General features: G+C 72.5%; 81 protein-coding genes (1 of these 81 running past the window's edge). 34 read left to right on the forward strand and 47 right to left on the reverse strand.

Annotated features, from left to right (window positions below; genetic code table 11):
• From efeB to map, 3 genes are all read right to left on the reverse strand, one after another.
• On the reverse strand, positions 1 to 322 hold the beginning of the coding sequence (gene efeB / locus IE286_RS16055) for an iron uptake transporter deferrochelatase/peroxidase subunit (RefSeq protein ID WP_189797410.1). It extends 953 nt beyond the left edge of the window; only the first 322 of its 1,275 coding nucleotides appear in the window; it begins with the start codon at positions 320 to 322; the stop codon falls past the left edge of the window.
• A 13-nt stretch (positions 323 to 335) separates the two neighbouring features.
• Positions 336 to 1,481 (reverse strand): iron uptake system protein EfeO, encoded by a 1,146-nt coding sequence (gene efeO / locus IE286_RS16060; protein WP_189797411.1) that lies wholly within the window; start codon positions 1,479 to 1,481, stop codon positions 336 to 338.
• Positions 1,482 to 1,852: 371 nt separating this feature from the next.
• Positions 1,853 to 2,710, reverse strand: a complete 858-nt coding sequence (gene map / locus IE286_RS16065; RefSeq protein ID WP_189797412.1) for a type I methionyl aminopeptidase — start codon at positions 2,708 to 2,710, stop codon at positions 1,853 to 1,855.
• A gap of 58 nt (positions 2,711 to 2,768) precedes the next feature.
• Here map and IE286_RS16070 point away from each other — a divergent pair, with 58 nt between their 5' ends.
• On the forward strand, positions 2,769 to 3,008 hold the full coding sequence (locus IE286_RS16070; protein ID WP_189797413.1) for a hypothetical protein: 240 nt from the start codon (positions 2,769 to 2,771) through the stop codon (positions 3,006 to 3,008).
• 141 nt (positions 3,009 to 3,149) lie between these two features.
• Here IE286_RS16070 and IE286_RS16075 read toward each other — a convergent pair whose 3' ends face one another.
• Positions 3,150 to 3,749 carry a hypothetical protein gene (locus IE286_RS16075; RefSeq protein ID WP_189797414.1) on the reverse strand — a complete coding sequence of 200 codons (600 nt, stop codon included), beginning with the start codon at positions 3,747 to 3,749 and terminating at the stop codon, positions 3,150 to 3,152.
• A 141-nt stretch (positions 3,750 to 3,890) separates the two neighbouring features.
• Here IE286_RS16075 and npdG point away from each other — a divergent pair, with 141 nt between their 5' ends.
• Positions 3,891 to 4,595: an NADPH-dependent F420 reductase gene (gene npdG, locus IE286_RS16080; RefSeq protein WP_189797415.1), complete on the forward strand. Its 705-nt coding sequence runs from the start codon at positions 3,891 to 3,893 to the stop codon at positions 4,593 to 4,595.
• 109 nt (positions 4,596 to 4,704) lie between these two features.
• Entirely contained in the window at positions 4,705 to 4,890 is a 186-nt protein-coding gene (locus tag IE286_RS16085; protein WP_189797416.1) for a hypothetical protein, read from the forward strand.
• On the opposite strand, the gene IE286_RS16090 is transcribed toward IE286_RS16085, so the two are convergent.
• A complete protein-coding gene (locus IE286_RS16090; RefSeq protein ID WP_189797417.1) occupies positions 4,880 to 5,680 on the reverse strand; it encodes a site-2 protease family protein in 801 nt (266 codons plus the stop codon). The genes IE286_RS16085 and IE286_RS16090 overlap by 11 nt on opposite strands.
• A 149-nt stretch (positions 5,681 to 5,829) precedes the next feature.
• Between IE286_RS16090 and IE286_RS16095 the strand changes: the two genes are divergently transcribed.
• The gene (locus IE286_RS16095; RefSeq protein WP_189797418.1) at positions 5,830 to 9,186 is read left to right on the forward strand and encodes an AfsR/SARP family transcriptional regulator; all 3,357 of its coding nucleotides are present in this window, start codon (positions 5,830 to 5,832) and stop codon (positions 9,184 to 9,186) included.
• Between the two features lie 19 nt (positions 9,187 to 9,205).
• On the opposite strand, the gene IE286_RS16100 is transcribed toward IE286_RS16095, so the two are convergent.
• The 4 genes from IE286_RS16100 to IE286_RS16115 form a co-directional block, all read right to left on the reverse strand.
• Positions 9,206 to 10,018 (reverse strand): ABC transporter permease, encoded by an 813-nt coding sequence (locus IE286_RS16100; protein WP_189797419.1) that lies wholly within the window; start codon positions 10,016 to 10,018, stop codon positions 9,206 to 9,208.
• A complete protein-coding gene (locus IE286_RS16105; protein WP_189797420.1) occupies positions 10,015 to 11,040 on the reverse strand; it encodes an ATP-binding cassette domain-containing protein in 1,026 nt (341 codons plus the stop codon). The genes IE286_RS16100 and IE286_RS16105 overlap by 4 nt, the downstream gene beginning before the upstream one ends.
• Positions 11,041 to 11,154: 114 nt before the next feature.
• Entirely contained in the window at positions 11,155 to 12,390 is a 1,236-nt protein-coding gene (locus tag IE286_RS16110) for an MFS transporter (RefSeq protein WP_189797421.1), read from the reverse strand.
• Positions 12,391 to 12,479: 89 nt separating this feature from the next.
• Entirely contained in the window at positions 12,480 to 13,538 is a 1,059-nt protein-coding gene (locus IE286_RS16115) for an endonuclease/exonuclease/phosphatase family protein (RefSeq protein ID WP_189797422.1), read from the reverse strand.
• Between the two features lie 544 nt (positions 13,539 to 14,082).
• Between IE286_RS16115 and panB the strand changes: the two genes are divergently transcribed.
• Positions 14,083 to 14,949 (forward strand): 3-methyl-2-oxobutanoate hydroxymethyltransferase, encoded by an 867-nt coding sequence (gene panB, locus IE286_RS16120; RefSeq protein ID WP_189797423.1) that lies wholly within the window; start codon positions 14,083 to 14,085, stop codon positions 14,947 to 14,949.
• Positions 14,950 to 15,148: 199 nt separating this feature from the next.
• On the opposite strand, the gene IE286_RS16125 is transcribed toward panB, so the two are convergent.
• Positions 15,149 to 16,903, reverse strand: a complete 1,755-nt coding sequence (locus IE286_RS16125; protein ID WP_189797424.1) for an NAD+ synthase — start codon at positions 16,901 to 16,903, stop codon at positions 15,149 to 15,151.
• Positions 16,904 to 17,078: 175 nt separating this feature from the next.
• On the reverse strand, positions 17,079 to 19,019 hold the full coding sequence (locus tag IE286_RS16130; RefSeq protein WP_189797425.1) for a S53 family peptidase: 1,941 nt from the start codon (positions 19,017 to 19,019) through the stop codon (positions 17,079 to 17,081).
• Positions 19,020 to 19,526: 507 nt separating this feature from the next.
• Here IE286_RS16130 and IE286_RS16135 point away from each other — a divergent pair.
• Positions 19,527 to 19,970 (forward strand): RrF2 family transcriptional regulator, encoded by a 444-nt coding sequence (locus tag IE286_RS16135; protein ID WP_189797426.1) that lies wholly within the window; start codon positions 19,527 to 19,529, stop codon positions 19,968 to 19,970.
• 88 nt (positions 19,971 to 20,058) lie between these two features.
• Here IE286_RS16135 and IE286_RS16140 read toward each other — a convergent pair whose 3' ends face one another.
• Positions 20,059 to 21,249, reverse strand: coding sequence for a globin domain-containing protein (locus tag IE286_RS16140; protein ID WP_189797427.1), 1,191 nt, complete (start codon positions 21,247 to 21,249; stop codon positions 20,059 to 20,061).
• Between the two features lie 379 nt (positions 21,250 to 21,628).
• Between IE286_RS16140 and glnA2 the strand changes: the two genes are divergently transcribed.
• Together glnA2 and IE286_RS16150 are read left to right on the forward strand one after the other, a co-directional pair.
• A complete protein-coding gene (gene glnA2 / locus IE286_RS16145) occupies positions 21,629 to 22,990 on the forward strand; it encodes a gamma-glutamylpolyamine synthetase GlnA2 (protein ID WP_189797428.1) in 1,362 nt (453 codons plus the stop codon).
• 180 nt (positions 22,991 to 23,170) lie between these two features.
• Positions 23,171 to 26,188, forward strand: coding sequence for a bifunctional [glutamine synthetase] adenylyltransferase/[glutamine synthetase]-adenylyl-L-tyrosine phosphorylase (locus tag IE286_RS16150; protein ID WP_189797429.1), 3,018 nt, complete (start codon positions 23,171 to 23,173; stop codon positions 26,186 to 26,188).
• Positions 26,189 to 26,219: 31 nt separating this feature from the next.
• On the opposite strand, the gene IE286_RS16155 is transcribed toward IE286_RS16150, so the two are convergent.
• Positions 26,220 to 27,026 carry a phosphatase PAP2 family protein gene (locus IE286_RS16155; RefSeq protein WP_189797430.1) on the reverse strand — a complete coding sequence of 269 codons (807 nt, stop codon included), beginning with the start codon at positions 27,024 to 27,026 and terminating at the stop codon, positions 26,220 to 26,222.
• A gap of 58 nt (positions 27,027 to 27,084) precedes the next feature.
• Positions 27,085 to 28,104, reverse strand: a complete 1,020-nt coding sequence (locus tag IE286_RS16160; protein ID WP_189797431.1) for a LacI family DNA-binding transcriptional regulator — start codon at positions 28,102 to 28,104, stop codon at positions 27,085 to 27,087.
• 355 nt (positions 28,105 to 28,459) lie between these two features.
• Here IE286_RS16160 and IE286_RS16165 point away from each other — a divergent pair, with 355 nt between their 5' ends.
• From IE286_RS16165 to IE286_RS16190, 6 genes are all read left to right on the forward strand, one after another.
• On the forward strand, positions 28,460 to 29,734 hold the full coding sequence (locus IE286_RS16165; protein ID WP_189797432.1) for an extracellular solute-binding protein: 1,275 nt from the start codon (positions 28,460 to 28,462) through the stop codon (positions 29,732 to 29,734).
• Positions 29,735 to 29,828: 94 nt separating this feature from the next.
• On the forward strand, positions 29,829 to 30,833 hold the full coding sequence (locus IE286_RS16170) for a carbohydrate ABC transporter permease (RefSeq protein WP_189797433.1): 1,005 nt from the start codon (positions 29,829 to 29,831) through the stop codon (positions 30,831 to 30,833).
• A 16-nt stretch (positions 30,834 to 30,849) separates the two neighbouring features.
• Positions 30,850 to 31,764 (forward strand): sugar ABC transporter permease, encoded by a 915-nt coding sequence (locus IE286_RS16175; RefSeq protein ID WP_189797434.1) that lies wholly within the window; start codon positions 30,850 to 30,852, stop codon positions 31,762 to 31,764.
• Positions 31,765 to 31,935: 171 nt separating this feature from the next.
• Positions 31,936 to 33,597 (forward strand): glycoside hydrolase family 13 protein, encoded by a 1,662-nt coding sequence (locus IE286_RS16180; RefSeq protein ID WP_189797435.1) that lies wholly within the window; start codon positions 31,936 to 31,938, stop codon positions 33,595 to 33,597.
• Between the two features lie 310 nt (positions 33,598 to 33,907).
• Positions 33,908 to 35,290, forward strand: coding sequence for an alpha-amylase (locus tag IE286_RS16185; protein WP_189797436.1), 1,383 nt, complete (start codon positions 33,908 to 33,910; stop codon positions 35,288 to 35,290).
• Positions 35,291 to 35,443: 153 nt separating this feature from the next.
• Positions 35,444 to 36,895, forward strand: a complete 1,452-nt coding sequence (locus IE286_RS16190) for a hypothetical protein (protein WP_189797437.1) — start codon at positions 35,444 to 35,446, stop codon at positions 36,893 to 36,895.
• On the opposite strand, the gene IE286_RS16195 is transcribed toward IE286_RS16190, so the two are convergent.
• Positions 36,873 to 38,342, reverse strand: coding sequence for a hypothetical protein (locus tag IE286_RS16195; protein ID WP_189797438.1), 1,470 nt, complete (start codon positions 38,340 to 38,342; stop codon positions 36,873 to 36,875). The two genes, IE286_RS16190 and IE286_RS16195, sit on opposite strands and share 23 nt — an antisense overlap.
• A 334-nt stretch (positions 38,343 to 38,676) precedes the next feature.
• Here IE286_RS16195 and IE286_RS16200 point away from each other — a divergent pair, with 334 nt between their 5' ends.
• Both IE286_RS16200 and IE286_RS16205 read left to right on the forward strand, forming a co-directional pair.
• The gene (locus tag IE286_RS16200) at positions 38,677 to 39,339 is read left to right on the forward strand and encodes an alpha/beta hydrolase (protein WP_229862895.1); all 663 of its coding nucleotides are present in this window, start codon (positions 38,677 to 38,679) and stop codon (positions 39,337 to 39,339) included.
• 23 nt (positions 39,340 to 39,362) lie between these two features.
• On the forward strand, positions 39,363 to 40,274 hold the full coding sequence (locus IE286_RS16205; RefSeq protein ID WP_189797440.1) for an alpha/beta hydrolase: 912 nt from the start codon (positions 39,363 to 39,365) through the stop codon (positions 40,272 to 40,274).
• 65 nt (positions 40,275 to 40,339) lie between these two features.
• Here IE286_RS16205 and IE286_RS16210 read toward each other — a convergent pair whose 3' ends face one another.
• The 4 genes from IE286_RS16210 to IE286_RS16225 all read right to left on the reverse strand — a co-directional run bounded on the left by IE286_RS16210 (position 40,340) and on the right by IE286_RS16225 (position 44,646).
• Entirely contained in the window at positions 40,340 to 41,029 is a 690-nt protein-coding gene (locus IE286_RS16210) for a TetR/AcrR family transcriptional regulator (protein WP_189797441.1), read from the reverse strand.
• Positions 41,030 to 41,128: 99 nt separating this feature from the next.
• Positions 41,129 to 43,039, reverse strand: coding sequence for a hypothetical protein (locus tag IE286_RS16215; protein WP_189797442.1), 1,911 nt, complete (start codon positions 43,037 to 43,039; stop codon positions 41,129 to 41,131).
• Between the two features lie 122 nt (positions 43,040 to 43,161).
• On the reverse strand, positions 43,162 to 43,785 hold the full coding sequence (locus IE286_RS16220) for a winged helix-turn-helix domain-containing protein (protein WP_189797443.1): 624 nt from the start codon (positions 43,783 to 43,785) through the stop codon (positions 43,162 to 43,164).
• Between the two features lie 498 nt (positions 43,786 to 44,283).
• Positions 44,284 to 44,646, reverse strand: a complete 363-nt coding sequence (locus tag IE286_RS16225; RefSeq protein WP_189797444.1) for an arsenate reductase family protein — start codon at positions 44,644 to 44,646, stop codon at positions 44,284 to 44,286.
• Positions 44,647 to 44,811: 165 nt separating this feature from the next.
• Here IE286_RS16225 and IE286_RS16230 point away from each other — a divergent pair, with 165 nt between their 5' ends.
• Positions 44,812 to 45,126, forward strand: coding sequence for a hypothetical protein (locus IE286_RS16230; RefSeq protein ID WP_189797445.1), 315 nt, complete (start codon positions 44,812 to 44,814; stop codon positions 45,124 to 45,126).
• A gap of 116 nt (positions 45,127 to 45,242) precedes the next feature.
• Here IE286_RS16230 and pspAB read toward each other — a convergent pair whose 3' ends face one another.
• From pspAB to IE286_RS16250, 4 genes are all read right to left on the reverse strand, one after another.
• On the reverse strand, positions 45,243 to 45,827 hold the full coding sequence (gene pspAB, locus IE286_RS16235) for a PspA-associated protein PspAB (RefSeq protein ID WP_189797446.1): 585 nt from the start codon (positions 45,825 to 45,827) through the stop codon (positions 45,243 to 45,245).
• Positions 45,828 to 45,831: 4 nt separating this feature from the next.
• Positions 45,832 to 46,755, reverse strand: a complete 924-nt coding sequence (htpX, locus tag IE286_RS16240; protein ID WP_189797447.1) for a zinc metalloprotease HtpX — start codon at positions 46,753 to 46,755, stop codon at positions 45,832 to 45,834.
• Between the two features lie 111 nt (positions 46,756 to 46,866).
• Positions 46,867 to 47,346, reverse strand: coding sequence for a hypothetical protein (locus IE286_RS27210; RefSeq protein ID WP_229862899.1), 480 nt, complete (start codon positions 47,344 to 47,346; stop codon positions 46,867 to 46,869).
• A 385-nt stretch (positions 47,347 to 47,731) separates the two neighbouring features.
• Positions 47,732 to 47,986 (reverse strand): SCO2583/SCO2584 N-terminal domain-containing protein, encoded by a 255-nt coding sequence (locus tag IE286_RS16250; RefSeq protein WP_189797448.1) that lies wholly within the window; start codon positions 47,984 to 47,986, stop codon positions 47,732 to 47,734.
• A 284-nt stretch (positions 47,987 to 48,270) separates the two neighbouring features.
• Between IE286_RS16250 and IE286_RS16255 the strand changes: the two genes are divergently transcribed.
• Positions 48,271 to 48,606, forward strand: coding sequence for a hypothetical protein (locus IE286_RS16255; RefSeq protein WP_189797449.1), 336 nt, complete (start codon positions 48,271 to 48,273; stop codon positions 48,604 to 48,606).
• Positions 48,607 to 48,832: 226 nt separating this feature from the next.
• Here the strand turns inward: IE286_RS16255 and IE286_RS16260 are convergent, their stop codons facing one another.
• Positions 48,833 to 49,045 (reverse strand): hypothetical protein, encoded by a 213-nt coding sequence (locus tag IE286_RS16260; RefSeq protein WP_189797450.1) that lies wholly within the window; start codon positions 49,043 to 49,045, stop codon positions 48,833 to 48,835.
• Positions 49,046 to 49,198: 153 nt separating this feature from the next.
• Between IE286_RS16260 and IE286_RS16265 the strand changes: the two genes are divergently transcribed.
• The 7 genes from IE286_RS16265 to IE286_RS16295 all read left to right on the forward strand — a co-directional run bounded on the left by IE286_RS16265 (position 49,199) and on the right by IE286_RS16295 (position 51,709).
• Entirely contained in the window at positions 49,199 to 49,729 is a 531-nt protein-coding gene (locus IE286_RS16265; protein WP_189797451.1) for a DUF6907 domain-containing protein, read from the forward strand.
• Positions 49,726 to 50,103: a hypothetical protein gene (locus IE286_RS16270; RefSeq protein WP_189797452.1), complete on the forward strand. Its 378-nt coding sequence runs from the start codon at positions 49,726 to 49,728 to the stop codon at positions 50,101 to 50,103. The genes IE286_RS16265 and IE286_RS16270 overlap by 4 nt, the downstream gene beginning before the upstream one ends.
• A complete protein-coding gene (locus IE286_RS16275) occupies positions 50,100 to 50,396 on the forward strand; it encodes an HNH endonuclease (protein ID WP_189797453.1) in 297 nt (98 codons plus the stop codon). The genes IE286_RS16270 and IE286_RS16275 overlap by 4 nt, the downstream gene beginning before the upstream one ends.
• Positions 50,393 to 50,581 (forward strand): hypothetical protein, encoded by a 189-nt coding sequence (locus IE286_RS16280; protein ID WP_189797454.1) that lies wholly within the window; start codon positions 50,393 to 50,395, stop codon positions 50,579 to 50,581. Before IE286_RS16275 ends, IE286_RS16280 begins: the two co-directional genes overlap by 4 nt.
• Complete coding sequence (locus IE286_RS16285; RefSeq protein WP_189797455.1) at positions 50,578 to 50,931, forward strand: helix-turn-helix domain-containing protein; 354 nt, start codon at positions 50,578 to 50,580, stop codon at positions 50,929 to 50,931. Before IE286_RS16280 ends, IE286_RS16285 begins: the two co-directional genes overlap by 4 nt.
• Complete coding sequence (locus tag IE286_RS16290) at positions 50,928 to 51,233, forward strand: hypothetical protein (protein WP_189797456.1); 306 nt, start codon at positions 50,928 to 50,930, stop codon at positions 51,231 to 51,233. Before IE286_RS16285 ends, IE286_RS16290 begins: the two co-directional genes overlap by 4 nt.
• Positions 51,234 to 51,520: 287 nt before the next feature.
• Positions 51,521 to 51,709 carry a hypothetical protein gene (locus tag IE286_RS16295; RefSeq protein ID WP_189797457.1) on the forward strand — a complete coding sequence of 63 codons (189 nt, stop codon included), beginning with the start codon at positions 51,521 to 51,523 and terminating at the stop codon, positions 51,707 to 51,709.
• A gap of 1,904 nt (positions 51,710 to 53,613) precedes the next feature.
• Here IE286_RS16295 and IE286_RS16300 read toward each other — a convergent pair.
• Both IE286_RS16300 and IE286_RS16305 read right to left on the reverse strand, forming a co-directional pair.
• The gene (locus IE286_RS16300) at positions 53,614 to 54,957 is read right to left on the reverse strand and encodes an NsdA family TPR-like regulatory protein (protein WP_189797458.1); all 1,344 of its coding nucleotides are present in this window, start codon (positions 54,955 to 54,957) and stop codon (positions 53,614 to 53,616) included.
• A 26-nt stretch (positions 54,958 to 54,983) separates the two neighbouring features.
• Positions 54,984 to 55,442, reverse strand: a complete 459-nt coding sequence (locus IE286_RS16305; RefSeq protein WP_189797459.1) for a DNA-processing protein DprA — start codon at positions 55,440 to 55,442, stop codon at positions 54,984 to 54,986.
• A gap of 64 nt (positions 55,443 to 55,506) precedes the next feature.
• Between IE286_RS16305 and IE286_RS16310 the strand changes: the two genes are divergently transcribed.
• Genes IE286_RS16310 through IE286_RS16320 form a run of 3 tightly spaced genes read left to right on the forward strand, consistent with a single transcriptional unit; the run spans position 55,507 to position 56,332 of the window.
• Positions 55,507 to 55,788: a hypothetical protein gene (locus tag IE286_RS16310; RefSeq protein ID WP_189797460.1), complete on the forward strand. Its 282-nt coding sequence runs from the start codon at positions 55,507 to 55,509 to the stop codon at positions 55,786 to 55,788.
• On the forward strand, positions 55,785 to 56,174 hold the full coding sequence (locus IE286_RS16315) for a hypothetical protein (RefSeq protein ID WP_229862901.1): 390 nt from the start codon (positions 55,785 to 55,787) through the stop codon (positions 56,172 to 56,174). The genes IE286_RS16310 and IE286_RS16315 overlap by 4 nt, the downstream gene beginning before the upstream one ends.
• Positions 56,171 to 56,332 carry a hypothetical protein gene (locus tag IE286_RS16320; protein ID WP_189797461.1) on the forward strand — a complete coding sequence of 54 codons (162 nt, stop codon included), beginning with the start codon at positions 56,171 to 56,173 and terminating at the stop codon, positions 56,330 to 56,332. Before IE286_RS16315 ends, IE286_RS16320 begins: the two co-directional genes overlap by 4 nt.
• A gap of 548 nt (positions 56,333 to 56,880) precedes the next feature.
• Here IE286_RS16320 and IE286_RS16325 read toward each other — a convergent pair.
• From IE286_RS16325 to IE286_RS16365, 9 genes are all read right to left on the reverse strand, one after another.
• Positions 56,881 to 57,267 (reverse strand): P27 family phage terminase small subunit, encoded by a 387-nt coding sequence (locus tag IE286_RS16325; RefSeq protein ID WP_229862903.1) that lies wholly within the window; start codon positions 57,265 to 57,267, stop codon positions 56,881 to 56,883.
• A 154-nt stretch (positions 57,268 to 57,421) separates the two neighbouring features.
• Positions 57,422 to 57,571 (reverse strand): hypothetical protein, encoded by a 150-nt coding sequence (locus tag IE286_RS16330; protein WP_189797462.1) that lies wholly within the window; start codon positions 57,569 to 57,571, stop codon positions 57,422 to 57,424.
• A 167-nt stretch (positions 57,572 to 57,738) separates the two neighbouring features.
• A complete protein-coding gene (locus tag IE286_RS16335) occupies positions 57,739 to 58,566 on the reverse strand; it encodes a hypothetical protein (RefSeq protein ID WP_189797463.1) in 828 nt (275 codons plus the stop codon).
• The gene (locus IE286_RS16340) at positions 58,563 to 59,213 is read right to left on the reverse strand and encodes a hypothetical protein (protein WP_189797464.1); all 651 of its coding nucleotides are present in this window, start codon (positions 59,211 to 59,213) and stop codon (positions 58,563 to 58,565) included. Before IE286_RS16340 ends, IE286_RS16335 begins: the two co-directional genes overlap by 4 nt.
• Positions 59,210 to 59,446, reverse strand: a complete 237-nt coding sequence (locus tag IE286_RS16345; protein ID WP_189797465.1) for a hypothetical protein — start codon at positions 59,444 to 59,446, stop codon at positions 59,210 to 59,212. Before IE286_RS16345 ends, IE286_RS16340 begins: the two co-directional genes overlap by 4 nt.
• On the reverse strand, positions 59,443 to 59,622 hold the full coding sequence (locus IE286_RS16350; RefSeq protein WP_189797466.1) for a hypothetical protein: 180 nt from the start codon (positions 59,620 to 59,622) through the stop codon (positions 59,443 to 59,445). The genes IE286_RS16345 and IE286_RS16350 overlap by 4 nt, the downstream gene beginning before the upstream one ends.
• A 180-nt stretch (positions 59,623 to 59,802) precedes the next feature.
• Positions 59,803 to 61,197, reverse strand: a complete 1,395-nt coding sequence (locus tag IE286_RS16355; protein WP_189797467.1) for a DNA primase family protein — start codon at positions 61,195 to 61,197, stop codon at positions 59,803 to 59,805.
• Positions 61,194 to 61,670 carry a DUF2742 domain-containing protein gene (locus IE286_RS16360; protein ID WP_229862906.1) on the reverse strand — a complete coding sequence of 159 codons (477 nt, stop codon included), beginning with the start codon at positions 61,668 to 61,670 and terminating at the stop codon, positions 61,194 to 61,196. The genes IE286_RS16355 and IE286_RS16360 overlap by 4 nt, the downstream gene beginning before the upstream one ends.
• Complete coding sequence (locus IE286_RS16365) at positions 61,667 to 61,861, reverse strand: helix-turn-helix domain-containing protein (RefSeq protein ID WP_189797468.1); 195 nt, start codon at positions 61,859 to 61,861, stop codon at positions 61,667 to 61,669. Before IE286_RS16365 ends, IE286_RS16360 begins: the two co-directional genes overlap by 4 nt.
• A 97-nt stretch (positions 61,862 to 61,958) precedes the next feature.
• Between IE286_RS16365 and IE286_RS16370 the strand changes: the two genes are divergently transcribed.
• Positions 61,959 to 62,429: a helix-turn-helix domain-containing protein gene (locus IE286_RS16370; RefSeq protein ID WP_189797469.1), complete on the forward strand. Its 471-nt coding sequence runs from the start codon at positions 61,959 to 61,961 to the stop codon at positions 62,427 to 62,429.
• The gene (locus IE286_RS16375) at positions 62,392 to 63,510 is read left to right on the forward strand and encodes a tyrosine-type recombinase/integrase (protein ID WP_189797470.1); all 1,119 of its coding nucleotides are present in this window, start codon (positions 62,392 to 62,394) and stop codon (positions 63,508 to 63,510) included. The genes IE286_RS16370 and IE286_RS16375 overlap by 38 nt, the downstream gene beginning before the upstream one ends.
• Positions 63,511 to 63,513: 3 nt before the next feature.
• On the opposite strand, the gene glnA is transcribed toward IE286_RS16375, so the two are convergent.
• Complete coding sequence (glnA, locus tag IE286_RS16380; protein ID WP_189797471.1) at positions 63,514 to 64,923, reverse strand: type I glutamate--ammonia ligase; 1,410 nt, start codon at positions 64,921 to 64,923, stop codon at positions 63,514 to 63,516.
• Between the two features lie 210 nt (positions 64,924 to 65,133).
• Between glnA and IE286_RS16385 the strand changes: the two genes are divergently transcribed.
• The gene (locus tag IE286_RS16385; RefSeq protein ID WP_189797472.1) at positions 65,134 to 65,601 is read left to right on the forward strand and encodes an RDD family protein; all 468 of its coding nucleotides are present in this window, start codon (positions 65,134 to 65,136) and stop codon (positions 65,599 to 65,601) included.
• A 417-nt stretch (positions 65,602 to 66,018) separates the two neighbouring features.
• Here IE286_RS16385 and IE286_RS16390 read toward each other — a convergent pair whose 3' ends face one another.
• The 4 genes from IE286_RS16390 to lipB form a co-directional block, all read right to left on the reverse strand.
• Positions 66,019 to 66,720 carry a DUF4191 domain-containing protein gene (locus IE286_RS16390; RefSeq protein ID WP_189797473.1) on the reverse strand — a complete coding sequence of 234 codons (702 nt, stop codon included), beginning with the start codon at positions 66,718 to 66,720 and terminating at the stop codon, positions 66,019 to 66,021.
• Positions 66,721 to 66,814: 94 nt separating this feature from the next.
• Positions 66,815 to 67,018, reverse strand: a complete 204-nt coding sequence (locus IE286_RS16395) for an SCO2195 family GlnR-regulated protein (protein WP_189797474.1) — start codon at positions 67,016 to 67,018, stop codon at positions 66,815 to 66,817.
• Positions 67,019 to 67,263: 245 nt separating this feature from the next.
• Complete coding sequence (gene lipA, locus IE286_RS16400) at positions 67,264 to 68,250, reverse strand: lipoyl synthase (RefSeq protein ID WP_189797475.1); 987 nt, start codon at positions 68,248 to 68,250, stop codon at positions 67,264 to 67,266.
• Between the two features lie 155 nt (positions 68,251 to 68,405).
• Complete coding sequence (lipB, locus tag IE286_RS16405) at positions 68,406 to 69,203, reverse strand: lipoyl(octanoyl) transferase LipB (protein WP_189797476.1); 798 nt, start codon at positions 69,201 to 69,203, stop codon at positions 68,406 to 68,408.
• Positions 69,204 to 69,456: 253 nt separating this feature from the next.
• Here lipB and IE286_RS16410 point away from each other — a divergent pair, with 253 nt between their 5' ends.
• Positions 69,457 to 70,950, forward strand: a complete 1,494-nt coding sequence (locus IE286_RS16410; RefSeq protein ID WP_189797477.1) for an NsdA family TPR-like regulatory protein — start codon at positions 69,457 to 69,459, stop codon at positions 70,948 to 70,950.
• 118 nt (positions 70,951 to 71,068) lie between these two features.
• Here the strand turns inward: IE286_RS16410 and IE286_RS16415 are convergent, their stop codons facing one another.
• Positions 71,069 to 72,595, reverse strand: a complete 1,527-nt coding sequence (locus IE286_RS16415; protein WP_189797478.1) for an FAD-dependent oxidoreductase — start codon at positions 72,593 to 72,595, stop codon at positions 71,069 to 71,071.
• A gap of 349 nt (positions 72,596 to 72,944) precedes the next feature.
• The gene (locus tag IE286_RS16420; RefSeq protein WP_189797479.1) at positions 72,945 to 73,841 is read right to left on the reverse strand and encodes a TIGR01777 family oxidoreductase; all 897 of its coding nucleotides are present in this window, start codon (positions 73,839 to 73,841) and stop codon (positions 72,945 to 72,947) included.
• A gap of 71 nt (positions 73,842 to 73,912) precedes the next feature.
• Here IE286_RS16420 and IE286_RS16425 point away from each other — a divergent pair, with 71 nt between their 5' ends.
• Positions 73,913 to 74,401, forward strand: a complete 489-nt coding sequence (locus IE286_RS16425) for a GNAT family N-acetyltransferase (RefSeq protein WP_189797480.1) — start codon at positions 73,913 to 73,915, stop codon at positions 74,399 to 74,401.
• Between the two features lie 125 nt (positions 74,402 to 74,526).
• Here the strand turns inward: IE286_RS16425 and IE286_RS16430 are convergent, their stop codons facing one another.
• Positions 74,527 to 75,711 carry a MarP family serine protease gene (locus IE286_RS16430; RefSeq protein WP_189797481.1) on the reverse strand — a complete coding sequence of 395 codons (1,185 nt, stop codon included), beginning with the start codon at positions 75,709 to 75,711 and terminating at the stop codon, positions 74,527 to 74,529.
• A 436-nt stretch (positions 75,712 to 76,147) separates the two neighbouring features.
• On the opposite strand from IE286_RS16430, the gene IE286_RS16435 reads away from it, so the two are divergent.
• Positions 76,148 to 76,927 carry a peptidoglycan recognition protein family protein gene (locus IE286_RS16435; RefSeq protein ID WP_189797496.1) on the forward strand — a complete coding sequence of 260 codons (780 nt, stop codon included), beginning with the start codon at positions 76,148 to 76,150 and terminating at the stop codon, positions 76,925 to 76,927.
• Between the two features lie 126 nt (positions 76,928 to 77,053).
• Here the strand turns inward: IE286_RS16435 and IE286_RS16440 are convergent, their stop codons facing one another.
• From IE286_RS16440 to sucB, 4 genes are all read right to left on the reverse strand, one after another.
• On the reverse strand, positions 77,054 to 77,572 hold the full coding sequence (locus tag IE286_RS16440) for a DUF4240 domain-containing protein (protein WP_189797497.1): 519 nt from the start codon (positions 77,570 to 77,572) through the stop codon (positions 77,054 to 77,056).
• A 265-nt stretch (positions 77,573 to 77,837) separates the two neighbouring features.
• The gene (gene aceE, locus IE286_RS16445; RefSeq protein ID WP_189797482.1) at positions 77,838 to 80,540 is read right to left on the reverse strand and encodes a pyruvate dehydrogenase (acetyl-transferring), homodimeric type; all 2,703 of its coding nucleotides are present in this window, start codon (positions 80,538 to 80,540) and stop codon (positions 77,838 to 77,840) included.
• 262 nt (positions 80,541 to 80,802) lie between these two features.
• A complete protein-coding gene (locus tag IE286_RS16450) occupies positions 80,803 to 81,426 on the reverse strand; it encodes a GntR family transcriptional regulator (protein ID WP_189797483.1) in 624 nt (207 codons plus the stop codon).
• A 204-nt stretch (positions 81,427 to 81,630) separates the two neighbouring features.
• Positions 81,631 to 82,699: 2-oxoglutarate dehydrogenase, E2 component, dihydrolipoamide succinyltransferase (gene sucB / locus IE286_RS16455; RefSeq protein ID WP_189797484.1), on the reverse strand; the 1,069-nt coding region annotated here is incomplete at its 5' end.

Genomic DNA, 82,699 nt, shown 5'->3' on the forward strand with positions numbered 1-82,699 from the left:
CGGCGGTCATCCGGCGCGCGGCGGCCGTCCAGTCCTTCAGCAGCCGCACGAACTCGCCGCGGTCGTCGGTCGTCACGTCGAAGGCGGCGAAGTGCAGCCGGTCCTGCACGGGGGTGGCGATGCCCGCCTGATGCGCGCCGTGGAACTCCACCGCGCCCGCCTCGGGGCTCGCCTCGTACCCGCCGCCGGTGGCCGCCGCGACCGCGCCGCCGGCCGCGACCGCGCCGAGCGCGAGCCCGGCACCGCCCCAGCCCAGCAGTGCGCGACGAGAGGGCGCGGCAGCGCCCCGTGCCGTCTCGTTGGTCCGGTCCGTCTGTGTCATCGGTCGTCCTTGCTCACTTCACGACGGCGGCCGCGAGCCGGGACAGCGGCTCGGCGAGCGCGTTCACCGCGTCCGACAGCTGCTTGCGCTGCACCTGGCCGACCTTGTCGTAGGAGACGAAGTCGTAGGAGGAGGCGTCCGACGGGTCGGTGCGGTACGTGTCGAGCAGCGCGTTCAGCGCGGTGAACTGCTTGTCCAGGTCCTTGGTCAGGGACGGGTCCTTCCGCGAGGCCACCGGCTTGAGCAGCTCGTAGGCCTTCTGCGCGCCCTCCACGTTGCCCTTGAAGTCGACCAGGTCGGTGTGGGAGTAGCGGTCCTCCTCACCGGTGACCTTGCCGGTGGCGACCTCGTCGAGGAGTTCCTTGGCGCCGTTGGCCATGGAGGTCGGGGTGATCTCGGCGGTGCCGACCCGCTTCTGCCAGTCCTTCAGGTCGGTGACCAGCTGGGCGGCGAGGGTCTTCTCCTCGGGGCCGATCTTCTTGTCCTGCCACAGGGCCTTCTCCAGCCGGTGCCAGCCGGTCCACTTCTGGCCCTGCTCCAGGCCGTCGGCGCGGGTGTCGACCTTCGGGTCGATGTCGCCGAAGGACTCGGCGACCGGCTCGGTGCGCTCCCAGCCGAGCCGGGAGGGGGCGTAGGCCTTCTTCGCCGCGTCCAGGTCGCCGGCCTCGATCGCCTTCGCGAAGGCCTCCGCCCGCGGCAGCGTCTGGTCGGCCTGGTCCTGCGCGTACTGGCGGTACTGGGCGACGGCCTGGTCCAGCTTCGGGTCGCGCTCGGGCGTGGCGCCCGAGCCGGTCACGGTGAGCTTCTGCCGCACGCCGTGCCCCTTCATCCCCGGCCGACAGGCGATCTCGTACGAGCCGGCCTTGATCTCGGCGGTCAGCGTGTAGCGGGTGCCCGGGCCGATGTTCTCCTTCTCCGAGACGATCCGGTCGTCCGGGAAGAGGATCTCCACCTCGGTCGCCTTCGTGCCCTTGTTCTCGATGTTCAGCGTGACCTGGCCGGCCGGGACGGACGAAACGGAGGTCTTGCAGGTCGAGTCGGCCGCGGTCACCTGTATGGCGTCGCCGTCGCCGGCGTCGCTCTTGGCGGTGCAGGCCGTCAGGGAGGTCAGAGCGGCCGCAGTGACGACGGCAGCGACGGAGAATGGGCCGGCTCGCATACAGGCTCCTGGGATGAACCGAAATCTTCGTTTGGTAAGGCTGGCCTAACTTACCTCAGAGCCGGGCGTACCCCCGCGTAGGGTGATGCATCTCTCAGAGGGGAGCGGAACTTCCGTCGCTCGCGGAACGCCACTCGGCGGTACGGACAAGGGGCGCGTGCTGTTCACCGCTGCGCGTGCTGTTCGGCGCGCGCTCTCCGACGGGTGACGGTGCGTTGCAGGGAGCGGGCAGCGGGGAGCAGGGCGAGGGCGGACGTGACTCCGGGCGGCCCGGGGCGCCGGAGACGACAGACCGCCGCGGTACCGCTCGTGCACGAGCGGTACCGCGGCAGCGGGTGCGAGCCGTTCCGTAAGGCCGGCGGTACGGGCCGTTACGGCAGGGTCAGGATGTCGGCGCCGGTGTCGGTCACCACCAGGGTGTGCTCGAACTGGGCCGTGCGCTTGCGGTCCTTGGTGACCACGGTCCAGCCGTCGTCCCACACGTCGTACTCGATGGTGCCCAGGGTCAGCATCGGTTCGATGGTGAAGGTCATGCCGGGGCGCATGACCGTGGTGGCGTGCGGGCTGTCGTAGTGGGGGATGATCAGGCCCGAGTGGAACGACGCGTTGATGCCGTGGCCGGTGAAGTCGCGGACCACGCCGTAGCCGAAGCGCTTGGCGTAGGACTCGATGACCCGGCCGATGACATTGATCTGCCGGCCCGGCTTGACTGCCTTGATCGCGCGGCTCAGCGCCTCCCGGGTGCGCTCCACCAGCAGCCGGCTCTCCTCGTCCACGTCGCCGACGAGATAGGTGGCGTTGGTGTCGCCGTGCACGCCGCCGATGTACGCGGTCACGTCGAGGTTGACGATGTCGCCGTCGCGCAGCACCGTCGAGTCCGGGATGCCGTGGCAGATCACCTCGTTGATCGAGGTGCACAGCGACTTGGGGAAGCCGCGGTAGCCGAGCGTGGAGGGGTAGGCGCCGTGGTCGCACAGGTACTCGTGCGCCACCCGGTCCAGCTCGTCGGTGGTCACGCCCGGGGCGATGTGCCGGGCCGCCTCCTCCATCGCCTGCGCGGCGATCCGCCCGGCGATGCGCATCGCCTCGACGGTCTCCGGCGTCTGCACCTCCGGTCCCGTGTACGGCGTCGGCGCGGGCTTGCCGACGTACTCCGGGCGGCGGATGTGGCCGGGCACGGAGCGGGTGGGGGACAGCTTCCCGGGGACGAGCAGCGACTGGCCAGACATGACAGCGAGTCTAACCAGCGGGGATGGGGGACCATGTCGGTGGCGAGAGGAGCTGGTCATGCCCCTGTTCAAGAAGCGGACCGCGGGGAAGCCGGGCGAGTGGTACTACTGCCTGCAGCACCAGAAGGTCGAGGAGGGGCCGGAGTGCCCCGCCAAGGACCGCTTCGGGCCGTACACCTCCCCGCAGGAGGCGGCGCGGGCCATGGAGACCGCCCGGGAACGCAATCTGCAGTGGGAGAACGACCCGCGCTGGCACGACGCACCCGCCGGCGACGGCCGCGACGGCGAGGGCAGCTGAGCGGGGCGCCGCCGGTCAGCCGGCCGGGCGCGGTGCGGCGGCGCGCTGCTCGCGCGACCGCACCGCGTGCTCGTTCGTCCGCACGTCGTACGCGACCGGGCGCGGCAACCGAAGTGCCGGTGCCCGGCCCGCCGCACACGGCTACCAGCGCGGCGGTGGCGGTGCCGTCAGATACTCCGCCAGCCGGGACAGGCGGTCCCGCAGCCGTCCGGGGCCGCGGGGCGCCCACCGCGGGTTCTCGCCGGCTGCCGCGCTCACCAGGTGCTGCACCGTGTCCAGATCCAGCTCGGCGCCCTGAGGCACGGGCAGCGTCTCGTGCGCCAGCGTCGCCAGATCGCCCTGGCCGCAGCCCAGCGCCAGCACCGTCGCACCCGCCCGGCGGGCCTCGTGCACCCGCCCCAGCAGCGGTTCCGGTTCGTCGGGGGCGACGACGAGCAGCGTCTCGCCGCGCCGGGCCGCCTCCAGCCGGCCCAGGCCGACGGCGAGATGCGCCGGGTCCGAGGGGCGGGCGCCGTGCCGGACCAGGGTCGGGGCCAGCTCCGGGGTGCCCGACCAGGCGGCCTCGTCCGTGAGGTGGGCCGCCAGATGCCACGGTTCGTAGGCGGGCGTGCCCACCAGCAGCAGCCCGCCCCCGTGCGACACCACCGAGGAGCGCAGCACGCCCGCGAAGTGCCGGGTGGCCCCCAGCCACTCGGTCCCGGCGAGCACGTCCCGCAGCAGCGCGACCCGTACGGCGTCCATGGGCGCGCATCCTGCCCCGACCGGCCGCACCGGTCCGGGAGTTCGGACGCGATACACCCGCACCGGGGACATGGGGAAACGCCTTGGTGACGCGCCTCACTCGGACGGGTGAGTGTGTGCGGGCGGACGTAGAGTCGGCGCATGACCTCTAGTGACAGCGCACAGAAGGCTCCCGCCAAGGACCCGTGGGACCTGCCCGACGTGACCGGCCTGGTCGTCGGCGTGCTCGGCGGGACCGGCCCGCAGGGCAAGGGCCTGGCCTACCGGTTCGCCCGGGCCGGCCAGCCCGTGATCATCGGCTCCCGGGCCGCCGAACGCGCCCGCGCGGCGGCCGAGGAGGTCGGCCACGGCGTCGAGGGCGCCGACAACGCCGAGACCGCCCGCCGCAGCGACGTGGTGATCGTGGCCGTGCCCTGGGAGGGACACGCGGACATCCTCCGCTCCCTGCGCACCGAGCTGGCCGGCAAGCTCGTCGTGGACTGCGTCAACCCGCTCGGCTTCGACAAGAAGGGCGCCTACGCGCTCAAGCCGGAGGAGGGCAGCGCCGCCGAGCAGGCCGCCGCGCTGCTGCCCGAGTCGCGGGTGACCGCCGCCTTCCACCACCTGTCGGCGGTGCTGCTGCAGGACCCGGAGATCGAGCAGATCGACACCGACGTCATGGTCCTCGGAGAGCAGCGCGCCGACGTGGAGATCGTCCAGGCGCTCGCCGGACGCATCCCCGGCATGCGCGGCGTCTACGCCGGCCGGCTGCGCAACGCCCACCAGGTGGAGGCGCTGGTGGCCAACCTGATCTCGGTCAACCGCCGCTACAAGGCGCACGCGGGGCTCCGCGTCACCGACGTGTGAGGCGATGGGGGACACTGGGGGCGCGGATCCGGCGGATGCGTGCCGCGGCACCTCCGGCGCCCGCGCCGTCCCTGTCCGACCCTTCGAGCAGTCCCAGGAGCCGACTCCCATGCCCCGCCTGGCCCTCTACGCCCTGATCGTCTGCGTGCTGTCCGTGGCCGCGGCCGTCGTCTCGTTCGTCCAGGGCAACTGGCTGGGCATCGTGTGGATCCTGCTCGCGGCCGTGTCGTCCAACCTGGCCTGGTTCCAGGTGCGCCGCGGCCGTGCACAGCGGCGCGGCCCGGTCACCGGCTGACCGCGCAGAACTCGTTCGTCTCCTGCCAGAACCGGTACAGCTCCTGACCGCAGAAGCGGTCGACCAAGCCGGCCCCCAGGTGGTCCAGGACCGTGTCCACGGCGCCGAAGAACACGTCGTTGGCCGCCGGCACCTGCAGCACCACGAAGACGAACAGCAGACCGAACGGCGCGAACGGTGCCACCTGCCGCCTGATTCCGGCGGGCAGCCACGGCTCGACGACGCCGTAGCCGTCCAGGCCCGGCACCGGCAGCAGGTTCAGGATCGCCGCGGTGACCTGCAGCAGCGCCAGGAAGGCCAGCGCGAACCGGAAAGCGGCCGGCACACCGTCCAGCGCGTCCAGCCAGAACGGCGCCGAGACCACCGCGGCGAACAGCACGTTCGTCAGCGGGCCCGCGGCCGAGACCAGACTGCGCCGCAGCCGGCCGCGGATCCGGCCGTGCTCGACGAACACCGCGCCGCCCGGCAGGCCGATCCCGCCCAGCAGCAGGAAGACCACCGGCAGCACGACGCTCAGCAACACGTGCGTGTACTTCAGCGGGTTCAGCGTCAGATAGCCCTTCGCGGCGACCGTGACGTCGCCGCTGTGCAGGGCGGTGCGGGCGTGCGCGTACTCGTGCAGGCACAGCGAGACGATCCACGCCGCCGTCACGAACAGGAACACCGCGATGCCGGGCCGCGCGGCGAACCCGGTCCATACGGCCCAGCCCGCGACGGCGGCCACGGCCAGGATCCCGGCGAACACGGGACTGATCCGGCGGTCGCCGGAGCGGGTGGCGGCACAGGTCATGGCACGGCTCCCGGACGGTCGGCGGCAGGGAAGACGACCGTACCGGTGGCGGGCCGCCCGCGTCCTGCCCCGGGCCCGCATTCCCGGCCCGGCGGCCCCGGCGCGGGAGGCGGAAACCGCACGGCGGTGCCGCGGCGTCCCCGGACACAATGAACCCCGTGCGCTACCGCATCCTCGGCACCACACAGGCCCTGAACCCCGACGGCACGGCCGTCCCGGTCGGCGGGGCGCGGCTGCGTGCCCTGCTGACCGTGCTCGCCCTGCGGGCCGGCCGGACCGTTCCCGTGCCCGTCCTTGTGCGGGAGGTGTGGGACGGCGAGCCGCCCGCCGACGCCACCGGCGCGCTGCAGGCCCTGGTCGGCCGGCTGCGCCGCGCGCTGGGCGGCGAGGCGGTCGTCTCCGCCGAGGGCGGCTACCGGCTGGCCGCCGGCGCCGACGACGTCGACCTGCACCGCTTCGAGCGGCTGGCCCGCGAGGGGATGCGCGCGCTGGCCGGCGGCGACCCGGCCCGGGCGGCCGCCGTCCTCGACGAAGCCCTGGCGCTGTGGCGCGGTCCCGCGCTGGCCGACCTGCCCGACGGCGGCGCCGAGGCCGCCCGCTGGGAGACCCGCCGCCTGGAGGCGCGGCGCGCCCGGCTCAGCGCCGCCCTCGCGCTCGGCCACGCCGAGGAGGCACTGCCCGAGCTGGCTGCCCTGTGCGCAACGCATCCGCTGGACGAGGGCCTGCAAGCGCTGCGGCTGCGCGCCTTGCACGCGGCGGGCCGCACCGCACAGGCCCTGGCCGCCTACGAGGACGTCCGCCGGCTGCTCGCCGACCGGCTCGGCTCCGACCCGGGACCGGAACTCAAGGAGCTGCACGCCCAGTTGCTCTGCCCCGGGGAGCCTTCGCAGGAGCCGGGCCGCACGGCGCCCGCGACCCCGTCCCGGGCGGCCGGCACGCAAGACGACCGGTCCCGGCCCGGCGACGGCGCCCCGGCCGGGTCGCGGCCCTCCGGCAACCTCCGCGCCCGGCTGACCTCCTTCGTCGGCCGGGAGGCCGACATCGACGCCATCCGCGCCGACCTCGCCCGCTCCCGCCTGGTCACACTGACCGGGCCGGGCGGCTCCGGCAAGACCCGGCTGTCGCAGGAGGCCGCCGAGGCGCTGCACCCGGCGCCGCGCGACGGCGTGTGGCTGGCCGAACTCGCCCCCGTCGACGACCCGGCCGCCGTGCCGGAGGCAGTGCTCACCGCGCTCGGCGCCCGCGAGACAGTGCTGTACGGCGCGGGCGCGGAGGAGATGCGGGCCGCGGTCGCCGACCGGCACGACGACCCCGTCGCACGGCTCGTCGAGCACTGCGCCCGGCGCCGCATGCTGCTGCTCCTCGACAACTGCGAGCACGTGGTGGACGCCGCCGCCCGCCTCGTGGCGGAACTCCTCGCCCGCTGCCCGCACCTGACCGTCCTCGCCACCAGCCGGGAACCGCTCGGCGTGCCCGGCGAGGTGCTGCGGCCGGTGGACCCGCTGCCCGAACCGGTCGCGCTGCGGCTGCTCGCCGACCGCGGGGCGGCCGTCAGGCCCGGGTTCCGGCCCGACGCCGACCCCGCCACCGCCGAGGCCTGCGCCGAGATCTGCCGCCGCCTGGACGGCCTGCCCCTCGCCATCGAACTCGCCGCGGCCCGGCTGCGGCTGCTCACCCCGCGGCAGATCGCCGACCGGCTCGACGACCGTTTCCGCCTGCTCACCTCCGGCAGCCGCACCGTGCTGCCCCGCCAGCAGACCCTGCGGGCCGTGGTCGACTGGTCCTGGGAGCTGCTGGACGAACACGAGCGGCAGGTGCTGGCCCGGCTGTCGGTGTTCGCCGGCGGCTGCGACCTGGCCGCCGCCGAGGCCGTGTGCGGGCCGGCCGCGCTCGACGCCCTCGGCTCCCTGGTCGACAAGTCGCTGGTGATGGCCGCCCCGGGACCCGACGGCGCGATGCGCTACCGCCTGCTGGAGACGGTCGCCGAGTACGCGGCCGAGCGGCTCGCCGAGAGCGGCGCACGCGACGAGGCCCAGCGGGCCCACCTGACGTACTACCGCGAACTGGCCCGCACCACCGAGCCGTTGCTGCGCACCCACCGGCAGATCGAGGCCATCGCCCGCTTCGAGCGGGAGTACGAGAACCTGCGCACCGCCCTGCGGTACGCGGTCACCGAACGCGACGAGCAGGAGGCCCTGTGCCTGGTGCTCTCGCTCGTCTGTCACTGGCAGATGCGGGACATGCGGATCGAGGCCCGCACCTGGTGCACCGAGGTCGTGGCGCTCGGCCCCGACCCGTTCGCCGAGCCGGTGCGGCGCGCCGCCCCGGTGTGGGAGCCGTGCATCGCGGCGCCGCCGCCCATGACCGGCGAGGTGCTGCGGGAGGCCCGGCGCGGCGTCCACCTGGCCCGTCTGGCCTACGCGCAGTACGAACCGGAGACATGGCAGACCCCCGGGACCAGACGCCGGCTGGAGATCATCTCCGAGGTCTACGAGCCGGGGATGCCGCAGACCTGCCGCACCCCCGGCCTGGTGTGGTTCATCGCCGCGTTCATGCTGGGCGACACCGACCGGATGCACGCCATCCTGGACGCCTGCGTGCGCACCTGCCGCGGCACGCCCGGCTTCGAGTGGGAGCTGGCCAATGCCCTGCGCATGCGCGCGGACCTGTACGCCAACCGCGCGGACCGGGCCGCCGACGCGGTGCGCGACGCCGAGGAGGCGCTGGAGATCTACCGCCGCATCGGGGACGCCTGGGGACTGGCCGAGGCCCACTCCGCGCGGGCGGAGGCCCATGAGCGCAGGGGCGAGTACCTGGCGGCGGCCGCCGACTACGAGGCGGCCGTCGAGCACGCCCGGCGCCTCGGCTCCCACGGCCAGGTCGCGGTGCTGCGCACCCGGCTCGGCAGTGCCCTGCTGGAGGCGGGCGGCCACGAGGAGCGCGGTGAGCGCCTGCTGCGCGAGGTGATCGAGGGGCAGAGCCACGCCCTGGACGATGCGATGCCCGCCGCCCGGCTGTTCCTGGCCGGCTGGCTCAGCACCCGCGGCCGCCTGTCCGAGGCCCGCGAGCACCTGCGCAGGCTGCAGGAGGAGTACCCCCTGCCCCACTTCGTCGTCTTCGACAGTTTCGTCCTGGGCATGGCGGCCTGGCTGGACGCGCTCGACGGCCGCAACGAGGAGGCGCTGGACAAGGTCCGGCGGGTGCTGCGCGAGGCCCAGGAGCCCCTGGCCCTGACGGTCGCACCGCAGATGTGCTCCGTGTATCTCACCATCGGCGCCCTGGCCCTGGCCGGCCTCGGCGGCGAGGCCCGTGCCCGGGACGCCGCCCGCTGCCTCGCCGCCGCCGACGCGCGGCTGCCGCCCCGGCACATCCCCTCCACGGTGGAACGCCACTGCCGTGACCTGGCGGAGCAGCGGATCCGGGCCGCGCTCGGCGAGCGAGCGTACCGGGACGCGTACGCGCAGAGCGGCGGCCTGTCCGTGCAGGAGGCCGCCGCCCTGCTGTGAGCGGCGGGACACGGCGCCGTCAGGTCCGTGTGCGGAACGCGCGGATCGCCACGGGCGCCATCACCGCCGTGAGCGCCACCGACCAGCCGAGCGTCACCCACAGTCCGTGCGCGACCGGCCCGCCGACCATCAGGCCCCGGGCGGCGTCGGCGAGCGTGGACAGCGGGTTGTAGTCGGTGAAGGCCTGCAGCCAGCCCGGCATCGACGCCGTCGGCGCGAAGATCGACGAGCCGAACTGCAGCGGGAACAGCACCAGGAAGCCCATCGCCTGCACCGACTGCGCGTTCTTCAGCGTCACGCCCAGCGTGAGGAACACCCACATGATCGACGAGGCGAACACGGCGGACAGCCCCACGGCCGCGACGAGCCCGGGCCAGTTCGTGATGCGGAAGCCGACCAGGACGGCGACGACCATCAGCAGGGTCGTGGCGAACAGCATCCGGGCCAGCTCCACCGCGATCTTCGCGAACAGCACCGAGCCGCGGCCGATGGGCAGCGACCGGAAGCGGTCCATGACCCCGCTGTTGAAGTCCTGGCTGAAGCCGGTGCCGACGCCTTGGGACAGCGTCATGCTCATCATCGCGATCATGCCGGGGATGACGTACTGCACGTACCCGTCCTGACCGCCGCCCAGCGCCTTGCCGATCGAGCCGCCGAAGACGTACACGAACAGCAGGGTGAAGGCGACCGGCATCAGCAGCGCGTCGAACATCGACTCCGGGTCCTGGCGGATCCACAGCAGATTCCGGCGGATCAGCGCCCCGGTGTGCCGCAGATGCCCGCGCAGCGGGATCCGGGCGTCGACGGGGGCGTGTGCGGTGACGGTGCTCATGCGGCGGCCTCCTCGCGGGCCTCGGCGGCCGGGGCGTCCTGCGTCCGGCCGGCGCGCTGACCGGTCAGGGACAGGAACACCTCGTCCAGGCTGGGCAGTTCGGTGGTGACGGAGCTGACCGTGATGCCCCGCGCGGTGACCGCGCCGATGGCGGCGGTCAGCTGCTCGTCGCTGAGGACCGGCACCCGCAGCACACCGTCCTCGGCGTCCACGACCGGGGAGGCCAGGCCGGTGATGCCCAGGCCGTCGAGCATCGCGGCCAGCGGGGCCAGGTCACGGGGGTCGGCCGGCTTCACCCGCAGGGTGCGCCCGCCGACCTTCGCCTTCAGCTCCTCGATGCCGCCGCGGGCGATGACCTGGCCGCGGTCGACCACGGTCAGCTCGGAGGCCAGCTGCTCGGCCTCCTCCATGTACTGCGTGGTCAGCAGCACGGTCACACCCTCGCCGACCATCGATCTGACCTCGTCCCACACCTCGTTGCGGGTGCGCGGGTCCAGGCCGGTGGTGGGCTCGTCCAGGTACAGCACGGCCGGGCGGCCGATCATGGAGGCGGCCAGGTCGAGGCGGCGCCGCATGCCGCCGGAGTACGTGTGCGCCGGGCGCCGGGCCGCCTCGGCGAGCGAGAACCGCTCCAGCAGCTCGTCGGCGCGGGCCCGGGCCTCGCGGCGGGACAGGTCCAGCAGCCGGCCGATCAGGTACAGGTTCTCCCGGCCGGAGAGCTTCTCGTCCACGGAGGCGTACTGTCCGGTCAGCCCGATCACCCGGCGCAGCTGCCGGGGCTGGCGCACCACGTCGTAGCCGGCGACGGTCGCCCGCCCGGCGTCGGGGGCGAGCAGGGTGGACAGGATGCGGACCAGGGTGGTCTTGCCGGCGCCGTTCGGCCCGAGCACGCCCATCACGGTGCCCTCGGCCACGTCCAGGTCGACGCCGTTCAGCGCCTTGGTCTCGCCGTAGTGCTTGACCAGCCCCCGTACGGTCACGGCGCGGCGTGCGCCGGCGGGGTCGTCGTCGTATCGCGTCATGCCGGTGACGGTGTCACCCGTCACCGACGAACCACCGACATCCCGCCGACAGCCGGCGGCGGGCACCGACAGCCCGCCGGCACACCCCCTGCGGGACGCCGGCGGCACCCCGCGTCAGCGGCGCAGCGCCGTGAAGCCCTCCGGGACGTGGCCGGTCACCACGCGGCTCGCCCCGGCGGTGACCGCGCGGCGGTCCACCGCGTACGCCACGGCCGCGACGGCCAGACCGAGGACGGCCAGGGCGGCACCGGCCAGGGCCGGGGAGGTCACGGCGAACCCGGCGGCCAGGGTGAGACCGCCGACCCAGGCGCCGCCGGCGTTGGCCAGGTTGAAGGCGGCCTGGTTCGCCGAGGACGCCAGCGACGGAGCCGCGGCGGCCTTCTCCATGACCATCAGCTGCAACGGCGAGCCGGTGAGGAAGGCCGCCATGCCGAGCAGCGCCACCGCCGCGGCCGCGCTCACCTCGGTCCGCATCAGCAGCGGGAACAGCACGAGCACCACCGCCAGGAACGCCAGCCCGCCGAACAGGGTGCCGCGCAGCGAACGGTCGGCCAGGCGGCCGCCGAGCAGATTGCCGGCCGTCGCCCCCACGCCGAACAGCGCCAGCAGCAGCGTCACGCTGGACTCGGCGTACCCGGCGGCGTCGGTCAGCATCGGCGTGATGTAGCTGTAGGCAGCGAACAGCGCGCCGAAGCCTGCCACCGTCGTCAGCAGCGCCAGCCACACCGGCAGCGAGCGCAGTGCGGCCAGCTCGCCGCGCAGCCCGGCCTCCGGGTGCTGCGGGCCGCGGGCGCCGGCCGGGGCCGGGGTGCGGGGGACGAGCAGCGCGAGCGCGGCGACCGCGGCCACGCCGATCACGGCAACCGCGAGGAAGGTCGCCCGCCAGCCCAGGTGCTGGCCCATCAGGGTGGCGACCGGCACGCCCGCGATGTTCGCCACGGTCAGGCCGAGGAACATCAGCGACACCGAGCGCGCCTTGCGCTCCGGCGCCACCATGCCGGCCGCGACCACCGCGCCCACTCCGAAGAACGCGCCGTGCGGCAGCCCGCTGACGAAGCGCGCCGCCAGCAGCGAGTCGTAGCCGGGGGCCAGGGCGGACAGGGCGTTGCCCGCCACGAACAGGGCCATCAGGCCCATCAGGACGCGCCGGCGGGGCATGCGCGCCGTCAGCGCGGCCAGCAGCGGGGCGCCGATGACGACGCCGAGTGCGTACGCCGAGACCAGATGCCCGGCGGTGGGGATCGAGACGTGCAGATCGTCCGCGACACCGGGCAGCAGGCCCATCATCACGAACTCGGTCGTGCCGATGCCGAAGGCGCCGACGGCCAGCGCCAGCAGGGCGAGGGGCATGAAGGACCTTTCGAGACAGTTCCGTGCAGCCAGCGGCTGGCTATGTTCAGGTGCGGAACAAAGCCTCGCGGGTCCGGTATTCCAGCAGGTTACGAGCCGGTTGCCGGTGTGGTGACGTTCACACGCGCGGCCACCGGAAGGTGATCGCTGTCCGTGCGGGGCAGCGTCCAGGAACTCACCGGCTCCACCCCCCGGACCATGATCTGGTCGATCCGGGCCATCGGGAACGCCGCCGGCCAGCTGAAGCCGAACCCGTCACCCGCGGCGCCCTGCGTGGAGCGCATCTGGGCGGTGACGGCGTTGAGCGAGCGGTCGTTCATGGTGCCGTTCAGATCGCCGAGGAGGATCACCCGCGGCAGCCGCTCGTCGGCGATCGCCTCGCCCAGCGCGTCCGCGCTCTGGTCGCGCTGCGCGGCGGTGAACCCGGCGTCCGCCCGCACCCGCACCGAGGGCATGTGGGCGACGTACACCGCGACCGGCCCCTCGGGTGTGTCCACCGTGGCCCGCATGGCCCGCGTCCAGCCCAGCCGGATGTCGACCGGCCGCACCCCGCTGAGCGGATACTTGCTCCACAGCCCCACCGTGCCCTGCACCGAGTGGTAGGTGTACGTCGACCGCAGCGCCTTCTCGTACGCCGGGACCGCGGACGGCTTCAGCTCCTCCAGGGCGAGCACGTCGGCGCCGGAGGCGGCCACCTCGCGGGCGGTGCCCGCGGGATCGGGGTTGTCCGCGTTGACGTTGTGCGTGGCCACCGTCAGATCGCCGCCGGCGGCCGTGCGGTCCAGCAGCAGCCCGCCGAACAGGTGCACCCAGGCGGCCACCGGCAGCACCACGGCGATCAGCGCGGTCGCCGACTTGCGCACCAGCGCCAGGACGAGCAGCACGGGGATCAGCAGCCCGAACCACGGCAGGAACGTCTCCACCAGCGAGCCGAGGTTGCCGATCCGGTTGGGGATGTGCGCGTGCAGCCCCAGCACCAGGGACAGCACCACCGCCAGGGCGGCCAGCACGATGCCGCGGCGCCAGATCCGCCGGTCGCCGCGCCAGCCGCGGGCGATGCGGTGCAGCAGGCGCCGGAGCCGCGACTGCCGGCGCCCGGGGCCCGGTCCGTCGTCCGCCGTCTCCGTCACATACGCCTGTTGCGCCATACCGTCGCCTCACTGCCTGCCGTGCACACCGATCGCCCCACGGGGGACGTGGGTTACGACCCTAGGGGATGACCGGCTTCGTTCCGCCGCCGCATGGCGGCTGTCCGGGCACGAGGACGATCAAGCAGACGTACGGGGTTCCGGAGAGGACCCGTGCTTCATGGTCTGTGACGAAACGCGAACATTCCGCCGGACGACGCCCGCTTCAGGACGAGGGACTGACGGGTCGGGACGACGGTCCGACGGGCCGCGGTCCTTCCAGCACGGCGTCCACGATCTGCTCTCGACAGCCCCTCGGGCAGCTCGGCGTCCGGGCGCATGACGCTGCACCAGCAGGGGGCCGCCCGCCCCCGGGACGGTACGGGCCACGGGGACGCCCTCGGCGACCCGTGCCGGTCAGCGTGCCTGCGGTCCCGCACAGCTGCGGACCGCGGGCGGCTTTCCGGCGGGGGTCCCCTGGCCCCGCACGGCACGAAGTGCCACCATGGAGGCGAGTCCGGGGACGCCGTCAGGGCGCCTCGAGATGACTGAAGGAGCCGTTGCCATGACGCAGCTTCCGGCTGCCCAGAACAGGCCCTCCGACGGCAGCAAGGCGCTGTACGGGGGGAAGGGCACTCGCCGCATCACCGTCCGCGACATCGCCCTCGCCAAGGAACGCGGCGAGAAGTGGCCGATGCTCACCGCCTACGACGCGATGACCGCCTCCGTCTTCGACGAGGCCGGCATCCCGGTCCTGCTCGTCGGTGACTCCGCGGGCAACTGCCACCTGGGCTACGACACCACCGTGCCCGTCACCCTCGACCAGATGGCCCTGCTGTCGGCCGCGGTCGTGCGCGGCACCCGGCGCGCCCTGATCGTGGCCGACCTGCCCTTCGGCTCCTACCAGGAGGGCCCGGCGCAGGCGCTGCGCTCGGCCACCCGCCTGGTGAAGGAGGCGGGCGTGGGCGCCGTGAAGCTGGAGGGCGGCGAGCGCTCGCACGAGCAGATCCGGCTGCTGGTGGAGTCCGGCATCCCGGTCATGGCCCACATCGGCCTGACCCCCCAGTCCGTGCACGCCATGGGCTACCGCGTCCAGGGGCGCGGCGAGGAGGCCGCCCAGCAGCTGCTGCGCGACGCGAAGTCCGTGCAGGACGCGGGCGCCTTCGCGGTGGTGCTGGAGCTGGTGCCGGCCGAGCTGGCGGCGGAGGTGACGCGGGTGCTGCACATCCCCACCGTCGGCATCGGCGCCGGGCCCCGCACGGACGCGCAGGTCCTGGTGTGGACGGACATGCTGGGGCTGACCGCCGGGCGGGTGCCGAAGTTCGTCAAGAAGTACGCCGACCTGCGCCAGGTCATGGGCGACGCGGCCCGTGCCTACGCCGAGGACGTCGTCGGCGGAACGTTCCCGCTGGAGGAGCACTCGGTCCACTAGGGCGCGTCGGGTCCGTACCGGGCCGGAGCCCGCGAGCCCGGGCCGGCACGGACGACGGACCCCGCGGGACCGCGCCCCGCGCTCGAAAGACCACTGCGGAAACACCACAAAGACCACTGCGGAAACACCACGGAGCCCCGGCCGATCGTCCCCCGTCGGCCGGGGCTCCCTCCGTGCACGGCGTGCCGCGGTCGCCGCCCTACCCGTGCTCGCGCCAGCCGTTGGTCACCGGCATGCGGCGGTCCTTGCCGAAGCCCTTGGCCGAGATCTTCGTCCCCGGCGGGTACTGGCGGCGCTTGTACTCCGCGTTGTCGACCATGCGCAGCGTCCGGGCGACCAGCTCGCGGTCGAAACCGGCGGCCACGATCTCGTCCGCGCCCTTGTCGTGGTCGACGTAGAGGTCGAGGATCGCGTCGAGCACCGGGTAGTCCGGCAGCGAGTCGGTGTCGACCTGGCCCGGGCGCAGCTCCGCGCTCGGCGGCTTGGTGATCGAGTTCTCCGGGATCGGCGGGGTCTCGCCGCGCTCGGCGGCCACCCGGTTGCGCCACTCGGCCAGGCGGAACACCGACGTCTTGTACAGGTCCTTGATCGGGCCGTAGGCGCCCACCGAGTCGCCGTACAGCGTCGAGTAGCCCACCGCCAGCTCCGACTTGTTGCCGGGGGCGAGGACGATGTGGCCCTCCTGGTTGGAGACGGCCATCAGCAGCGTGCCGCGCAGCCGCGACTGCAGGTTCTCCTCCGCCAGGCCGGTCAGGCCGAGCGAGCCCATGTACGCGTCGAACATCGGCTCGATCGGGACGGTGCGGAAGTGCAGCCCGGTGCGCCGCGCCAGCTCGGCCGCGTCGTCCTTGGAGTGCTGCGAGGAGTATTTCGACGGCATCGAGATGCCGTAGACGTTCTCCGCGCCCACCGCGTCGCAGGCGATCGCCGCGACCAGGGAGGAGTCGATGCCGCCGGACAGTCCGATCAGCACCGACCGGAAGCCGTTCTTCCGCACGTACGCCCGCAGGCCCACGACCAGCGCGGAATAGACCTCCTCGTCGTCGTCCAGCCGCTCGGCGTAGCCGCCGGTGTGCTCCGGCTCGTAGGCCGGCACCGGGTCCTCGGACAGCACCACGCGCTCCACGCGCAGCCCGTCGTCCACCACGCCGGTGGGGGCGTCGGCCGCCGCGGCCGGCAGGTCCAGGTCGAGGACGGCACAGGTCTCGGAGAACTGCGGGGCCCGGGCGATCACCTCCCCGTCCGCGGAGACCACGATCGAGTCCCCGTCGAACACCAGCTCGTCCTGGCCGCCGACCATGGCGAGGTAGGCGGTGGTGCAGCCGGCCTCCTGGGCCCGCTTGCGGACCAGCTCCAGCCGGGTGTCGTCCTTCTCCCGCTCGTAGGGGGAGGCGTTGACCGACAGCAGCAGGCCCGCGCGGACGGTGCGCGCGGCCGGGACACGGCCGCCGTCCTGCCACAGGTCCTCGCAGATGGCCAGGGCCACGTCCACGCCGTGCACCCGCAGCACGGGCATGGTGTCGCCGGGCACGAAGTAACGGAACTCGTCGAAGACGCCGTAGTTCGGCAGGTGGTGCTTGGCGAAGGTCAGCACCACCTGTCCGCGGTGCAGCACCGCCGCCGCGTTCTGCGGCGCGCCGGCCGGCATGCCGTACTTCGGCTGGGCGGTCTCGCTGCGGTCCAGGTAGCCGACGATCACCGGCAGCTCGCCCAGGCCCTCCGCGGCGAGGCGGGCCGCCAGGTCGCGCAGCGCGGCACGGGAGGCCTCCACGAAGGACGACCTCAGGGCCAGGTCCTCGACGGGATACCCGGTCAGCGCCATCTCCGGGAACGCCGCGAGGTGCGCTCCCCGCTCGGCGGACTTCCGGGTCCAGCGGACGATCGTGTCGGCGTTTCCGGCGAGGTCGCCGACGCGCGAGTCGATCTGGTTCAGGGCGAGGCGTAGTTGAGGCACGCAGCCAGTGTAATCGTCAGAGCGACGCGATCTAGGGCCCGGCGGTGTGGGCCGTCCCACGCCCGCCGGCGCCCCGCACACCGCGTGGGCGCGAGGCGCGGGGCGCATGCGAGGGCGCCCGTCCCGCGGGGAGAAGGGACGGGCGCCGGGCCGCCCGGGGCGGCCGGTCAGGGGGTCAGTGCCGCCGGTAGGACTGCACGTAGCCCTTCGCGGGCGAGCCGACGCCGGTGACGTCGTCGTAGCCCTTGACGGCCTTGAGCGAGCTGTCCTTGCCGAGGCTGCGGACGGAGACGCTCAGCCCGTCGGTGTCGTCGAAGCCGTTGACGTAGTCGACGCGGGCGACCGCCAGGTTCCTGCCGGTCGGCTTGTCCACCACGTCGTGGTAGACCTTCGAGCCGTACCGGGCGTAGATCGCCGGGTTGGCGAAGCCGATCGCCTCGCCGCCGCGGGCCTCCTGGGCGAGCGCCTGGATGCCGGCGATGACCGGCGCGGCCAGCGAGGTGCCGCCGATGCGGTACTCGCTGTACTGCTGCGAGCCGTCCGGGAAGGTCTGCGTCTGGCCGACGAGGAATCCGGTGTTCGGGTCGGCGATCGCCGCGATGTCCGGCACGACCCGGTTGCCGGAGGCGTTGTTGGCCTTGGCCAGCCGGTCGGGGACGACGCCCTTCTGGTAGTACGGCTCCGGCACGGTCCTGCTGGTGCCGCCGCCCGCACCCGAGGTGTAGGCGCCGGGGAAGCCCTCCCAGCTCTTGCCGTCGGCCGCCAGGTCCGCCTTCTCGGTGCCCCAGCCGGTCTCCCAGAGGTACGTGTCGCCCTTGCCGACGGCCAGCGAGGTGCCGCCCACCGCGGTCACCCACGCCGAGTTGGCCGGGGTGTCGACCTGCTTGGTCCCGGTGTTGGCGACCTCGTCGCCGTTGTCGCCGGAGGAGAAGTAGAAGCCGATGCCCTCGACCGCGCCGAACTGGAACACCTGGTCGTAGGCGGCGGCCAGGTCCGGCGTCTGGTTGGCCTCGATGTCGCCCCAGGAGTTGGAGACGATGTCGGCCAGGTGGTTGTCGACGATCTTGCTGAGCGAGTCGAGCAGGTCGTCGTCGTAGCAGGAGGCGGCGCCCACGTAGGTGATGTCCGCGTCCGGGGCGACCGCGTGCACGGCCTCCACGTCCAGCGTCTCCTCGCCGTACCAGCCGGCGGCCCCGCACTCCTCGGTCCGGGTGTAGGTGTCCGGCAGCACCTGGTGCAGCCGGCCCGTCTTCCAGGCCGCGTCGCCGTTCTTCTTCGCGTAGGTGGCCGCGTCGAAGGCGATGGTCGGCGAGGCGTAGGCGTCGGTGATGGCGATCCGCACGCCCTTGCCGGTGTACGTGCCGGCCCCGTAGGCCGCGCGCAGCTGCTTGCCGGTGTAGCCCTTGACCGCGTACGGGATCTTCTGGCCGTACGCCTTGGGCAGGGTGGTCGCGATGTCCGAGCCGTAGTAGGCGGAGAACGGCCCGGCGTTCTTGAACACCGCGTCCGGCGGCGGCAGCTGGTCCTTGTGGCTCGCCTTGTGCGGCGCGTTGTCCAGGCCGGTGACGGTCAGCACGGCGTCCTTGACGCTCTCGGGCACCGAGACCGCCTGGGCGGGCGCGCGGTAGACCTTCGAGCCCTTGGCGAAGTTGTGCAGCTGGGTGCCGAACGCCTTCTCGGCGGCGGCCACGTCACCGGAGACCGCCACGTAGTGCGGGGTGACGGAGGTGATCTTCAGGCCCGCCGCCGTCAGCCACGACTTCACGGCGGCCACCTGAGCCTTGGTCGCTCCGAAGCGCTGCTGCGCCTGACGGGGAGTCAGGTATTTGCCGTACTGAGGCGAGGACGGGTCGGCGACCGCCCGGGCGTACGCGGCCAGCCCCTCGGGGTCCTGGCCGGCCAGGTACACCCGGGCGTCGACCCGGGCGCTGTCGGAGGCGGAGCCCTTGTCCGCAGTGGCCGTCGCCCACACGGGCTTGGTGCCCGCCAGTGCGTTGCGGCCCGGGTGGTCGGCGGCGTGCGCCGCGGGAATGCCGAGCACCAGCGCTCCGGCGACCATCGGCAGCGTCGCCGCCAGGCTCACACCGGCGCGCACGGTGGCGCGGTTGGATCTCATGTAACCCCCTGCGATGCGGATCGCATGTGACGCAATGAGTGGTTGTCCTCGCGTAATCCGCGGAGCGGCCGCGGCGGTTCGGCCCAGCGAATGGATCACACGATCGAATGCCACTCTTCCTGATGAACCGCACATGTCAGGGGAATGAGCAGGCCAAGAGAAGACCAAAGAACTGTCAGGAGCGTTTCTTTGGCAGGGAATTGAGCGATTCGTCCCTGTGGCGCTCCCGCCGCGTCGCTGCCAAAGGGCGTTGTTCCGCCTGCTGCGGGCGGGTGTTGCGGCCGGTGCGCTCCCGACGCGGCGGTCGGTCTTCGCCCGGCCGTTGCGTGCCGGCGGGCGGAGGGGGACGGAAGGCGGGTCCGGGAGCGGGGGGCCGGCCAGCAGGACTGAGGTCCGGTCCCAAGGCTGAGATCCGGCCCCAGGGCCGGGGGCCGGTCCCGGGGGCGGGCCGGGAGCCGGTGGCCGCGATATTTTGAATCGCCGATGCCTGTTATCTAGGCTGACGGCATGCGGCTGATGCGCTCCACCGACATGGCGCTGCGCGTCCTGATGCGGCTCGCCGTCGCCGGCGAGTCGAGCCCCACGACCCGCGAGGTCGCGGCGGACATGGGCGTGCCGTACACGCATGCCGCCAAGGTCGTCGCCGAACTCCAGCGCCGCGGTCTCGTCGACACCCGCCGCGGCCGCGGCGGCGGGCTGAGCCTGACCGAGAAGGGCCGCGGCGCGTCGGTCGGCAAGCTCGTACGGGCCCTGGAAGGCGAGGGCGACGTCGCCGACTGCGAGGGCGCCGCCCCCTGCCCGCTGAACGCCGACTGCCGGCTGCGCGGCGCCCTGCGGCGCGCCCAGGAGGCCTTCTACGCCAGCCTCGACCCGCTCACGGTCGCCGACATGGTGGCACCCCCGACCGGCCCGCTGCTGCTCGGCCTGCCCGGCGCCCGACGGCCGTCCTGAGCGCTCCCGCCTCCGTCACCCGGCCCGTCGCACCGGAGCCGGCCGGGGCGGAATCTCCGCCCCGGCCGGCTCCGGGTGCACGGTCGCCTCAAGCCGCCTGCCGGGCCAGCCACAGGTCGGGGCCGAAGACCTCGTAGTGGATGTCGGCCGCGGCCACGCCCTTGGCCAGCAGCTGCTCGCGGACCGCGCGCATGAAGGGCAGCGGGCCGCACAGGTAGGCGCGCGTGCCCGGCGCCACCGTCACGTCCGTCAGGTCCGCGAGGCCGGGCCGTCCGGCGCCCTCGGCGTCCTGCTCGTAGAAGAAGACCGTCTCGGCCCGGGGCAGCTTGGCCGCGTAGGCCAGGTGCTCGTCGCGCAGCGCGTGCGCGGCGGGAGAGCGGTCGGCGTGCACCACGGTGACCGGCGCGTCGTGACCGTCGGCGGCGAGCTGCTCCAGCATGGCGATCATCGGGGTGACGCCGATGCCGGCGGAGGCCAGCAGCAGCGGCGCGCCGGTGTCCTCCAGAACGAGGTCGCCGTACGGGGCGGACAGCTGGAGCACGTCGCCCACGTGCACATGGGCGTGCAGATGGTTGGAGACCTCTCCGTCGGGGGTGGTCGCGTCGCCGGTCACCCGCTTGACGGCGAACTGCCGCACCGGCGAGCCGGGGGCCGCGGTCAGGCTGTACTGGCGGATCTGCCGGGCACCGTCCGGAAGGGTGACGCCGACGGAGACGTACTGGCCGGCGCGGTAGCCGGGCACCGGGCCGTCGTCGACCGGGCGCAGCCGGAAGGTGACGACGTCGGCGGTCTCCTCGATCCGCTCCACGACCTTCCACTCGCGCCAGCCGGTCTGCCGGCTCTGCTCGTACAGCCGCTTCTCGATGGCGATGAGCGCGTTGGCCATCAGCCAGTACGCCTCGGTCCAGGCGGCGGCGACCTCCTCGGTGACCGCGTCGCCGAGGACCTCGGCGATGGCGGCGAACAGGTGCTCGTGGACGACCGGGTACTGCTCAGGCAGGACACCGAGCGAGGCGTGCTTGTGGGCGATGCGCTGCAGCATCAGGTCGGGGCGCTGGTCGGGGTGGTCCACCAGGTGGGTGGCGAAGGCGGCGATGGAGCCGGCGAGGGCCTGCTTCTGGACGCCCGAGGCCTGGTTGCCGCGGTTGAACAGGTCGCGCAGCAGCTCGGGGTGGGTGTCGAACAGCCTGGCGTAGAACCGCTCGGTGATCTCTTCGATGGCCGCGCCGACCGCGGGCAGGGTGGCGCGGACGACGGCCGCTGACTGTTCGGACAGCATCGTTGACTCCTCCGGGCTCGAACACTCGTGTCAGCGAAACCGTAGTTAAATTGGAATTAAAGATGCAAATTAAACGGGAGTGGCATCGCTCACGCCGTCCGCGCGGCCCCGTGCCCCGGTTGCGCCCGCTCGGCGGCCCGGATGACGTACGGCCGTTACACAGGCGGTGCGCAGGAGGCAAGATGGGCGGCAGGGCAGCGGCACCGCACGCCGGTACCGGTCCACGGGACCACCGCCGTTCCGGTCAGGGACGGCGAAGGGACCATGGTGCGCAACGCGCGCGAAACCGGCGTGTGGTGTGATGCTCGGGTGTGTGCCCGGCCGCCTCCCGCATCTCGCGGGTCCGGGCGGCCTGACCAGCAAGGATGGGGAAGCGGAAATGGACAAGCAGCAGGAGTTCGTGCTCCGGACGCTGGAGGAGCGCGACATCCGGTTCGTACGTCTGTGGTTCACGGACGTCCTGGGCTTCCTGAAGTCGGTCGCCGTGGCCCCCGCCGAGCTGGAACAGGCCTTCGACGAGGGCATCGGCTTCGACGGCAGCGCCATCGAGGGCTTCGCGCGGGTCTACGAGTCCGACATGATCGCCAAGCCCGACCCGTCCACGTTCCAGATCCTGCCGTGGCGCGCCGAGGCCCCCGGTACCGCCCGCATGTTCTGCGACATCCTCATGCCGGACGGCTCCCCCTCCTTCGCCGACCCCCGCTACGTCCTCAAGCGGGCCCTGGCCCGCACCTCCGACCTGGGCTTCACCTTCTACACCCACCCGGAGATCGAGTTCTTCCTGCTGAAGGACCGCCCGCTGGACGGCACCCGCCCGACCCCCGCCGACAACTCCGGCTACTTCGACCACACCCCCCAGGCCATCGGCATGGACTTCCGCCGCCAGGCGATCACCATGCTGGAGTCGATGGGCATCTCGGTGGAGTTCTCCCACCACGAGGGCGCCCCCGGCCAGCAGGAGATCGATCTGCGCTACGCCGACGCGCTGTCCACGGCGGACAACATCATGACCTTCCGCCTGGTGATGAAGCAGGTGGCGCTGGAGCAGGGCCTGCACGCGACGTTCATGCCCAAGCCGTTCTCGGAGTACCCCGGCTCCGGGATGCACTCGCACCTGTCCCTGTTCGAGGGCGACCGCAACGCCTTCTACGAGTCCGGGGCCGAGTACCAGCTCTCCAAGGTCGGCCGCTCCTTCATCGCGGGCCTGCTCCGGCACGCCGGCGAGATCAGCGCGGTCACCAACCAGTGGGTGAACTCCTACAAGCGCATCTGGGGCGGCACCGAGCGCACCGCGGGCGCCGGCGGCGAGGCCCCCTCCTACATCTGCTGGGGCCACAACAACCGCTCGGCCCTGGTCCGCGTCCCGATGTACAAGCCCGGCAAGACCGGCTCGGCTCGCGTCGAGGTCCGCTCGCTGGACTCCGGCGCCAACCCCTACCTGGCCTACGCCGTCCTGCTGGCCGCCGGCCTGAAGGGCATCGAGGAGGGCTACGAGCTGCCGCCGGGCGCCGAGGACGACGTGTGGGCCCTGTCCGACGCCGAGCGCCGCGCCCTGGGCATCGAACCCCTGCCGCAGAACCTCGGCGAGGCCCTGACCCTGATGGAGAGCAGCGACCTGGTCGCCGAGACCCTCGGCGAGCACGTCTTCGACTTCTTCCTGCGCAACAAGCGGCAGGAGTGGGAGGAGTACCGCAGCGAGGTCACCGCGTTCGAGCTGCGCAAGCATCTGCCGGTGATGTAGCGGGGCGGGCGGGGCCGCGACCCAGTCGTGCAGGGCCCCGGCGGGCGGCGCGGTGCTCCAGCGGTGCCACGCGCTGCCGTCGGCGCCGCCCGAGCGGAGCGCGTGGCCGCTGCCGCGTCGGCGCAATGAAGAGCCGTTAGGCTCTGGCCAGGACGACCTTGATCCGACGGGAGGCCGGGGATGACGGCGCCGGGGCGCAGGAGCAGTACCTTCACGCGGCTGCTGCGGCACGGATTCACCGACCCCTCCGCCGCGGAGCGGCTGCTGGAGACCCCCGAGCTGAGCGCGGTGCGCAGCGACCCGGTCCTGCTGGAGGCACTGGGTGCCACCGCCGATCCCGACCTCGCACTGCACGGGCTGGTGCGGCTGCTGGAGGCGCAGCCCACGCCGACCGCGCGCCGGGAGCTGTTCGACACGCTGATAGCGTCCAAGCCGCTGCGGGACCGGCTGCTCGGGGTGCTCGGCGCGTCCGCCGCGCTCGGCGACCACCTCGCCCGGCACGCCGGCGACTGGCACGCCCTGGTCACCTACGAGCCCCGCGACCTGCACCGGGACGTGGCGGACTTCGAACGCGGGCTCGCCGACGCCGACGACCCCGTGTCGCTGCGGGTCGCCTACCGCCGCTGCCTGCTGTCCATCGCCGCCCGTGACGTGTGCGGCACCATCGGCGTCGTCGAGACCGCCGCCGAGCTGGCCGACCTGGCCACCGCCACCCTGCGGGCCGCGCTGCGCATCGCGAGCGCCGCCGCGCCCGAGGACGCCGAGCTGTGCCGGCTCGCGGTGATCGCCATGGGCAAGTGCGGCGGCCACGAGCTGAACTACGTCTCCGACGTCGACGTCATCTTCGTCGCCGAGCCCGCTCTGGCGGCCGACGGCGAGCCGGGCGACGAGACCAAGGCGCTGCGGGCCGCCACCCGGCTCGCCTCGCACCTGATGCGGATCTGCTCCGAGACCACCGTCGAGGGGTCCATCTGGCCGGTCGACGCCAACCTGCGGCCCGAGGGCCGCAACGGGCCGCTGGTGCGGACGCTGAGCAGTCACCTGGCGTACTACCAGCGGTGGGCGAAGACCTGGGAGTTCCAGGCGCTGCTCAAGGCCCGCCCGGTCGCCGGCGACGCCGACCTGGGCCGGCGGTACGTCGAGGCGCTCGCCCCGCTGGTGTGGCAGGCCGCCGAACGGGAGAACTTCGTCGCGGACGTGCAGCGGATGCGCCGCCGCGTGGTGGAGAACATCCCCGCCGACGAGGTCGAGCGGGAACTGAAGCTCGGGCCGGGCGGCCTGCGGGACGTGGAGTTCGCCGTGCAGCTGCTGCAGCTCGTGCACGGCCGGGCCGACACCTCGCTGCGCAGCGGAACCACCCTGGACGCGCTCAAGGCCCTCGCCGCCGGCGGCTACGTCGGCCGCGCGGACGCCGACCAGCTCGCCGAGTCCTACCGCTTCCTGCGGTTCGTCGAGCACCGCATCCAGCTCTACCGGCTGCGCCGCACCCATCTGCTGCCCGCGGACGAGGCCGGCCTGCGCCGGCTGGGCCGTTCGCTGGGCCTGCGCGCCGACCCGGTCACCGAACTCACCCGCGCCTGGCGACGGCACACCGGCGTCGTCCGCCGGCTGCACGAGAAGCTGTTCTACCGGCCGCTGCTGGACGCCGTCGCCCAGCTCGCCCCGGGCGAGGCCCGGCTGAGCCCCGAGGCGGCGCGGGAACGCCTGGTCGCGCTCGGGTACGCCGACCCCGCGGCGGCGCTGCGGCACCTGGAGGCGCTGGCCTCCGGGGTGACCCGCAGGGCCGCGATCCAGCGGACGCTGCTGCCGGTGCTGCTGGGCTGGTTCGCCGACTCCGCCGACCCGGACGCCGGGCTGCTGAACTTCCGCAAGGTCTCCGACGCGCTCGGCAAGACCCCGTGGTACCTGCGGCTGCTGCGCGACGAGGGCGCCGCCGCGGAGAACCTCGCCCGGGTGCTGTCCGCCGGGCGGCTCGCCCCCGACCTGCTGATGCGGGCCCCGGAGGCGGTCGCGCTGCTCGGCGACGGCACCGGGGACGGGGCCGGCCTGGCGCCGCGCGGACGGGCCCAGCTGGAGCAGGAGGTGCTGGCCGCCGTCGGCCGCGCGGAGAGCGCCGAGCAAGGGGTGACGGCCGCGCGTGGGGTGCGGCGCCGGGAGCTGTTCCGCACCGCCGCCGCCGACATCATCGGCTCCTACGGCACCGAGACCCGGCCCGCCGAGGCCGACCAGGGCGCCCTCGTCGACCGGGTCGGCGCCGCGGTGTCCGACCTGACCGCGGCGACCCTGGCCGGAACCCTGCGGGCGGTGGTGCGCGAGGTGTGGGGGGACACCCTGCCCACCCGGTTCGCGATCATCGGCATGGGGCGGTTCGGCGGGCACGAACTCGGCTACGGCTCCGACGCGGACGTGCTGTTCGTGCACGAGCCGCGCGAGGGCGTGGACGAACAGGAGGCGGGCCAGGTGGCCAACCGGGTGGTCGCCGAGATGCGGCGGCTGCTGCAGGCCCCGAGCGCGGACCCGCCCCTGCTGATCGACGCCGATCTGCGGCCCGAGGGCAAGTCCGGTCCGCTGGTGCGCACCCTGACGTCGTACGCGGCGTACTACCGGCGGTGGTCGCTGGTGTGGGAGGCGCAGGCGCTGCTGCGGGCCGAACCGGTGGCCGGCGACGAGGACCTCGGGCGGCGGTTCGTCGAGCTGATCGACCCGCTGCGGTACCCGCGGGGCGGGCTCGGCAACGACGCGGTGCGCGAGATCCGGCGGCTCAAGGCACGCATGGAGGCGGAGCGGCTGCCGCGGGGCGCCGACCCCAAGCTGCACACCAAGCTCGGTCCGGGCGGCCTGTCCGACGTGGAGTGGACCGTGCAGCTGCTGCAGCTGCGGCACGCGGCCGAGGTGCCCGGACTGCGCACCACGCGGACCCGGACGGCGCTGGCGGCGGCCGCCGCGGCCGGGCTGGTGGCCGAGGACGAGGCCGCGATCCTGGACGAGGCCTGGGTGCTGGCCACGCGGGTGCGCAACGCGGTGATGCTGGTGCGGGGGCGTGCCTCGGACACGTTCCCCACCGAGCCGCGGGACCTGGCCGCGGTGGGACGGTACCTCGGCTACGGTCCCGGCCACGTGGGCGACATGCTGGACGCCTACCGCCGGACCGCGCGCCGGGCCCGCAGCGTGGTGGAGGACCTGTTCTACGGCTCCTGAGAGCCCGCCGCCCCGCCGGGGCGAGGCGGCGTCAGCTCCCGGCCGGCTGCCAGGCCGTCCTCGGCAGGGCCTGCGGCAGCGCCCCGTACCACAGCCGGGCCACGGTGCAGCCCGCGGCCAGGCACAGGGCGCCGCCCGCCGCGTCCAGCCAGAAGTGGTTGGCGGTGGCGACGATCACCAGCAGGGTGACCGCGGGGTACAGGGCGGCCAGGACCCGAACCCACGGAATCCTGGTCAGCGCGCACACCGTCAGCCCGCACCACAGGGACCAGCCGATGTGCATGGAGGGCATCGCGGCGTACTGGTTGGACATGTGCTGCAGGTCGCCGGAGGCCATCGACCCCCAGGTGTGGTGCACCTGGACGGTGTCGACGAAACCGGCGCCGGGCATCAGGCGCGGCGGGGCCAGTGGGTAGAGCCAGTAGCCCAGCAGGGCCAGCGCCGTGGCGGCGAAGAGGGCCAGACGGCTCGCCGCGTAACGGCCGGGATGACTGCGGAAGAGCCAGACCAGGACGCCGACCGTGACCACGAAGTGCAGCGTGGCGTAGTAGTAGTTCATCCCGACGATCAGCCAGGTCACCGAGTTCACCGCGTGGTTGACGGTCTTCTCCGCGGCGATGCCCAGCTGCTGCTCGGCATGCCACACCCGGGCGGCGTTGGCCAGAGCCTTGGCCTTCTGCTCCGGGACCGCGTTGCGGATCAGCGAGTACGTCCAGTAGCTGACCGCGATCAGCAGGATCTCGAACCACAGACGGGGAGGGCGCGGGGTGCGCAGCCGCCGGCGGCTGGGCGTGACCGGCTCGTTCCCGGGGACCTGTGTCACGGTCGTGTCGCCCATGGGCACAGAGTGTGCCAGAAGCGCGCCCCGGCCCAGCAGATGACGGGTCGTGATCCGGTCAGCGCGGGACCGAGGCCGTGGAGCCGCGCACCACCAGCTCGGGCATGAACACGAATTCGCTGTGCGGGGCGGGGGTGCCGGCGATCTCCTCCAGCAGCGTGCGCACCGCGGCCTGCCCCATCGCCGGGACCGGCTTGCGGACGGTGGTCAGCGGCGGGTCCGTGAAGGCGATCAGGGTGGAGTCGTCGAAGCCGACGACGGACACGTCCCGCGGCACCTGAAGGCCCTGCTGCCGGGCCGCCCGTATCGCGCCGAGCGCCATCATGTCGCTGGCGCAGACGATGGCCGTGCACTGCCGTTCGATCAGCGGTGTCGCGGCGGCCTGGCCGCCCTCCAGGGTGTACAGGGAGTGCTGGATCAGCTCCGCCTCGACGGTCTGCGGGGACAGGCCGAGCTGGTCCTGCATGGCCTTGACGAATCCCTCGATCTTGCGCTGCACCGGTACGAACCGCTTCGGGCCGAGCGCCAGGCCGATCCGGGTGTGGCCCAGCGAGACGAGGTGGGTGACGGCGAGGGTCATGGCCGCGCGGTCGTCGGGGGAGATGAACGGGGCCTGCACCTTCGGGGAGAAGCCGTCGACCAGCACGAACGGCACCTGGCGGGCGCGCAGGCGCTCGTAGCGCTCCATGTCGGCGGTGGTGTCCGCGTGCAGCCCTGAGACGTAGATGATGCCCGCGACCCCACGGTCCACCAGCATCTCGGTCAGCTCGTCCTCCGTGGACCCGCCGGGGGTCTGGGTGGCCAGCACCGGGGTGTAGCCCTGCCGGGTGAGTGCCTGGCCGATGACCTGCGCGAGCGCCGGGAAGATCGGGTTCTCCAGCTCCGGGGTGATCAGCCCCACCAGGCCCTCGCTGCGCTGCCGCAGCCGCACCGGGCGCTCGTAGCCCAGCACGTCGAGGGCGGCCAGCACGGACTGACGGGTGGTGGCGGCGACGCCGGGCTTGCCGTTCAGGACCCGGCTGACGGTCGCTTCGCTCACCCCCGCCTGCGCGGCGATGTCGGCAAGCCGTGTGGTCACACCAGGTGACTGTACCGGCCGCGCGCCTGCTCGCGCACCGCTCGGACGCCGGGGGCGGGCGGCGGGACGTCCTGCGGCGGGCTGGTGCGTCATCGCGCTCCCTCGTGCGCTCGGCGGCAAGTTCTTGCAGAGTCTTGCACAAGACGATCCCGCCGTGCGCTGTTCCCGAACACAATGGTCTCGCAGTGGTCTCGTCTCGGTCGAGGGACGGTCACGCCCGGGTGGCTCCGAAGATGTCTTGCGGTTTTTTTCTGCAAGGTCTTTCGTCCGCGTTGCTTCGCTGTTACGTTCACGTCGCCCGACGGCAGTGGGAAGCGGTCGGCACGACTCGGGCTTTCACCCTCAAGGAGAACTCATGCGGCGTGGCACAGCGGCCACCGCGCTGGTGGCGTTCCTCGCCCTCGCGGCGACGGCCTGCGGCTCAGACGGCAGCGGCAGCGGCAAGTCCGGCGGTCCCGTCACCATCACCTGGTGGGACACCTCCAACGCCACCAACGAGGCGCCGACGTACCAGGCCCTGGTCAAGCAGTTCGAGGCCACCCACAAGGACATCAAGGTCAACTACGTCAACGTCCCCTTCGACCAGGCGGAGAACAAGTTCGACACCGCCGCCGGCGCCAAGGGCGCCCCGGACGTGCTGCGCTCCGAGGTCGGCTGGACGCCCGCGTTCGCCAAGAAGGGCTACTTCCTGCCGCTGGACGGCACCGAGGCGCTCGCCGACCGGGACGCGTTCCAGCCCGGCCTGCTCCAGCAGGCCCAGTACGAGGGCAAGACCTACGGCGTGCCGCTGGTCACCGACACCCTGGCCCTGGTCTGGAACAAGGACCTCTTCCGCAAGGCCGGGATCAGCGAGCCGCCCCGGACCTGGGACGAACTCAAGGCGGACGCCGCGAAGATCAAGGAGAGGACGGGCGTCGACGGCTTCTGGGGATCGGAGAAGGGCTACTACGCCCAGCCGTTCCTCCACGGCGAGGGCACCGACACCGTCGACGCCGCCGCCAAGAAGATCACCGTGAGGTCCGCGCCCGCGAAGAAGGCGTACGGCACCTGGCTCAGCCTGTTCTCCGGCAAGGGCCTGCACAAGGCGGACACCACCGCCGACTCCTACGCCCACCGCCAGGACGCCTTCGTGAACGGCAAGGTCGCCATGACCATCGAGGGACCCTGGGAGATCACCAACTTCTACAAGGGCAGCGCCTTCAAGGACAAGAACAACCTCGGCATCGCCACCGTCCCGGCCGGCTCCACCGGCAAGGCCGGCGCACCGACCGGCGGCCACAACCTGTCCGTCTACGCCGGCTCCGACAAGGCCCACCAGCAGGCGGCGCTGACCTTCGTGCGGTTCATGACCTCGGCGAAGGCCCAGGAGACCATCGCCCTGAAGAACTCCACGCTGCCGACCCGCGCCGACGCCTACACCGACCGGGTCAAGGCCGACCCGGGCATCGCCGGCTTCCAGAAGGTGCTGCCCGCGGCCCGGCCCCGCCCGGAACTGCCCGAGTACAGCTCGCTGTGGACGCCGCTCGACACCGAACTGCCCAAGATCGCCGACGGCAAGGAGTCCCTGGACAAGGGACTGGACAACGTCGAGCTGGCGATCAGCAAGCTGGTCCCGGACTTCACCGAGTGACGCCGCGGGCCGCCGGATCCGTGCCGAGGAGGGGAGGATCCGGCGGCCCGGCGACCGAGTGCCCCACCCGCCACGTCCCAGAAGGTGTCGAACCATGACCGTCGCCGTAGAGAGCGCGACAGCCCGGCTCCCAGGAGAGCGCGGCCGCCGCCCGGGGCCGCTGCAGCGCCTTCGCCGCAGCTGGGAGAAGCACTGGTACGCCTACGCCATGATCGCCCCGGTGGTCGTCGTGCTCGGCGTCCTGGTGGGCTACCCGCTGGTGCGGGGCTTCTACCTGACGCTGACCGACGCCAACAGCCTCAACTCGGCCCGCACCATCGGCGTCAACCACATCGACGCCACCTACACCTTCATCGGGCTCGACAACTACCGGGACATCCTGTTCGGCCCCACCGCCTACGACCGTTTCTGGTCGCACTTCGTGTGGACGGTGGTGTGGACCGCGCTGTGCGTGCTGCTGCACTACACCATCGGCCTGGGCCTGGCGCTGCTGCTGAACCGGAAGATGCGCGGCCGCACCGTCTACCGGCTGCTGCTCATCCTGCCCTGGGCGGTGCCCACCTTCGTCACCGTCTTCTCCTGGCGGGTCCTGCTCGCCGACTCCGGCGCACTCAACCAGCTCCTCGGCCATCTGCATCTGCCGCAGCCCAACTGGCTGGAGGACACCTTCTGGCAGCGGTTCGCCGCCGTGATGGTGAACACCTGGTGCGGGGTGCCGTTCATGATGGTCTCGCTCCTGGGCGGCCTGCAGTCCATCGACACCAGCCTCTACGAGGCCGCCGAGATGGACGGTGCGAACGCCTGGCAGCGCTTTTGCCATGTGACCCTGCCGGGCCTCAGGTCGGTCAGCTCGACCGTGGTCCTGCTCGGGGTCATCTGGACGTTCAACCAGTTCAACATCATCTTCCTGCTGTTCGGCCAGACCAGCGCCCCCGACGCGCAGATCCTCGTCACCTGGGCCTACCGGCTCGGCTTCGGCCAGCAGCCGCGGGACTACGCGCAGTCCGCCGCGTACGGCGTGCTGCTGCTGTCGGTCCTGACCGTCTTCACCTCCGTCTACTTCCGCTGGCTGAAGCGCAATGACCAGCTCGCCGTCTGACGCAGGAGCCGCCACGATGAGCACCACGACTGTCTCCCCGGCCGCCTCGCCGGCCGCGTCCGCGACGGCGGCCGGCGCCTCCCGGCGGCGGGTCCGGCGACGCGGCCGGTCCTCACCGCTGAGCCGCACCGTCACCCACGCCCTGCTGATCCTGGCGAGCCTGGCCGCCACCGCTCCGGTCGCCTGGCTGATCTATCTCTCGCTCGGCCCGGACAAGAACGACTACCTGCATCCCGGCGGCATCGCGTCGAAGGCGGCCTTGACCAACTACGCGTTCGTGCTGCAGCACACGAACATCGTCCACTGGCTTGCATCCACGCTGATCGTCGCGCTGGGCACCGCCCTCGTCGGCGTCGCCTTCGCCGCCACCACCGGCTATGCCGTCTCCCGGATGCGGTTCCCCGGCCACCGGCCGCTGATGTGGGTGCTGCTGCTCACCCAGGCGTTCCCGATCGCCGTGCTCATCGTGCCGATGTACGAGATCTTCTCCGAGCTGGGTCTGATCGACACCTACGGCGCGCTGATCCTCGTCAACTGCTCGACCGTCGTGCCGTACTGCGCCTGGCTGATGAAGGGCTACTTCGACACCGTCCCGGTGGAGATCGACGAGGCCGGACGGGTCGACGGCCTCAGCCCCTTCGGCACCTTCGTGCGGCTGATCCTTCCGCTGGCCCGGCCGGGCCTCGCGGTCGCCGCGTTCTACAGCTTCGTCACCGCCTTCGGCGAGGTCGCATTCGCCTCGACGTTCCTGCTGGACGACGACAAGTACACCTTCGCGGTCGGCCTGCAGACCTTCGTCAGCGAACACGACGCGCAGTGGAACTACATGGCCGCCACCGCGGTGTTGATCGCCGTGCCCGTGACCGCCTTCTTCTACCTTGTCCAGAAACATCTGGTGACCGGCCTCACCGCGGGCGGCACCAAGGGCTGAGGGCACACCGAAGGGCCCGGTTCCCGCGCGCGCCCGCGCGCGCCCGCGCGCGCCCGAGCGCGCGCGGGCGGCCGCGGTGGCCGTACGGCCGCACCGCGGCCGCCCGCACACCGCGGCCCTTGCGCCCGTTCTTCCGTCCCTGTCCGACCACCGTTACGTATCAAGGACGCCATGAGCCAGCAGCATCAGGCCGCCGAGGCCCCCCGCTCCGCCGTTGCCGCCCCGCGCCGTGACTGGTGGCGGGACGCCGTGATCTACCAGGTCTATCCGCGCAGTTTCGCCGACGGCGACGGCGACGGCATGGGCGACCTGAAGGGCATCCGCTCCCGCCTGTCCTATCTGCGCGACCTCGGGGTGGACGCCGTGTGGCTCAGCCCCTTCTACGCCTCCCCGCAGGCGGACGCCGGCTACGACGTCGCCGACTACCGGGCCGTCGACCCGATGTTCGGCACCCTGCTCGACGCCGACGCGCTGATCCGCGACGCCCACCGGCTGGGCCTGCGCGTCATCGTCGACCTGGTGCCCAACCACTCCTCCGACCAGCACGAGTGGTTCAAACGCGCCGTCGCCGAGGGCCCCGGGTCCCCGCTGCGCGAGCGCTACCACTTCCGCCCCGGCCGGGGCAGGAACGGCGAACTGCCGCCCAACGACTGGGAGTCCATCTTCGGCGGACCGGCCTGGACACGGCTGCCGGACGGCGAGTGGTACCTGCATCTGTTCGCCCCCGAACAGCCCGACTTCAACTGGGAACACCCGGCCGTCGGCGACGAGTTCCGCTCCATCCTGCGCTTCTGGCTGGACATGGGCGTCGACGGCTTCCGCATCGACGTCGCCCACGGCCTGGTCAAGGCCGAGGGGCTGCCCGACCTCGGCACCCGCGACCAGGTGAGACTGCTGGGCAACGACGTCATGCCGTTCTTCGACCAGGACGGTGTGCACGAGATCTACCGGCAGTGGCGCCGGGTGCTCGACGAGTACGCGGGCGAGCGCGTCTTCGTCGCCGAGGCGTGGACGCCCAGCGTCGAGCGCACCGCCCTGTACGTCCGCCCGGACGAACTCCACCAGGCCTTCAACTTCCAGTACCTGTCGACCGACTGGGACGCGGCCGCGCTGCGGGCGGTCATCGACCGCACCCTCGAGGCCATGCGCCCGGTCGGCGCCCCCGCCACCTGGGTGCTGTCCAACCACGACGTCACCCGCCACGCCACCCGCTTCGCCAACCCGCCGGGCCTGGGCACCCAGATCCGCACCGCCGGTGACCGCGCCCTCGGCCTGCGCCGGGCCCGTGCGGCCACCCTGCTGATGCTGGCCCTGCCCGGCTCGGCCTACCTGTACCAGGGCGAGGAGCTGGGGCTGCCGGACGTGGTCGACCTGCCCGACGAGGTCCGCCAGGACCCGGCGTACTTCCGGGGCGCCGGCCAGGACGGCTTCCGCGACGGCTGCCGGGTGCCCATCCCCTGGACCCGCTCCGGCCCCTCCTACGGCTTCGGCAGCAAAGGCTCCTGGCTGCCGCAGCCCGCCGAGTGGGCCGAGCTGAGCGTCGAGGCCCAGCAGGGCGTGCCCGGCTCCACCCTGGAGATGTACCGCTCCGCGCTGGCCGCCCGCCGCGCCCACCCCGACCTCGGGGCCGGGGACGCCGTGGAATGGCTGCGCGCCCCCGAGGGCGTGCTCGCCTTCCGCCGCGGCGGCTTCGTGTGCGTCGCCAACACCACGGGCGAGTCGGTGACGTCGCCGGCCCACGGCCGGGTCCTGCTGGCCAGCGGCGAGGTGACCGAGGCCGAGGGGGAGGTGAAGGTGCCGTCGGACACGACGGTGTGGTTCACGACGGCCTGAGCAGTCCACCAGGCGCCTGAGCGGGCGAGCGTTGCAAGGACTTTCGTCTTCTTTTCACCCGCCGCGGGGTCCGCTGCTCCCTCGGCCGCACGGACCCCGCGGACGGGTCGTGCCCGCATGTCGCCTTTCCGGCCTGCGCTGTGCGGAAGTCGCCTGGCTTTTCTGACAGGTTCATGTCTGGAGTATTGACCACCGGTAGCGACGCTCGTACGGTCGGCTGCACGCGCTTCGCTGAAAGCTTGCAGCAACTCCTTCCATCACCCTCGTCCGTCTCGTCCGACGACCCTTCCGACGGAGAAGGAACTCCCACATGGCCAGCAGAACGCTCTCGGGCGCGCTCGCCCTGGCGGCCGCCGCGACGGCCGTCCTCGCCGCTCCCGCCGCAAGCGCCCACGCCTTGCCGCCCGGCACCAAGGACGTCACCGCCGTCCTCTTCGAGTGGGACTACGCCTCCGTGGCCACGGAGTGCACCAGCACCCTCGGCCCGGCCGGATACGGCTACGTCCAGGTCTCCCCGCCCGCCGAGCACATCCAGGGCCCGCAGTGGTGGACGTCGTACCAGCCGGTGAGCTACAGGATCGCCGGCCGGCTCGGCGACCGCGCCGCCTTCCAGTCCATGGTGAACGCCTGCCACGCCGCCGGGGTGAAGGTGGTCGTCGACACGGTGATCAACCACATGTCGGCGGGCAGCGGCACCGGCACCGGAGGCTCGTCGTACACCAAGTACGACTACCCGGGGCTGTACTCGGCCCCGGACTTCGACGACTGCACCTCGGAGATCAACAACTACCAGGACCGCTGGAACGTCCAGCACTGCGAACTGGTGGGCCTCGCCGACCTCGACACCGGCGAGGAGTACGTGCGCCGGACGATCGCCGGCTACATGAACGACCTGCTCTCCCTCGGCGTCGACGGCTTCCGCATCGACGCGGCCAAGCACATCCCCGCCGAGGATCTCGCGAACATCAAGTCCCGCCTGAGCGACCCGAACGCCTACTGGAAGCAGGAGGTCATCTACGGCGCCGGCGAGGCCGTCCAGCCCGGCGAGTACACCGGCACCGGCGACGTCCAGGAGTTCCGCTACGCCTACGACCTCAAGCGGGTCTTCACCAGTGAGAACCTCGCCTACCTGAAGAACTACGGCGAGGACTGGGGCTACCTGAGCAGCAAGGTGGCCGGTGTCTTCGTCGACAACCACGACACCGAGCGCAACGGCTCCACGCTGAACTACAAGGACGGCGCCACCTACACCCTGGCCAACGTGTTCATGCTGGCCTGGCCGTACGGTGCCCCCGACATCAACTCCGGCTACGAGTGGTCCGACCCGGACGCCGGCCCGCCCGGCGGCGGACACGTCGACGCCTGCTGGCAGAGCGGCTGGAAGTGCCAGCACAAGTGGCCCGAGATCGCCTCCATGGTCGCCTTCCGCAACGCCACCCGCGGCGAGCCGGTGACCGACTGGTGGGACGACGGCGCGGACGCCATCGCCTTCGGCCGGGGCAGCAAGGGCTTCGTGGCCATCAACCACGAGTCCTCCACCGTCGAGCGCACCTACCAGACGTCCCTGCCCGCCGGCACCTACTGCGACGTGCAGAGCAACACCATGGTGACGGTGGACTCCGCCGGACGGTTCACCGCCGCACTCGGCCCGGACACGGCGCTGGCCCTCTACGCCGGCAAGCCGAGCTGCTGACGCCGAGCCGCTGAGCGGATGTCCCCGGACGGGCCCACGGTGCGGTGCGCCGTGGGCCCGAGCCGTGTCCGCGATGCCACGTCGTGGCCCGAGGGCGGACCGAGCGGAGCAATCGGGCATGCGTGCGCCCCGGCCCGCGCCGACGCTGGCTGCATGAGCATCCGTCCCTGGGTCGTCGTGGAGGCGCCGGACGGCCGCGGCCTGCGCCGGGTCACCGTGAACGGCGCGGACGCGGGCAGCGCCTGGTCGCTGCGGGAGCTGCGCGCCCTGCTGGACCGCCTCGGCCACCCGGGCGTGGACGTCGAGGACCCGGCGTCGGTGCACTGGCGCGGAGGGGACAGCACCACCTGGCCCGACCGGCCCGTCGGACGGCGGCTGACCGGGCTGATCGTCCTGGCCGGGCTGCTCGCCTCCGCGGTCCTCAACGCGGTGATCGGCTGGCCGGACGCCTCCGGCGCGCTGACGTTCGCCCAGCGGGTGACCGGAGCGTTGTTCGTCCTGTCCGCCCTGGTGCTGGTGGCGGCGGCCCTGTCGGTGCCCGACCACTGGGGCAGACGGCGCTCGTCCGTCTCCGGGGCGCTCGTCCTGCTCGGTGTGCTCATCACACTGGCCACCGACGTCCTGCTCGTCCTGCTGTGGCTCGACGAACGGCAGTACACGCCCTACCTGCTGGCGTTCATGCCGCTGCTGTGCTGGTCGGCGTGGGCGCTGCGCCTGCTGCTGAAGGACCGGCCGTGGAGAGGGATGCCGCTGCCCAGGACGTTCGCGACCGGGGTGTTCGCCTCCGCCGTCCTCACCGCTGTCAGCCTCGCGTACTCCACCCTCTACCAGCCGACGGTCGCACCCATGCACTTCGCCCTGTCGGCGAAGTTCGGCACCGCGCGGGCGGACCGCCGGGTGCCGTTCGTGCAGGTGCCGCTGACGGTGTCCGTGAAGAACACCGGAGCGTACCCGGCGTACGTCGTCGTCGACGACTACACCGTCTACGGCAGAACCGCTCAGTACACCGACCAGGGATCGTTCTCGGCGGAGAAATGGAGGAAGAGCATCGACGAGGACGGCGAGGAGGAGGCGGAACGCCACGTCGACCGGCTCGCGTTCACCCGCATCAGCAGCGGGCGGATCTACGAACCCGGCACCCTGCTGGAGAGCGGCCAGTTGGACACCCGGGAGCATGTGTTCCAGATCCCCCTGGACGCACCGTACGACCTGCTCTACGTCGATCTCCAGCTCACCTGGATGCGCAAGGACCGGGGACAGATCGACGTGGATGAATTCAGAAAACAGCGGGCGTCCTGGCGGGCGAGGACCGATCCGCCCTGTATCGCGGGCGGGTGCGGTGACCGGATCGTGTATCTCGGCGCGGTGCGCCACAACAACAACCTGGTCAATGTGACCCGCGCGCAGCACTACGTGCTCGCGACCTGGTCCCCGCTGGCCACCCCCGCATACTCCATCTCCTCCTACCACCTGGGCGGGAAGAGCATCGACCTCGCGGAGGAGAAAAAGGACCTGGCCCGGTTCGGTGTCTCCACCGTCCAGGCGCACGCCGAGATCTCCCTCGCCGAACTGCTGAAGTCGGTCACAGCTCCTCGGCCTTCCTGACCCAGGACCCCGACGGCACGCCCCGGTCGTCGAGCTGCCGGGCGGCCTGCAGGCAGTGCAGCGCGGGCTTGCCGAGCGTCGCGAACAGCCGGTCGGCCGGCACCGTCGCGGCCAGCTGCGGCACGAGCCGTTCGACCTCCACCGGGGTGTCGGCGTACTCGTCGTTCCGCAACTGGGTGAGCACGTCCAGGACGTCGTTGCCCATGTCCTTCGCCTTCCAGAAGTCCTGGACGCCCTCCGCGTTCCACTTCTCGGGGAGCAGACCGCTCAGGTTCTTGCCGAGTGTCTCCTCCGGCGCGGAGCCGAAGACGGCGTTGGTGCACACCTCGGCCGCCGTGCCGAGCGGGACGTCGGGCAGGCCCTCGGCGGCGAGCGTCTTCTCCAGCTCCTTCTCCATCCGGTCGATCTGCCCGGGCACCTTTTTGCGTGCCGTGTCGCGCTCCTCCTCCGAGGCGTCGGGGTCCTCGGCCTTGGCCAGAGTCGTGCCGGCCTGGTGCGCACTCTGCGCCGTCTCCTTGCGTCCCTCGTCCGGGGTGCCGGGGGAGCCGGCGGCGGACGCCGCGACCGCCACGGACCGCGCGGCGTCCAGCATGTGCGTCTGCGGGCTGCGGGCGGCGAGCGTGTGGCCGCCAGGTGCGCCGCTCACGGCGGTCAGTGCGCCGCTCGCCGCTCCGGCCAGGTCGTCGCGCAGCCCGCCCGGCGTCCGGTCGTCGGCGATCACGGGAAGCACGGACGCCGTGTGCTCGGCGACGAAGCCGACCGTGCGCCGTTCCCCCTGCGGCAGGCCCGGCCGGCTGCCGGCGTCCAGCACCCCGGTCACCTGCCGGACCAGCCCGGTCAGCTGTTTCCGCACCTCGGCGGGGGTTCCGGGATCGGCGACGGCCTTCAGCGCGACTGTCACCGCCTGCGCGCTGCGGACGACCGCGTCACGTTCCTGCGGCGGGGTCGCCGGGTCCTCCACGGCCCGCAGGGCGGCGGTCAGCCGTTCGACGCTGGGCGCCAGGTCCCCGGGGACCTCGTCCTTCAGGCCGTCCAGGCCCGCCGTCACCTCGCCGGCCGCCTCGATCTGCTGTTCCGCCGCGGACGACGCGGTGTCGTCTCCCTGGGGGCCGGACGGCTCACCGGTGGGCGAGGTGCCGTCCGGGCCCTGCGTCTCGCCCGGATCCGTGGGTGTCTCCGGCGGCGGCTCGGACGGCGGCGCCGAGGGCGTGGTGTCCGGGGTCGACGGGCCGGACGGCACAGGTTCGGGGGGAGGATTCGGAGGAGGTTCGGACGGCGGCGGCTCGGGCGGCGGGGGCTCGGTGCCCGCGGGCAGGTCCACCGCGGGCGGCGGGCCGTGACCCACCGGGGCGGCGGACGTGACGGGACCCGCGCTCAGTGCGAGCACCGCGGTCAGGGCGAACAGGCCGGTCAGGCGGGCGGCACGTCGCCGTGGGGTGCTGGCCATCATCGATCCGTGGGGGCTGCGGCACGCAGGACCGACCGGGGCAGGAACCGGAAACGCCGCCCGGCTCCCCGGCCGCATGTCCACGCTCACTCCGCCGACGGCACCGCGCAACCCGGCCGTTCCCGCACCGCGGGACCGCGCACCCCGGTTGAAGCGTCAACCTGCGCGTCCGGTTCGCCGGCCGTGCGGGCGCCGTCCTCCCCGGACTGCGTGCGGCCATGCCGTGCGGGCATCACAGCTCCCCGGAGGGGTATTGGACGCCGTCCGGCCACGCGATGACAGTGGATGCGAGAGCGAATCCGCTCCTTCCCCCCGTTCGCACCGGAGTTCACGCGTGAGCCCTCGTCCCGACACCCCCTTCCCGGAGCGCTTGGCCGCGCTGTGGTCCGCGCCGGCGGACGCACGCGCCGGCCGGCCTGTGCTGGTGGCGATGCACGGCTGGAGCTACGACGAGACCCACCTGTTCGAGATCACCCGGCCTCTCCACGACGATGTGGTCGTCGCGTCGCTGCGTGCCCCCTACCCGGAGGCCGGCGGATACGCCTGGTATCCCCGCCAGGGGAATCCCATCGGCCACCCGCAGCCGTCCCTGGCGAACACCCTGGCCCGTGCCGTTCTGTCCTGGCTGGACGCCCAGCCGGCTTTCTCCTCGGTGGGGCTCATCGGTTTCTCGCAGGGCGGGGCCATGGCGTTGCAGGTGCTCCGGCAGGACCCGTCGCGTTTCTCGTACGCGGTGCAGCTGGGCGGTTTCGTGGTCTCCGGGGACCTGCCGGGCGACGGGCTGCTCACCTTGAGCAGGCCGCCCGTGTTCTGGGGGCGCGGTGCGCTGGACCGTGTGATCCCCGACGACGCGATCGCGCGCACGGAAACCTGGATCCGGGACCACGCCGACGGACAGGTGCGCGTCTACGCCGGACTGGGGCACGACGTGGCGGGCCGCGAGATCGACGACCTGATGGACTTCGTCCGCCGTCACACCCCTCGGCGGACATCATGAGACGACAAGAGAAAGGTGCCACCATGGTGCGGCACGACATCGAGTTCGACGCCGAGGGCGCGCTGCTGCGCGGATGGTTCTACGAGCCGGACCCCTCCGACGCACCCGCCCCGTGCGTGGTGATGGCCCACGGCTGGACGTCCACCAAACACATGTACCTCGACCGGTTCGCCGAGGTGTTCGCGGAGGCCGGCCTCGCCGTGCTCGTCTTCGACAACCGCGGCTGGGGCGATTCCGAGGCTGCCCCCGGAAACCCCCGGCACGAGATCGACCCCTGGGAGCAGATCCGGGACTACCAGCACGCCATCACCTACGCGCAGAACCGTCCGGAGGTCGACCCGGACCGGATCGGGGTGTGGGGCACCAGTTTCTCCGCCGGCCACGCCTTCGTCGTCGCCGCGATCGACCGGCGGGTGAAAGCCGTCAGCGGACAGGCACCGTTCATCAGCGGCCGCGCCACCTACGCCACCATCGCCCGGGTGCACAACCAGCTGGTCGGGCCGGAGATCTTCACCGCGGACCGGCGTGCCCGCGCGGCGGGGGAGCCCCCGGTCACCATGCCCGTCGTCGGAGACGACCCGGGGCAGCTGGTGGGCCTGCCCACACCCGACTCCTACGCCTACTTCACCCACGCACGCGAGACCCTCGACCCGGCCTGGCCCAACGAAGTGACCCTGCGCAGCCTGGAGCACGTCTACGGCTACGAGCCCGGACGGTATCTTTCGGACGTCACACCGACTCCGCTGCGGATGATCGTCGGCCGGGAGGACGGGCTGACCGGGGGGAACCTGGCGGCATCGGCGTTCGAGACGGCCGCCGAACCGAAGAAGATCGTCTTCCTTCCCGGCGGTCACTTCGCCGCCTACACCGGCGACGGCTTCGCCCGTGCCTCCGGGGCTTCCCGCGACTGGTTCCTGGAACACCTCACCAGGTGACGCGGTCGCCTGGCGCCGTGCCGTCGCCCCCGTGCCGGCGGGTCCGTGCCGCGCCTACGGCCCTGTCAGGAAGTGAGACGCAGGAGCCGGCCGAGCAGGTCCCCGAAGGGGCCGTCGGCCGGCTCCTCGGCGAACACCCGGCGCAGCAGTGCCGCGAGTTCCTCGTCGTAGGCGGCACTGACCGCGGCGAGCGCGGCGAAGTCGTGCACCAGCTGCCGCTCCAGCTCCGCGCGCGGGATGCGCCGGCCGTCCAGCCAGATCAGCGCGGTGGACTCGGCGAGGGAGATCCACGAACGGATCACCAACTCCAGCCGGGCAGGCGGGTCCTGCACACCCAGGTGCGCGAGGATCTGCTCGTAGGCGGCCTGCCGGACGCTGTTGATCAGCGCGTTCGTCGTGGAGGAACCGACCGCGGGACCGCCGCGCATCAGCGCGGAGAAACCCGGGCCGTGCTCGTCCACGAAGTCGAAGAACCGGCCCATCACCCGCAGCAGCCGTGCGCCCAGCGGGCCCTCGTGCGGCTCCACGAACCGGGCCGCGAGATCGTCCGAGGCACGTTTCAACGCCGCCTCGTACAGGCTGAGTTTGCCGGGGAAGTAGTGGTAGACCAGCGGGCGGGAGATGCCCGCCGCGGACGCTATCTCGTCGATGGAGACGTCGTCGGGGGAGCGTCGGCTGAACAGGTCGAGGGCGACCCCGATCAGCTGCTCCCGCCGCTCCGCGACTGCCATTCTGCGGCGCACCCCGGTGGTCATGCGCACACCTTACCGATCGCAACCCGTGAGGGAACGGGTCGATTCCGATCCGGTTGTCGCATCGAGGTGTGCGCTCGACGACGCGATGCGCCCTGCGCGTCAGCTCAGGCCGCGCAACGGACTGCCGTCACGCAAGGTGCCCTTGAGACCGGCCGTGACGCCCTGCCGGGCCCGTACGGTGAGCAGGCGGCCCTCGGCGGCCGCCTCGATACCGCCGGTCGTGGCGATGGACGCGGTGTCCTCGTCGCCCGCCGCGAGCAGGTACCAGTCGCCCTGCCGGGACTTCCACAGCACCCCGGCCAGCACGTGCGGGGAACGCGCCCCGCAGGCGGGCACACCCTCGTCCCGTGCGGTGACCGCGCCCGTCGTGCCGCCGGGTGTGAGGAACTGGGCCAGCACCCGCGGGGCGGTGCCGCGCCAGGTGTCCGCCCGGGTGCACGCCCAGGTGGCGGTGCCGCTGCCGTCCGGCAGCGGCTGCTCGGCGTACCGCCAGGTGTTGACCGACCGCACCCCCTGCGCGCGCACCTCGCTCAGCGCGCACGCATAGGGCGCCCAGGCGTGCAGCAGCTGCGTGTCCGCCGTCTCCTCAGGATCGGCGGGGCGGCCCGCGGTCAGCTGGGCGGGGACCAGTTCGCCCAGGTCGGCGAGCAGATGGGCGCCGTCGTCGCCGGTCACTTCCAGGACGTTCCAGGAGGTGCAGGGGCCGGAGCGGGCCGCCGGGCTGGACAGGGGCCCGGCGACGCCGTCCCGCAGCGCGAGGGCGGGCGCGTCCGAGGAGGGTTCGAGCAGGTCCCGTGCGGCGGCCCGGCGCACCCAAGGGGCTGTCAGATAGCGGACGTTGCCGTCGGAGCGGTCCAGCACCACGGCGGAGGCCGTCGCACCGGCCGCGCCGTCGACACGGGCGAAGTCCAGCGCGGCACCCGCCGTGGAGCCCTTCGGTTCGGCGTAGCGGACGATGCGCAGACCGTCGTAGAGGATCACCACCCGGGCGTCGTCCACCTCGCCCGCGTACAGCAGTTGCGGCGGGCCGGCGGGGCCGCCGGAGGCCGTGCCCGTGGTGGCGGTGACCCGGACGGACTCGCCCGGCCGCGCCCACACCGCCAGAGCGCGGCGCAGCAGGCCCGTGTCGCGGGTGAGGCCGCCGCGCGCGGGCCACACGGAGAAGTCCAGGCGCGCGGAGGTCTGCCAGGCGGTGGCCGGGACCCGGGTGAGCCGGGCCGGGTCGAGGGCGGCCTCGGCGGACGGGTTCTGCGCCCAGGCGGGCGCGGCGGCGCCGTCCGGGCCCCAGCCCTTGCCGGGCAGCACGACCAGCGCGCCGCACACGGCCAGGGCGGCGGCCGCGGCCAGCGCCGCCTTGGTGTGCCGGCGGCGCCGCAGCAGGTCGGTCGGGCGGGCCTGCAGCAGGCAGGGGTCGAACTCGGGGGAGTGCAGCAACGGGTACCGCGCGGGCACGCGGTCGGCCTCCCGCAGTGCGGCCCGGGGGTCGGTCACACCCGCGGCCGACAGCACCCGGCGCACCTCGTCGTCCGCCAGCCCCTCCAGGCCGCGCAGCACGTAGGCGGCGCGCGCCGGGCCGGACAGCGCGCTCAGCCGCTGGTCGAGGGCGAGTTCGTCGGCGCCGCCCGAGCGCGGGAACAGCTTCAGCCCCCACACCTGCGGCAGCGGCGGCGGCAGCCGGCGCAGCCACCGCGCGACGCGCCCGCCCCGGCCGGCCCTCAGCGCGGCTCGGACGACCTGTACGCGCAGAAAGGCGTAGCCGGGGCCGGCGGCGGCTCCGGTGGACCGCGCCGGGATCACCGGGGACGGAGTGCGGCCGCGCGGCAGGGCGCGCTGGGCGAGCGCGTGGGCGGTCAGGACGCGCCGGCTCCGGCCGAGGCCGGGCGGCAGCACCAGGTGGGCGAGCCGGACCAGCCGCGGATAGTGCTCGACGAGGGCGGCCTCCGCCTGCTCGACGTCGACGACCGGCTCGGGGGCGGACGAGGGGCGCGGGACGACATCGTGTGACTGCACGTTCAGCAGAACGAGCGATTCGTCGGATGGTCACCGCCGATCGGGTGTGCCAGGTGTCCCTGCCGCCGGGAAGGTGTGGCGGCGCGGACGCGCCGCGGCCGCGCGGGCGCGTCCGCGCCGTGTCACCGCGGCGCCGGCGGCACGTACTTGTAGCCCACCCGGCGCACCGTCTGGATCGCCGAACGGTGCTCGGCACCCAGCTTGCGGCGCAGCCGCGCGATGTGGACGTCGACGGTGCGGCCGTCGCCCACGTGGCCGTAGCCCCAGACCGTGGTGACCAGGTGGTCGCGGCTGTGCACCCGGTGCGGGTGGGCGACCAGGTGGGCGAGCAGCTCGAACTCCAGGTAGGTCAGGTCGAGCGGCCGCCCGGCCACCTCGGCGGTGCGGCGGGCGGTGTCGATGCGGACCAGGGCGTCGCCGTGCCCGGCCGCGGGCTTCTCGGGTGCGGGCGCGGCCGGCGGTGCGAACGGCGGCTGCCGGTCGGCCGGGACGAGGACCAGGTAGCCGACCATCGGGGGCCGGCCGGGCAGGCTGGGCAGGGTGTGCTGGGGCGCCGGCAGCCAGGTGGCGCCGGGCGGCAGCCAGGCCGCCACCTCGTCGGGCAGCTCCTCGCCCGGACGGGAGTCGGCCACCTCCCACCGCTCGTCCCGGTCGACGGCCCGCAGACGGTGGCGCGGGACGGCGGGGACGGGCGCGGCAGCGGCGGCGGTGGCGGTCGCGGTGGTCAGGGAACGGGTGGTCGCCATGAGAGGTCAGCTCTTTCGCGCGAGGACTTCGTCGGAAAGGGGCGACGGCGGCCGCGAGTTCGTGGTCGGGCGCGCCGCGCACCGTGCGTCACCTGCGCGCTGGCCGAGGCCGGGGTGTACGGCTTTCAGGGGCCCGCGCGTTCAGCGCGCGCAACACACCCGGTCGAAGTCGTGGTGCTGACGGGAAGGCCAGAAGGGCTCGAGGTCATGGCGACCTGTCGCATGGGTCTTCTGGAAGCTGGCCATGAGCCCATTGAAGCAGACCCGGCGCCCGGACAGCAGCCCGCTCTCACTGCGTGGACGCTTTCCCGCCGCCGGAGTTGAGCCCGGCGGGGCCGGACACCGGGGCGGCCGGGCGGGGGCATCCGGGCGGGTCCGGGCCGCGCAGGGGTGCCCGGGCGGGTCCGGATGCCCGCGTGCGGCGGACGCCCGTGCGCGCGCTGCCGGGGGTGTGCGCCGCGTGGCCCGGACAGAGCCCGGGCCACGCCGGGGCCGTGCTCAGCGGCGCGCGAGCGCGTCCCGTACGGCCTCCTCGGTGCGGGCCACCACCGCGGTGCCGTCGTCCGCCGTGATGATCGGACGCTGGATCAGCTTCGGGTGCTCGGCGAGCGCGGTGATCCAGCGGTCCCGGGCACCGGCGTCCCGCGGCCACTGCTTCACCCCCAGCTCCTTCGCCTCGGCCTCCTGGGTACGGGTGATGTCCCACGGCTGAAGCCCGAGCCGGTCGAGCACCTGCCGGATCTCGTCCTCGGTGGGGACGTCCTCCAGGTAGCGGCGGACGGTGTACTCGGCCCCCTCGGCGTCGAGCAGACTCAGGGCGCTGCGGCACTTGGAACAGGCCGGATTGATCCAGATCTCCATGCCGCCCACAGTAGCCCGGAACCCGCTCGCCGCCTGCGTCCCACGAGCCCCAAAAGCCCTGGTGGACAGGGGTTTTGTCAGTGCTCGGACGTAAAATTGAAGCAGTGTTCGAGGGTGTCGCCGGGGTGTTTCCCGGCGGCACTCCCACGCGACAGGAGGATGCCTGTGCCCGCTGCCGCAGCGAAGCCCAAGCCGTTGCCGACCCAGTCCACCGCGAAGCGTCCCGTCCTGCTCGACCGTCCCTACGCCCCCGTCCACAAGCGGCCGCTGCCGCCCGGCCGTCCCCGTGCCTGGTACATCGCCCACAACCGCCGGCTGAAGGCGATGCGGCTCGCCATCGCGCTGCTCGACTCCGGTGTCCACCGGCCGGAGAAGGCGTCCGACGCGGCCATCCGCGACATGGCCGAGGTCATCGGCGTGCACCCGCCGTCCGGCGCCACCTGCCACATGGTGCGGGCGCTGATGCGCTACCCGCGCTGACCGGCCGCGCCGTCCGCCCGCTGCCGGGTGCCCCGCTCACCACGGGCACCCGGCGGCGGCCCGGAGCCGGCCGCCGCCTCCCTCTCCGGCCGGGGAGCGCAAGCGATGCGTCGCCCTCACAGCCCCGGCGCGCCCCACACCGGGAACCAGCGGCCGAGATCCTGCTCGATCCGCAGATCGCCGGCCAGCAAAGACTTCATCTGCATCTCCAGCGCGTTGTCGCGGCGCTGCGCCCGGCCGGCGACCGGGCAGAACGGGTAGAACGTGCCGCGCTTGTACAGGTACACCAGCGCCAGCCGCCGGCCCGAGCCGTCGTGGAAGCCCACCAGCGAGCACAGCAGCTGGGGGCCGAAGCCGTTGACCTCCATCGCGCTGTTGACGGCGTGCAGATCGTTGACCAGATCGGACAGCTGGTCCGGGGAACGGTGCGAGACCAGCCAGGAGTAGCCGTACTCGTCCCGGGTCAGCTCCACCGGCGGGCCGGTGCGGTCGGTGTCCGCGTCCAGCAGGGCCTGCACCTCCCGGTGCATCTGCTCGAAGGCGGCGCCCTCCACCGTGGCGAAGCACACCGCGCCCCGCCCGGTCGGGGTGAAACCGGCCGCCGCCTCCAGCGTCACCGCCGCGGACGGCAGCGCGAACAGCTGGTCCAGGTCGGGCGGTACGGGCTTGCTGCGACCGAGCAGGATGTCCCACAGCCCCATCCGCTCAGCTCGCCTTTCCCGGCGTCGCGGCCTCGCCCAGCTCGACCGAGATCCGCCCCAGCTGCGCCAGCCGCTGCTCCAGGGTCGGGTGGGTGGAGAAGAACCGGGAGATGCCGGGCTCGGAGCCCAGCGCCGGAGTGAAGTAGAAGGCGTTGAACGCCTGGGCGGTGCGCAGGTCCTCGGAGGGGATCCGGGCGATGTCCCCGGTGACCTTGGTCAGCGCCGAGGCCAGCGCGGAGGGCCGCCCGGTCAGCAGGGCCCCCGCCCGGTCCGCGGCCAGCTCCCGGTACCGGGACAGCGCCCGGATCAGCAGGAAGCTGATCGCGTACACGGCCGCGGAGACACCCACGACCATGGCGAAGACCGCGAACGTGTTCTGGTCCCTGCGGCCCCGGCCGCCGAGCAGCTCGGAGTAGAAGGCGAACCGCACCACGAGTCCCGCGATCACACCCAGGAACGACGCGACCGTGATCACGGCGACGTCCTTGTGCGCAACATGGGACAGCTCGTGCGCGAGCACACCCTCCAGCTCGGCCGGCTCCAGCCGGCGCAGCAGCCCGGTCGTCACGCACACCACGGCGTTGTCCGGGTTGCGCCCGGTCGCGAACGCGTTGGGCATGTCCATGGAGGACACGGCGACCACGGGCTTGGGCATGTCCGCCAGGGCGCACAGCCGGTCGACCACCGCGTGCAGCTCGGGATGCTCCTCCGGCTCCACCACCTTGCCGTGCATGGCGAACAGCGCGATCCGGTCGGAGAACCAGTACTGCGCGGCCAGCACGGCCGCCGCGATCACCACGACCAGCACCCAGGATTTCAGCAGCACGATCAGCGCGGCCACGAACGCCACGTACAACAGCCCGAGCAGGAACAGCGTGACCCCCATGCGCACGGTCAGCCGGCGGTCGCTCCTGAAGCGGCTCTGCATCTGCATCACCCCGCAGTCCGGGCACCCCGTACCGAGGCACTCTTCCGATTCCAGTGTGCACCTGCGGGGCACCATGAACGGGTCGTGATCGTCTCCTGTGGTGGCAAAACATCACGGTGCGGCGCGGTGATCACCCGTGCCGCGCGGCGGGCGGGCATTCCGTCGCACGCCACCGGGGGCGGTTGCCGTGACCTGCCCCTGCACACGCGGCTGACCTGCGGCCATGTCAGGTACGGCAGCCCATGCGGCAGCGGATGCGGCCCATGTCAGGCAGCCGCTCCTGCGGCGCCGGCCGGCGTCCTCGAGCGCCGCCCGGCACAGCAGGCGCGCCCGCGCCAGGTCCTCCGCGGGTGCGTGCAGGCGCGCGTGCAGCGCCTCCACCACTCTCTGCGGTGCCGTCGACGTGTGCCGTGGATTGAGATGGCGCGACAGAGTCGTCTGGTCGATGCCCAGCCTGGAGGCCAGCGCCTGCTGGGTCGGCCGGGTGCCGCCCGGCGAGCCCTCGGCGTTCTCCCACCAGCTGCGCAGCAGCAGCGCCAACTGCACTCGCGGATCCGGGCCCTCGGCCCGGCCCCCTCGCTTCCGCGCCATGGTCGTGTCCCCCTCCCGGTCGGCGTCGCCACGGCCGGGCGCCCCCGCGTTCCACCTGGCACGGCAGGGCGGTGAACGGGCCGCACTCCTCGGGACGGACGCGGACACGCCGGCCGGTCGCGGCGGAGATGGCGCAGATGGTAGCGACGGGGACGACGGTCTCCGGCGCGCCGGGCACCGGCCGGGCCGGTGCCCGTGGCCGGTGCCGGACGGCCCGCCGCCCCGGGAACGCGGCCGTGTGCGCCGTGGCGGGGGGCACAGCGGGGCATCGGGCGGACGGTCCGCAATCACCCGTACGAGCGTCCGGCGCGGAGCCGGGCCGGAGCCGGGCGCTCACGCACAGGAAGGATCTGCACCGGGACCCGGTGCCCGTGCCCGCCGGCCCTCAGTACAGCGCGCGGGTCCGGGCGTAGCCGAGAAGCACGATCAGGGCGGCGATGCCGCCGAAGACGATGGCCGCCGACCGCCACGACGAGCGGCGCGGGACGGCCGGCTCCGCGCCGGCGAAGGACCGCGGGGCGGGCGACTCCTCCTGCCGGCGGGCGGCGAGCATCCGGGCCCGGGCGGAGGGTTCCTTGTGCACAGCCGCGTTCGCCCACTGGAGATCGAATTCCTGCTCGAACTCGTCGCGCTCGGTCACTTCCTCGTCACCTTTCCGGTGTTGCTGCGTGGGTGCGGGGGCCGGCGGTCGCGTCGGCTCCCCCTGTCTGTAGGAGACCTCCCAGGACGTGCATAGTTGCACGGGACATGGCAACGGTGCGGCGTCCGCGCAGGCGGGAGCGGGGGAGTGGGGGTACCCCGATCGGCCCAACATGCCGAGTGGCCGGCGGAGGGCTAGCCTCGTGGAAGAGATCGCGCCGTGGCGCCGCGGCCATCCGTCTCGTGCCTCACGTACCCGCACGAGTGGGTGGAGGGAAGGTTGTCATGACTGCACAGCGAACCAGGCGAGCCAGGCATCTGATCGCGACGACCGCGGCCGGGGTCCTGCTGGCCGGAGGGGCCACGCTCGGCACGACGGGCACGGCAGCGGCGGCCCCGGCCACCACGACGGCCACGACGACGGTCACGCAGGTCCAGGCCGCCCCGCAGGGCGGCGGTGGCTGCGACGGCGGCTGGTGGGGCGGCTGCGGCGGCCACGGCCGCTGGGGCGGCGGTTACTACGACGGCTTCGGCAGCCTGGGCGGCCTCGGCCTCCTCGGCGGGCTGTTCGGGGGCCTCGGCGGCCTCGGCGGCCTCGGGTCGTTCCTGTGGCCCTGGTGACGGTGCCTGAACGACACCTCTGACGCGGCCGAGGGCCGCCCCCGGATCACCGTCCGGGGGCGGCCCTCACACGTCGGTCGCCGTCGCCCGCCGCGGGCGGCGGCCACCCGTCACACGTCGAAGTACAGCTCGAACTTAAGCGGCCCCTCTGCTACCTGCTGCGGAGGGGCCTTAGCTCGTTGACCTGCTGTTTTGCGCGTTGATCTGCGTTTGGTAGTGCCAGACGCTATTGATCATCCTGCGGACTGTTTGCGGACTGCGGATCGTCACTCTTCGCGCTGGGGCGCGGCGGGAGCTCGTCCGTCTCGTGCGTGAGCCAACGCAGGAAGTCCCGGATGTACTGGCCGCGCTGCCGCGTCCCCACCATGGCGCCGGCCTTGTCCCACAGCTCCTTCTCGACCCTCACGGTCTGTCTCGGGGTCTTCTCTACGTTCGGCATGGCCTGAGCGTAGCCCCTTGCGGTGTCATGACACCAGGGTCTACGGTGGGTGTCATGACACCGGGAACCTCCCGGAACGTCGACGGCCCTACCTGCGTGCAGCAACACGAAGGCAGGGCCTGACGGATCACCTGCAGCAACAGGAGAACCGCTATGGCGCATTCTGCCATCAACACGCCCATCGTCTCCGCGATCCCCGTGCAGCCGTCTGCCGCCGGCCGGTCGCTTCCCGTCCTCAAGCCGGGCTTCCGCCTGGTGCCGACGCTGATCGGCCGTCCGGGCAACGAGGCCACGGTGTGGATCGAGTGCCCCGAGTGGTGCACGCTCGACCACGCCAACGACCGCCAGATCGCGCTCGAGGACGTCTGGCACTCCGGTGAGTTCGTCGACCTGGAGCTGCCGCACCGCGGCGGCACGGAGCTGCTGGCCTACTTCCGGCTGGGCCTGGACCCGTACAGCCGGGACGCGGACAAGCGGCGGACGTTCGTGTACGCCGAGGACGGCACCACCCCGTCGGGCTACTACATGGAGCCGGACCACCTCGACGCCGCGGCGGACCGCCTGGAGGTGACGGCCGCGCAGCTGCGGGCGCTGGCCCGCGCGGCCCGCGCCACCATGCACGACACCGACTCCGACCCGGACATGGACGAGGCGCTGCGCAGGGTCCGCGAGGGCCGGGCATGAGCGTTCCGGCCTTCGGGCCCACTGGGGTCCAGAACGTGCACGACGACGCCCCGGAGCCGTTCGCGGTCGTGCGGATCGACTACCGGGTGTCGCGTGACGAGCTGTTCGCGGCGCTGATGCTCGGGTTCACCGAGACGGACGTCGACCGAGACCCGGACCTGATGACCGTGGAGCAGATCCGCGGCGAGGTCGAACGCGCGCTGGCCATGGCGTCCGTCGACGAGATCTGGCGGGTCGTGGAGCAGGTTGAGGACGGCCGGTACAGCGGTCCGCAGCTGCGGCGCCTGGACGCCCTGTGGCGCGCCCTGGACCGGGCGTATCCGACCCGTCGCAGGAACCGGCCGGCGAACCCCGCGGGCAGGGGTCTGTCGTGAGCGCCGCCCGCGTGCCGCTGACTGAGGAACAGCGGGCCTACCTCCAGTGTGCGATCCAGACCCGGGACGGGCGCCGCTGCTTCTACTGCCGCCGGAACTTCCGGCGGAGGCCGGGGCGGCGCAAGACGCTCGACCACTACATCCCGCACCGGCTGTGGCCGGGCTGGGAGCTGGACAACCTCGTGCTCGCCTGCGAGCGCTGCAACCTCGCGAAGGCGGACAGCCTGCCGTGGCCGCTGGTGTGGCTGCTGCTGGCCGTCCACCGGCCCGAGCGGTGGGAGCTGGCCGCGTGAGCGCCTACCGAGTGCGCCGGCCGACCGAGGAGGCCGCGGTCTCCCGGGCGGCCCGGCGCCCCATCTACCGCCTTCCGGCCGTGCTGGCCGACATGACCACCGCGCACCGACTGGGCGACCGTGAGGGCCTGCTGCTGCTCGCCTGCCGGGCCGTGCGCGCAACTTCCCTGGAGGTGGGGGAATGATCGACAAGCCGTTCATCTTCGAGTGGTCCGGCCGGGACGCCGACGCGCTGCGCCGGGCGCTCCGGATGACCCAGGAACAGATGGCCAATCAGCTCGGCTGCTCCACGCGGACCATGACCCGCTGGTGCACGGGCAGGACGACCCGGATCTCCCAGGCGGTCCAGGAGGCCCTGGACGCGCTGTACGAGCGGCTGACCGAGCAGCAGGTGCGGCGCTTCCTGTACGCCCTGCAGAACGGGCCGGAGCCGCGGCAGGTGTCCTCCCCGGTAGTGATGGCCGCCGAGATGGCACTCATGCAGGCCCGTATCGACGAGCTGACCGCGCAGCTGGAGAAGGAGCGTCAGTCGTGAGCGAGAAGGTGTGGGTCGTCCTGGAAGGCGGCCGCCTGGAGCTGGTGGACGCCGCGCCGCTTCCTGCCGAGCGGTTCGACGACGGGCACTTCTGGATGTTCGACGGCTTCGGCTCGGACCTGGACGACCCGTACTCGTGCGGGCTGTGCGGCGAGGCGAAGTGGAAGGTGTACGGCACGCCGTGCGCGGTCGGCCGGACGCCGGAGGAACTGAACGCCGAGCGGGCCGCGTGGATCGCCGAGCACGCCTACGACGGTGAGCTCGAGTGGGTCATCCGCGGGGCCGAGCTGCAGGCCGCCTAAGCCGCAGGTCGCATCCCAAATGCCCCCCTCTTCGGAGGGGGGCTTCCCGGTGTCTCCCGCCGCCTGCCGTACCCCCTCGATTGCCTTGCCGCGGAGCACGCGTGCGGCATGCCGTTACCGGCCCTTTCCGCCTCGCTCGCAGAGGCCGAGGACAGGCCGCTGCAGCGGCACCCGATCCGCGCGAACCAGCCCCGCGGCGGCGGCCCGCCGAGGCCGTGCCCGAACCCCCACAGCCCTTTACCCCCAAGGGGTGCAGCCGTCCGGCGGCACCCCGGAAAGGACCCTTCGTGAGTGCCCGTTCCATCGCCGTCCGCGACCGCCGTACCGCCATCGGTCGGATCGCCCGGAGCCTTCAGCGGGACCGCGGTTACGCGCGGCCGGCCGAGGTGCTCGCCGCGGCCGCGGCGGCCGGTCTGAAGCCGTCACGAGCGGACGTCGCCTCCACCCTCGCCCGGCTCGGGATGCGCCGTCGCTGACGGCCCTTCCGTCCCCCCGTGCGCCGCGGGCTCTCCATGCGGCCGCGGCGGCGCGGCGGTGCCTGCCAGCCCACGGCCTGCGGCTCAGGGGACAGCCTGTCGACCTCCCCGCATTCGTCGACGGCTTCCAGGCCGGCGGAACGCTCGGCCTCGACCACACCGACCGCCCGCGGCGAGCTGCCGCAGCCGCCGACGGCCAGACCGACCGCCCGACACGGCGTCCTGCGGCTCCTGCTGCTCCACCCTCACGACCCCCGGCCCGCGCCCGCACTCCACCGGGCACGGCACAGGGGGCTTTCGCGTGGGTCCGGTAGCTGCGCGGCTGGGCGCAGCGCTACAGCGCGTGACGTCTTGTTGTTGTTGCCGCGGCACGGGCGGTGTTGCCGGGGGGGCTCAAGGCGCGCGCACGTCGCGCGCGCGCGAGGATCCCCCATCTACTCACTCTCTGTCAACCCCCGGGACGGGGCGTTTAGTGTGCGCCCGCTGATCGGTGGCGACGGCGAGACCGGTGGTGGCCCGGACAGTGATCCGCCGGACCGCTCGACCGGGTCACTGTCCGGCGGAGGCTGTCTCGCCGCCGTCGCCGCTGCCCAGCCGCGCCAGCTGAGCAGCGCCTCGGCATCAAGGCGGTGAAGGTGGCCGGCGCCGACGGCAAGGCGTCCCGCGGGTTCCGACTCGACGACCTTCTCGACGCCCGAGAGATCCCATTCGCACCCTGTGCCGACCCTGCACCGCTCTGGAACATCGCAGGTCATGGCATCGACCACCCTGCCCCGACCCTGCCCCAGCCGGGCAGGGTCCCCTCCGGCCCAACCCCGCCCCCGGGCACGGTCCGGGCAGGGGCGCGGACAGGGTCGACCTGCGGAATCGCAGTGTCAGAACAGGGTGTCAGGCGCCTGACGGCCGGCCCTGTCAGGGCGTCTGACAGCGCGTCTGCCTAGGGCAACGGGTGTCAGGTCCTCCTGACGGTGTCAGGTGTCAGGAGGCCGTCAAGGCCGCGGCGGTCGACTTCTTCCCGGGCAAGGCTGGTCAGCAGACCCGGTCCTGTGACCGCTTCAGGTCGGCCGGGCCGGAACGGCCAATCCCCTTCGGACGGGGCGCTCCGACGGTCGTGCCGCGCAGGTCGGGATCGCGACGCCCTCATGGTGGACCACGTCCCGGTTGACCCTGGACACAGCCTGGACAGGGCCTGGTTACCCCTGGACATCAGCCTGGACAGACGGGGGCAGAGCCTGGACAGGGGCCTGGACAGCGTCCACCCCATGTCCAGGAACAAATCGGGGCATGTCCACCCTGTGTCCAGGGGTCTGTCCACCCGTTACGCCCCGGTATGTCACGACCGCGCGCGCTCAGCGTGAAGTGGTGCCGCTGACCATGAGACCACCCGCCCGCCGGCATGACCGGCCCCGACCAGGCGTGGGCCGATGCGTGGACTGACATCGAGGGCGGACCCCTCGCCGTCGACGGCCACTCGTTCGGCTGACGCGCCAACGCGGCACGCTCCGTCGCGGGCGCCTTCGCCCACGACGTCCGCGGCCGCCGTCGAGCAGCTTCTCGCCGGCCTCTCCCGCCCCTGCCTGGTGCGTCAGAGGGCCGCAGACGGCCCGCCCCCCTTGGACGTAGAAGGGGATTCGAGGGTCTGGGCGTACCGTGCCGAAGAGCCCTGAGAAGGAGCCAACAACGGCCGGGCAGGGGCCGTATCCCAGGTGTACTCGCGCCCTCGGCAGGCATACGCCGTCCGTGTCCGTGACGCGGTCCGGGCCGAAGCCGCCGACGAGCAGCAGAACGGCCCGTAGGCCCCGAGGCCGCAGTCCAGGCCGCCCCTTCGACGCATGCCTGAAACAGCGCACCCTCCGCACGCTCCGAACCGCCTGCAGGGGGCGCCTTCGTCATTGCGCGCTTGGCTACGAGCCGAGCGATTCCATCAGGTGGTCGTCGAGGTCGGCGAACCATTCCTCATGCCGCCACGGCCGCAGGTCGGCGCGGGCGCGGCGCAGACGGATCGCCGCCACTCGGCCGCCGGTCGTCGACGCGGAGTCAATGCAGTCGTGCAGCAGCTCGGCGGCCGACTCCGGCTCGCCGAGACGGATCCGGGCTAGTGCCTGATCGGTCGCCACGATCGCCCGCTGCACCCGTTCACGTGGCGCCTGCAGTGCCTCGACCGACCGGGCGAAGTAGTCGTGCGCCTGGGCGGCATCGCCCACGTACAGGGACGTAACGCCTTCGAAGCCGCGCAGGTGCGCGGGTGAGAAACTGCTGGACGCTGGGTCACCCTCGCGGTCGCCGCTGTCGAGGTCGTACCAGGCGAGCGCGAGGGCAGACCGCGCATGCCGCTCGGCACCCGCACGCGCGGCGATCTCCGCCTGCAGGGCGTGCGCCCGTGCCCGCACGGTCACGCTTACGCCGGCGCGGGCGTCGCGCACCGCGGCGTCGACGAGTCGCTGCGCCGTCTCTATCCCAGGCGTCGAGTACAGGGTGACCAGGGCGTGACTCATGTGGACGACGGCGCGCCGCCACGGCGAGCCGGTGCCGCCCGCCGCGGCAGTCGCCTCGGCATACAGGGCTCGTGAGGCCGCGTCGTCGCGCGTCTCGAACGCTGCCCGGCCCGCGAGCGTGTACGCCTGCGCGGCGACCGCCCGCAGCTGTGGCAGCAGCGGCTCGGGAACGGGCGCGGCGAGCAGGCGCCGGCATGACTCGACGATCGGTGCGAGCAGCAGCTGCACCCGCACGAACGGCACGCTTCCGACCTGCCCGTTGATGTCGCCGACAGCGTGGCTCAGTGCGTCGAGCAGCCCCTCGTCGAGTCGCGACGGATCCGCAAGCACGGCCGACAGAGCGGCCTGTACCGACGAGCCGAGCAGTGCGAGCAACCCGCCGTCATCGGTCGCGGTCCGCACGAGCAGCGTGCGCAACTCCCCGAGGCGCCGCTCGCTCTCGCCCAGGTTCCCGAGCGCGTCGAGCAGCTCGGCGAAGTCGCTGCCGACGCCGAGGGACAGCCGCCCGTCGCTGCCGCGGGCGTACAGATGGGCGAGCAGCAGCTGATACCGCTCACCCGGCAGGATCGGTCTCGTGCTGGACTCCCAGCGGGCGACGGACCGCTGCACACTCGCGGCGCTCGCGTCGATTGGCTGCCCGAGGCCGGCCGCCGTGGCGACGAGGGCTCGGGCGAGATCGGCGAGCGACCACCCGCGAGACTGCCTCAGCTGTTTGAGTGTGGCAGCGCCAGCACCTCGATCGTGCGCGCTCATGGCCTCATGATGCCCCGCCGCGGCGTCTAGACGGGCACGATTAAGCGTGGCTTCCCCTGAGAGGCTGCATAGTTCAGGGTTTGCCACGTGCCCGACTGCCTCTCAGAACCTGCGAGCGGGAACCCGATCACCATCTGCGCGCGGTCGACCATGTACCGATTACGGGCGTGAAACGCGGGCGTCCGAACCTCGGCAGCACCCAGCTCAACGATTCCGGTGATCCGGTCGCGGCACCGCTCGATCGCCTGCCTCGCATCGGCCGGCTGCTGCGCCACCGTCCCCGGCACAACGATCATGATCCGGCTCCGCGAGTTGCCCGCCAGCCACAGCAGCGACAGGCTGTCGATCCCGCGGGCGCCACCGATGTAGAACTGCGCGTCGGGTGACGCCCACGGCCGCAGGTAGGTGCCGAACAGATCCGCGAAATACTCGATTTGGTGATGGCCCGTCTGCCGGGTTCCGGTAATCGCCGCAGCCAGAGGCATTGATCAACTCCGTGTCATAGGTTGTCAGATCCCCCACCGCCGCGCCCCGCAGTGAGATCGGCTCATGGACGCGATGACCGCCTCGGCCATTCTGGCCGACCACTGCGCAGCCCGAGGGCTGTCCGTCAGCGAACGCGACGATGGCGCACTGATCGTGAACAATCCCCTGCACCCGCGTGTCGGTGAGGTGCTCACCGCGCAGCGCGGCCGCTACCTCACCGACTACGGATACGAGATCGGCGAGCACGGCGACGAGCCGGCGACCGCCGACCGCCTCGTCTTCCTGCTCGGTCTGCCGTGTGTCCCCAGGCAGCCGACCGCGAGGACCGCGGAGGCTGCAGCGTGAGCACGACTCACCATGACGAAGGCGTAAACCAGATCGCGGCCCCGGTCGCCAAGGTGCCCAGGGCGGCACTCGACCATGCGGGGATCGTGCTGCCGGACCCCGCCGGCCTCACGGAAGAGCAGCGGCGCGGTGCCGCCTGCGTGTGGGGCGGCGAGCGCCTCACCGTCCAGACGGCCGTGGACCTCGGCGTGCGCACCGACGGGCTCGACGCCGAGCCAGATCTCGGCGGGCGATGGTACCCGCGTGGCTGCCGCCAGCACATCGCGGCCGCGGCGAACCTCGCGCTTGAGCAGCACATCGGGCACTGCGAGCAGTGCGTCGACGACATGTCCCAGTGCGCCACCGGCATGGCGCTCACCCGTCTGAAGAGGGAGGCCGGCCCGTGATCTGCGCCCGATGTGACCAGCCGATCCAGCCCGGCGAGCGGTACGTGCAGGTCGACAACCCGGGCGCCTCCGCGGCCGGCGCGACCCTGCACATCCACGCGGATCGCTGCGTGCCCGTGCCGCACCAGACCTACCCGGCCAACTCGTTCGGCCGGTGAAGGCCGGCGGCCGTCCCTGCCCCCGTCGGGGACGGCCGCCTCCCGGCTCCAGCGCCGGCCTCTCCGGCGAGCCGCACCAGCGGCTGGGCGTGCGGCCCGCCCAACGGGGCAGCACGGCGATCCGCTCATACGCCCGATCGCCGCGACAGCCTGACGTCGGAACTTGATGTGCTGCGGCTGCCAGCCCATGGCACGGACCTACAGGGCAAGGCACGGTCAGCGGAGCCTGATCGGGCGGGCGCGAGGCTCGACAGCGGCCCGATTCACCTGGGGACGGACACCTCCCGCCCGCTTCACCCAGACCGGGGCCGTGTACACGCTGCCCCCCTGTACGACTCTGGGACTTTCAGCCGGCGACCACTCCGGAGGCTGCTGGTACGGCTCCGGGTCGCCGCCCTCCAGCCACACCCGGCGAGCCGCGGCCCACCTGATCCGGCCGTAGTTCACCGCCAGCTCGTCACCCGGATCCTCCGCCCACTCCTGCGGCCGGTACACAGCCAGCCAGTCCGGCACGCCGCCCGACCGGGAGCGCAGCCGCCGCGGCCGGCTCACGCCGGCCCCCGCCAGCGCGACACTGCGGCACGCCGGGCCTGATCCTGCCGGGCCAGCGCGTCACGCGCCTCCTGCTCGTCGTCCTGCAGCTTCAGCGACGCCAACAGACGGGCCACCAGCGCCCGATGCTGCCGCAGCTCCTGCACCAGCGGGTTCGCCACGTCCTGGCCCATCGAGCCCTTCACCACCAGCGGCGCCGTCTGCAGCGCCACGTGCATCCGCTCGATCAGGTCGACTTCCCGGCAGGCGTCCTCCAGCACGCGCAGCTCGTCGGAACGCAGCTCCTGGGCCTCCACAATGTCCCGCCACAGGCGCGCGGCCTGCTCGCCGAGCCCGGCCGGCGGCTCCGGGGCCGGCGCAAAAGCCCCCTCCAGCACTTCCATGATCGAATCCCTTCGGTTGAAAATCACAGCACGGCGAGCAGGCAGAAGGTCGTGAGCTATACGGCCCCGATCCGGAAAGGCCGGCGGGGGACCCCAAACCCCCCCCAGGGTGGTCGCGGGCCGGCTGGTCACGGCCTGCTTGATCATCGCGGGTCTAGGTGTGCGCGATCACCTCGGTGAGGTCGGGCTGACCTCTGATGATCAGGACGTTGCCCGCGAAAGCAGTCGCGTGAAAGGACAAGGTGATCGGCACGACGACGTCGCACTCGGGACAGTGGACCTGCACCGTCGCGGTGGCTGCCACGCCTGCCTCCTCCGGTGCCCTGGCCCTCGGGTGGGCGCTGCCGGCTGCGGCGCCGCCCGGGGCCGTCGACGGCGCTGGTGCGGCTTGCGGTAGCCGGCTGTCGCACCATGGGTCTCAGCGCTCGTCATGCCAGCGAACGTGAGTGCCGTTGACGCCGAGTTCATGGGTCATGCCGTCTCGGACAGGTACTGCGTGACCGCTGCCTGCGCGCCTGTGAGGGTGTAGGCCGACCGACGTGCCCAGCCTGCGTCCCTCCAGCGTTCGGCCTGACTGGCTCGCTGCCTGACCTCTCCTGGTGTGGCCAGCGACAGATCGATCTGGTCCTGTCTGACGAGGTGGACCCACCGTGCGACAGGCTGGTGTCTGAGGTCTCGCCACGTGGCCACGATGGGGGACAGGAGCAGCCACTCGTCGGCCAGTACCCGATCGGTGGTGGGCTCGGGCAGGGCGGCCACGGCGTACAGGGCGTTGTCCCTGCCGCCGTCGCCTCCTGCCACCTGCACCATGTCGGCTCGGTCGTTGACGAGCTGGTCGAGCTGTACGGCCGCGCCTTCGGCCTTGTTGTAGGCGGCGGTCAAGGCGGGGTTGTTCCAGTCGAGGCGCTGGGGGTCGAGCTGGGACAGGTCGGCGGGCAGCTTGGCCGCAGCCTTGCGGACCGTGGCCATGAGGGCCGTGTACTCCTTCTGCAGGCCAGCGATCCATGCGGGGAGGCAGGCGCGGACGGCGTCGACGTACCGCTGGTCTGCCTCGTCGCGGAACCGGTCGGCGGCCCGCCGGGTGGCGTCGGCCAGCTGGAGGGCGGCGGCGTACTCGCGTATGGCCTGGGCGACGTCTGCGGCGCTGTCGGGCAGGGCGGGCGGCTCCGGGTCGTCCTGCCGAGCTGCGGCCTCCACGGCGGCCTGTACGGCTGCTGCTGCCCGCACCTGGTCGGGGATGTCGAGCTTGCGCCGCTCGGCCGCAGCCACGGCCTTCAGGGCAGCGGTGACAGGGATCATGCGGCGCCACCCCGGAAGAGGGCGTTGACCGCGGCCACGTCGGCGGCGTTCATGGTGGGCGTGGTGCCGCTGGCGGGGCCGTCCAGGTCCTGCTGGGCGAGCCGGTCGATCTCGTGCGCCTGAAGGGTGATGAGGCTGGCCGGCGGCGGGGCGACGTGGTTGAAGGCGTGGGTGACGGCCCAGTGCTTGTCGTCGGGGTCGGGGGTGGTGTTGTACTCCTCGGCGAGGCGCCGGAAGTCGGGCCGGGTGTCGGCGTAGGCGTCGAGGACGTCGCCCCAGCCGTAGTCGGCGGCCCTCTTGGCGATGGCGCGGGCGAGGATGCTGTCGCCCTGGTCGAGGGCGTGGCGCAGCTCGTCGGCGGCGGTGCGCGGGTCGTCGAGCTGGTTGGCCCGGTCGGTGGCGTTGCGTCGGGCGAGGAGGGCGTTGGGGTCGTTGCTGTCGGCGTGGCCGAACATGCGGCGCTGGAGGTCGGCGCGGCGGGTGCGCAGCTGGGCGGTGGTGTTGTCGCGCAGCTGGTCGAGGGCGTCCTGTGCTTCCTTGTACGCCTTGGCGGCCATCACCTGCTTGGCGTGGTCGCTGTAGACGCGGTTGTTCTGGATGCGCTTCAGCTTGGCGTTGTAGGCGTCGAGGATCTGCTCGCGGGTCATCGGTGGTTCCTTTCCTGGGTGGCTTCGGTGCGCGCGATGTGCTGCGCTCCGTTGAGTTCTTCTCGGATGGCTTCGGGTGGGACGAACAGCCGGACCAATTCGGCCATGGCGAGGACGACGGCCTCGGCGGTGGCGGGGTCGCAGCGGTGCAGGAGGCACTTCACGCTCTGGTCGTCGTCGCGGAGGGCCGCGGAGATGACCAGGGCCGCGGTCCGGTAGACCTGCGCGCTCACGTGCCGTCCTCCTCGTCGATCCAGTGGCGCATCTTGGCGAGGTGCCGGGCCTGGAGCCCGTGGGCGCGGTTTTCGTTCAGCTCGGCACGGCGTCGCCGGCTTCGCTCGCGTCGCAGCCGGGCCGCGGCTATCCGGGCCTGCACCTGCTCGTCGACGTAGTTGGCGGTCGTGGTCATGTCGGTGACTCCTGGTCGGTGGTGACTGCCGGAGTGGGCAGCAACAGGGGGTGCGTGGGGGCTCCGGTGATCTTGTGACCGGGTGGTGGGTGGTGGGTTGTGGCGGGTTTTCCGAAACTCCTACGCGCGCACGCATGGGAGGTTTTGGGGAGACCCGCCACAACCCACCACTTCCGCAGGTCAGGGCGCTTCGTCCTCCTCGCTGCCGGTGAGCATCAGCCCGAGCCAGACGGCTCCGATGTTGCGCTTCGCCTTCTCGTAGCCGCGGGCCTTCATGGAGGCTGCGAATGCCACCTCGGACCCGATCTCGTCGGCCTTGATGCCGTTGTCGTGGCACCAGCTGGACCAGGCCTGGAACAGCTCCCGAGCACGGACGGCACCGTGCCGGTTCGCCATGGTGCGCTCACTGAGGAAGCGTCCCAGGGTGTCGCTATCCGCCTTGTATTGCTCGGTGCGCACGCGCACCGCCTCGGGCGGGTTCAGTCCCTGCTGCTGGTAGTCGAGCCATCCGGCGTAGGCCCAAGCGAGCACGGCCGGGGCGGCCTGCTTCAAGCGGTCAGGCAGCCCGCTGTCACGTTCTTCTTCCGGGATGACGACATCGAAGGGGATGACGAGGAGACGCCGCCATACCGCCGGGTCATCGCCGCTGACTGCTGGCAGATGGTTGGTCAGCATGATCAGCGTGTGCGATGGGTCGAAGGTGATGGGGTTCTTGTGCATGTAGTTGGCTTCGATGGGGTCGCCGCCGACGAGCCGCTTCATAGTGGCTTCGGCGAACTTGCGCCCTTTCTCCGTCTCGGAGCAGAAGGCCAACCGGGCGCCTCGGAGCCGCATCTTGAAGGCGCCGTGCCGCTCGTGCTTGGACTCCATGAGCAGCGCGGGGTCGACTTCGATGGCGTAATCTCCGAACGCGCTCGCCACGGCGTCCCGCAGCGTGCCCTTACCGTTCGCGCCGGTGCCGGTGAAGATGGGCATGACGTGCTCGGTCTGCTTGCCGAGCATGGCGTAGCCGAAAAGTCGCTGCACGAACGCGCGCACGTCCTCATCAGGCAAGATGCGCTCCAAGAACGCTTCCCACTCAGGGGCCGACTCGTCGCCGATGGCGCCGCCGGCCACCTTCGTGATGAGGTCGGCCGGGTCGTTGGGTTTGATGGTCCCCTCGTGCAGGTCGACTGTGCCCGCGGGCGTGTTGAACAGGTACGGGTCGGCGTCAAGCGCCCGGGACGGCGCCGAGATCGGCTTCATGGCGCCAGCCAGCTTCAGCATCCCCTCGATGCCCGAAGCGCTTTCGGACTTGCGGACGTCCTGATACAGGGCGTCGCGTTCCTTGGTGGGCGGCATGGAGAGGACTTCTGCCAGAGCGTTCTTCGTGGTGGCGATTGCCGCCTCAACGTCGACTCGTTCCTCGTCGAGCTTCCAACGGGCGCCGTCCCAGTGGTGCCATCCGATGCCGTGGACGTGTCGCAGGTGGTCGCCGTGCTCTTCGACGAATCGCTCTGCCATACCCAGGTGACCGCGGTGGGAGTTACGGGGCAGGGGGACGATGTTCAGGCGGCGCGGGTTTGTCTCGGTCACGCAGCCTCCTGGTGCTCATAGGTCAGATACTTCCCCGGCTGTCCGGGGATGCGGATGGGCGGCCAGCCAGAGGTGGCCTTCAGCTGGTGGGGCGGGTAGGGCTTGGCGAGCGCGTCCAGCTCGGCGCGTGTGCGGTGGCCGACGAAGTTGGGCCTGATGCCCAGGTTCTTGAGCCAGTTGACGAGTTCTTCCTCGTCGCCGTACTTCCGCCACATCTCGGCGGCCTCGAGGGCTCCGGCCAGCCGGCGAGGGTCATCCGGAGGGAGGGCGATCCACGCACGGCTGCCGTACTTGGGGAAGTCGCGCGCGCACCAGGCGGCTTTGGCGTTGGCCCACAGTTCGGTGAGGACGTCAGCCGTGGCCGCTTCGCTCGTCCCCTCGGGCTGCGGTACGGTGGCTTCAGCTTCGCCGCCCGCGAGGTTCTTCTGAAACGCCCCGGCTACCACCCGGGGCGTTTCTGCGTTCCTGGTCATGCCGCGGCGCCTCCGGCCTGCGCCTGCTCGGCGTCCCAGGCGTCGAGGATCGCCACGTTGTAGAGCACCTTCCGGCCGCGCTTGACGCCGCCGGGGATGTATCCGATGTGCCGCCAGTACCGGACCGTGCTCGGGGCGGTCCTGTAGCGCGCTGCGACTTCGTTGGTTGTGAGGTACTTCGGTGCGCTCACCGTCACCACTGACTCCTCATGCAACTCGCATCTTCACTGAGTGATGATTCACGCTAGCATCGTTGATCGCACGAGGGGAAGTAGGTACCTTCATCTGGTGCAGATCGATGAGGTGGGACGAGAGTTCGGCGTGCTCGTGCGCAAGGCACGAGAGGCGCGTCAGTGGACCCAGGCGGACCTGGCAGAGAAGCTGAGCAGGCTGCTGGGGCGGGAAGTGCCGACGCTCGCTGTGACGCGTACTGAGTCAGCGAAGAGGCCAGTCCCGCTCGCCGAGGCTGCGGCACTGGCGCAGCTGTTGAACCTGGAGCTGGATCCTCTGCTGAATCCGGCTCCGGTCACCGGCTCGCGTGATGAACTCAGGCGGCGCATCGATCAGGTGCGCGCTGAGATCAACGAGCTGTTCCAGAGCGAGGTGCAGTTGATGGCTACCTACGCGTCGGCCGGTCAGCAGCTGCGGCGGGTCCGGACGCGTAAGGACGAGCTGGAACGCGAGCTGCAGGCTCTTGAGCGGGCGGCAGGGAAGGACAGTCGTGGCGAGCAAGAACATCGCGAAACGCCCGAACGGTAAGTGGCGCGCTCGGTACCGGGACCTGGCGGGCAAGGAGCATGCCCGGCACTTCGAGCGGAAGCTGGACGCCGAGCGCTGGCTCGACGAGGTGACGGCGGCGCTGGTCACCGGTCAGTACGTCGACCCGGCGAGTCAGAAGATGACCGTCGACCAGTGGTGCGATGCGTGGTTGGAGACCTACGCGCACCGGGCGTCGACGGAGCGGCAGGCCCGCGTGCACCTGGCCCGGATCCGGAAGGAGTTCGGGCCTTTGCCGTTGATGGCCGTGGACTCGATGGCCGTGAAGCGGTGGATGGCCAAGTTGAAGCGCGAGGGCCTGTCGGACTCCTACCGCTTCGCGCTGCACGGCCGGCTGTCCCAGGTGCTCGCTGACGCTGTGCACGCGCGGAAGCTGGCCAGCAACCCGTGCAGCCGGCGCACGACACCGGGGGCAGGGAAGCCGCGGCCCTACGTGGCCACCGAGGCGCAGCTGTGGGCGCTGTACGAGGCTGCGGAACCGAAGTACCGGCCCGCGATCCTGCTCGGCGCGTTCGCCGGCCTGCGCGTCGCCGAGGCTTGCGGCCTGCGGGTCGGCGACGTCGATCTGGACGCCCGGGTCATCAATCCGGCCGTGCAGTACCCGGCGGAGCCGCTGAAGACGGAGATGAGCCGGACGGCCGTCCCGATCCCGGACGTGTTCGTCGGCCAGCTGAAGCGGCTACTGGACGGCCGCGAGGACGGATGGGTCGTCGTCGACGACGACGGCGGCCAGCTGGGGCCGTGGAAGGTCGAGCGGCACATGCGCCGGATCCGGAAGGCGGTACCCGGTCTGCCCGAGGGTTTCCGCTTCCACGACCTCCGCCACTTCTACGCCTCCATGCTCATCGCGGGGGGCGCGGACGTGAAGGTCGTGCAGCACCGGCTGCGGCACTCGTCGGCGACCACGACGCTGAACACTTACAGTCACCTCTGGCCCGACTCTGACGAGTCCACCCGGGCCACTGTCGAGCGCGTCATGGCGTCCATGATCAACAAAAATGCGGACCCTCTGCGGACTGGTGGAGAGTCCGCAGAGGGTCCGTGCAGCTCAGAGCCTAGGTAGGGCTCACACGTCGAAGTACAGCTCGAACTCGTGCGGGTGCGGACGCAGCTGCAGCGGGGCGATCTCGTTGGTGCGCTTGAAGTCGATCCACGTCTCGATCAGGTCGGACGTGAACACGTCGCCCTGGAGCAGGTACTCGTGGTCCTCCTCCAGCGCGTCGAGGACGGCGCCGAGCGAGGTCGGGACCTGGGCGACGTTGGCGTGCTCCTCGGGAGCCAGCTCGTACAGGTCCTTGTCGATCGGCTCGGCCGGCTCGATCTTGTTCTTGATGCCGTCCAGGCCGGCCAGCAGCAGCGCGGAGAAGGCCAGGTACGGGTTGCCGGAGGAGTCGGGCGCGCGGAACTCCACGCGCTTGGCCTTCGGGTTCGAGCCGGTGATCGGGATGCGCATCGCGGCGGAGCGGTTGCGCTGCGAGTACACCAGGTTCACCGGAGCCTCGAAGCCCGGCACCAGGCGGTGGTAGGAGTTCACCGTCGGGTTGGTGAAGGCCAGCAGCGACGGGGCGTGCTTGAGGATGCCGCCGATGTAGTAGCGGGCGGTGTCCGACAGGCCCGCGTACCCGGCCTCGTCGTAGAACAGCGGCTCGCCGTTGCTCCACAGCGACTGGTGCACGTGCATGCCCGAGCCGTTGTCCCCGAAGATCGGCTTCGGCATGAAGGTCGCCGTCTTGCCGTTGCGCCAGGCGACGTTCTTCACGATGTACTTGAACAGCTGCAGGTCGTCGGCGGCGGCGAGCAGCGTGTTGAACCGGTAGTTGATCTCGGCCTGGCCGGCGGTGCCGACCTCGTGGTGCTGGCGCTCGACCTGCAGGCCGGCCCGGTTCAGCTCCAGGGTGATCTCGGCACGCAGGTCGGCGAAGTGGTCGACCGGCGGGACCGGGAAGTAACCGCCCTTGTAGCGGACCTTGTACCCGCGGTTCTCCTCGAGCGCGCCGGTGTTCCAGGCGCCCGCCTCGGAGTCGATGTGGTAGAAGGCCTCGTTCTCGGCGGTCTTGAACCGCACCGAGTCGAAGACGTAGAACTCCGCCTCCGGACCGAAGTACGCGGTGTCGGCGATGCCGGTGGAGGCCAGGTACGCCTCCGCCTTGCGGGCGACGTTGCGCGGGTCACGGGAGTACTGCTCGCCCGTGATCGGGTCGTGGATGAAGAAGTTGATGTTGAGGGTCGTGTCCTTGCGGAACGGGTCGATGCGCGCGGTGGACAGGTCGGCGCGCAGGGCCATGTCGGACTCGTGAATGGCCTGGAATCCACGGATCGAGGATCCGTCGAAGGCCAGCTCCTCGTCCGGGTCGAACGCCTCAGCGGGCACGGTGAAGTGCTGCATGACGCCCGGCAGGTCGCAGAAGCGGACATCGATGAACCTGACGTCCTTGTCCGCGATGAACTTCTTGGCCTCGTCGGCGTTCTGGAACATCCAGCTCCTCCTACTCCCGACCGTCCCGCCGGGGGTGGTAGATCGTTCGTGCGGCCAGTTGCGGGTGGCACACGCTGCCTTGACCCTAGAGACGGGTGATTTCCCGGGCGTGACCCGATTGTTTCGCGAACGTTAACCAGCCCGAGTGGGGTCACGGCGGTGGACACCCCGGCCGACCCCCCTTCACCAGCGTCGCAGTACGGTGGACGGGTGGACAACAGGCGAGCTGTGGGATCGTGGCTGTCCGGGCCGCGCGCGGCCATGGAGGACGCCGGCGCCGACCTCGGTTACCGGGGCGAGCGGCTGGGACTGCCGGAGCACGGGCCGGGCTCCATCGCCCGCCCGGGACGGCGGCTGGGTGCGATCGCCGTCGACTGGGGCTTGTGCATGCTGATCGCATACGGTCTCATCACCCCTGGTTATCAGCAGTCGACGGGCAACTGGGCGCTGCTCATCTTCTTCGTGCTCGGTGTCCTGACCGTCGGCACCATCGGGTGCACACCCGGCAAGCGTCTGTTCGGACTGCGGGTGGTGGCCCTGAGCACCGGCAGTGTGCAGCCCTGGCGGGCCCTGGTGCGCACGGTCCTGCTGTGCGTCGCCGTTCCCGCGCTGATCTGGGACCGTGACGGCCGCGGACTGCACGACCGGCTGGCGGGCACGGTCGAGGTCCGGATCTAGCCGGCACCGGCACCTCGTTCCCGCCGGGGCACGGCTCCCACCGGATTCCCCGGTGGCACTCGGCGCCGGTCCGGCACCTGCCGCGCACCCGCTCCATCCGGCGACACGTGCGCACGGCGGGACGCGTTCCCACGTGCGGACGACGGCACGAGTCCTGTGCGCAGGGACGGGTGTGCGCCAGGTGTGCGCCGCCCCCCCGTGGCCCCTCGGCCCGTGGGCGCGGAAGCACCCACGGCCCAGGGCGCGGACCGCGAGCGCACCCGCCGACGGCACACCTGGCGTCCGCGACGGCGGCACACCCGCACCCCCCACACGACCGCGGTCCGATCAGTGTCCGCACCCCGGACATACGGTGAGGGGCGCCCCGGACATCGTCCGGAGCGCCCCTCACCGTGACGCGGGGAACGCAGGTCGCCGCTAGCGGATGCGCGGCCCGCCCTTCGGCATGCGCATGCCCTTGGGTAGCGGCCCCTTCGGCAGCGGCATGTTGCTCATCAGGTCACCCAGGGCACGCAGCCGGTCGTTGGTGGCCGTCACCTGCGGGCCGGTCAGCACACGCGGGAACTTCAGCATCGTCGTGCGCAGCTTCTTCAGCTCGACCTGGCCCTCACCGGTGCCGATGATCACGCTGTGCACCGGGACGTCCGCCACGATGCGGTTCATCTTCTTCTTCTCGGCGGCGAGCAGGGACTTCACACGGTTCGGGTTGCCCTCGGCGACCAGGACGATGCCGGCCTTGCCGACCGCGCGGTGCACCACGTCCTGGCTGCGGTTCATGGCGACGGCCGGGGTGACCGTCCAGCTGCGGCCCATGTTGTCCAGCACCGCCGCCGCCGCGCCCGGCTGGCCCTCCATCTGTCCGAAGGCGGCCCGCTCGGCCCGGCGGCCGAACACGATCGCCATCGCGAGAAAGGCGAGCAGGAAGCCCAGGATGCCCAGGTAGACAGGGTGACCGATCGCGAAGCCGATGCCGAGGAGGACACCGAAGACGACGATGCCGACCACTGCGAGTACAAGACCGATCTTCGGATCGACCTTGCGGGTCATCTGGTACGTCAGGGCGATCTGTTTCAGTCGCCCCGGGTTGGCAGCCTGCGCTGCGGTTTCCTTCCTCGCCATGCCACGAAGTCTACGTGGCCCGTCCGGCAGCGGACGACGGCAGTGCCCGTGGGGGCCGGGGGACGCGGCCGGGCCGGACGCGGAAACGGTTCTGTCAGCGCTCGGCGGCGGAGGACAACCGCTCCATGAGCTGCTGCGCCTCCCTGCGGTCCCTGGCCCGGCGCCGGTCCTCGAGAACACAGGTCCAGGCGTTGCGGCGGGCGGTGCGCTGGTCGCCGCGCAGGAGCACCGACTCGACCGCCCTGAGCGCGTCGGTCAGCGACGGGATCGCGGTGGCGCGGACGTGTGCGGCCGGCATGGCGGGGACCCCCTTGCGACGGAGTGCGGTGGACGCATGTACAACGTGTGACACCATCGTCACTCACAGGTGTTACCAGGGCGTGACCGGCCGGTCAAACCCCGGTGAAGCTCCGGCCCCGGGGACCGGACACGGACGCGGTCCCGGCCCGCCGCCCGGTCCGGCGGCGGCCGGGACCGCGTCGTCCCGCCGAGGGGGAAGCCTTCCGTGCGTGCGCCTGCGGCGCCGGGTGCCGTGCGGCGGGTTCAGACGGCCTGCGCGGCGACCACGGCGTCCCGCTGGGGGCCGGCCGCGTGGCGCTGCTCGATCGCCATCTGGTACAGCCGTCCGGCGCGGTAGGAGGACCGCACCAGCGGCCCGGACATCACACCGGAGAAGCCGATCTGCTCGGCCTCCTCCTTCAGCTCCACGAACTCCTGCGGCTTCACCCAGCGCTCCACCGGGTGGTGGCGCACGCTCGGGCGCAGGTACTGGGTGATGGTGACCAGCTCGCAGCCGGCGTCGTGCAGCTGCTTCAGCGTCTCGCTGACCTCCTCGCGGGTCTCGCCCATGCCGAGGATCAGGTTGGACTTGGTCACCAGGCCGAAGTCGCGGGCCTCGGTGATCACCTTCAGGGAGCGCTCGTAGCGGAAGCCGGGGCGGATCCGGCGGAAGATCCGCGGGACCGTCTCGACGTTGTGCGCGAAGACCTCGGGGCGGGACTCGAAGACCTCGGCCAGCTGGTCCGGGTTCGCGTTGAAGTCGGGGGCCAGCAGCTCGACCTTGGTCCGGCCGCCGGCGCGGTGGGCGGTCTGCTGGTGGATCTGGCGGACCGTCTCCGCGTACAGCCAGGCGCCGCCGTCCTCCAGGTCGTCGCGGGCGACGCCGGTGATGGTGGCGTAGTTCAGGTCCATCGCGACCACGGACTCGCCCACGCGGCGCGGCTCGTCGCGGTCGAGGGCCTCGGGCTTGCCGGTGTCGATCTGGCAGAAGTCGCAGCGCCGGGTGCACTGGTCGCCGCCGATGAGGAAGGTCGCCTCGCGGTCCTCCCAGCACTCGTAGATGTTCGGGCAGCCGGCTTCCTGGCAGACCGTGTGCAGCCCCTCGTTCTTCACGAGCGCCTGCATCTGCCGGTACTCGGGACCCATTTTCGCCCGGGTCTTGATCCACTCGGGCTTGCGCTCGATGGGGGTCTGGCTGTTGCGGACCTCCAGGCGCAGCAACTTGCGTCCGTCGGGTGCGACTGCGGACACGTCGGCTCCCTGTAGCTTCGGTTCTTCGGCGTACTCAGCGTACGCCCGGGTGTGAGGCGCCCTGCCGGTGAGGCCAACCCGCGAGGGCGGGCGGACATTCCCGCCGCCGGGTGCGGTCCGGGTCGCGGCCGCGCGGTCCCGGCGGCGGGCACGGGTCAGGCGGTGGCCTTCTCGACGACGCGAGGCTTGAGCTCCGCGTTCTCCAGCACGTCCCGCAGATGCCGTTCGACCACCGGCAGCACCTCGGTGACGGTGACGTCCCGGCCCAGCTCGGCCGCCAGCGAGGTGACGCCCGCGTCGCGGATGCCGCACGGGATGATGCGGTCGAACCACTTCATGTCCGGGTTCACGTTGAACGAGAAGCCGTGCATGGTGACGCCCTTGGCGACGCGGATGCCGATCTGGGCGATCTTCCGGTCCTCGCGGCGCTGGCCGGCGTTGGACGGGGCGTACTCCGGGCCGTTGAGCCGCGGGTCGAACTCCTCGTCGTGCAGGCGCGGGTCGAAGTCGAGGGACAGCCCGCCGAGCGACGGCCGCTGCTCGATCGGGTCGCCGAGCACCCACACGCCGCTGCGGCCCTCGACCCGGGTGGTGGCGAGGCCGAACTCCGCGCAGGTGCGGATCAGGGCCTCCTCCAGGCGGCGCACGTGCGCCACCACGTCCACCGGGCGGGGCAGCTTCTGGATGGGGTAGCCGACCAGCTGGCCCGGTCCGTGCCAGGTGATCTTGCCGCCGCGGTCCACGTCGATGACGGGCGTGCCGTCCAGCGGGCGCTCGCTGTCCTCCGTGCGCCGCCCGGCGGTGTACACCGGGGGGTGCTCCAGGAGCAGCACGGTGTCGGGGACCTCGTCCGCGAACCGGGCCGCGTGCACGCGGCGCTGCTCGTCCCAGGCCACCTGGTAGTCCACGGCCTCGGAACCGAATCCCATGCGGACGAACCGCAACTCACTCACGGCAAGCGCCTCCCTGCAAGGTCGTAAGGCACGAAACGTGCCCACGCCACTGTACGTCCGGCCCGACCGGGCGACGCCCGTCAGCCCTGAGGGCAATCCTCACACGATCGGATGAAAGCCCCGTGAAGAGTGCAGTCGCCTGCTCACTCTCCGCTACATTCGCGCCGTTCATGAGGCCATCAGGGCTGCTCACAGGCAATCCGGGCACCACGCGGCCGCGTGGCTGCCCGAAAGGCAGGAGACCGCACCGCAGATGACGGAACGACCCGCGCAGCGCACCCCCAACCGCCAGCTCGCCGCGCTCATCGCAGAAGCGGGATTCTCCAACGCCGGTCTGGCCCGTCGCGTGGACCAGCTCGGCCTCGAACACGGACTGGATCTCAGATACGACAAGACGTCGGTCACCCGATGGCTGCGCGGGCAGCAGCCGCGGGGCACCACGCCCGCCCTGATCGCCGAGGTCTTCACCCGGCGCCTCGGCCGCCGTCTGACCGCCCAGGACCTCGGCCTGGACGCGTGCGCGCCCGTGTACGCCGGGCTGGAGTTCGCCGCCACCCCCGAGGAGGCCGTCGACATCGTCAGCGGGCTGTGGCGCAAGGACTCCGGCAGCCAGGCCGAACTGCGCAAGATCGCCTTCACCCCGGCCGGGCTCGTCGTGCCCAGCCGGGACTGGCTGATCGGGCGGCCCGACGACCGGGTGGCCCGCGGCGAACCGCAGACCGCGCGGGGACCGGCGGGACGCGCGGAGGGCACCGGGCCGCTGTCCGGCGGCCGGCAGCCGGCGTCCGGGGTGCCCCGCCAGCGCGGGCGCACCGAACGCCACCGCACCGAGCACGAGGCGGGCCGGCGCGTCACCGCCGGCGACATCGCCGCGCTGCGCAGCGTCGGCGAGCTGTTCCGCGCCCTGGACGACCGGTTCGGCGGCGGCCACGCCCGGCAGGCCCTCGTGCGCTACCTGGAGCACGAGTGCGAGCCGATGCTGCGCGGCGTCTACGGAGAGCAGGCCGGACGCCGGCTCTTCGCGGCCGCCGCGGACCTGACCCGCCTCGCCGGCTGGACCTCGTACGACATCGCCGCCCACGGGCTCGCCCAGCGCTACTTCGTGCAGGCGCTGCGGCTCTCCCAGGCCGCGGGCGACCGCGTCTACGGGGCGTACGTCCTGGCCACCATGAGCCGGCAGGCCGTCTACCTCGCGCACGGCCGCGAGGCGGTCCAGCTCGCCCGGGTGGCCCAGCAGGGGGTCGGCACCTCCGCCCCGCCCGCCGTGCAGGCGCTGCTGCACGCCGCCGAGGCACGCGGCCACGCCGTGCTCGGCGAGGTGCGCGCCTGCACGGCCGGCCTGGTGCGCGCCGAGCGCGCCCTGGAGAGCGCCAGACCCGGCGACGAAGCGCCGCACTGGGCGCGCACCTTCGACGAGGGCCACCTCAGCGAGGAGTTCGCGCACTGCCACCGGGACCTTCAGCAGTACCGGGCCGCCGCCCAGCACGCCGAACGCGCGCTCCAGCTGCGCCCTGTCGCCCAGGCCCGCAGCCGCGTGTTCTGCCGCCTCGTGCTGGCCACCGCCCGCCTCGGCCTGGGCGACCTGGACCAGGCCTGCCGGCTCGCCGCCGAGGCGGCCGCGCAGGCCGCCGACATGCGCTCGGTCCGCGCCCACGAGTACCTGAAGGAGTTCGAACGCCGCCTGGAGCCTCACAAGGACGCCACGGCCGTGCGCACCTACCGCGACAAGGTCGCCGCCCTGGGGTGAGGCCACCCGGGGCAGGGCCTCAGCGGTTCCTCCCCGCCGCGGACACCGGCCGGGCTCGCGGGATCGCCACGGGCCCGGCCTCCGGTCGGCCGGACACCGCGTGCCCGGCCGGCCGGGCTCAGGCCGCCGCGGCCCGTGCGCGGGTGGCCGCCGGGTCCGCGCGGTGCAGCGAGCGCCCCGCCCCCAGGTCCGCCAGCAGCGCGGAGGCGGCGCGGTGCGCCGAGTGCAGCGCACCCTGCAGCGTGCTGGTGTCCCGGTGGTCGCCGCACACGTACAGGCCCGCCAGCAGCCTCACGGGCCGCCGCAGATCGTGGGGCGGGCGCATCGCCGGAACCGCCTCCGGGGTGTGGTGCACGGCCAGCGTCTCCCAGCGGGCGGTCGAGGTGCGGTACAGGCGGGCGAGATGCCGGCGGACGGCGGTGTCGACGTCGTCCGGCGGCGTCCCCAGCACGGTCGATGTGATCAGGGCGCGGCCGACGGGTGCGCGCAAGGGGTCGACACGGCTGATCACCGCCGTGTGCGACACCGGCCCCGAGCGGTCGGCGTCGAGCAGCAGGTAGCCGCCGGTGGCCGGCGCGTCGTCCGTCGTGTGGTGCACCACCGTCACCGGATGGAACTCCGGCACCCGCAGCCCCGGCAGCAGATCCGCGGCGGCCCGCGCGTCCGTCGCGACCAGCACCGCACGGCAGCCGATCTCCCCGTGCTCGGCGGTGGTCACCTTGGTGGTGGACACCGAGGTGACCCGGACCCCGGTGTGCACCGTGCCCGGGGGCAGCGTCGCGGCCAGCAGTTCCGGTACGACGTCCGCGCCGCCCTCCGGCAGGCACAGCCGGCCGGCGGCGAAGGCGCGCAGCGCGAGATCCGCGCACCGGCTGGAGCTGGTGAGGTCCGGGTCGCACAGCAGGGCGGTGAGCAGCGGACGCAGAAAACCGTCCACGGTCCGGGCCGGCAGCCCGCGCGTCCGCAGCGCCTCGGACACCGGCAGTTCGGGGCGGGCGAGGAGCCGGTCCACCGGCGTCGCGGCGAGCCGGGCCAGCGCGGCGCGCAGCCGCAGCGGTGCGCCGATGCCGAACATCTGGGCCCTCTCTGCCGTCACCGTGCGGCCGCTCGCCCGGGCCGGTGAGGTGCTCTCCTGGTCACCGGCGTGCGGGGCGTACGGCGCGACGTCGGGGCCGGTGTCCGGTGAGCCGGTCCCGGCGAGCGCGACGGAGGGGGCGGAAGGGGCAGGGCCCGACGCGCGGATCCGGCCGCGTGACCGGGGGAGCACCGGGGACGAGCGGGGGGCGCTCGCGAGGGCGCGCACGGCGTTCAGCGCGCCCCGTGCACCCCTGCCGCCCGCCGGGGCGCCCGCGCGGTGGTGCCGTCCGTCGCTGTGCAGCAGCACGCCCGGTGCGAAGGGCCGCAGGACGAGCGCGTCCAGCCCGGGACCGTGGGTCAGCTCCGGATACGAGGTGAACAGCAACTGCCCGATCCGGTCGAGCCGGAATCCGTCGACCTTCTCCGTCGACATGCGGCCGCCCACCCACTCGGCGGCCTCCAGGACTGCGGTCGTTACTCCTGCGCTGGTCAGCCGATGCGCCGCGGACAGACCGGCGACCCCGGCTCCCACCACGACGACATCCACCTGGTACGCGGGCTCAAGCACGTGCCCCTCCTCGAGGTTGTGCGACCGGTGCAGGGGTGATGCCCTCGACCGGCGTGCGGAATACCCGAGTTCGCGTCGAGGGTAGGGCCGCCTGATCGGTCGAGTGCAGTCGCGCATCGACAGGGCACGGGCGCACAGCGGTCGCATACGGTCGCAAGGTTTCGCCGCACGATCTCGGCGTATCACGAGACACAGCGGGGCCCGGCTCGGACCGCCGCCGGACACGCCGCTCGCCCAGCCGGCGGTGCGTCACCGTCCGAGGGATCCCGATGGCACACACCGCCCGCCGCCGTGCCCCGCACACCTCACCGGCGGCCGCGGCCGACCGTCCCCCGAAGTTGTCACCCCGTCACAGCGCCGCCCTCACCGCGTCCTCGATTCCCGGGAACGCGAACGAGAACCCGGACTCCAGCAGCCGGCTGGGCACGACCCGGGCGCTGCCCAGCACGTCCTGTGCCATCTCCCCGAGCACCGCCCGCAGCACCGGCGCCGGCACCGCGAACGGTGTCGGCCGGTGCAGCACCCGGCCCATCGCGGCCGTGATCCGAGCGTTCGTCAGCGGTTCGGGCGCGGTGAGGTTGACCGGTCCCGACAGGGACTCGGTGTCGAGGAGATGACGCAGCGCCGCGACCTCGTCGTGCAGGGAGATGAACGACCAGTACTGCCGCCCGTCGCCCAGCCGTCCGCCCAGGCCGGCCCGGAACAGCGGGAACATCCGCCCCCACGCCCCGCCCTGACGGGCCACCACGAGTCCGGTCCGCGCGAACACCGTCCGCACCCCGGCCTCCTGCGCCGGGGCCGCGGCCTCCTCCCACTCCACGCACACCCGGGCGAGGAACCCGTCCCCGGGCGGGGAGTCCTCGTCCACGACCCGGCCGCCGGTGTCGCCGTAGATGCCGATGGCGCTGCCGCTGACGAAGACCCGCGGCGGGGTGTCGAGCCCGGCGAGGGCCTCGGCGAGCGCCGCCGTGCCGAGCACCCGGCTGTCGCGGATCCGTCTCTTGTACGCCTCCGTCCAGCGGTGGTCGCCCACCCCGGCGCCCGCCAGGTTCACCACGGCGTCGCACCCGGCGAGCCCCGCGGCGTCCACGTACTGGTTCTCCGGGTCCCAGCGGACCTCGTCCGGCGTCCGGGCCGGCCGGCGCACCAGACGCACCACCTGGTGCCCGTCCGCCCTGAGCGACGCCACCAGGGCGCTGCCGATCAGCCCGGAGGCACCGGCCACCGCGATGCGTGCACGTTCCATGGGCCCATCCTGCCCGCCGGAGCGCGGAAAACCCTCGCGGACCGCGCCGTGCGCGCCGTAGCGTGAGCGCCATGCCCGATCTCCGGATACGTCCCGCCACCCTTGCCGACGACCAGCCGCTGGCCCGGCTCGACCGGGCCGTGTGGTCCCCGCTGCACGCCGTGCAGCCCCGCCCGCGTCCGGGCGAGCCGTTCTTCACCGAGCGGTCCGGACCGGACGAGATCCTCGTGGCCGAGCTGGACGGTGCCGTCGTCGGCTACCTCCGGCTGGCCCCGGCCACCGAGCTGGCCTGCAACGCGCACGTCCTGCAGATCCGGGGCCTGGCCGTGGCCGAGGAGGCACGGGGCGCGGGCGTCGGCCGTGCGCTGCTGCGGGCGGCCCAGGAGGAGGCCCGGCGGCGGAGCGCGCGGCGCCTCACCCTGCGCGTGCTGGCGCACAACACCCCGGCCCGCACTCTGTACGAGTCCGAGGGGTTCGTGGTGGAGGGGATCCTGCCGGAGGAGTTCTGGCTGGACGGGAAGTACGTCGACGACGTGCTCATGGGCCGCTCGCTGGTGTAGGCCGGCCGCACGCCGGCGGCGCGGGGGCGCACGGCCCGGGACCCCGGCCCGTGCCGCCGGCGTGCGGCCGGGACGGCCGTCCGGAGCCGTCCGGGCCGGCAGGGCAGCGGCAGGTGGGACGGGCCTCAGGAGTCGAGCAGCGGTCCCGTGTCCACCGGTGTCGTGGCCTCGGCCGCCTGCCGGGCGTCCTCGGCGATCTCCGCCGCCGTCAGGGCGTAGCCGGTCTCCTGGTCGGAGGTGGAGCGGGCGAAGATCATCCCGTACACCCGGCCGTCCGTGGTCAGCAACGGGCCGCCGGAGTTGCCGGGGCGGACGGTGGAACGGATCGAGTAGATCTCCCGGGTGACCGTGCCGTTGTTGTAGATGTTCTGCCCCGTCGCCCGGACGCGGGCCGCGACCGTCGCCGCCTGCAGGTCCAGGCCGCCGTTGTTCGGGTAGCCCGCGACCACCGCGGGCGCGCCGCGGCCGGCGGTGTCGTCGAACCGCAGCGCGGGGGCGGACAGCCGCGGCACGTAGAGCACGGCCACGTCCCGGTCCGGGTCGAAGAGCACCACCCGCGCCCGGTGGAAGGGCCCGCCCCCGCCGAGCCGCACCGTCGGGGTGTCGACGCCCGCCACCACGTGCGCATTGGTCATCACGTGCTGCGGCGCGTACACGAAACCGCTGCCCTCACGGCCCTGGTCGCCGGAGACACCCTCGACCTTCACCGTGCTCGACCGGGCGGCCTGCGTGGCGCTCGGCGTCACACTGTCCCCGGTGGGCCGCTCCACACCGGTCGCCGGCTCGTGCTCGAACGGGTTGAACACCTGCGGGAACCCGGCCTCGGTCAGCGCCGAGGTGGCCCGCGAGAACCAGGCCGGGGTGGTGTCCGGCATGGCCTGCTGCACCGCGCCCAGCAGCCGCGAGTCGCGTATCGCCGACGTCACCAGCGGTGACGACGAGGCCCCCAGCACGCTGGCGGCCACCCACGCCACGATCAGGACCGCCACCGCGTTGGCGGCGGCCCCGCCGATCCCGTCGGCCACCCGCAGCGGCCCGCGGTCCAGCTCGCGCCGCAGCACCAGGGCCAGCCGCCCCGCCAGTTCGTGCCCCACCGCCGCCGGGACCAGCACCGTCAGTACGGCGGTGACCGTCGCCGTCGTCGTACCGCGTGTGACCAGCTCCATCACCCACGGCAGCACCCACACGCCGACGACCGCGCCGCCCACGAACCCGGCCAGCGAGACACAGCCGGCCAGCAGCCCGCGCCGGTAGCCGGACGCCGCGTACACGACGATCAGCAGCACCAGCACCAGGTCGAGCAGGTCCACGCATGCCGCCTTTCTCTCGCGCTCGCGGGTGCGGGGGGACGGCCCCGGCGATCAGCCACGCGCACAGGGATCCGGCAACCGGTCACCTGTACGTGTACCACCAGAAACGACCCGGACCAGGACGATGGTTCCACCGGCCGGCACAGCTCACATCGCGGGCAGGTCCGATGGAGGTGACAGTGAGGGCATGCGTGCTGTGAGAACGGATCGCACCCGGCCCCGACCGGAAACCGTCCGGCGCCGGCCGGAATCCGTGCTGAGCCGAGCAGGCTCGGGCATGCGGCGAGCGGGAGCAGCCGTACGCCGGGCAGGAGCCGCCGCCCTGCGCCGGACCGGCGCCGAGGCCGATCCGCGCCGGACCGGCACCGACGCCGCCCGGTCCGGGGACCGGCGGCCCGGGACGTCCGTCACCGTGGTCTGCCGCCGTCCGGCCCGCATGCGGCACATCGTCCTGGTGCTGCTGTGCTGCCTGCCGGTGGCCGCCCTCGCCGGCGGGCTGGCGGCGGGCGCGCGGGGTGCCGGCCACACCGAGACCGCGGGCCGGCACGGCCTGCTGCCCGCCGAGGCGCCGCGCGCCGCCGCGGCGACGGCGCACCACCGTGCGCCCCGGCCCCGCATCGTGCGGCGCGAGGCCTGGCTGGACGCCGCCCACCGGCACCGGCGGCAGCCGCCGCCGCGCTACGACGACAAGGTCGTCGCCGTCTTCCTGCACCACACCGACACACCCAACGACTACTCCTGCGCCGACACCCCGCGCATCATCCGCGGCCTGTACGACGGCCAGACCGACGGCCGCCACTGGGACGACATCGGTTACAACTTCCTCGTCGACCGGTGCGGCACGATCTACGAGGGCCGCGCCGGCGGCGTGGACCGGCCCGTCACCGGCGCCCACACCCAGGGCTTCAACCACCGCACGGCGGGCATCGCCGCCATCGGGACGTTCGACGCCGGCATGCCCGTGCCGCGCGCCATGACCGACGCGATCGCCGCCCTGGTCGCCTGGAAACTCGGCCTGGCAGGGGTCGACCCGCGCTCCTCGGTGGTGCTGGTGTCCAGCAACGGGCACAGCCGCTACCCGGCCGGTACGGCGGCTGTGCTGCCCGCCCTGGCCGGGCACCGGGACGGCTTCCCCACCGACTGCCCGGGTGCCGCCCTGGCGGTCCGGCTCCCCGCCCTGCGCGAGACCGCCGCCCGCCTCCAGGGGCGGTTCTGAGCGCGCACACGGCCCAGGGGCCGGGGGCAGGGGCGGCGAGCCCGCAGGCCGCGCACACGGCGGGCCGGGGCGCCCAAGAGGGCGCGCCCGGCGCCCGGCCGGTGCCCTCTTCACGGAACCGGTGCGCTATTCACGGAAGCGGTCCCACAGCCTCGGGTAGCGCCGGGCCAGCGCGGCGTCGTCCTCGAAGTCGATCGGGGTGCCTCCCGGTTCCGCGGGAGCCGGCGGGATGCCCAGATCGGGGGCGACGGTGCCGGTGAGCTGCTCGTAAGCCTCGTCGGCCGCGTAACCGAGGTCCTCGGCGTCGCCGTCGACCTCCTCGTCGAAGTCCTCCAGCAGCTCGGCCAGAGCGTCCGGTTCGCGCACGGCCCCCTCGAAGACCTCCCGCCCCTGGCCGATCAGCCAGCACCGGAAGTAGTCGAAGGCGTCGTCGCTCGCCCCGTCCAGCAGCAGCCAGGCCGCACCCCACAGATCCCAGCGGTAGGCACGGTTGTAGCGGGCCTCGAAGTGACGGGCGAAGTCCAGCACCTGTTCCGGGTCGAGCTGCACCAACCGCCGCACCAGCAGATCGGCCTGCTCCTCGGGATCCCCCGCGGCGGCCTCGCGGGTGGCGTCGATCAGCCCCCAGAACTCCGTCTCGTCCATCACGCGTCCCAGCATCGGCCCTCGGGCCGGCCCCCGCACCCGGAGCCCGCAGGCGGTGAGCCGGTCGTGGGCGGCCGCCGGCGGACACGACCGGACAGCGTCCCTGGCGCCTCGACCGCGGCGGCATCACCGTCTGGAGCGGGGACAGCCGCCCACGGTGCCGGGCGCCACCGGGAGCGCGGCGCACGGCGACCGTGCGGGCACGACGAAGGGGCACGGCGGACCACCGTGCCCCTTCGGCGCGCATCCACGGATCAGACCGGGATCACAGGCCGTACTTGTCCCGGGCCTCCTTGACCGCGGTGGCCTTCACCTCGCCGCGCCGGGCCAGCTGGGCCAGCGCCGCGGCGACGATGGACTCGGCGTCCACGCCGAAGTGGCGGCGGGCCGCGTCACGGGTGTCCGACAGGCCGAAGCCGTCGGTGCCGAGCGAGGTGTAGTCCTGCTCGACCCACTGCGCGATCTGGTCCGGGACCTGGCGCATGTAGTCGGACACCGCCAGCACCGGGCCCTCGGCGCCCTGCAGCGCCTGCCGGACGTAGGGCACCCGGTCCTCGCCGCGCAGCAGGGCAGCGTCGGCCTCCATGGCGTCGCGGCGCAGCTCGCCCCACGAGGTCGCCGACCACACGTCGGCGGCCACGCCCCACTCCTCGGCGAGCAGCTTCTGCGCCTTCAGCGCCCAGTGGATGGCCGTGCCCGAACCCAGCAGCTGGATGCGCGGGGCGTTGGCCGGGACGGTCAGGCCCGCCGACTCCGCCGTGTTGAAGCGGTACAGGCCCTTGATGATGCCCTCGTCGATGCCGAGGCCGGACGGCTTGGCCGGCTGCGGCAGCGGCTCGTTGTAGACGGTGAGGTAGTAGAAGACGTTCTGGTCCTCGCCCTCGGCGGCCTCGCCGTACATGCGGCGCAGACCCTCCTTGACGATGACCGGGATCTCGTAGGCGAACGCCGGGTCGTACGTCAGCGCCGCCGGGTTGGTCGCGGCGATGAGCGGGGACTGGCCGTCGGCGTGCTGCAGACCCTCACCGGTCAGCGTGGTGCGGCCGGCCGTGGCACCGACCAGGAAGCCGCGGCCGAGCTGGTCGCCGAGCTGCCACATCTGGTCGCCGGTGCGCTGCCAGCCGAACATCGAGTAGAAGATGTAGAACGGGATCATCGGCTCGCCGTGCGTCGCGTACGACGTGGCGGCGGCGATGAAGTCGGCCATCGAACCGGCCTCGGTGATCCCCTCGTTGAGGATCTGGCCGTTGACGGCCTCCTTGTAGTACATCAGCTGGTCGCGGTCGACCGGCTCGTACGTCTGGCCCTTGGGCGAGTAGATGCCCAGCGACGGGAACAGCGACTCCATGCCGAAGGTGCGGGCCTCGTCGGGGACGATCGGCACCCAGCGCCTGCCGGTCTCCTTGTCCCGGACCAGGTCCTTGACCAGGCGGACGAAGGCCATGGTGGTGGCCACGCTCTGCGAGCCGGAACCCTTGTCGAAGGCGGTGAAGGCCTTCTCCGCCGGGGCGGGCAGCGCCGGGACCGGGTGGATGCGGCGGGCCGGGGCCGGACCGCCGAGCGCGGCACGCCGCTCCTGCAGGTAGCGGACCTCGGGGGAGTCGGCGCCCGGGTGTCCGTAGGGCACCTGGCCGTCGGCGAACTCGCTGTCCTTGATCGGCAGGTCGAGGCGGTCGCGCAGCTCCTTGAACTGCTCCACCGTCAGCTTCTTCATCTGGTGGTTGGCGTTCTTGGACGCGAAGCCCTCACCGAGGGTGTGGCCCTTGACGGTCTGGGCCAGGATCACCGTCGGGGCGCCCTTGTGCTCCAGGGCGGCCTTGTAGGCGGCGTAGACCTTGCGGGGCTCGTGACCGCCGCGCGAGACGTGGAAGCACTCCAGGATCTTGTCGTCGCTGAGCAGCTTCGCCATCTCGACGAGCGCGGGGTCCTTGCCGAAGAAGTCCTCGCGGATGTAGGCGGCGTCGCGGGTCTGGTACGTCTGCACCTGCGCGTCCGGGACCTCGCGCAGCCGGCGGACCAGCGCACCGGTGGTGTCCAGGGCGAACAGCTCGTCCCAGGCGGAACCCCACAGGGTCTTGATCACGTTCCAGCCGGCGCCGCGGAACAGCGCCTCCAGCTCCTGGACGATCTTGAAGTTGGCGCGGACCGGGCCGTCCAGGCGCTGCAGGTTGCAGTTGATGACGAAGGTCAGGTTGTCCAGGCCCTCGCGCGCGGCCAGGGTGAGCGCGGTGGTGGACTCCGGCTCGTCCATCTCGCCGTCGCCGAGGAACGCCCACACGTGCGAGTCCGAGACGTCCTTGATGCCGCGGCTGGTCAGGTAGCGGTTGAAGCGCGCCTGGTAGATCGCGGAGATCGGGCCGAGGCCCATGGAGACGGTCGGGAACTCCCACAGCCAGGGCAGGCGGCGCGGGTGCGGGTAGGACGGCAGACCGTTGCCGCCGGCCTCCTGCCGGAAGTTGTCCAGGTGCTGCTCGGTGAGCCGGCCGTCCAGGAAGGCGCGGGCGTAGATGCCGGGGGCGGCGTGGCCCTGGACGTACAGCTGGTCGCCGGAGCCGTCGCCCTCCTTGCCGCGGAAGAAGTGGTTGAAGCCGATCTCGTACAGCCAGGCCGCGGAGGCGAACGTGGCGATGTGGCCGCCCACGCCGTACTTCGCGCCGCGGGTCACCATCGCCGCCGCGTTCCACCGGTTCCACGCGGTGATCCGGGCCTCCATGGCCTCGTCACCGGGGACGGCCGGCTCGGCCGCGGTGGGGATGGAGTTGACGTAGTCGGTCTCCAGGAGCTTGGGCAGAGCGACACCGGTGCCCTCCGCGCGCTCCAGCGTGCGGCGCATCAGGTACGCGGCACGGTGCGGCCCGGCCGCCTTGGCGACGGCGTCCAGCGAGGCCTGCCACTCGGCGGTCTCCTCCGGGTCGCGGTCCGGGAGCTGGTCCAGCTCGCTCGGCTGGATGGCGTTGGGGTCGGTCATGTCGCCGCCTTCCTCAGTCGAAGGGGGGTTCCCTCATCTGCGTAAGGGTCAGGGGGTGCCCTCAGGTCTTTGGCAGGACAGGGCGCAGGCTCGGGTGAGAGCCCGTGGGGGACTGTAACTCCGTGATCGATGATCGATCAAAGGGTTGAGGGTGAAAACCTCTCGATTCCAAGAAAGTCGGCACGCGGTGCCTTGGATTCAGGCACCCGGTGCCGCGTTCCGGTGCTGTTTTCGCAGGCGAGCGGGGGCATGCTCGGCTGCCTCAGGCACGCGGTGCGCAGCCCAGGACGTGGGCCTTGACCAGCTCCGCGATCCGCTCGTCCCGCCGGCGGAAGGCCTGCACCAGCTCCTCGTGCTCCTCGGCGTACGACTGCTGGACGGTGCCCAGCCAGCGGATCGACAGCGCCGTGAACACCTCGATGCCGAGGCCCTCCCAGGTGTGCAGCAGCACCGAGTTGCCCGCCGCGCGCACCAGTTCGCGGTGGAAGGCGACCGTGTGCCGCACCTGCGCCGTGCCGTCGGAGCGGCGGTCGGCCTCGTACAGCGCGGCCACGTGCGGCTCCAGCGCCGAGGTGTCCTCGGCCAGGCGGTCCGCCGCCAGTTCCGCGGCGATGGCCTCCAGCCCGGCCCGGACCGGGTAGCTCTCCTCCAGGTCGGCGGCGGTCAGATTGCGCACCCGCACGCCCTTGTTGGGCGCCGACTCGATCAGCCGCAGCGACTCCAGCTCGCGCAGGGCTTCGCGGACCGGGGTCTGGCTGACCGCCAGCTCGGTGGCGATCCGGCGTTCCACGATCCGCTCGCCCGGCTTCCAGCGGCCGCTGACGATCCCCTCCACGATGTGCTCGCGGATCTGTTCGCGGAGCGAGTGGACGACGGGCGCGGTCATGAAGGGCTCCTTAGCGTGGGCCCGGGCGGCCCGCGGGGGCGTTGACGGTAATGACAATACGGGGACAGGGCAAGGCCTCAGGCCGCTTGCCGGGGCTTTCACGCAGGTGAGACGAGGCTTACACGCACGGCGTGACGAAAGCCGAACGGCGGTGCCCCGCCCGGAGACTCCGGACGGGGCACCGCCGTTCGCACCAAGGGGCCCTTACAGGCCGAGCTCGACCTCGAACTCGCCCGCCTCCAGGATCGCCTTGACGGCGGTCAGGTAGCGGGCCGCGTCGGCACCGTCGACCAGGCGGTGGTCGTAGGACAGGGTCAGGTAGACCATGTCGCGGATGCCGATGACCGTGCCCTCCTCGGTCTCGATCACGGCCGGGCGCTTGACGGTGGCGCCGATGCCGAGGATCGCGACCTGGCCCGGCGGAACGATGATCGTGTCGAACAGCGCGCCGCGCGAACCGGTGTTGGAGATGGTGAAGGTCGCGCCGGCCAGCTCGTCCGGCGTGATCTTGTTGCCGCGGACCTTGGCCGCCAGCTCGGCGGTGGCCTTGGCGATGCCGGCGATGTTGAGGTCACCGGCGTTCTTGATGACCGGGGTCATCAGGCCCTTCTCGGAGTCCACCGCGATACCGATGTTCTCGGTGTCGAAGTAGGTGATGGTCCCCTCGGCCTCGTTGATCTTGGCGTTGATGGCCGGGTGGGCCTTCAGCGCCTGCGCGGCGGCCTTGACGAAGAACGGCATCGGGGAGAGCTTGACGCCCTCACGCGCCGCGAACGCGTCCTTGGCCTGGGCACGCAGCCGCATCAGCTTGGTGACGTCGACCTCGACCACCGAGGACAGCTGGGCCATCTCGTGGAGGGCCTTGACCATGTTGTCGCCGATGACCTTGCGGATCCGCGGCATCTTCACGGTCTGGCCGCGCAGCGGGGAGGCTTCCAGGGTGGGGGCCTTCTTCGCGGCGGCCGGGGCCGGGGCGGCGGCCGGGGCCGGGGCGGCGGCGGCCTTGGTGGCCTCGGCGGCGGCCAGGACGTCCTGCTTGCGGATGCGGCCGCCGACGCCGGTGCCCTTGACGGTGGACAGGTCGACGCCGTTCTCGGCGGCGAGCTTGCGCACCAGCGGGGTCACGTAGGCGCCCTCGTCGGTGGGCCGGGCGGCGGCCGGGGCGGCCGGGGCCGGGGTCACCGGAGCGGGGGCCGGAGCCGGGGCGGGCGCCGGAGCCGCGGGGGCGGCCGGGGCCTCGGCGGCCGGGGCGGCCGGGGCCGGGGCGGCCGGC

Origin of the sequence: Streptomyces thermodiastaticus (assembly GCF_014656135.1) — a bacterium.
GTDB classification, from domain to species: domain Bacteria; phylum Actinomycetota; class Actinomycetes; order Streptomycetales; family Streptomycetaceae; genus Streptomyces; species Streptomyces thermodiastaticus.

Bases quoted from the DNA above. Each gene is read 5' to 3' on its own strand.
- IE286_RS16175 (WP_189797434.1), top strand. From the start codon at position 30,850: ATGAGCACCACGACTGTCTCCCCGGCCGCCTCGCCGGCCGCGTCCGCG.
- IE286_RS16105 (WP_189797420.1), bottom strand. From the start codon at position 11,040: ATGACGCGATACGACGACGACCCCGCCGGCGCACGCCGCGCCGTGACC.
- IE286_RS16255 (WP_189797449.1), top strand. From the start codon at position 48,271: ATGACTGCACAGCGAACCAGGCGAGCCAGGCATCTGATCGCGACGACC.
- IE286_RS16350 (WP_189797466.1), bottom strand. From the start codon at position 59,622: ATGACCACGACCGCCAACTACGTCGACGAGCAGGTGCAGGCCCGGATA.
- IE286_RS16130 (WP_189797425.1), bottom strand. From the start codon at position 19,019: ATGAGATCCAACCGCGCCACCGTGCGCGCCGGTGTGAGCCTGGCGGCG.
- IE286_RS16270 (WP_189797452.1), top strand. From the start codon at position 49,726: ATGAGCGTTCCGGCCTTCGGGCCCACTGGGGTCCAGAACGTGCACGAC.
- IE286_RS16140 (WP_189797427.1), bottom strand. From the start codon at position 21,249: ATGCTGTCCGAACAGTCAGCGGCCGTCGTCCGCGCCACCCTGCCCGCG.
- IE286_RS16100 (WP_189797419.1), bottom strand. From the start codon at position 10,018: ATGAGCACCGTCACCGCACACGCCCCCGTCGACGCCCGGATCCCGCTG.
- IE286_RS16090 (WP_189797417.1), bottom strand. From the start codon at position 5,680: ATGACCTGTGCCGCCACCCGCTCCGGCGACCGCCGGATCAGTCCCGTG.
- glnA2 (WP_189797428.1), top strand. From the start codon at position 21,629: ATGGACAAGCAGCAGGAGTTCGTGCTCCGGACGCTGGAGGAGCGCGAC.
- efeO (WP_189797411.1), bottom strand. From the start codon at position 1,481: ATGCGAGCCGGCCCATTCTCCGTCGCTGCCGTCGTCACTGCGGCCGCT.
- IE286_RS16085 (WP_189797416.1), top strand. From the start codon at position 4,705: ATGCCCCGCCTGGCCCTCTACGCCCTGATCGTCTGCGTGCTGTCCGTG.
- IE286_RS16165 (WP_189797432.1), top strand. From the start codon at position 28,460: ATGCGGCGTGGCACAGCGGCCACCGCGCTGGTGGCGTTCCTCGCCCTC.
- IE286_RS16325 (WP_229862903.1), bottom strand. From the start codon at position 57,267: ATGGAAGTGCTGGAGGGGGCTTTTGCGCCGGCCCCGGAGCCGCCGGCC.
- map (WP_189797412.1), bottom strand. From the start codon at position 2,710: ATGTCTGGCCAGTCGCTGCTCGTCCCCGGGAAGCTGTCCCCCACCCGC.
- IE286_RS16170 (WP_189797433.1), top strand. From the start codon at position 29,829: ATGACCGTCGCCGTAGAGAGCGCGACAGCCCGGCTCCCAGGAGAGCGC.
- IE286_RS16265 (WP_189797451.1), top strand. From the start codon at position 49,199: ATGGCGCATTCTGCCATCAACACGCCCATCGTCTCCGCGATCCCCGTG.
- IE286_RS16115 (WP_189797422.1), bottom strand. From the start codon at position 13,538: ATGGCGCAACAGGCGTATGTGACGGAGACGGCGGACGACGGACCGGGC.
- IE286_RS16450 (WP_189797483.1), bottom strand. From the start codon at position 81,426: ATGACCGCGCCCGTCGTCCACTCGCTCCGCGAACAGATCCGCGAGCAC.
- IE286_RS16185 (WP_189797436.1), top strand. From the start codon at position 33,908: ATGGCCAGCAGAACGCTCTCGGGCGCGCTCGCCCTGGCGGCCGCCGCG.
- IE286_RS16155 (WP_189797430.1), bottom strand. From the start codon at position 27,026: ATGGGCGACACGACCGTGACACAGGTCCCCGGGAACGAGCCGGTCACG.
- IE286_RS16310 (WP_189797460.1), top strand. From the start codon at position 55,507: ATGGACGCGATGACCGCCTCGGCCATTCTGGCCGACCACTGCGCAGCC.
- IE286_RS16225 (WP_189797444.1), bottom strand. From the start codon at position 44,646: ATGGAGATCTGGATCAATCCGGCCTGTTCCAAGTGCCGCAGCGCCCTG.
- IE286_RS16390 (WP_189797473.1), bottom strand. From the start codon at position 66,720: ATGGCGAGGAAGGAAACCGCAGCGCAGGCTGCCAACCCGGGGCGACTG.
- pspAB (WP_189797446.1), bottom strand. From the start codon at position 45,827: ATGGGGCTGTGGGACATCCTGCTCGGTCGCAGCAAGCCCGTACCGCCC.
- IE286_RS16440 (WP_189797497.1), bottom strand. From the start codon at position 77,572: ATGGACGAGACGGAGTTCTGGGGGCTGATCGACGCCACCCGCGAGGCC.
- IE286_RS16260 (WP_189797450.1), bottom strand. From the start codon at position 49,045: ATGCCGAACGTAGAGAAGACCCCGAGACAGACCGTGAGGGTCGAGAAG.
- aceE (WP_189797482.1), bottom strand. From the start codon at position 80,540: ATGACCGACCCCAACGCCATCCAGCCGAGCGAGCTGGACCAGCTCCCG.
- IE286_RS16195 (WP_189797438.1), bottom strand. From the start codon at position 38,342: ATGGCCAGCACCCCACGGCGACGTGCCGCCCGCCTGACCGGCCTGTTC.
- IE286_RS16425 (WP_189797480.1), top strand. From the start codon at position 73,913: ATGCCCGATCTCCGGATACGTCCCGCCACCCTTGCCGACGACCAGCCG.
- IE286_RS16300 (WP_189797458.1), bottom strand. From the start codon at position 54,957: ATGAGCGCGCACGATCGAGGTGCTGGCGCTGCCACACTCAAACAGCTG.
- IE286_RS16420 (WP_189797479.1), bottom strand. From the start codon at position 73,841: ATGGAACGTGCACGCATCGCGGTGGCCGGTGCCTCCGGGCTGATCGGC.
- IE286_RS16070 (WP_189797413.1), top strand. From the start codon at position 2,769: ATGCCCCTGTTCAAGAAGCGGACCGCGGGGAAGCCGGGCGAGTGGTAC.
- IE286_RS27210 (WP_229862899.1), bottom strand. From the start codon at position 47,346: ATGGCGCGGAAGCGAGGGGGCCGGGCCGAGGGCCCGGATCCGCGAGTG.
- IE286_RS16205 (WP_189797440.1), top strand. From the start codon at position 39,363: ATGGTGCGGCACGACATCGAGTTCGACGCCGAGGGCGCGCTGCTGCGC.
- IE286_RS16220 (WP_189797443.1), bottom strand. From the start codon at position 43,785: ATGGCGACCACCCGTTCCCTGACCACCGCGACCGCCACCGCCGCCGCT.
- IE286_RS16360 (WP_229862906.1), bottom strand. From the start codon at position 61,670: ATGACCAGGAACGCAGAAACGCCCCGGGTGGTAGCCGGGGCGTTTCAG.
- IE286_RS16075 (WP_189797414.1), bottom strand. From the start codon at position 3,749: ATGGACGCCGTACGGGTCGCGCTGCTGCGGGACGTGCTCGCCGGGACC.
- panB (WP_189797423.1), top strand. From the start codon at position 14,083: ATGACGCAGCTTCCGGCTGCCCAGAACAGGCCCTCCGACGGCAGCAAG.
- IE286_RS16435 (WP_189797496.1), top strand. From the start codon at position 76,148: ATGCGGCACATCGTCCTGGTGCTGCTGTGCTGCCTGCCGGTGGCCGCC.
- IE286_RS16180 (WP_189797435.1), top strand. From the start codon at position 31,936: ATGAGCCAGCAGCATCAGGCCGCCGAGGCCCCCCGCTCCGCCGTTGCC.
- IE286_RS16335 (WP_189797463.1), bottom strand. From the start codon at position 58,566: ATGATCCCTGTCACCGCTGCCCTGAAGGCCGTGGCTGCGGCCGAGCGG.
- IE286_RS16150 (WP_189797429.1), top strand. From the start codon at position 23,171: ATGACGGCGCCGGGGCGCAGGAGCAGTACCTTCACGCGGCTGCTGCGG.
- npdG (WP_189797415.1), top strand. From the start codon at position 3,891: ATGACCTCTAGTGACAGCGCACAGAAGGCTCCCGCCAAGGACCCGTGG.
- IE286_RS16285 (WP_189797455.1), top strand. From the start codon at position 50,578: ATGATCGACAAGCCGTTCATCTTCGAGTGGTCCGGCCGGGACGCCGAC.
- IE286_RS16395 (WP_189797474.1), bottom strand. From the start codon at position 67,018: ATGCCGGCCGCACACGTCCGCGCCACCGCGATCCCGTCGCTGACCGAC.
- IE286_RS16410 (WP_189797477.1), top strand. From the start codon at position 69,457: ATGACGGAACGACCCGCGCAGCGCACCCCCAACCGCCAGCTCGCCGCG.
- IE286_RS16340 (WP_189797464.1), bottom strand. From the start codon at position 59,213: ATGACCCGCGAGCAGATCCTCGACGCCTACAACGCCAAGCTGAAGCGC.
- IE286_RS16110 (WP_189797421.1), bottom strand. From the start codon at position 12,390: ATGCCCCTCGCCCTGCTGGCGCTGGCCGTCGGCGCCTTCGGCATCGGC.
- IE286_RS16095 (WP_189797418.1), top strand. From the start codon at position 5,830: ATGAACCCCGTGCGCTACCGCATCCTCGGCACCACACAGGCCCTGAAC.
- IE286_RS16190 (WP_189797437.1), top strand. From the start codon at position 35,444: ATGAGCATCCGTCCCTGGGTCGTCGTGGAGGCGCCGGACGGCCGCGGC.
- IE286_RS16305 (WP_189797459.1), bottom strand. From the start codon at position 55,442: ATGCCTCTGGCTGCGGCGATTACCGGAACCCGGCAGACGGGCCATCAC.
- glnA (WP_189797471.1), bottom strand. From the start codon at position 64,923: ATGTTCCAGAACGCCGACGAGGCCAAGAAGTTCATCGCGGACAAGGAC.
- IE286_RS16135 (WP_189797426.1), top strand. From the start codon at position 19,527: ATGCGGCTGATGCGCTCCACCGACATGGCGCTGCGCGTCCTGATGCGG.
- htpX (WP_189797447.1), bottom strand. From the start codon at position 46,755: ATGCAGAGCCGCTTCAGGAGCGACCGCCGGCTGACCGTGCGCATGGGG.
- IE286_RS16210 (WP_189797441.1), bottom strand. From the start codon at position 41,029: ATGACCACCGGGGTGCGCCGCAGAATGGCAGTCGCGGAGCGGCGGGAG.